The sequence below is a fragment of the Bacillus badius NBRC 15713 genome, from assembly GCF_001591605.1.
GTDB lineage: Bacteria > Bacillota > Bacilli > Bacillales > Domibacillaceae > Pseudobacillus > Pseudobacillus badius.
This window is the reverse complement of the sequence record NZ_BCVF01000004.1, coordinates 1-115,343: the sequence shown is the minus strand read 5'-3', so window position 1 is coordinate 115,343 and position 115,343 is coordinate 1. Positions and strand designations below refer to the sequence as shown.

The 115,343-nt window shown below is 44.9% G+C and carries 114 protein-coding genes and 1 other annotated feature; of the genes, 103 read left to right on the top strand and 11 right to left on the bottom strand.

Translation table 11 applies throughout. The features are described from left to right. The first annotated feature begins 91 nt into the window (after nt 1-91). The gene (locus BBA02S_RS03515; protein ID WP_041099740.1) at nt 92-1,420 is read left to right on the top strand and encodes a PhoH family protein; all 1,329 of its coding nucleotides are present in this window, start codon (nt 92-94) and stop codon (nt 1,418-1,420) included. A 56-nt stretch (nt 1,421-1,476) separates the two neighbouring features. Here the strand turns inward: BBA02S_RS03515 and BBA02S_RS03510 are convergent, their stop codons facing one another. After that, the gene (locus BBA02S_RS03510) at nt 1,477-1,977 is read right to left on the bottom strand and encodes a molybdopterin-binding protein (protein ID WP_041099742.1); all 501 of its coding nucleotides are present in this window, start codon (nt 1,975-1,977) and stop codon (nt 1,477-1,479) included. A 160-nt stretch (nt 1,978-2,137) separates the two neighbouring features. Between BBA02S_RS03510 and BBA02S_RS03505 the strand changes: the two genes are divergently transcribed. The 3 genes from BBA02S_RS03505 (at nt 2,138) to pyc (ending at nt 7,345) form a co-directional block, all read left to right on the top strand. Next, nucleotides 2,138-2,419, top strand: coding sequence for an Fpa/YlaN family protein (locus BBA02S_RS03505; RefSeq protein ID WP_041099744.1), 282 nt, complete (start codon nt 2,138-2,140; stop codon nt 2,417-2,419). Nucleotides 2,420-2,565: 146 nt separating this feature from the next. Next, nucleotides 2,566-3,717, top strand: a complete 1,152-nt coding sequence (locus BBA02S_RS03500) for an FtsW/RodA/SpoVE family cell cycle protein (protein ID WP_041099746.1) — start codon at nt 2,566-2,568, stop codon at nt 3,715-3,717. Nucleotides 3,718-3,904: 187 nt separating this feature from the next. Next, nucleotides 3,905-7,345 (top strand): pyruvate carboxylase, encoded by a 3,441-nt coding sequence (pyc, locus tag BBA02S_RS03495; RefSeq protein ID WP_041099748.1) that lies wholly within the window; start codon nt 3,905-3,907, stop codon nt 7,343-7,345. A 161-nt stretch (nt 7,346-7,506) separates the two neighbouring features. Here the strand turns inward: pyc and BBA02S_RS03490 are convergent, their stop codons facing one another. After that, nucleotides 7,507-8,433: a COX15/CtaA family protein gene (locus tag BBA02S_RS03490; protein ID WP_041099750.1), complete on the bottom strand. Its 927-nt coding sequence runs from the start codon at nt 8,431-8,433 to the stop codon at nt 7,507-7,509. 382 nt (nt 8,434-8,815) lie between these two features. Between BBA02S_RS03490 and cyoE the strand changes: the two genes are divergently transcribed. From cyoE to BBA02S_RS03455, 7 genes are all read left to right on the top strand, one after another. Then, entirely contained in the window at nt 8,816-9,742 is a 927-nt protein-coding gene (gene cyoE, locus BBA02S_RS03485) for a heme o synthase (RefSeq protein ID WP_052475283.1), read from the top strand. Between the two features lie 88 nt (nt 9,743-9,830). Further along, on the top strand, nt 9,831-10,916 hold the full coding sequence (gene coxB / locus BBA02S_RS03480; protein WP_041099754.1) for a cytochrome c oxidase subunit II: 1,086 nt from the start codon (nt 9,831-9,833) through the stop codon (nt 10,914-10,916). A 28-nt stretch (nt 10,917-10,944) separates the two neighbouring features. Next, a complete protein-coding gene (ctaD, locus tag BBA02S_RS03475; RefSeq protein WP_041099756.1) occupies nt 10,945-12,819 on the top strand; it encodes a cytochrome c oxidase subunit I in 1,875 nt (624 codons plus the stop codon). Then, nucleotides 12,819-13,448: a cytochrome (ubi)quinol oxidase subunit III gene (locus tag BBA02S_RS03470; RefSeq protein WP_041099758.1), complete on the top strand. Its 630-nt coding sequence runs from the start codon at nt 12,819-12,821 to the stop codon at nt 13,446-13,448. Before ctaD ends, BBA02S_RS03470 begins: the two co-directional genes overlap by 1 nt. A 3-nt stretch (nt 13,449-13,451) precedes the next feature. Further along, entirely contained in the window at nt 13,452-13,784 is a 333-nt protein-coding gene (gene ctaF, locus BBA02S_RS03465) for a cytochrome c oxidase subunit IVB (protein ID WP_041099760.1), read from the top strand. Between the two features lie 188 nt (nt 13,785-13,972). Further along, nucleotides 13,973-14,884, top strand: coding sequence for a cytochrome c oxidase assembly factor CtaG (gene ctaG / locus BBA02S_RS03460; protein WP_041099762.1), 912 nt, complete (start codon nt 13,973-13,975; stop codon nt 14,882-14,884). 132 nt (nt 14,885-15,016) lie between these two features. Beyond that, nucleotides 15,017-15,478, top strand: a complete 462-nt coding sequence (locus tag BBA02S_RS03455; protein ID WP_174521397.1) for a DUF420 domain-containing protein — start codon at nt 15,017-15,019, stop codon at nt 15,476-15,478. Between the two features lie 34 nt (nt 15,479-15,512). On the opposite strand, the gene BBA02S_RS03450 is transcribed toward BBA02S_RS03455, so the two are convergent. Beyond that, complete coding sequence (locus BBA02S_RS03450) at nt 15,513-15,884, bottom strand: hypothetical protein (protein ID WP_061786747.1); 372 nt, start codon at nt 15,882-15,884, stop codon at nt 15,513-15,515. Between the two features lie 19 nt (nt 15,885-15,903). Next, entirely contained in the window at nt 15,904-16,263 is a 360-nt protein-coding gene (locus tag BBA02S_RS03445) for a YugN family protein (protein WP_041099768.1), read from the bottom strand. A gap of 278 nt (nt 16,264-16,541) precedes the next feature. Between BBA02S_RS03445 and BBA02S_RS03440 the strand changes: the two genes are divergently transcribed. Next, on the top strand, nt 16,542-17,603 hold the full coding sequence (locus tag BBA02S_RS03440; RefSeq protein ID WP_156136638.1) for a CAP domain-containing protein: 1,062 nt from the start codon (nt 16,542-16,544) through the stop codon (nt 17,601-17,603). A gap of 40 nt (nt 17,604-17,643) precedes the next feature. Here the strand turns inward: BBA02S_RS03440 and BBA02S_RS03435 are convergent, their stop codons facing one another. Further along, nucleotides 17,644-18,126 carry a PaaI family thioesterase gene (locus BBA02S_RS03435; RefSeq protein ID WP_041099770.1) on the bottom strand — a complete coding sequence of 161 codons (483 nt, stop codon included), beginning with the start codon at nt 18,124-18,126 and terminating at the stop codon, nt 17,644-17,646. Between the two features lie 151 nt (nt 18,127-18,277). Here BBA02S_RS03435 and ylbD point away from each other — a divergent pair, with 151 nt between their 5' ends. The 5 genes from ylbD (at nt 18,278) to BBA02S_RS03410 (ending at nt 20,279) form a co-directional block, all read left to right on the top strand. Then, nucleotides 18,278-18,616 (top strand): spore coat protein YlbD, encoded by a 339-nt coding sequence (gene ylbD, locus BBA02S_RS03430; RefSeq protein WP_125474323.1) that lies wholly within the window; start codon nt 18,278-18,280, stop codon nt 18,614-18,616. A 32-nt stretch (nt 18,617-18,648) separates the two neighbouring features. Continuing rightward, on the top strand, nt 18,649-18,954 hold the full coding sequence (locus BBA02S_RS03425) for a YlbE-like family protein (RefSeq protein WP_052475263.1): 306 nt from the start codon (nt 18,649-18,651) through the stop codon (nt 18,952-18,954). A 44-nt stretch (nt 18,955-18,998) separates the two neighbouring features. Further along, entirely contained in the window at nt 18,999-19,394 is a 396-nt protein-coding gene (locus BBA02S_RS03420; protein ID WP_052477222.1) for a hypothetical protein, read from the top strand. A gap of 38 nt (nt 19,395-19,432) precedes the next feature. Then, nucleotides 19,433-19,897, top strand: a complete 465-nt coding sequence (locus tag BBA02S_RS03415) for a YlbF/YmcA family competence regulator (protein ID WP_041099775.1) — start codon at nt 19,433-19,435, stop codon at nt 19,895-19,897. 106 nt (nt 19,898-20,003) lie between these two features. Further along, nucleotides 20,004-20,279, top strand: a complete 276-nt coding sequence (locus BBA02S_RS03410) for a YlbG family protein (RefSeq protein ID WP_041099777.1) — start codon at nt 20,004-20,006, stop codon at nt 20,277-20,279. A 40-nt stretch (nt 20,280-20,319) separates the two neighbouring features. Here the strand turns inward: BBA02S_RS03410 and BBA02S_RS03405 are convergent, their stop codons facing one another. Beyond that, the gene (locus BBA02S_RS03405; protein WP_041099779.1) at nt 20,320-20,712 is read right to left on the bottom strand and encodes a DUF7147 family protein; all 393 of its coding nucleotides are present in this window, start codon (nt 20,710-20,712) and stop codon (nt 20,320-20,322) included. A gap of 187 nt (nt 20,713-20,899) precedes the next feature. Here BBA02S_RS03405 and BBA02S_RS03400 point away from each other — a divergent pair, with 187 nt between their 5' ends. The 3 genes from BBA02S_RS03400 to coaD all read left to right on the top strand — a co-directional run bounded on the left by BBA02S_RS03400 (nt 20,900) and on the right by coaD (nt 23,715). Further along, entirely contained in the window at nt 20,900-22,309 is a 1,410-nt protein-coding gene (locus BBA02S_RS03400) for a stalk domain-containing protein (protein ID WP_041113083.1), read from the top strand. 352 nt (nt 22,310-22,661) lie between these two features. After that, complete coding sequence (rsmD, locus tag BBA02S_RS03395) at nt 22,662-23,219, top strand: 16S rRNA (guanine(966)-N(2))-methyltransferase RsmD (RefSeq protein ID WP_041113084.1); 558 nt, start codon at nt 22,662-22,664, stop codon at nt 23,217-23,219. A 13-nt stretch (nt 23,220-23,232) separates the two neighbouring features. Then, a complete protein-coding gene (coaD, locus tag BBA02S_RS03390) occupies nt 23,233-23,715 on the top strand; it encodes a pantetheine-phosphate adenylyltransferase (RefSeq protein WP_041099785.1) in 483 nt (160 codons plus the stop codon). A 109-nt stretch (nt 23,716-23,824) separates the two neighbouring features. Here coaD and ylbJ read toward each other — a convergent pair whose 3' ends face one another. Beyond that, nucleotides 23,825-25,027 (bottom strand): sporulation integral membrane protein YlbJ, encoded by a 1,203-nt coding sequence (ylbJ, locus tag BBA02S_RS03385; RefSeq protein WP_041113085.1) that lies wholly within the window; start codon nt 25,025-25,027, stop codon nt 23,825-23,827. Nucleotides 25,028-25,226: 199 nt separating this feature from the next. Between ylbJ and BBA02S_RS03380 the strand changes: the two genes are divergently transcribed. Together BBA02S_RS03380 and BBA02S_RS03375 are read left to right on the top strand one after the other, a co-directional pair. Continuing rightward, entirely contained in the window at nt 25,227-26,021 is a 795-nt protein-coding gene (locus tag BBA02S_RS03380; protein WP_041099789.1) for a patatin-like phospholipase family protein, read from the top strand. Beyond that, the gene (locus BBA02S_RS03375; protein WP_041113086.1) at nt 26,011-27,048 is read left to right on the top strand and encodes a SepM family pheromone-processing serine protease; all 1,038 of its coding nucleotides are present in this window, start codon (nt 26,011-26,013) and stop codon (nt 27,046-27,048) included. The genes BBA02S_RS03380 and BBA02S_RS03375 overlap by 11 nt, the downstream gene beginning before the upstream one ends. Nucleotides 27,049-27,128: 80 nt before the next feature. Here BBA02S_RS03375 and BBA02S_RS03370 read toward each other — a convergent pair whose 3' ends face one another. Further along, nucleotides 27,129-28,334 (bottom strand): nucleotidyltransferase, encoded by a 1,206-nt coding sequence (locus tag BBA02S_RS03370; protein WP_041099792.1) that lies wholly within the window; start codon nt 28,332-28,334, stop codon nt 27,129-27,131. A 243-nt stretch (nt 28,335-28,577) separates the two neighbouring features. Between BBA02S_RS03370 and BBA02S_RS03365 the strand changes: the two genes are divergently transcribed. From BBA02S_RS03365 to BBA02S_RS03355, 3 genes are all read left to right on the top strand, one after another. Beyond that, entirely contained in the window at nt 28,578-29,108 is a 531-nt protein-coding gene (locus BBA02S_RS03365; protein ID WP_305954904.1) for a YceD family protein, read from the top strand. Between the two features lie 59 nt (nt 29,109-29,167). Beyond that, nucleotides 29,168-29,341: a 50S ribosomal protein L32 gene (gene rpmF, locus BBA02S_RS03360; RefSeq protein WP_041099796.1), complete on the top strand. Its 174-nt coding sequence runs from the start codon at nt 29,168-29,170 to the stop codon at nt 29,339-29,341. A gap of 122 nt (nt 29,342-29,463) precedes the next feature. Beyond that, the gene (locus BBA02S_RS03355) at nt 29,464-30,219 is read left to right on the top strand and encodes an enoyl-CoA hydratase/isomerase family protein (protein WP_174521396.1); all 756 of its coding nucleotides are present in this window, start codon (nt 29,464-29,466) and stop codon (nt 30,217-30,219) included. Nucleotides 30,220-30,282: 63 nt separating this feature from the next. On the opposite strand, the gene BBA02S_RS03350 is transcribed toward BBA02S_RS03355, so the two are convergent. Next, on the bottom strand, nt 30,283-30,741 hold the full coding sequence (locus BBA02S_RS03350; RefSeq protein WP_041099800.1) for a GNAT family N-acetyltransferase: 459 nt from the start codon (nt 30,739-30,741) through the stop codon (nt 30,283-30,285). Between the two features lie 172 nt (nt 30,742-30,913). Here BBA02S_RS03350 and BBA02S_RS03345 point away from each other — a divergent pair, with 172 nt between their 5' ends. The 38 genes from BBA02S_RS03345 (at nt 30,914) to pyrE (ending at nt 72,970) form a co-directional block, all read left to right on the top strand. After that, nucleotides 30,914-31,810 carry a 2-dehydropantoate 2-reductase gene (locus tag BBA02S_RS03345; RefSeq protein WP_041099802.1) on the top strand — a complete coding sequence of 299 codons (897 nt, stop codon included), beginning with the start codon at nt 30,914-30,916 and terminating at the stop codon, nt 31,808-31,810. A 76-nt stretch (nt 31,811-31,886) separates the two neighbouring features. Continuing rightward, nucleotides 31,887-33,515, top strand: coding sequence for a bacillithiol biosynthesis cysteine-adding enzyme BshC (gene bshC / locus BBA02S_RS03340; RefSeq protein WP_041099804.1), 1,629 nt, complete (start codon nt 31,887-31,889; stop codon nt 33,513-33,515). A 208-nt stretch (nt 33,516-33,723) separates the two neighbouring features. Next, a complete protein-coding gene (locus tag BBA02S_RS03335; protein ID WP_156136639.1) occupies nt 33,724-33,912 on the top strand; it encodes a hypothetical protein in 189 nt (62 codons plus the stop codon). Beyond that, nucleotides 33,899-34,330, top strand: coding sequence for a division/cell wall cluster transcriptional repressor MraZ (mraZ, locus tag BBA02S_RS03330; RefSeq protein ID WP_041099808.1), 432 nt, complete (start codon nt 33,899-33,901; stop codon nt 34,328-34,330). The genes BBA02S_RS03335 and mraZ overlap by 14 nt, the downstream gene beginning before the upstream one ends. A 22-nt stretch (nt 34,331-34,352) precedes the next feature. After that, nucleotides 34,353-35,291, top strand: coding sequence for a 16S rRNA (cytosine(1402)-N(4))-methyltransferase RsmH (gene rsmH, locus BBA02S_RS03325; RefSeq protein ID WP_041099810.1), 939 nt, complete (start codon nt 34,353-34,355; stop codon nt 35,289-35,291). A gap of 14 nt (nt 35,292-35,305) precedes the next feature. Next, a complete protein-coding gene (gene ftsL / locus BBA02S_RS03320) occupies nt 35,306-35,662 on the top strand; it encodes a cell division protein FtsL (protein WP_041099814.1) in 357 nt (118 codons plus the stop codon). After that, nucleotides 35,659-37,908, top strand: a complete 2,250-nt coding sequence (locus BBA02S_RS03315; RefSeq protein ID WP_041113088.1) for a penicillin-binding protein — start codon at nt 35,659-35,661, stop codon at nt 37,906-37,908. Before ftsL ends, BBA02S_RS03315 begins: the two co-directional genes overlap by 4 nt. Before the next feature lie 90 nt (nt 37,909-37,998). Beyond that, nucleotides 37,999-39,915, top strand: coding sequence for a stage V sporulation protein D (locus BBA02S_RS03310; protein WP_041113089.1), 1,917 nt, complete (start codon nt 37,999-38,001; stop codon nt 39,913-39,915). Nucleotides 39,916-40,167: 252 nt separating this feature from the next. Then, nucleotides 40,168-41,646: a UDP-N-acetylmuramoyl-L-alanyl-D-glutamate--2,6-diaminopimelate ligase gene (locus BBA02S_RS03305; RefSeq protein ID WP_052477223.1), complete on the top strand. Its 1,479-nt coding sequence runs from the start codon at nt 40,168-40,170 to the stop codon at nt 41,644-41,646. A gap of 1 nt (nt 41,647) precedes the next feature. Further along, nucleotides 41,648-42,622 (top strand): phospho-N-acetylmuramoyl-pentapeptide-transferase, encoded by a 975-nt coding sequence (mraY, locus tag BBA02S_RS03300; protein ID WP_041099821.1) that lies wholly within the window; start codon nt 41,648-41,650, stop codon nt 42,620-42,622. Continuing rightward, nucleotides 42,623-43,975 (top strand): UDP-N-acetylmuramoyl-L-alanine--D-glutamate ligase, encoded by a 1,353-nt coding sequence (gene murD / locus BBA02S_RS03295; RefSeq protein ID WP_041113090.1) that lies wholly within the window; start codon nt 42,623-42,625, stop codon nt 43,973-43,975. A 69-nt stretch (nt 43,976-44,044) separates the two neighbouring features. Beyond that, nucleotides 44,045-45,145 (top strand): stage V sporulation protein E, encoded by a 1,101-nt coding sequence (gene spoVE, locus BBA02S_RS03290; RefSeq protein WP_041099825.1) that lies wholly within the window; start codon nt 44,045-44,047, stop codon nt 45,143-45,145. 436 nt (nt 45,146-45,581) lie between these two features. Then, complete coding sequence (murG, locus tag BBA02S_RS03285) at nt 45,582-46,676, top strand: undecaprenyldiphospho-muramoylpentapeptide beta-N-acetylglucosaminyltransferase (protein ID WP_041099827.1); 1,095 nt, start codon at nt 45,582-45,584, stop codon at nt 46,674-46,676. 116 nt (nt 46,677-46,792) lie between these two features. Then, nucleotides 46,793-47,641, top strand: coding sequence for a cell division protein FtsQ/DivIB (locus BBA02S_RS03280; protein ID WP_231557132.1), 849 nt, complete (start codon nt 46,793-46,795; stop codon nt 47,639-47,641). Between the two features lie 347 nt (nt 47,642-47,988). Then, the gene (gene ftsA, locus BBA02S_RS03275) at nt 47,989-49,278 is read left to right on the top strand and encodes a cell division protein FtsA (RefSeq protein WP_041099829.1); all 1,290 of its coding nucleotides are present in this window, start codon (nt 47,989-47,991) and stop codon (nt 49,276-49,278) included. Nucleotides 49,279-49,318: 40 nt separating this feature from the next. Next, nucleotides 49,319-50,476 carry a cell division protein FtsZ gene (gene ftsZ / locus BBA02S_RS03270; RefSeq protein WP_041099831.1) on the top strand — a complete coding sequence of 386 codons (1,158 nt, stop codon included), beginning with the start codon at nt 49,319-49,321 and terminating at the stop codon, nt 50,474-50,476. A 261-nt stretch (nt 50,477-50,737) separates the two neighbouring features. Then, complete coding sequence (spoIIGA, locus tag BBA02S_RS03265) at nt 50,738-51,664, top strand: sigma-E processing peptidase SpoIIGA (RefSeq protein WP_041099833.1); 927 nt, start codon at nt 50,738-50,740, stop codon at nt 51,662-51,664. 38 nt (nt 51,665-51,702) lie between these two features. Further along, on the top strand, nt 51,703-52,422 hold the full coding sequence (sigE, locus tag BBA02S_RS03260) for an RNA polymerase sporulation sigma factor SigE (protein ID WP_041099835.1): 720 nt from the start codon (nt 51,703-51,705) through the stop codon (nt 52,420-52,422). 293 nt (nt 52,423-52,715) lie between these two features. Then, a complete protein-coding gene (gene sigG, locus BBA02S_RS03255; protein WP_041099837.1) occupies nt 52,716-53,492 on the top strand; it encodes an RNA polymerase sporulation sigma factor SigG in 777 nt (258 codons plus the stop codon). A gap of 108 nt (nt 53,493-53,600) precedes the next feature. Continuing rightward, entirely contained in the window at nt 53,601-53,873 is a 273-nt protein-coding gene (locus BBA02S_RS03250; protein WP_041099839.1) for a YlmC/YmxH family sporulation protein, read from the top strand. A gap of 68 nt (nt 53,874-53,941) precedes the next feature. Then, nucleotides 53,942-54,775: a peptidoglycan editing factor PgeF gene (gene pgeF / locus BBA02S_RS03245; protein WP_041099842.1), complete on the top strand. Its 834-nt coding sequence runs from the start codon at nt 53,942-53,944 to the stop codon at nt 54,773-54,775. Next, nucleotides 54,772-55,443, top strand: a complete 672-nt coding sequence (locus tag BBA02S_RS03240) for a YggS family pyridoxal phosphate-dependent enzyme (protein ID WP_041099844.1) — start codon at nt 54,772-54,774, stop codon at nt 55,441-55,443. The genes pgeF and BBA02S_RS03240 overlap by 4 nt, the downstream gene beginning before the upstream one ends. Before the next feature lie 17 nt (nt 55,444-55,460). Continuing rightward, the gene (locus tag BBA02S_RS03235) at nt 55,461-55,898 is read left to right on the top strand and encodes a cell division protein SepF (protein WP_041113091.1); all 438 of its coding nucleotides are present in this window, start codon (nt 55,461-55,463) and stop codon (nt 55,896-55,898) included. Between the two features lie 5 nt (nt 55,899-55,903). Continuing rightward, the gene (locus tag BBA02S_RS03230) at nt 55,904-56,167 is read left to right on the top strand and encodes a YggT family protein (protein WP_041099847.1); all 264 of its coding nucleotides are present in this window, start codon (nt 55,904-55,906) and stop codon (nt 56,165-56,167) included. Between the two features lie 154 nt (nt 56,168-56,321). Continuing rightward, nucleotides 56,322-57,098, top strand: a complete 777-nt coding sequence (locus tag BBA02S_RS03225) for a YlmH family RNA-binding protein (RefSeq protein WP_041099849.1) — start codon at nt 56,322-56,324, stop codon at nt 57,096-57,098. A 104-nt stretch (nt 57,099-57,202) separates the two neighbouring features. Continuing rightward, entirely contained in the window at nt 57,203-57,712 is a 510-nt protein-coding gene (locus BBA02S_RS03220) for a DivIVA domain-containing protein (protein WP_041099851.1), read from the top strand. A 57-nt stretch (nt 57,713-57,769) separates the two neighbouring features. Beyond that, nucleotides 57,770-57,993, top strand: a binding site (T-box leader). Between the two features lie 213 nt (nt 57,994-58,206). Further along, complete coding sequence (gene ileS / locus BBA02S_RS03215) at nt 58,207-60,978, top strand: isoleucine--tRNA ligase (protein WP_041099853.1); 2,772 nt, start codon at nt 58,207-58,209, stop codon at nt 60,976-60,978. Nucleotides 60,979-61,141: 163 nt separating this feature from the next. Then, nucleotides 61,142-61,609, top strand: coding sequence for a signal peptidase II (gene lspA / locus BBA02S_RS03210; RefSeq protein ID WP_041099855.1), 468 nt, complete (start codon nt 61,142-61,144; stop codon nt 61,607-61,609). Then, nucleotides 61,602-62,513 (top strand): RluA family pseudouridine synthase, encoded by a 912-nt coding sequence (locus BBA02S_RS03205; protein WP_041113092.1) that lies wholly within the window; start codon nt 61,602-61,604, stop codon nt 62,511-62,513. Before lspA ends, BBA02S_RS03205 begins: the two co-directional genes overlap by 8 nt. A gap of 189 nt (nt 62,514-62,702) precedes the next feature. Beyond that, nucleotides 62,703-63,239, top strand: a complete 537-nt coding sequence (pyrR, locus tag BBA02S_RS03200) for a bifunctional pyr operon transcriptional regulator/uracil phosphoribosyltransferase PyrR (RefSeq protein WP_041099859.1) — start codon at nt 62,703-62,705, stop codon at nt 63,237-63,239. Nucleotides 63,240-63,474: 235 nt separating this feature from the next. Next, nucleotides 63,475-64,407 carry an aspartate carbamoyltransferase catalytic subunit gene (locus tag BBA02S_RS03195; RefSeq protein WP_041113192.1) on the top strand — a complete coding sequence of 311 codons (933 nt, stop codon included), beginning with the start codon at nt 63,475-63,477 and terminating at the stop codon, nt 64,405-64,407. Continuing rightward, nucleotides 64,370-65,656: a dihydroorotase gene (locus BBA02S_RS03190; RefSeq protein ID WP_041099861.1), complete on the top strand. Its 1,287-nt coding sequence runs from the start codon at nt 64,370-64,372 to the stop codon at nt 65,654-65,656. The genes BBA02S_RS03195 and BBA02S_RS03190 overlap by 38 nt, the downstream gene beginning before the upstream one ends. Continuing rightward, nucleotides 65,653-66,744, top strand: coding sequence for a carbamoyl phosphate synthase small subunit (locus BBA02S_RS03185; RefSeq protein ID WP_156136646.1), 1,092 nt, complete (start codon nt 65,653-65,655; stop codon nt 66,742-66,744). Before BBA02S_RS03190 ends, BBA02S_RS03185 begins: the two co-directional genes overlap by 4 nt. After that, nucleotides 66,737-69,955 (top strand): carbamoyl-phosphate synthase large subunit, encoded by a 3,219-nt coding sequence (gene carB / locus BBA02S_RS03180; protein WP_041113093.1) that lies wholly within the window; start codon nt 66,737-66,739, stop codon nt 69,953-69,955. The genes BBA02S_RS03185 and carB overlap by 8 nt, the downstream gene beginning before the upstream one ends. Then, a complete protein-coding gene (locus BBA02S_RS03175; protein WP_041099865.1) occupies nt 69,952-70,731 on the top strand; it encodes a dihydroorotate dehydrogenase electron transfer subunit in 780 nt (259 codons plus the stop codon). Before carB ends, BBA02S_RS03175 begins: the two co-directional genes overlap by 4 nt. Continuing rightward, nucleotides 70,728-71,669: a dihydroorotate dehydrogenase gene (locus BBA02S_RS03170; protein WP_041099867.1), complete on the top strand. Its 942-nt coding sequence runs from the start codon at nt 70,728-70,730 to the stop codon at nt 71,667-71,669. Before BBA02S_RS03175 ends, BBA02S_RS03170 begins: the two co-directional genes overlap by 4 nt. After that, nucleotides 71,641-72,357 carry an orotidine-5'-phosphate decarboxylase gene (pyrF, locus tag BBA02S_RS03165; RefSeq protein WP_041099869.1) on the top strand — a complete coding sequence of 239 codons (717 nt, stop codon included), beginning with the start codon at nt 71,641-71,643 and terminating at the stop codon, nt 72,355-72,357. The genes BBA02S_RS03170 and pyrF overlap by 29 nt, the downstream gene beginning before the upstream one ends. Next, complete coding sequence (gene pyrE / locus BBA02S_RS03160) at nt 72,347-72,970, top strand: orotate phosphoribosyltransferase (RefSeq protein WP_041099871.1); 624 nt, start codon at nt 72,347-72,349, stop codon at nt 72,968-72,970. Before pyrF ends, pyrE begins: the two co-directional genes overlap by 11 nt. Before the next feature lie 127 nt (nt 72,971-73,097). Here pyrE and BBA02S_RS03155 read toward each other — a convergent pair whose 3' ends face one another. Further along, nucleotides 73,098-74,807, bottom strand: a complete 1,710-nt coding sequence (locus tag BBA02S_RS03155) for an Rqc2 family fibronectin-binding protein (RefSeq protein ID WP_041113094.1) — start codon at nt 74,805-74,807, stop codon at nt 73,098-73,100. A 120-nt stretch (nt 74,808-74,927) separates the two neighbouring features. On the opposite strand from BBA02S_RS03155, the gene BBA02S_RS03150 reads away from it, so the two are divergent. The 17 genes from BBA02S_RS03150 (at nt 74,928) to spoVM (ending at nt 92,512) form a co-directional block, all read left to right on the top strand. Then, entirely contained in the window at nt 74,928-77,606 is a 2,679-nt protein-coding gene (locus BBA02S_RS03150; protein WP_041113095.1) for a cation-translocating P-type ATPase, read from the top strand. A gap of 75 nt (nt 77,607-77,681) precedes the next feature. Next, the gene (locus BBA02S_RS03145) at nt 77,682-78,557 is read left to right on the top strand and encodes a YicC/YloC family endoribonuclease (protein ID WP_041099877.1); all 876 of its coding nucleotides are present in this window, start codon (nt 77,682-77,684) and stop codon (nt 78,555-78,557) included. A 45-nt stretch (nt 78,558-78,602) separates the two neighbouring features. Further along, nucleotides 78,603-78,878 (top strand): extracellular matrix/biofilm regulator RemA, encoded by a 276-nt coding sequence (remA, locus tag BBA02S_RS03140; protein ID WP_041099879.1) that lies wholly within the window; start codon nt 78,603-78,605, stop codon nt 78,876-78,878. Further along, nucleotides 78,875-79,489 (top strand): guanylate kinase, encoded by a 615-nt coding sequence (gmk, locus tag BBA02S_RS03135; protein WP_041099881.1) that lies wholly within the window; start codon nt 78,875-78,877, stop codon nt 79,487-79,489. The genes remA and gmk overlap by 4 nt, the downstream gene beginning before the upstream one ends. 1 nt (nt 79,490) lies before the next feature. Then, the gene (gene rpoZ / locus BBA02S_RS03130; RefSeq protein ID WP_041099883.1) at nt 79,491-79,718 is read left to right on the top strand and encodes a DNA-directed RNA polymerase subunit omega; all 228 of its coding nucleotides are present in this window, start codon (nt 79,491-79,493) and stop codon (nt 79,716-79,718) included. Between the two features lie 71 nt (nt 79,719-79,789). After that, nucleotides 79,790-81,010, top strand: a complete 1,221-nt coding sequence (gene coaBC / locus BBA02S_RS03125) for a bifunctional phosphopantothenoylcysteine decarboxylase/phosphopantothenate--cysteine ligase CoaBC (RefSeq protein ID WP_041099885.1) — start codon at nt 79,790-79,792, stop codon at nt 81,008-81,010. Further along, complete coding sequence (gene priA, locus BBA02S_RS03120) at nt 81,001-83,412, top strand: primosomal protein N' (protein WP_041099887.1); 2,412 nt, start codon at nt 81,001-81,003, stop codon at nt 83,410-83,412. Before coaBC ends, priA begins: the two co-directional genes overlap by 10 nt. Nucleotides 83,413-83,452: 40 nt before the next feature. Further along, complete coding sequence (gene def, locus BBA02S_RS03115; RefSeq protein ID WP_041113096.1) at nt 83,453-83,938, top strand: peptide deformylase; 486 nt, start codon at nt 83,453-83,455, stop codon at nt 83,936-83,938. Beyond that, nucleotides 83,935-84,879, top strand: a complete 945-nt coding sequence (fmt, locus tag BBA02S_RS03110; RefSeq protein ID WP_041099891.1) for a methionyl-tRNA formyltransferase — start codon at nt 83,935-83,937, stop codon at nt 84,877-84,879. Before def ends, fmt begins: the two co-directional genes overlap by 4 nt. A gap of 3 nt (nt 84,880-84,882) precedes the next feature. Then, nucleotides 84,883-86,223 carry a 16S rRNA (cytosine(967)-C(5))-methyltransferase RsmB gene (rsmB, locus tag BBA02S_RS03105; protein WP_041113097.1) on the top strand — a complete coding sequence of 447 codons (1,341 nt, stop codon included), beginning with the start codon at nt 84,883-84,885 and terminating at the stop codon, nt 86,221-86,223. Next, a complete protein-coding gene (gene rlmN, locus BBA02S_RS03100; RefSeq protein WP_041113098.1) occupies nt 86,223-87,314 on the top strand; it encodes a dual-specificity RNA methyltransferase RlmN in 1,092 nt (363 codons plus the stop codon). The genes rsmB and rlmN overlap by 1 nt, the downstream gene beginning before the upstream one ends. Before the next feature lie 6 nt (nt 87,315-87,320). Then, the gene (locus BBA02S_RS03095; RefSeq protein WP_041099897.1) at nt 87,321-88,070 is read left to right on the top strand and encodes a Stp1/IreP family PP2C-type Ser/Thr phosphatase; all 750 of its coding nucleotides are present in this window, start codon (nt 87,321-87,323) and stop codon (nt 88,068-88,070) included. 7 nt (nt 88,071-88,077) lie between these two features. Next, complete coding sequence (gene pknB, locus BBA02S_RS03090; RefSeq protein ID WP_052475266.1) at nt 88,078-90,081, top strand: Stk1 family PASTA domain-containing Ser/Thr kinase; 2,004 nt, start codon at nt 88,078-88,080, stop codon at nt 90,079-90,081. A gap of 54 nt (nt 90,082-90,135) precedes the next feature. Continuing rightward, nucleotides 90,136-91,017 carry a ribosome small subunit-dependent GTPase A gene (rsgA, locus tag BBA02S_RS03085; RefSeq protein WP_041099898.1) on the top strand — a complete coding sequence of 294 codons (882 nt, stop codon included), beginning with the start codon at nt 90,136-90,138 and terminating at the stop codon, nt 91,015-91,017. A gap of 1 nt (nt 91,018) precedes the next feature. Then, a complete protein-coding gene (gene rpe / locus BBA02S_RS03080) occupies nt 91,019-91,675 on the top strand; it encodes a ribulose-phosphate 3-epimerase (protein ID WP_041099900.1) in 657 nt (218 codons plus the stop codon). A 77-nt stretch (nt 91,676-91,752) separates the two neighbouring features. Then, nucleotides 91,753-92,406 carry a thiamine diphosphokinase gene (locus BBA02S_RS03075; RefSeq protein ID WP_041099902.1) on the top strand — a complete coding sequence of 218 codons (654 nt, stop codon included), beginning with the start codon at nt 91,753-91,755 and terminating at the stop codon, nt 92,404-92,406. Between the two features lie 28 nt (nt 92,407-92,434). Beyond that, nucleotides 92,435-92,512, top strand: coding sequence for a stage V sporulation protein SpoVM (spoVM, locus tag BBA02S_RS03070; RefSeq protein ID WP_099098601.1), 78 nt, complete (start codon nt 92,435-92,437; stop codon nt 92,510-92,512). A 277-nt stretch (nt 92,513-92,789) separates the two neighbouring features. Here spoVM and rpmB read toward each other — a convergent pair whose 3' ends face one another. Next, nucleotides 92,790-92,978: a 50S ribosomal protein L28 gene (gene rpmB / locus BBA02S_RS03065; RefSeq protein WP_041099906.1), complete on the bottom strand. Its 189-nt coding sequence runs from the start codon at nt 92,976-92,978 to the stop codon at nt 92,790-92,792. 250 nt (nt 92,979-93,228) lie between these two features. On the opposite strand from rpmB, the gene BBA02S_RS03060 reads away from it, so the two are divergent. From BBA02S_RS03060 to ylqF, 23 genes are all read left to right on the top strand, one after another. Beyond that, complete coding sequence (locus BBA02S_RS03060; protein ID WP_041099908.1) at nt 93,229-93,591, top strand: Asp23/Gls24 family envelope stress response protein; 363 nt, start codon at nt 93,229-93,231, stop codon at nt 93,589-93,591. A 20-nt stretch (nt 93,592-93,611) separates the two neighbouring features. Further along, a complete protein-coding gene (locus tag BBA02S_RS03055) occupies nt 93,612-95,285 on the top strand; it encodes a DAK2 domain-containing protein (RefSeq protein ID WP_041099910.1) in 1,674 nt (557 codons plus the stop codon). 465 nt (nt 95,286-95,750) lie between these two features. Further along, nucleotides 95,751-96,413, top strand: a complete 663-nt coding sequence (gene sdaAB / locus BBA02S_RS03045; protein ID WP_041099914.1) for an L-serine ammonia-lyase, iron-sulfur-dependent subunit beta — start codon at nt 95,751-95,753, stop codon at nt 96,411-96,413. Nucleotides 96,414-96,451: 38 nt separating this feature from the next. Beyond that, nucleotides 96,452-97,339: an L-serine ammonia-lyase, iron-sulfur-dependent, subunit alpha gene (gene sdaAA, locus BBA02S_RS03040; RefSeq protein WP_041099916.1), complete on the top strand. Its 888-nt coding sequence runs from the start codon at nt 96,452-96,454 to the stop codon at nt 97,337-97,339. Further along, nucleotides 97,311-99,386, top strand: coding sequence for an ATP-dependent DNA helicase RecG (gene recG, locus BBA02S_RS03035; RefSeq protein WP_082040159.1), 2,076 nt, complete (start codon nt 97,311-97,313; stop codon nt 99,384-99,386). Before sdaAA ends, recG begins: the two co-directional genes overlap by 29 nt. Before the next feature lie 151 nt (nt 99,387-99,537). Continuing rightward, complete coding sequence (fapR, locus tag BBA02S_RS03030) at nt 99,538-100,119, top strand: transcription factor FapR (RefSeq protein ID WP_041099918.1); 582 nt, start codon at nt 99,538-99,540, stop codon at nt 100,117-100,119. Beyond that, the gene (gene plsX / locus BBA02S_RS03025; RefSeq protein WP_041099920.1) at nt 100,119-101,120 is read left to right on the top strand and encodes a phosphate acyltransferase PlsX; all 1,002 of its coding nucleotides are present in this window, start codon (nt 100,119-100,121) and stop codon (nt 101,118-101,120) included. The genes fapR and plsX overlap by 1 nt, the downstream gene beginning before the upstream one ends. A gap of 13 nt (nt 101,121-101,133) precedes the next feature. Beyond that, nucleotides 101,134-102,081 carry an ACP S-malonyltransferase gene (gene fabD / locus BBA02S_RS03020; RefSeq protein WP_041113100.1) on the top strand — a complete coding sequence of 316 codons (948 nt, stop codon included), beginning with the start codon at nt 101,134-101,136 and terminating at the stop codon, nt 102,079-102,081. Next, nucleotides 102,078-102,821: a 3-oxoacyl-[acyl-carrier-protein] reductase gene (gene fabG / locus BBA02S_RS03015; protein ID WP_041099924.1), complete on the top strand. Its 744-nt coding sequence runs from the start codon at nt 102,078-102,080 to the stop codon at nt 102,819-102,821. Before fabD ends, fabG begins: the two co-directional genes overlap by 4 nt. A gap of 171 nt (nt 102,822-102,992) precedes the next feature. Next, the gene (acpP, locus tag BBA02S_RS03010) at nt 102,993-103,226 is read left to right on the top strand and encodes an acyl carrier protein (protein WP_041100323.1); all 234 of its coding nucleotides are present in this window, start codon (nt 102,993-102,995) and stop codon (nt 103,224-103,226) included. Between the two features lie 120 nt (nt 103,227-103,346). Beyond that, complete coding sequence (rnc, locus tag BBA02S_RS03005; protein ID WP_041113101.1) at nt 103,347-104,087, top strand: ribonuclease III; 741 nt, start codon at nt 103,347-103,349, stop codon at nt 104,085-104,087. An 18-nt stretch (nt 104,088-104,105) separates the two neighbouring features. Further along, nucleotides 104,106-107,672, top strand: a complete 3,567-nt coding sequence (gene smc / locus BBA02S_RS03000; protein WP_041113102.1) for a chromosome segregation protein SMC — start codon at nt 104,106-104,108, stop codon at nt 107,670-107,672. Between the two features lie 80 nt (nt 107,673-107,752). Next, nucleotides 107,753-108,760, top strand: a complete 1,008-nt coding sequence (gene ftsY / locus BBA02S_RS02995; protein ID WP_041113103.1) for a signal recognition particle-docking protein FtsY — start codon at nt 107,753-107,755, stop codon at nt 108,758-108,760. A gap of 221 nt (nt 108,761-108,981) precedes the next feature. Further along, entirely contained in the window at nt 108,982-109,296 is a 315-nt protein-coding gene (locus BBA02S_RS02990; protein WP_041099932.1) for a putative DNA-binding protein, read from the top strand. An 11-nt stretch (nt 109,297-109,307) separates the two neighbouring features. Then, on the top strand, nt 109,308-110,657 hold the full coding sequence (gene ffh / locus BBA02S_RS02985; RefSeq protein WP_041113104.1) for a signal recognition particle protein: 1,350 nt from the start codon (nt 109,308-109,310) through the stop codon (nt 110,655-110,657). A gap of 164 nt (nt 110,658-110,821) precedes the next feature. Beyond that, entirely contained in the window at nt 110,822-111,094 is a 273-nt protein-coding gene (rpsP, locus tag BBA02S_RS02980; protein WP_041099936.1) for a 30S ribosomal protein S16, read from the top strand. A 5-nt stretch (nt 111,095-111,099) separates the two neighbouring features. Continuing rightward, on the top strand, nt 111,100-111,333 hold the full coding sequence (locus BBA02S_RS02975) for a KH domain-containing protein (protein WP_041099938.1): 234 nt from the start codon (nt 111,100-111,102) through the stop codon (nt 111,331-111,333). Between the two features lie 147 nt (nt 111,334-111,480). After that, a complete protein-coding gene (locus tag BBA02S_RS02970) occupies nt 111,481-111,861 on the top strand; it encodes a YlqD family protein (protein WP_041100325.1) in 381 nt (126 codons plus the stop codon). A 13-nt stretch (nt 111,862-111,874) separates the two neighbouring features. After that, entirely contained in the window at nt 111,875-112,393 is a 519-nt protein-coding gene (gene rimM, locus BBA02S_RS02965) for a ribosome maturation factor RimM (protein WP_041099940.1), read from the top strand. Then, nucleotides 112,393-113,136 carry a tRNA (guanosine(37)-N1)-methyltransferase TrmD gene (trmD, locus tag BBA02S_RS02960; protein WP_041100327.1) on the top strand — a complete coding sequence of 248 codons (744 nt, stop codon included), beginning with the start codon at nt 112,393-112,395 and terminating at the stop codon, nt 113,134-113,136. Before rimM ends, trmD begins: the two co-directional genes overlap by 1 nt. 125 nt (nt 113,137-113,261) lie before the next feature. Beyond that, on the top strand, nt 113,262-113,606 hold the full coding sequence (rplS, locus tag BBA02S_RS02955) for a 50S ribosomal protein L19 (protein WP_041099942.1): 345 nt from the start codon (nt 113,262-113,264) through the stop codon (nt 113,604-113,606). Nucleotides 113,607-113,730: 124 nt separating this feature from the next. Next, nucleotides 113,731-114,267 carry a signal peptidase I gene (gene lepB, locus BBA02S_RS02950; protein ID WP_041099944.1) on the top strand — a complete coding sequence of 179 codons (537 nt, stop codon included), beginning with the start codon at nt 113,731-113,733 and terminating at the stop codon, nt 114,265-114,267. A gap of 35 nt (nt 114,268-114,302) precedes the next feature. Next, entirely contained in the window at nt 114,303-115,160 is an 858-nt protein-coding gene (gene ylqF, locus BBA02S_RS02945; protein WP_041099946.1) for a ribosome biogenesis GTPase YlqF, read from the top strand. Nucleotides 115,161-115,343: the final 183 nt, after the last annotated feature.

Genomic DNA, 115,343 nt, shown 5'->3' with positions numbered 1-115,343 from the left:
CATATATTTTTATCAGCCTTGCTATTCGTTGAACCTGGTACCGCTTATTCTCATATAATAAAAAAAGATGAACAAAGCAGGAGGCGTCTCGTTGAGTAAAATTTATGTGCTGGATACCAATGTCTTGTTGCAAGATCCATACGCTATTTTCTCTTTTGAAGAAAATGAAGTTGTTATCCCGGCAGTAGTGCTCGAAGAATTAGACTCAAAGAAAAGATATATGGATGAAATCGGAAGAAACGCCAGACTTGTATCAAAGCTCATTGATAAAATGCGGGAAACAGGGAAACTCCATGAGCGGATTCAATTGGAAAACGGAGGAAGCTTGAGAATTGAATTAAATCATCGTTCTTTTCAAAAGCTGCAAGATGTGTTTTTGGAAAAAACAAATGACAACCGCATCTTGGCAGTCGCCAAAAATTTATCTGTTGAAGAAGAAGAGAAAACGAATGGCCGGGCAGTGATTTTAGTAAGCAAAGACACGCTCGTGCGGGTAAAAGCCGATGCACTTGGCTTGCAGGCAGAAGACTTCTTGAGTGACCGCGTCATTGAGATGAGCGATATATATATGGGTTTTTTAGAGATGTATGTACCGAAAGAAGCGCTTGATGCGTTGTACCAAAAAGGGGAGCTGCCGCTTTCTGAAATCGCTCATCATCCTTTTTATCCTAACCAGTTTTTGATCTTAAAAGACGCTCTTGGCAGTTCAGCATCAGCGGTTGGCATAGTGGATGCCAAAGGGAAAATGTTAAAGAAGCTTTTTCATGATGAAGATATTATTTGGGGAATCAAGCCGCGCAATGTTCAGCAAATGATGGCGATTGAATTGTTGATGCGACCTGATATTCCGCTTGTTACCATGGCGGGCAAGGCAGGAACAGGAAAAACGCTCCTTGCTCTTGCGGCAGGACTTTTGCAAACAGAGGATTTTCATCTGTTTAAAAAATTGCTCGTTGCCCGGCCGATTGTTCCGGTCGGAAAAGATATCGGCTACTTGCCCGGTGAAAAGCAGGAGAAGCTTCGCCCATGGGTTCAGCCGATTTACGACAATCTTGAATTTTTATTTAATACAAAAAAGCCGGGAGAAATTGATCAAATTTTGGCGGGGCTTCACTCGGTGGAAGTGGAGGCACTCACTTATATACGGGGAAGAAGCATTCCTGAGCAGTATATCATTATTGATGAGGCACAAAACTTAACGAAGCATGAAGTGAAAACCATTTTGACGAGGGTTGGCGAACGAAGCAAAATTGTGCTGATGGGTGATACTGCCCAAATCGACCATCCGTATTTGGATGAATACAATAATGGCTTAACCTATGTCATTGAAAAGTTTAAAGACCAGGCCGTTTCAGGCCATATAAAATTGCTCAAAGGCGAACGGTCAGGGCTTGCCCAGCTGGCAGCGGACATTTTATAGAAAGCAAAAAAGCGAGATGCCTTCCATAAGTCGAAGCACCTCGCTTTTTTATTGGCTTAATCGATACGAAACGATGTGACTTTCCTGATCGGTTCAGCCCGGTTTGACCCGTCTTTGAAAAGAACATGGACAGGCCCGTCTTCGCGAAGCGGCTTTCCTTCCTTGGAGAAGGCGAGGATGATTTCGCCGGCTTGCTCTAAAGGCAGCGTAATTTCTTCATTGGCTGTTTCAATAACTAACGACTGGGCATCAGCATCCGGCTCTGCATTTTTCAAAAATGGTTCAAAGGGCATCCCGAAGGTGCCGGTCAATACTTTTTCTTTTTCATACTTTTTCTCGGATTTAATCGTCGGCGGGAAAACAGCGCCTTCTCTGATTTCTTTATCCCAAAACTTTGATACACTCTTCGTGTATTCTTCGTCTTGCAGCAGGCCATTGTCTGCTTCTGTGTCAAAGTATGTATTCAGATCGATGCGGCGGTCGTCAAAAATCCACACACCGGAATCGAGGGTGATAGGAAATTTCACTTTTCCTTTAATACTCATAATTGTATTCATAGGGACACTCCCTTATTTAAATTAACGTTCCCCATAGATTATAACGCTAGAGTCCTTTCTTGTCAGGGGATAAATGCGAAATTCCTTGCAAATTAGTCGAATTAACGATAGAATTTTATAAGATACAGTCAATTATTGTGCTGAACAGGGGGAGTTAGATGTGGCATCTGAATTAAAAGTCAATCACAGGGAAAAAGCCTACTCTCTATTAGAAGCAGATGCGGGAAAGATTTTGAGACTCATCAAAGTCCAAATGGACAACTTAACGATGCCCCAGTGCCCTCTCTATGAAGAGGTGCTGGACACCCAAATGTTTGGCTTATCCCGTGAAATAGATTTTGCGATTCGTTTAGGTTTGGTCGATGAACAAGATGGAAAAGAACTGATTGATTCGCTTGAACGGGAATTGTCAGCTCTCCATGAAGCATCTACTAGAAAATAAACGGCAAAAAACTCAAACACCTTTTATTGATGTTTGAGTTTTTTTTACATAAGCTCAGGCAGCCGTGCTGTTGATCTACTCGCTGTTGGCTGGATCATTTCAACGCATTCTTTGCAGAAAAGGATGTCAGAGATAGGAAGATTTATATGTGGAAAAAAATCATAAGATCATACGATTACTCGCTTATCGCAGCCTTTTTTCTTCTTTGCCTGTTCGGACTGATGATGATTTACAGTGCAAGTTCAGTCACAGCCGTCCAGCGCTATGAAGTAGCGAGCGATTACTTTTATAACAAGCAAAAAATTCATATTATCGCGGCCTCTGTTTTCTTTTTTGCGGCAGCTCTCTTTCCATATAAAGCCTATAAAAATAGTAAATTTTTATTTGCAATCGTAGCAGGCATCATTGGAATGCTCGTTGCTTTGATGATATTTGGAACGATTTCGAACAACGCGCGAAGCTGGATTCGTTTTGGCGGCATGAACTTGCAGCCCTCTGAATTCGCCAAGCTGGTAATCATTATTTATATGTCAGCCATTTATGCCAAAAAACAAAAATATATTAACTCCTTTAATAAAGGGGTCACGCCGCCGGTTATTTTACTCGTGTTTTTATGCACCTTGATCGCTGCTGAGCCTGATTTTGGGACAGCCTTTATTATTTTTCTTATTGGCTGTACGATCATTATTTCTTCGGGCATGCGCTTTAAAAGCATGTGGAAGCTGGTCGTGCTTGGCCTGATGGCTGCTCTGGTTCTTTCCCCGCTTATTCTTTTGAAGAAAGATAAGATCTTTACGGAGGAAAAGATCAGCCGGATTACCGGTTATCTTGATCCTTTTGAGCACCAAGAGGGGGACGGGTATCACCTTGTCAACTCTTATCTTGCTATCGGCTCTGGAGGAGTAACCGGCAATGGACTCGGCCAAAGCGTGCAAAAGCTAGGGTATTTACCTGAGCCGCACACCGACTTCATTATGGCTGTTATCTCAGAGGAGTTGGGTCTATTAGGCGTATTCATTGTTATTGGGGGATTAAGTTTTATTGTACTCAAAGGAATTTATATATCGATAAAGTGCCAAGACCCATTTGGAAAGATGATGGCTGTCGGCATTTCCAGTATGATCGCTATCCAAGCGGCTATTAATCTTGGCGGGGTAACGGGATTGATTCCAATTACGGGAGTTCCGCTGCCTTTAATCAGTTATGGAGGCTCTTCACTCATTTTGTTATCTGTGTCACTTGGGGTTCTTGTTAATATTTCAATGTTTACCAAGTACGAACAGCTTTATAAAAAATAACGCTCATTTGTTAGTGGCAAGCTTTGTTAATCTGAGAGGCTGATTCTTTTTTTGGCTCCTTCCTGCCAAACGACCGTTTGGCAGGAACGGACCGAAAATCAGCAAGAGATTTTAACGCAGCATAGTAGTAAAAAGGTTCATTTCAATGAGCCTTTTTATATATATTTACTCGCACAACAGGGGAGAGATGAAAATGAGAAAAATCAGTAAAGTACTGGTTGCTAACAGGGGGGAAATCGCGATCCGCGTATTTCGCGCTTGTACAGAACTGCGCATCCGTACAGTGGCCATTTACTCAAAAGAAGATTCAGGCTCTTATCATCGCTATAAAGCCGATGAAGCTTATCTTGTCGGCAAAGGCAAAAAGCCGATTGAAGCCTATCTTGATATTGAGAACATTATTGAGATTGCCAAGCAAGCGGAAGTTGATGCGATCCACCCGGGGTATGGTTTTTTATCAGAAAATATCGAATTCGCTAAACGCTGTGAGGAAGAAGGCATCATTTTTATCGGCCCTAAATCCCAGCATTTAGATATGTTTGGTGATAAAGTGAAGGCCAGGTTTCAAGCACAGCAGGCAAACATTCCTGTCATCCCGGGCACGGACGGCCCAGTCTCCTCTCTTGAAGAAGTAGTGGCGTTTGGCCGGGAGCACGGCTTTCCTATTATTATTAAAGCTGCGCTTGGGGGCGGCGGCCGCGGCATGCGGATTGTCAATAGCGTTGAAGAGGTGCGTGAAGCCTATGAGCGGGCAAAGTCCGAGGCAAAAGCGGCTTTTGGCAGCGGCGAGGTATACGTTGAGAAGTTTGTTCAAAACCCTAAGCATATCGAGGTGCAAATTCTCGGAGACCATGATGGGAACATTATTCACCTTTATGAGCGGGACTGTTCCGTGCAGCGCCGTCATCAAAAGGTAGTAGAAGTCGCTCCATGTGTATCATTGCCAGAAGATTTGCGCAATGGCATTTGTGAAGCAGCAGTTCAGCTGATGAAAAAAGTAGATTATTTAAATGCGGGAACCGTAGAGTTTCTCGTTGCAGATAACAAGTTCTATTTTATTGAAGTCAATCCGCGTGTTCAGGTGGAACATACGATCACAGAAATGGTCACGGGCATCGATATTGTCCAATCGCAGATTTTGATTGCTGAAGGCCATTCGCTTCACAGTGAGAAGGTCGGAATTCCTCAACAGGAGGCGATCACTGTTCATGGGTACGCAATTCAGTCACGTGTTACGACAGAAGATCCGTTAAATGATTTCATGCCAGATACAGGAAAAATTATGGCTTACCGTTCCGGCGGCGGCTTCGGTGTCCGGCTGGATGCAGGGAATGGGTTCCAAGGGGCCGTGATTACTCCTTACTATGATTCGCTGCTTGTGAAAGTATCTACGCAAGCGCTCACTTTTGAGCAGGCGGCTTCTAAGATGCTGCGAAACCTTCAGGAGTTCCGGATTCGCGGGATTAAGACCAACATTCCTTTCCTGGAGAATGTCATGCGGCATGAAGACTTTATTACAGGAAATTATGATACCTCCTTTATTGATACAACTCCGGAATTATTTGTGTTTCCGAAGCGGAAAGACCGGGGAACTAAAATGCTCAATTATATCGGCAATGTAACACTGAACGGTTTTCCGGGAATCGAAAAGAAGAAAAAGCCGCTCTTTGAACAGCTCGCTGTTCCGAAAGTCGGCTTGGAGCCAGCTTCGCCGGGCACAAAACAGATTTTGGATGAAAGGGGCGCTGCTGGGCTTGTTGATTGGGTCAAATCCCGCTCTGAAGTGCTGCTGACGGATACAACTTTCCGCGATGCCCATCAATCGCTGCTGGCTACACGTGTACGCACGAATGATTTGCTTCGAATCGCCGAACCGACTGCTAAATTGCTCCCGGACATGTTCTCGCTGGAAATGTGGGGAGGAGCTACGTTCGATGTGTCCTACCGCTTTTTGAAGGAGGATCCTTGGAAGCGTCTGACTGCTTTGAGGGAAAAAGTGCCGAATGTGTTATTTCAAATGTTGCTTCGCGCTTCCAATGCCGTTGGCTACACGAATTATCCGGATAATGTGATCCGCGAGTTTGTAGATCAATCTGCCGCTTCCGGCATTGATGTGTTCCGCATCTTTGACAGCTTAAACTGGATCAAGGGAATGGAAACAGCCATTGATGCAGTCCGCCAAACAGGCAAGATTGCTGAAGCCTCTATTTGCTACACAGGTGATATTGATGATCCATCCCGTCCAAAATACAGCATTCAGTATTATAAAGACATGGCAAAGGAACTGGAAAATCAAGGAGCGCATATTCTTGGCATTAAAGATATGGCAGGTTTGTTGAAGCCGCAGTCCGCTTACCGGTTAATTTCTGAATTGAAAGCAACTGTTGATCTTCCGATTCATCTTCATACGCATGATACGAGCGGAAATGGCATTTATATGTACGCCAAGGCGATCGAAGCGGGAGTGGATATTGTTGATGTAGCGGTCAGCACAATGGCTGGCCTCACTTCGCAGCCGAGCGCCAATACGCTTTGTTACGCCTTAAAAGGAACAGAGCGGGAGCCTTCTGCCAGCATTGATTCTTTAGAGCAGCTATCCCAATACTGGGAAGGTGTCAGACAGTATTATCAGGATTTTGAAAGCGGCATGGTCGCTCCGCACACGGAAATTTACAAGCATGAAATGCCTGGAGGACAATACAGCAACCTGCAGCAGCAGGCGAAAGCGGTAGGGCTCGGCGATCGCTGGGAAGAAGTGAAAGACATGTACAGCCGCGTTAATTTAATGTTCGGGGACATTGTCAAGGTCACTCCTTCTTCTAAAGTAGTCGGTGACATGGCCTTGTTTATGGTACAGAATAACTTGACAGAAGAAGAAGTGCTGGAAAGGGGAGACAAAATTGACTTTCCAGATTCCGTTATTGAATTGTTTGAAGGATACTTGGGCCAGCCGTACGGCGGATTCCCGAAACAGCTTCAAAAAGTAATTTTAAAAGGGAAAGAGCCTTTGACGGTTCGTCCAGGGGAGCTGCTTAAGGATGTCGACTTTGGCGCCATTCGAGAAGAGCTGTCCAACGAATTTGACCGCCAAATAACCGATCACGATGTCATCGCTTACGCCTTGTATCCAAAAGTATTTACGGATTATATTAAAACAGTCGACCAGTTTGGTGATGTGTCCGTACTGGATACGCCGACGTTCTTGTATGGAATGAGGTTAGGCGAGGAGATCGAGATTGAAATTGAAACGGGCAAAACATTAATTGTTAAGCTTGTTTCCATTGGGCAGGCACAAACAGACGGTACCCGCGTGGTGTATTTTGAATTAAATGGCCAGCCGCGTGAAATAGTGATTAAAGATGAAAGCATAAAATCTTCAGTTGCTTCTAAAATAAAAGCAGATCCGAAAAATGAAAGCCATTTGGCCGCCACAATGCCGGGAACGGTGATCAAAGTGCTTGTGGAAAAAGGAGAGAAGGTCGTTCAGGGAGATCATTTAATGATTACCGAAGCGATGAAAATGGAGACAACCGTTCAAGCCCCATTCTCAGGAACGGTGAAAAACATCCATGTCCAAAACGGTGAAGCTATTTCTACTGGTGATTTGCTGATCGAAGTAGAGCGATAAACAAACAAGCGGGCCCTGTGCCCGCTTGTTTTCGCTTTGCTTCTTTCAGGCTGAAATCCTCATCGCTAGCTATTTCCGGCGGAAAGCGAAGGGCGGGCACAGACATCAGCAACTCCGATTCATAAAAAAAACAGCAGGCAAACTGGTTTGCCTGCTGTTTTTTATGAAACTTTTGAAACCTTGTTTGTGCTGGTTTTACTTCTTGAGATAAGAAGGATTAAATAACAGAGCAAGCCGAACAAGCAAGAAATAAATAAGGCATGAGCTAATGCTACATATAAATTAACCTTCGTAAAAATAATAATTGCGCCCGATATAACTTGCAAGGAAACGAGAGAACAGGCAATGACCCATCCCCAATAAATGACCCGCTGCTGTTTATAATGTTTGATTGCCATCATAGTAATATAGACAATCCACAAAAAGATCAAACCTGCTGCCAGACGATGGCCCATTTGAATCCATTGATAGCTATTGAGTGACATAAAAGGGCTGCCGTTTAAGCAAAAAGGCCAGTCAGCGCAAGCAAGGCTCGCTTTCGTATGCCTGACAAGCGCCCCGGTGTAGACTACTAAATAGCTGTAAAGTGTAACGCCGATAGTATGCCATTTCATCCGCTTGTCAATAACTAAAGAAGAAGCATCGAACTTTTGGTCAACCTCAAAGATCAAGAGAGTTAAGAGCAGAACAGCTGAAAACGAAATAAGAGAAATGCCGAAATGAAGGGCCAGAACGAAATCGCTTTGTCCCCACTTTACGGCTGCTGCTCCAATTAACGCTTGGGCAATCAAAAAGAGCGTAGACGTAGCGGCGAGAAATTTAGTTTCCCGCTTATGGCCAATCAGCCGCCAAGAAAGAACCGATAAGGCCACTACCAGCAAGCCGGCTACACCAGATACTAACCGGTGCGATAGTTCAATAATTGTTTCCATTGTGATTTCTTCAGGAATTAATTGCCCATGGCATAGCGGCCAGTCATTTCCGCATCCAAGTTCGGAACCTGTTTTGGTTACAAGCGCGCCGCCAAGCAGAACAAGAAGCATGACGAACGTTGTCACAACCGCCAGCCATTTTAAAGAGCGTTGCATGTTTTTCACCTACTTATCTATAATGCAAAAGGGGATTATAAAAGCGTTCATCTTCTCGATAATACAGAAGATGCGCTGAAAAGACAACTTGTAAAATTATTTGGAAATGTTATGCTTATACATAAAGACAGCAGTGGATCAAGCTAGTTGAAAGGCTGGTTAAATAAGCTTAGCGATCCACGATATTCATTATCCTATAAAACCAAATTGATAGGAATAGTGCTTATTCAGCCGACACAAATTCGACATAATTAGTTCATTATGTGTTCACAAAAAAACAAGCTGATATGATTTAATATGGAATGAACAGTGGTTTTGGTGCAGTTTGGTAAAGGAGATAAAAGCTCCGTCAGTTATATCCAAAGACAGACCGCTTGTTTTTATGAGAGGGGGGAAAAAGGTGTCACGTGCCACAACTACGATGGGGAATAGCGAGCTTCCGGAAACAACAGCTGTGAAGGATTTCTTTGCACTGATTAAAATTGGAATCGTGAATTCTAATTTGATCACTATTTTCACAGGGCTATGGCTGGCAATCGTTTTTAACGGCCTGCACTTTCTATCTCAGCTGGACACGGTTTTTTACACACTGATCGGATCATCTCTAATTATCGCAGGGTCTGCCAGTTTAAACAACTTTATTGATCGGGACATTGACCCGCTGATGGAGAGAACGAAAGGACGTCCGACAGTTACAGGAAAAATAAGCTATCCAAAAGTGATGACAATTGGTCTCGCTTTCATTATTATCGGAACAGCCTTCTTATTTCTAACAACATTTACAGCCGGCATCATTGGTTTAATAGGTGTGTTCAGTTATGTTGTTGTTTACTCAATGTGGTCTAAACGCCGTCATGTCAGCAACACAATCGTTGGAAGTATTTCCGGTGCTGTACCGCCGCTGATCGGCTGGGCAGCTGTTGATCCAGGCTTGGATGTTGTTGCTTGGATGCTGTTTTTAATCATGTTTATTTGGCAGCCTCCGCATTTTTACGCACTTGCCATGAGACGGTGCGAAGAATACCGGGCCGCCGGCATTCCTATGCTGCCGGTCGTAAAAGGGTTTTCTGCCACAAAGCGCCATATTGTGATATGGGTGCTGGCTCTGTTGCCAATTCCATTTTTTATGACATCACTTGGCACAGCCTTTGTCGTATTGGCGACAGTTTTAAATATAGGGTGGCTTGTCCTTGGGGTAACCGGGTATAAAATGAAGGATGACCTCAAATGGGCAAAGTGGATGTTTATTTATTCATTACAGTATTTAACTGTCCTGTTTGTAGCGATGGTTATTTTTACTGTTATCTAACTCACAGGAATTCTTTCTTGTCAAAGAAATCCATATATAAGCTCATATTGCTGCAGAAATTCATAAGAAAGAGGGGTTTAATTAAGCTATGAAAGATAGGCTAACTAAATGGCGTCTTTTATCAGTCTTCGCGGTATTGGCACTTGCACTGTCAGGCTGTGGCGAGCCATTCCTTTCCACACTCAAGCCTGCCGGTGACGTGGCTAAACAGCAATACAACCTGATGATTCTAAGCACGGTCATTATGGTAACAGTTATTGCTGTCGTTACGGTCATTTTCGTTCTTGCCATTACTCGCTTCCGCCGTAAAAAGGGCGACGAAAACAAAATTCCTAAGCAAGTGGAAGGCAGTCATTTGCTCGAAATCATTTGGACAGTTATTCCGATTATCCTTTTGCTGATTCTTGCCGTGCCGACTGTTACGGCTACATTTGATCAGGCAAATGTAAAGGACATGGATAAAAAGCCAAAGAAAGATGGAACACGTGATGCACTTGTTGTTAACGTGCGTGCAAATCTTTACTGGTGGGAGTTTGAATATCCTGACTACAAAGTAATGACGTCCCAGGAACTTGTTGTTCCAACTGATCAAAAAGTATACTTTAACTTAAAGGCATCTGATGTAAAGCATTCATTCTGGATTCCTGCTGCAGGTGGAAAGATGGATACGAACACGGATAACGTAAACAAATTCTGGCTGAAATTCGACAGCGATAAATCAGAAGAAGCCGGTAACTTGTTCTATGGAAAGTGTGCGGAGCTTTGCGGTCCATCCCATGCTTTGATGGATTTTAAAGTAGAAACTAAATCACAAGATGACTTCAAACAGTGGATCAGCACTATGCAGTCCGCGAAACCGGCAGCTCCAACTGATACAGCTGCAGTAGAGGGACAAAAGCTCTTTGAACAAAACTGTTTAAGCTGTCACGCAACAAGCCCAGACGATTCTCGTCCGGAGCAAGCAAGACTTGCCCCGAACTTAGCGACGTTTGGTGAACGTTCACGCATTGCCGGAATATTGGATCATAACGAAGAAGAGTTGAAAAACTGGATTCGCGATCCTGAAAAATATAAGCCAGGCAATAAGATGACAGGCACTTATAAACAATTGAATGAACAAGAGCTTGATCAATTAGCAGCATACTTAATGAGCTTGAAAGTAGAAGAACAATAAGGAATAGAAAAAGAAGGAGGTAAAACCGTTGAGTACCATTGCACAAAAACGAGGGTTCGCAAGTACGGTATGGGACTATTTAACAACAGTCGATCATAAGAAAATTGCGATTCTTTATTTAATCGCGGGCGGAATCTTTTTCCTAATGGGCGGCGTGGAAGCAATGATGATACGGGCTCAGCTAGCTGTACCGAATAATGATTTCGTCAGCGCGGGCTTGTTTAATGAATTGCTTACTATGCACGGTACAACAATGATTTTCTTGGCAGCAATGCCTTTATTGCTTGCCTTTATGAATGCTATTATGCCGCTGCAAATCGGGGCGCGTGATGTAGCATTCCCATTTGTTAACGCTCTTGGCTTCTGGCTGTTTTTCTTCGGAGGATTATTCTTAAACTTATCATGGTTTTTAGGCGGCGCTCCTGATGCAGGCTGGACTTCTTACGCGTCATTGTCACTTGCTTCAGAAGGGCATGGAATTGACTTCTATGCTTTAGGTCTGCAAATTTCAGGTTTCGGTACGTTAATGGGGGGAATTAACTTCCTCGTTACGATCATTAACATGCGTGCTCCGGGCATGACGTACATGAGAATGCCGTTGTTTACATGGACAACATTCGTAGCTTCTGCATTAATCTTGTTCGCGTTCCCGCCGCTGACTGCTTCTATCTTTATGTTAACGTTTGACCGTATGTTCGGTGCGAACTTCTTTAATGTAGCAGCAGGCGGTAACACAATTATTTGGGAACACTTCTTCTGGATCTTCGGACACCCGGAAGTATACATTTTGATTTTACCGGCTTTCGGTATTTTCTCAGAAATCTTTTCAACTTTCTCAAGAAAACGTCTGTTCGGATATTCCTCTATGGTGTTCGCAACTGTATTGATCGGTTTTCTTGGATTCATGGTATGGGCTCACCATATGTTCACAGTCGGACTTGGTCCGGTAGCTAACGCGATTTTCGCGGTTGCAACAATGGCGATTGCTGTACCTACAGGTATTAAGATCTTTAACTGGCTTCTCACTATTTGGGGAGGAAGCATTAAATTTACTGTACCAATGCTTTATGCCGTTGCCTTTATTCCGTCTTTCGTAGCGGGTGGGGTAACAGGGGTTATGCAAGCTGTAGCTCCAGCAGACTATCAATATCATGATTCATACTTTATCGTTGCCCATTTCCACTACGTTATTGTTGGTGGGGTTGTGTTTGCCCTATTAGCGGGTACGCACTTCTATTGGCCAAAAATGTTCGGTACAATGTTAAGTGAAAAAATTGGGAAGTTTACTTTCGTTTTCTTCTTCATCGGTTTCCATTTAACATTCTTTGTTCAGCATTTCCTTGGTTTAATGGGTATGCCGCGTCGTGTTTGGACTTTCCTTCCAGGTCAAGGACTTGACACTGGTAACCTTGTGAGTTCAATCGGAGCCGCATTCATGGCAGTAGGGGTTATTTCCCTGTTGATTAACGTGGTTATTACATCTGTGAAAAATGAAAGAGTCGGCAACGACCCTTGGGAAGATGGCCGTACATTAGAGTGGGCGATTTCTTCACCAGCTCCATTCTACAACTTTAAGCAACTTCCGCTTGTTCGCGGACTTGACGCTTACTGGTTAGAGAAAATGGAAGGCAAGACAACATTGACTCCGGCTGAGCCGATCGGCGATATTCATATGCCGAACAGTTCATTCGTTCCATTTGTTATTTCACTTGGTCTATTCATTGCTGCTTTCGGAGCAATGTACCATGTAGATGACAAGGCATGGGCGCTTCCAGTCTTAATTGGCGGATTAGTGATTACATTTGGTGCCATGATTTATCGTTCATTGAAAGATGATCACGGCTTCCATATTCATAAAGAAGAGTTAATGGAAGAAAATGATGACAAGGGGGTTAAGGCATAATGCAAGCTGAAGAAAAATTCACACCCCAAACTTGGCCTGAATCACCTGAAAAAGCAACGCTTGAAGGAAAAAATAAATTTCTAGGTTTCTGGCTGTTTCTAGGTGGAGAGACGGTTTTGTTCGCCTCTCTCTTCGCTACCTATATTGCATTGAAAGATAAAGTACCAAGCCCGGATCATATGCTGGCAAAAGACCTATTTGAATTGCCGCTTGTGTTTGTAATGACTATGCTCTTGTTAACAAGTTCATTAACAAGCGTATATTCCATGTACCATATGAAAAACTACAACTTTAAGAAGATGCAGCTTTGGATGTTAATTACTGTTATCCTTGGCCTTGGCTTTTTAGCTTGTGAGTTTTATGAGTTCCATCATTACTACACTGAATATAACCACACGTTTACTAGCAGTGCATTTGGTTCCGCTTTTTACACGTTAACTGGTTTCCATGGCGCTCACGTTATCTTTGGATTAGTCTGGATGATTTTGTTAATGGTTCGGAATGCAGGCCGCGGATTAAGCCTTTACAATGCGCCTAAATTTTACTTGGCAAGCCTTTACTGGCACTTTATCGATGTTGTATGGGTATTTATCTTTACGGTAGTATACTTAATGGGAATGGTGGGATAATTGATGGTAAATAATCAATCGAATTCAAACAACCCAAGACTCAATTATGATTACCGCCGCAAGAAAAATGCAGAAGGCATGAGAATCCAAGTAGCGACATTTACGTTGATGATCTTCTTCACGGTCGTTTCTTTCGTAGCAGTAGCTGCAGATTTCTCTAAATGGTTCGTTGTTCCATTTATTTTATTGCTGGCAGTTGTTCAAGTAGGTTTTCAATTGTATTACTTCATGCATATGAGTGAGAAAGGGCACGAAGCACCTTCCTTGTTTATGTGGTCAGGCGTTACGATAGCTTTTGTTACCGTTTTGGCCTTCATGACAATCATTTGGTGGTAATATAAACTTGCCGTTCAAGTGTTTATAGTCTTGCAAAAAGCCGGTTCTTTATGGAACCGGCTTTTTGTTTCAAGCGAGCCTTATCTGATGATGTTGTCATGAACTTGTCAATTCAGGACATTGCTTGGGGAATTTGGGAACGTTATAATGTAAGCAGGGCATTGAAAATAATATCGAGGTGAAAGGAAATGCCGATAAGTATTTTTGGATTTCAAGCGCTGTGGAGTCCTTATTTTTTGGCGCTGTTACTATTGCTGACGGTTCTTTATTTCTTCGTAACGATTAAATGGAGAAATAAGTTCGAGGGCAGTGAGCCATTAAAGAAGCATCAGGCAGCTTTATTTGTAACGTCCATGGTCGTACTATATGCCGTAAAGGGCTCTCCGATTGATTTGCTCGGGCATATTATGTTTACGTATCATATGATTCAGATGGCTATTCTCTATTTAGTTGTGGCCCCTTTATTCTTAAGAGGTGTGCCGTGGTGGGTTTGGAAGAAGGTTATTGATCGTCCGGTAATCAAGCCGGTATTCAACTTTTTTACAAAGCCATTGATCGCTTTAGTGTTGTTTAACGGCCTATTTTCTATTTATCATTTGCCGATTGTTTTTGATTACATTAAGATGAGCATGGTTCTTCATACTCTGTATACAATTGGATTGTTCATTTTTGCCCTCTTTATGTGGTGGCCGCTAGTGAATGATATGCCGGAAGGAAGAAAATTAAACGGCCTCAAAAAAGTGGGATATATTTTTGCCGATGGTGTGCTATTAACGCCGGCCTGCGGCTTGATTATTTTTGCTTCTGCACCGGTATACGCCACATACAGCGATGCAGGCGCTTGGCTGCAAGCAATGGAGCTTTGTGTCCCAACTTCTACTTTACAAGGCCTGTCCTTAAGCGGACCTGAACTGTTTTCAAGCATGCCGGTAATGGAAGACCAGCAGCTTGGCGGCGTTATTATGAAAATTATCCAGGAAATTGTATATGGATGCATGCTTGCTTTTGTATTTTTTGAATGGGTTCGTAAAGATAAAGAGGAGACAGAAAAAATGACCGCCGCTATGATGAATAATCATCAACCGGATTATACGAAATAACCACAGGAAGGAAATGAAGGGCTCGGTCTATTTTCTGATGGACAGGCTGATTGAAAATATCCGCCAACAGCCTGTTCATTTCCTTTCCTTTGCCTGATACAACCGAATTATGAATGGGAGAGAGGAATCAAGATGTCATTACCTATCTTACCCACAATCAGCACCACCTTTATTGTGCTTAGCGCAATAACGGTGGCGATTGGATGGGGGCAAATTAAGCAAAGAAAAATTGAGCAGCACAAAAAAACCATGCTTCTTGCTGCCGTTTTTGCTGTCATTTTTTTTGTTATCTATGCCAGCCGGACAATTTTTATCGGCAATACAGCTTTTGGCGGGCCGGATGATATTAAAATTTACTATACTGTCTTTTTAATTTTTCATATTACCTTGGCGACGGTCGGAGCTGTTTTGGGCATCTGGACAATTGTTCTAGGGCTGAAAAACAACTTGGAGAAGCATAGAAAGTTTGGACCGGTTACAAGCATTATTTGGTTTTTTACCGCTATCACCGGTGTGGCTGTTTATTTGCTTCTTTACGTCTTCTATAAAGGCGGCGAAACAACTTCCGTCATTAAAGCCATTCTCGGGTTTTAAAAAACGAAAAAAGCGTATGAGCTCCTTTAGGCGCTCAGGCTGTAGACAAACTCCATGAAAATTGAAGTTTGTCCGCAGTCTTTTTTTTATTTTGCTTGTGGATGGAGGCGGTTGCTTTCGTCAGGAGTCTCTCGGCGTCTGCCTTTCCAATCAACAGAGTGGATAAATTCAAAATAGCCGTCCAATGGCTGCTGTCTCTTTTATCAATGACTTGGGTGGGAGCGTTGTAACCGGAAGTAGGCTGTCCAGACATTGATCCCGTTATTTTAATTAAACAGACATTCATTCGATCTGCGTTAGGCATGCATGGCTGCCGCGAAGAAGTTAAAGTGGTTGATACAGAGCGCGAGAAAGCGCTGGAGTGTGTAGTTAAGCCAATACAAAGGGGGGTTCGGAATGAAATCATTCCGAACCCCCCTTTGTATTTAAACTGTAAATTGTTCAATCTCGTTTTTAAGGTCAGCCAAAACCTTTTCGCATGTTTCGATTAAAGATGGCGGGAAGCTTTCGCCTTCTCCATACTCTACGCCATGCGGGTAGTAATATTTACCAAGCAAAGGACTCATCAATTGAATAGTAGCTTCTGAAGAACCAACATCCCCTTCAACTGCGTATCCAAGAACACGTAAATAGTATGTACCTTCTTTAAGATCAAATTTGCGGTCAAATGTTACTCGCTCGTAGTCCCATTGTCCTGCAAGAACTAGCTTATGTGACCGGCAAATATAATTCAGACGATCAAAATCAACCCGTAAATTTTCCAAACCCGTATTTTCAAATTTCATGAAAAATCCCTCCTGAGTATCTTAGCGTGCTTCTAGTATCTTTCCGCGTTTTTTCTCTATTGCTCCATACATAATAATAGTCGAAAAACACATTTCTTGCAACGGAATGAAGTGAAACAGAGAAATCTTTTCCACCAGGTAATTGAACGGCTTTAATAGGAACAAGAGAAAAATTTTTAAATTATTTGCGGTGAGTGATACGAGGTGTGCATAATGTTATAATGTGAGTAATATAAGGCAATAATGCTGCGTATAGAAACTGAAAAGGGGGGAGTCTTCTGCGATCAGTCATCAGAATTCTGGTGGTTATGTCCATCATTTTAATAGGCGGAATGTACTTTAATGAAGCAAGAAAAGATAATGAAGTGCTTCATAATTCTGCCACCACCAATCCTGCAAAGCATGATATGAATGTGCAAAGAGAACAAGAGGATTTGAAGAGACAAGTTCCTGCCGTAAAGAGGCCGGCATCCGGTGCAGGATTTTATATTGGCAAAGACTCGGCCTTGTTAATAAAAAAAATGGGAGACCCTATTCGAAAAGATCTTTCCGCTTACGGATATGAATGGTGGGTGTATAAGAAGGAGCACCAATACGTCCAGTTCGGCGTCGAAAATAATCAAGTAGTTACTGCCTATGCTGCTGGTGAAACGGATGTTTCTCCGTTTAAGATGGAGCAACCGGCAAAAGATCTCTTTCAGACATATGACCTTCGAATGGATGTGGTTGTAGAGAACGGCTCCGGCACGTACCGCTTTGAATTATCCGAGGAGGATTTTAATATAAGACCGGTCGTGAGAGTAGGGGATATTTATGCGCAATTATACATTGATAAATTTTCTGGCACCTTATCTAGTGTCCGTTACTTAACGACAGATTACTTGGTTAAACAGCGCCCATATGAAATGGTTTATCGGGGAGAGCTGCCGGATGAGCCTGAATTGCCGGATGACGTATGGCAGCAAATTGAAGAGGGCAGCGAAAAGCAAATAGTGGACCTAACAAATATTATCCGGGAAAAGCATAACTTAAATGAATTAGCCTGGGACCCGGAAACGGCTAAAGTAGCTAAGCAGCACAGCAAGGAGATGTATGAAAAACAATATTTTGCCCACGAATCTCCTTCTGCCGGAGATTTGGGAGACCGGCTGAAAAAAGCAAAGGTTGATTACCAGCTGGCCGGCGAAAATATAGCGGCCAATTATACAGATGGCCCGGCTGCTGTAGAAGGCTGGTTAAACTCCAAAGGGCATCGTGAAGCCTTGTTGGAAAAGGAATTCACATTATTAGGTGTAGGTGTGTACCAGAGGTATTATACGCAAAATTTTGTTGCCAGATAAATGAAAAAGCAGCGGTTCCAGTAAACAGCTGCTTTTTTAATTATCTTCTTTTAATTAGAAAAAAGGTGCCTGTTGCGTGAGCTACTTTTTTGCCATCTGTTCTGAATGCTTTTCCTTCGACTACAATCGTTTTTGAGCCTTTATGCAATACGCAGGCTTTTACAGTTAACTCTTCTCCTTTTCCGGGAGCGATATAATGAATCGTTAAGTTAGAAGTAACAACTGCGTATCCTTCAGGCGCAGCAGTGTAGGCGGCTGACCCCATAGCTGAGTCCAGCACAGTAGCAGTGACTCCCCCATGGACAATATCCAGGGAATTACTAGTCAATCCAGTAATGGGCATCCGAACCTCGCATTCATGATCGCCCGTCGTTCTTTCCAGCTGAAAGATCCTTCCTATATAGGTTCCTTTTCCTTGTACTTTTTCTAAATACCCTTCTAGCATTTGCTCTAGCACCTTCAGTTCTTTCTCATCTGCCTGCTGAAGGCTTTGTTCAATTAATGAGCGAATTCTTTCTTTCATGAAACCTTCTCCCTTCCTCCCCAATTGAGCGGCAACTCCAGCTCATTTGCCTTTATTATCATATCATTTTTTATGAGGTGAAACATTTTTTCACTTTTTGGCTATTGTTCCATAATGTATTAATAGCAAATCAGTTGGGCGGGAAAATGGGGTGAAAAACGGGATGTTACATCCGAAAGTAAGAGAGTTTAAGTTGTTTATGGAGGAGCGGCCAGATTTAAAGCGAAAGGTGCGGCAGAAGCAGACAACGTTGCAAGCGCTTTTTGAAGAATGGCATCTATCAGGAGATGTGCAGACCGAGGCACACAGTGAAAAAGGCAATAAGCAGAAGGAAGATTTTCAAGAAGAGGATTTGACAGCGAAATTGGCGAAAGTGATGTCTCTATTTGAAGGTATGAAATGGAGCAGTATTTTAGAGGACGTCCAGGGGATGCTGGAGATGGCCCAAATCTATCTAGCTGATTTCGCGGAACAGCAGCAAAAAAAATAAATGGCAAGCGCAAGGAAGAGAGGAGGGGCTCAATGAGACAGGAACTCATGGAAAAAATAAGGAGCAACAAGGAATGGCATGATTATTTAAGAAGAGAGCCGTCTTGGTACCGGTTATTAAGCCGTGACCCTTATCAAATAGAAGCCTTTGAAAGGGCAAGTTTGCAATTTTATAAAAAGACGTTTCCTGATCGGATCAGCCGTTTGAATGACAGCTTGCAAATGGCTTCTGCTTTAATGTACATGATGCAGTCCCAATTTTCCCAGCCGGCACCTCAGCCGGAAGAAACAGCAGAACCGGCAGAACAGCCGGCGGAAACCAATGAAAATGAGCAATAAAATAGAGGAAACCTGCACACACTAACCGAAAAGGAGTGTGTGCCATGAAGTGGTTAGCCATAATTTTGACAATGTTTTTCTTCGCTGGATGCAGTCCCAATATTCCAGAGCCTGAGACCATGTCCCCCTCTGCTTCAATGAGTGAGGCAGAGGCGCAGACCCTAGGGGAAAGTTGGACAGTCAAGCATTTATTAAGAGGAAAAAATATATTTGTGGAATTAGTCGTTCCGGGCGTGTCTTTTTCGAAGGACAGAGGAAATTCTCAGGCGAAGGGGCAGGTAGCTGTTTTTGTCAATGGCAAGCATTATCAGACCTACCATACCGCCGCTTTTATTATAAAGGGATTAGATGCAGGGCGTCACCAAATAGATATTAAATTAACAGATGAGTCCAGCCGTCCGCTCGGTTATGAAAAATCGTTTACTGTATCCATCCCGTAAATAGTTTTATTTGAGAGATAATATGTTAAAATAGGGGAATGGAGGTGGGCTATTTGCTTACAGCTACAATTGAAAAAATAAAAACAGTAGAACAGGCTGAACAGCTCGCGCAAATGATTGTTGAGTCGGAAGTGGCGCAAAATTATCAGTCATGCTACTTTCTTTTATATACAAACCCTATAACAAAAGGGAAGATTAACCGTTTTAGCCGACTGAAAGATCAATATGAAGAGGTACAGCGGTTTGGGCGTTATCACCCTGACTATAGCAGAGTCATGAAGGAAGTAAGGGAAGCAAAAAGAGAAATGGATCTGGACGAAAACGTAGCTGCCTTTCGAGTCGCTGAAAATGAATTGCAGGCGCTGCTTGATGAGATCAGTGTCATCATCGGCCGGTCAGTATCGGAAGGAATTAAAGTGCCTACAGGCAATCCGTTCTTTTCATCAGGCTCCAGCTGCGGCGGCGGCTGCGGCTCAGGTTCAAGCTGTGGTTGTTCAGCTTAAGGGAGCCGACTTTGGCTCAACGTACAGATACAGGCGTTTCTTGGCGGCTTAAAGCTGGCCAAGCCGCCTTTTCTATTTTTAAAACACTGATTCAGAGGGAGATACTATGTTTATTGATCGACAAGCCGTTATCGTCTGGCTCCACAATACGAAGCCAGCTAAATCGTTGCGAAAGTATGGGAATGTTCATTACGTATCCAAACGTATGAAGTATGCGGTAGTTTACTGCAATCAAGATGAGCTTGAAGAGGTCATAGGAAAGTTAAAATCATTGTCGTTTGTCAAAAAGGTGGAGCCGTCTTTTAAGCCGTTTTTAAAAACAGAGTATGAAAACTCAAAGCCCGATAAAGCAAAAGAATACGATTATAAGATTGGTGTGTAAAAGTTCGAATGAAAGCAGGGGGATTCCCTGCTTTTTTATTTTACTTTCCTAACGGAGCCAGCAGATGGTTAAGCCGTAAAATGCCGATTAAATGCTGGAAGTATAGCTCGGTTTCTGCAAAGGCAGAGGATGGTTTTACATCCATTTCAATCAAGGGCCGATTTAAAGATTCGGTTGTTTCCTTGAATAAATCAAAACGCTTGTTTGGTGTGCTGTGCGGATAAGGAATTCCCTCACGGCATATGTAAATCGGCTGAAAACCTCCCGGGTCTGTCGGTGCAAGAACGACTGCCAGAGAAGTTGCGGGACGGCCTTCCACAGAAGAATGGAAAGCAATCATGTGGGTAAGACGATGTTCATTGTTGCGGGCAATCTCAAGAAGCTCATATATATCTGAATATCCTTCTCCGAGTTCGATAAAACGCTGAATCAAGCTGAATCCTCCGTTTCCTATGTATAGTCCAATTAAGGCACTCTTATTGTACCCTTCCCGCTAAAGAAGCTCAAGCAAAGAACGATTCAGTACGCAACGTCCATAAAACTGTAGATTTTCGGTTGTTTACAGGCCTATTTTGCTAGCCTATAATTAGGATGAATTGACTAGGGAAGGCGCGAACTTTATGCTTAAAAAATCTGTACTTCTTATTTCTTTTTTAATAATCATTTCGGGCTTGGCCCTGTTTGTTCAATGGATAGGTTACGAGAAAACATCGATGGCTTCAAAAGAGGCCAACGTAAGGCAGGAAATTAATGTAGAGCATAATGAGGCCGGTTTGACAGTCAAGCATACTTTCACCCGCTTAGAGCCGGGAGAACCTTTGGAGGCTATCATGCCCGCTAATGCGCTGCAAGCATCCTGCCGAAAAGAAGAAGGCGCGTGTTCCTTTAGGGGGCAAAGCATCAAGATTATTCCTGAAGGCGACACCTTTTCCGTTACTTACTCGATCAAGCTGCCTTCCTTTCAAACGGCAGTTTTCTTGTCTGATTGGTCGATTAAATTAAAGGACGCTGAGGCAGAACGGACCGTTCTCCATTTCACAGAGAAACAAATAAGAAAAGGCCGATGGTTTTCAAGCTTGGGGCCTTCGCAACTCAAAAAATTGGACTTGATAGATTATTATCAATTCCAGGGAGAAGGGGAGCCAGGTGTGTTATATTGGCAGATGCCGCCGCTGCAGCCATTGTTTCCAGAAGGCAAGCATGCTGTATATGGACAGGCGGACAGCCAGCTGGACCGCCAGCAGCTAACTTTGATTGAGGAGGGAATAAAGGAGAAAACAGTGGTACTCTTAACGGATCAGCATCCTCCTTATGTGTCGGATCGCCTGATTCTGGCGAGAGACGATGACCAGCTTTTCGAGCTTGCGGAGTCCTTTATTCAAGAAAAAGTGGTGGAGGATTACCGCTTTGAAGAAGGGGAAGACTGGCTTGGGTATTTAATCACTTCCTATAAACTTGGCCGTCCCGCCGGCTCTGAAAAAGTCAAAATGATGTACGGCTCGTTAAATAAACAGCTGACTGATCAGGAGAAGGAAGAATGGCAGCAGGCTCTTCTTCGTTTAACAGACAAAACGGTTACCGCTGAGCGTCTAGATCAGGCTCTATCAGCTGTCAAAGGACTTGACACAGACTTTTTTGTGGAAAATAAATTGGAAAACCATCCATTTCAATCGTTAGTCTTCTATGATAACCGTCCTATCACCGTAAATGGCAGTGAAACCGAGCTGCGGGCGGTGGCGGAGGGCGAGCAGCTGTTTTTCCCGTTTACAGAAACATTGCAGGCGCTTGGATATGAAGTCAAAGAACTGACAGACGGAAAAACACTGCTTGTTAAGCGGGAGTATAATACGTATCGCTTTTATCTCGATCAGAACCGCTTTATCTTAAACGAAGAGCGCTACGGCCTTTATGAGCATGCCCTGCGCTCCTATAACGGCCGGCTTTACATCAGCCAGCAGTGGCTGCAAAAAATCTTTTTAGTCGCTGTTCAAAACGAAAAGAACATCAACGTCCAAGAGTTGAATTTATAAAAAAACGCCCTGCTGAATCATTCAGCAGGGCCCTTCTATGTCTATATCAGACAGAAGGCAAAGGGAGAGGAGAAACTGGAGAAAGAACTCATGGGGAATATAAGCCTTCTCCGTGATCGACAACATCCCGAGTGATGTTGTTATTAGTAGTATGTACCATGCATACAGGTTTTAAACATTATTTATTTCAAAAACGGATTCTATTTGTCTGTTCTTTTTTTTCTTTAGGCAAAGGACAAAGGTCAAAATGATCCTGATAGGCTTGAGCAGGGAATAAGCAAGAAAGCCGCTGGATTCACTGAATAAGTTATGGTAACATGAGAAAGAAAATCTTTGTAAATGGTGAATATATATGAGAGTGATATCAGGAACGCAAAAAGGCATTCCGTTAAAAGCTGTGCCAGGGAACAGTACTCGGCCGACGACTGATAAAGTGAAGGAATCGATCTTTAACATGATCGGTCCTTATTTTTCTGGCGGCACCGGGCTTGATCTTTATGCCGGAAGCGGCGGCCTGGGAATAGAAGCATTGAGCAGGGGCTTTTCAAAAATGATTTTCGTCGACAAAGATATGAAAGCGATTCAAACGGTGAAATCTAATTTAGCTGCCTGCCATTTTTCAGATCAAAGTGAAGTATACAGAAACGACGCAGAACGGGCGTTAAAGGCGGTGGCCAAGCGGGAATTAGCGTTTGACGGCATCTTTTTAGATCCGCCTTATGCCAAACAGCAGTTAGAGCGTTTATTAAAGCGGATTGATGAACAAAATTTGCTTGCGGAAGATGGCTTTATTGTATGTGAATATGGTTCCAGCGATACTTTGTCAGAGAAGATCGGCAGCCTGCTGCAAATAAGAACGGAAACATACGGCATGATCCGCGTGTCAATCTTTAAACGGGGGAAAGAATAAAGGGGGAGTACCGATGGCAAGTATTGCCGTTTGTCCTGGGAGCTTTGATCCGATTACAAATGGACATTTAGACATTATTCAAAGAGGCGCGAAAATTTTTGATAAAGTATACGTGGTGGTATTGAGCAATTCATCTAAAAAGCCGCTGTTCTCTGTCGAAGAGAGAAAAGAATTGATTAGCGAAGTGATCACGCACCTGCCAAATGTGGAAGTCGACAGCTATAACGGCTTGCTCGTCGATTATGCCAAAGAAAGAGATGCCAAGGCTATCCTCCGCGGTTTGCGGGCTGTTTCGGACTTTGAATATGAAATGCAGATTACCTCTATGAATAGAGTGCTGGATGAAAACCTTGAAACATTTTTTATGATGACGAATAGCCAATATTCATTTTTAAGCTCCAGCATCGTGAAAGAAGTAGCGAAATATGAAGCGGATATTTCAGATCTTGTGCCGCCGGCTGTAGAAGCAGCTTTAAAAGCTAAAAGAATGAAATAAACCTTTTATGAAACGATTGTATGTGATAAATAATGAAAGAGCACCCTCATGCTGAACTGCCCCATAAATGTTAGACACCAAACTAACACTTATGGGGTGTTTTTTGTTCTTACTTCCGGGCAGCTACATAAAAGAATAAATAAGCAATTAGCATAGCAATAGTGAAGACCGGTCCGATTTGCTGCAAATAGAGCAACAGCTTTTCCCATATTGTTTTTTCATAAAGAAAAACAGGAACGGCCGGCGGAGCATTTTGCGGAAGAAAAGATTGTTCATAAACCGGTTTCCATAGAAAAAAGGCAAATCCGGCTGCATATATGCCGTGAAGAAAGCGGGCAAACAAAAACTGCCGGAACCGGATATCCGTGTCCGCCAAAATACTGGCTACCTGCGCGTGAACGCTCATCCCGCTGAAAGCAAGAATAAAGCTGACAACGACTACCTGCTCCATCAAATGGACATCTTGAACCTGGCTGACCATCTGGCTGCCCAAGGTAATCTCGAACAGTCCGGCAATAAACGGCATGCTTAACCCGGCCGGCAAATCGAGGAATACAAGCAGTTTAGCTGCTCCTGCTGCCAGCAAAGAGGTAATATGAACATGAAAAAGAATTTTGTTTAATACAGAGAAAAGGATAATAAACCCGCCAATCATGAGCAAAGTATGAATAGAGGAGAGGACGGCGTCTCCCATCAGCTTGCCGATCGGCCGCCGATCTTGACTTCTTGCTTTGTGCATAGCGGAAAAAGCAGCTGCCAGTGAAAAGGAAGCAGGAGCTGTTGCCTTCTTTTCGCTTCTTGAGCCATAAAATCTCATCGTAAGTCCAACTAAGAAATTGCCCCCGTAATGGGCCGCCGCCAGCAGCAGGCCGAGATGGGAGTTGTAGAAAAAGCCGACAGAAACGGCTCCGAAAATGAAAAGCGGATTAGATGAATTAGTAAAGCAGATAAGCCGTTCGGCCTCAATGCGGGACAGCTCCCCATTTTGCCGGAGGCGCGCCGCCAATTTAGCGCCGGAGGGAAAGCCGGAAGCCATTGCCATTGCCCAGACAAAACCGCCAGCCCCGGGCACTCTGAAAAGCGGGCGCATGAGCGGTTCAAGCAAGACACCGATAAAATTGACAACCCCGAGGCCGATCATCATTTCGGAAACAATAAAGAAGGGGAGCAACGACGGAAAAACGATTTCCCACCACATATTTAACCCCCGAATGGACGCTTCAAAAGAAATTTCGGGAAAAATGATTAATGAACAGGCAAAAGCGGTTACGCCCATAGCTAAAAGAATGGTTTTTACCTGAGTAGAAGCCAAATGTTATACCTCCTGTTCTTCAAAAGCCAGGCTCTATTCTAGGATTCATTGTATGTTTCAGGTAAAATAGCAGTAGTTAGCGGATCGATAGGAGTCTGGAAATGAGAAAGAAACTTGTCCTGTTTCTAAACAATATACTCATACAAATGAGAAATAGACCATAGCTTAAAAGAGAAATCTGCAGACGGGAGGGACTGCATTGGCTCGTCCGAAAATAGGTGTCGCTTTAGGAGCGGGTGGGGCAAGAGGGTTTGCCCACATCGGTGCATTGAAGGCGCTGAAGAAAGCGGATATTCCTATCGATATGATTGCCGGCAGCAGCATGGGCTCGTTTGTTGCCAGCCTATACGGGACCGGTCACGATATGGAACAGCTTCATAAGCTGTCAACAGCGTTTCGCAGGAAGTACTTCTTGGATTTTATGATCCCTAAAATGGGCTTTATCGCCGGCAAAAAGATTAAAAATTTTATCCGCCTGTTTACACATGGAAAAAATATTGAGGATTTAAATATTCCGATTGCCATCGTGGCGACAGATATTAAAAATGCCGAGAAAGTCGTATTCAAAACCGGCCCGGTGGCTGATGCGGTCCGGGCAAGCATTGCTATTCCCGGCATTTTTGTGCCGGAAAAAATTGATGGCCGTCTGCTGGTAGACGGCGGCGTCATTGACAGAGTTCCCGTATCGGTTGTAAAGGAAATGGGAGCGGATATTATTATTGGCGTGGATGTATCCTCAGTGAAGACAAACGTGGAAATTCAAACAATTTTTGATGTCATCATGCAAAGCATTGATATTTTGCAAATGGAGATTATCGCAAACCGGCAGACGGCATCACACGTCATGATCCGTCCGCCGGTGGAGATGTACAGCTCAAAAGCATTTACGTGCATTGATGAGATCATTATAGCCGGAGAAGAAGAAACAGAACGGCGAATACCAGAAATTATAGCAGAGATGGACGATTGGAAGGAGCAGCCGCATGAGAAATAAATGGATGCCGCTTATTTATGTTTTTATACTTTTATTAATTGGAGCCGCTTTTATTGATTTGCCTTATTACGTAATGAAGCCAGGAGATGCTCATGCTCTAAAGCCGATCGTGGAAGTAGCGGGAGGGAAAAAGGACGAGGGCACGTTAATGCTGACTACCATTAAAATGGGCGAAGCCAACTATATTACCTACGCACTTGCTTCGCTGCGCGATTATGAAGAAATTCTGCCTGTGGAAGAAGTGCGCAGCCCGCATGAAACAAATGATGAATACAACATCCGCCAGCAGTATTTAATGTCCAATTCGCAGCAAAATGCCATTACGGTCGCCTTTGACGCAGCAGAGAAGCCTTACACTTTCGAGTATGAAGGCGTCTATGTATTGAACGTGTTCCCTGGCATGCCAGCAGAAGGGGTGTTAGAGGCAGGCGACCGCATTGTTGCTATAGATGGCAAAGAATTTAAATCATCGCGGCTATTCACTGACTATATTCAAACAAAGCAGCCTGGCGAGAAAGTAACCATTACCTTTATCAGAAATAAAGAGAAGATGGAGAAAAGCATCTCGCTTAAGAAATTCGAAGGCAATCAGCAAAAAACTGGGATGGGCATTGGACTAGCTGATCAGAAAAAATTAGTCAGCAAGCCGAAAGTAAAGCTAAAGGCCGACTCCATCGGCGGACCGTCTGCCGGCTTAATGTTCAGCTTGGAAATATACAATCAATTGGTCAAGGAAGATGTGGCAAAAGGCCGGAAAATTGCAGGTACTGGCACGATGGAGCCTGATGGTACGGTAGGAAGAATCGGTGGAATCGCGCAAAAAGTCGTAGCTGCGGACAAAGCGGGAGCAGAAATTTTTCTCGCCCCTGATGACCATATTTCTCCGGAATTGAAAAAGCGTGTGCCTGGCATCGTGTCTAATTATAAGGAAGCGGTACGCACTGCCAAGGACATTGACACGAAAATGAAAATTGTACCTGTGCACACCTTTGATGACGCTTTAACTTATTTGCTTAATGGAAAGTAAAAGAGACTATCTGTGCTTCCAAAGAAAAAAAGCCGCCCTTAAAGTCAGTTTCATGACCTTTAAGGGCGGCCCTTTTTTAATCAAGGCAAAATGACCGGATGCTCGTTAAATTCGCTCGAAAGAAGGGAATGGGAAGAATGAGAAGGCAAACCGAGCGCATAGATCTCCGCGGCTTTTAGGTCAAGGGCTAATGCTTCCTTGAATACAGCCGCCTTTGTAATGAACGGCAAGGACAAGTTCTTCTTCACTTTGTTTAAGTATTCGCGCCCGCGGCTGTTCATGCCGAGCAGGCGGATGTAGCGCACGGCTTCCAGCGCAGCACCCATTTCCTCTTTTGACACATGAAGCAAGATGTGGACGAGGGCACGCTGTATTCGCGTCCAAGTGTAGCGTTTTGTTTTCACGGATTCCATAAATTCGGTGAAAGAGGCTGATTGCCGGGCAGCTTCCTTCAGCCGGTATTCAATGCCTTCTGACACATCGTATATTTGTGCCAGTTCCTCCGTTGAACTGGATAATAACCGATACTGAAGAAGAGGCCAGTACAAATCCCAATGATGAAGATGCCCATAGGCAGATAGGTAATGATTTAGTTCAGCAAATGCCGCGGCAGGAACATAAGGTTCAATGGTTTCAAGGCCTGTTTCCATAATGGCTTTTCGAATGCCGGTGGCGCTTGCGATCGGCTGGCTGCTTAATGTGACATCATGATAATCAGCCTGCTGGCGCTTCACAGTGAGCGGCGTCATCGGATGCGGCAGGTTTTCGTTGGCTTGAATATAATGGAAGCCCAAAATATTATTGGGCTTTGAAAGATCCAGCGGCAGCCGCTGGCCAAACAAGGACTCTCTAGCCAGTGTCTGTGCTTTTGGAAAGCTGAAGCCTTCTCCCATATATTTTTGAACAAGCGGATCAAGTGATTTGGAATGTTTATCCATTTGTTGCTTAGTTTCTATAAAGGAGGACACCTGACCGTTTTCACTGCCGAAGCAAAACGCATCACAAAATAATTTTTCAAGGATCGTAATTGCTCCTTTAGCAAAATACTCGGCTTTTTGAACCGAAAAAGCATAAGGCAGCTCAACGACAATATCTACTCCGTTCTGAAGAGCCATCCGTGTCCTGGCCCACTTGTTAACAAGCGCCGGCTCGCCCCGCTGCAGGAAATGGCCGCTCATGACCGCCATCACAACATCTGCTCCGGCTGCTTCACGCGCTTTTTGCGCATGATATAAATGACCGTTATGAAAAGGGTTATATTCGACAACAATGCCAACTGTTTTCATATAAAATATTCCTTTGCTATTTTTTTATTAATACTCGTGTTATTGTTAATATTATTGTTAAGTAGCATAAAGCGAATGTCAATATCTATCATAAGTCAGCACGCCCTGTTAAAATGTTAGCGGCAGGAACATTTTTCGGCGGAGTAGAGCAGGCTTTTTCGCTTTTTTTTAATGTCAAGAAAATATATTGACAAACGTTTTTGTGAAAGCTATAATTACTTTTGTTGCCTTGAGGTGATAACGATGATGAAATGGTCAATTATTCAATTACAAAAATCTCGTGATAATGGCTTGCTGATTGATGAAATGGTTGATATGAGCCGTTTGGAAGCTCGCGACACGCAGATTAGACATTTGCCTCCAGTTCATGTGACGGGAAGGGCTGATGTAGGATCAGATAAAGTAACCTTTCATTTGGATGTGAAAGGAACAATGATCTTGCCGTGCTCACGTACACTCGTTGATGTGGAGTATCCATTCCAATTCTCTTTATTGGAGACGTTTATTGTCAAAGCTTCTTCATTTAGTGATTATGAAGAAAATGAAGATGTTCATTTAGTTGAAGGTGATGTTGTTGATTTAAACCCGGTTCTTGAAGAGGAGATTCTTCTTGAAGTGCCGATGCAGGTAATCAGCGAGGAAGCCGATGAACATACGATTGCCACTGGAAAAGGGTGGGAACTTCAGAGCGAAGAACAAGCTTCAGTAAAAGAAGATAAAGTGGACCCGCGGTTAGCAGGGCTGGCAGACTTTTTTAAATCGGATAAAAATTGAGAAGTACCAGCTAATTCTGGCTTCACATACTTATATTCTCTTTTAAGGAGGTGGAAATAATGGCAGTACCTTTTAGAAGAACTTCTACAACGAAAAAGAACAAACGCCGTACACACTTTAAATTGCAAGTACCTGGTATGACAGCATGCCCGAATTGCGGTGAAATGAAACTTGCTCACCGTGTATGCAAAAATTGCGGAACATATAAAGGAAAAGAAGTAGTAAGCAAATAATTGATTGGCCTGTCTGGCGATCTTATTTGTGAAAAAAAGCGAAGAGACCATGGCTCTTCGCTTTTTTGTATTGAAGACAAGAGAGAGGACAAGCTACAATGTAAGACAAGAGGAGGGGTATGATGGATTATCGGATAAAGTGTCTTCCGAGCGGCGTGCTGATCTTTACTATTACGCGTGTGGATACAAGGAACGCTGTAAATTTTCGTGTTATGGAGGGATTGCAGGAGGCGATTGAACAGGCGTCATCAGCTGATGTTCGAGCTCTCGTGATCACAGGAGAAGGGGGACAGGCTTTTTGTTCCGGCGGCGATCTGTCAGTGTTTCATGCGTTGCGCACAGAAGAGGAGGCTTATGGAATGCTGTCAAAAATGGGCGAGATTTTATACCGTTTGGCTGTCCTTCCGAAGCCGACGATTGCTTTAATTAATGGTACAGCTGTAGGAGGCGGATGTGAAATTGCATCAGCTTGTGATTTCCGGGTAGCAAAGATAGGGGCTAAATTAGGCTTTATCCAAGGGAGTTTGGCAATCACCACAGGTTGGGGAGGCGGCACCCTGCTTTTTGAGCGGATCGGGACGGCCCACTCGTTGAAATTATTGTCTGAAGCTTCCGTTTACCGGGCCGAGCAGCTTGATCACATCGGATTTATTAACCAGGTCGTTGATGAAGCGGATGAAGCGGCAGCTGAGAGTTTTTTAGAGAAGGAACTATCGGTGTCGAGCGGGGTATTATCGGCATATAAGCAAATCCAAATCCGCAAATGGGAGGCAACCGGCTTGCATGACCGGATGATGCAAGAGGTAAGGCAATGCGCGATTCTTTGGGCAAAAGAGGATCATCATCGGGCCGTGGATGGATTTTTAAATAAAAAGTGAAGCGATCAAAAAGAACCGCATTTTCATGGCTGTGAAAATGCGGCATGTCTAATTACAGGGAAATCAGCTGATTTTCTGGCCTGTGGAGGCAGCGGGGTTCCAAATGAGCCGTGAGCTGTTTTCGGAAAGAGGAGAGAAGTCCATTTTTTCCCAGAATGTGTGGGACTTAACTTTCGGTTTAGTCAAGATTGGCAGGTTGAACGATTTGGCGAATTCTACCAGCTTTAACCCCAGACCTTTGTGCTGATACTGCGGCAGAACTTCCAGCTTCCAAATTTCTAAATATTGATCTGGTCCATTCTCTAAGAGGGCAGCTCCATCTTTCTTTACATAAAGGCACATCCGGGCTGCAAGCTTATCGCCGTAATAAATGCCATAGAATGGAGAGGTGGCATTATCTTCAACCATGTAGATTTGGAACTCTTCAAGCATGGAAAGCTCTTCTAAGCCGTATTCTTTGAAGCTTTTAAATTCGTCCATTGTCTTAAAGTTCATTTTAAGATTCTCAACTGTTACTGCCATGTTTGTTACTCCTCCTCGATCTGTATATAAAATATGAAATTTTAGTAAGCTAATATTTATACCTATTATATAATAGAAAAGAATAGAAATGAATACCTACGATTGGGAACGCTTTCAATTTGGGGGATTTACTTAAAAAGTCATTCATTTTTTGTGAAAGGGGTAAAACAAGGTGAAAGTCGGCATCATCGGCGGCGGAGCGGTTGGGCTTTTTTTTGCAGCAAGCTTGTCGCAATGGTTTCCTGTTACAGTATTTACTAGAACACAAGAACAAGCCCATACAATTCAGACAAAAGGGATAAAGGTTGAGGAGGCGGGAGAACTATCGGTTCGTTTTCCGGAAGCTGCTCCAATGGATCAGTTTTCGCGGCATGCAATGGATTGCATATTTATTGCTGTGAAGCAATATCAGCTTCCAGCAATTCTAGAAAGGCTGAAAGAGAGCAGCTTGTCCCCGGCGCTTATCTTCCTGCAAAACGGAATGAGCCACTTAACTGTTTTGAAGACTCTTCCTCATCAGCATCTATATGTAGCGGCAGTGGAGCATGGGGTTCTTAAATCGGATACCGCTGATATCCATGTCCGCGGGCGCGGCCAAACGAAGATAGCGGTGTTTAGGGGAGATGAGCGGGCAATCTCTGCTATTGTTGAACAGGCGGCTCCCAGCTTTCCATTTGAATGGAAAGCTGATTATGAGTCGATGCTGCTCGGAAAAATGGCGGCTAATTCGGTTATTAATCCGTTGACGGCTGTTTTGCGGGTGACGAATGGCGAACTCATAAGCAACCCTTACTATTTAAAAATGGCTAAAACGATTTACCGGGAATTTTCGTCTGTCTTTGCCAATAAACTGAGTGCAGGTGCATGGGAGGAGATTGTGCATATTTGCCGGAAAACTGCCCCGAATCGTTCGTCTATGCTAAAAGACATCGAGTCTAAGCGCCCTACTGAGGTCGATGCGATTCTTGGGTATGTTCTCTCACAAGCAGCCGAAAAAGATCTGAAACTGCCGGCGTTACAGGCTTTATATTATATGATTAAAGGGTTGGAATACAAAGAGGCAGAGTGAAGCGCAAGATTGTTCCTTTTTCGAGATAAATGATATACTCAAACAAGTAAAATGTGCGAAGAAAGGAAGTACATATATGGAGTTGGAATCACTTTCCGTTCCTGCAATTAACCGGTTTGCTTCTCTCTATTTAAAGCAGGAAGCACCGGTGACTGACTTTTTTCATTATAATCTGTCTGCTGGCACGGTTTATGAAGAAAGGGCGGCTGACTTGCAGGCGCGTACTTACCAAAGAGGGCCTCTTGCCGCATGCATTGAGGCGTATATGAAACCTTTTGCTTTTTCTGAAGAGGTAGCCGCTTCTTTGGAAAAGCTGAGAGATGAACGCTCTGCTGTTGTGATTGGCGGCCAGCAAGCGGGTTTATTGACAGGTCCGCTTTATACGATTTATAAAATTGTTTCAATTATTAAGTTAGCGCAGCAGCAAGAAAGCGAGTTGGGCATCCCGGTTGTTCCGGTTTTCTGGATTGCCGGCGAAGATCATGATTTTCTTGAAGTCAATCATGTGTATGTGGAACGTGAATCATCTATCGAAAAGCTTACTTATCCTGAACGAATAACCGGAAAGAAAATGGTGTCCGATATTCTGTATGATAAGGAACACATGAAAGTCTGGATCAAGAAGGTCTTCGCGAATTTTGGAGAAACAGACTATACGAAACAACTGCTTAGGCATGTTTCTGAAGAAGCAGAGGCTGCTTCTTCAGTGACTGAGTTTTTCAGCCGGCTTGTTCATTCATTGTTCCATCGCTACGGGCTGTTAGTCATCGATTCCGCCTTCAAACCTCTGCGGGAGCTTGAAAAGCCATTTTTCAAGCAACTGATTGAGCAGGCGGAGGTTATTACTGAGGCAGTTCACCGTGAGCAAAAGGTCATGGCCGGTCTCGAATTTAATCAGATGATCGAGCTGTCCGCTTCTGCTGCTAATTTATTTCTTTATGAGAATCAAGAAAGAGTTCTGCTGGAGTATGATGGAGAGACAAAACGATTTTCCAGTAAAGATGGCGTCCTTCAATATGAAAAAGCCGAATTGCTTAATTTGCTGGAGAGGGAACCGGAAAAATTCAGCAACAATGTCGTTACCCGTCCGCTTATGCAAGAATGGCTGTTTCCGACGCTCGCTTTTATTGCGGGACCGGGAGAAATTGCCTACTGGGCAGAATTAAAAACAGCATTTGAACAGCTTGATATGAAAATGCCGCCGATTGAGGCCCGCTTGAATATGACTATTGTGGAAAGAGGAGTTGTCCGATCTTTAGAAGAGCTTCACGTGCCTCTCGATTTAGCTGTCCGGGAGGGAATCGAAGCGCCTAAAGAGCGATTTTGGCACTCGGTCAGGGATGACCACTTCCATGAAATGATTGAGGGGGTTGAACAATCATTAATGGCCCAGTACGATGAACTGGAAAAGCGTGCTCAGAACCTTCATCAAGAAACCGTGCCCGTCATCTTAAAAAACCGTGAGTTTCATTTGAAGCAGCTCGCGTTTTTAACACGTAAAACAGATGAAATGATTCAGCGCCGTCATGAAGTTGTATTGAATAAATATGAGAAGCTGCAAAATGCGCTCAGGCCGTTAGGCTCCCCGCAAGAACGGATTCGGAACGTATATGAATATTTAAATAAATACGGCCCGGATTTTGTTCATGAACTTATGGCATTTGATTTTCCTTTTACAGGAAAGCATTACTTAGTGAAAATATAACAGCTCTTTCATCATACTGATGATGGTTTTTAGCTTTTTCGACTCCTTTAAAGGAGTGCCCGCTTATCATGCGGAGAAAGCCGGACTAAGAGATCGTTTCTGCGGTCTTTTAGGTCCGGTTTTTTTTATATCCGTGAAAATCCTTCAATTTTCATAAAAACCATGTCGTTTTTGGAAGTAAATGTTTATGGAGGAGGAAATTTCACCTTTGGCTATAGGACCTTTCAACAGTCTTGTAGAAAAAAAGCCTTTTGGAGCAGAAAGCATCGAACGAAAAAAGCCGCTAGCAAGAAGGGAATTATTCCTTTTTGGAGAATTGAAAAATAGTGGAGATAAGTGGGAGGTTGTGGTACAGTTAGGATTGGAAGTGGAGGGAATCGGGTATGTTCATGGGTGAATACCATCATCATATTGATGCAAAGGGCCGATTGATCATACCTGTAAAGCTGCGTGAGCGCTTAGGAGAAACATTTGTGCTTACGCGCGGACTGGACCAGTGTTTGTTTGGCTATCCGCTTGAAGAGTGGCAAGTGCTTGAAGAAAAGCTGAAGACTCTGCCGCTGACTAAGAAGGACGCCCGTGCTTTTATGCGTTTTTTCTTCTCAGGGGCAAATGATTGCGAGCTTGACAAACAGGGCAGGGTTAATATTCCAACGACACTCTCTAATTATGCCGGCCTTGAGAAAGAATGCGTGATTCTTGGCGTATCGAACCGCATTGAGATTTGGAGCCGGCCGATATGGGAAGACTACTTTAAAGAATCACAGGAATCCTTCTCGGAAATTGCCGAAAAGATGATTGACTTTGATATCTAGAATTTGAATGGAATGGTGACAGATGAATTTCGAACATACAACTGTACTGTTAAAGGAAACAGTAGAAGGGCTGAATATTCAACCAGACGGCGTTTATGTCGATTGCACGCTTGGCGGAGCAGGACATAGTGAATATCTTCTGTCGCTGCTTGGTGATAAAGGCAAGCTGTATGCTTTTGACCAAGATGAAACAGCTATTCGCCATGCGGCAGAGAGGTTGAGCCGCTTTGGAGACAAGGTGACATTTATTAAGAGCAATTTTAAGTATATAAAAGAAGAGCTTGCGCGGCTGCAGGTCGATAAAGTAGACGGCATCTTATATGATCTTGGTGTTTCTTCCCCTCAGCTCGATACACCGGAAAGAGGGTTTAGTTATCATCATGATGCACCGCTCGATATGAGAATGGATTTAACAGGCGGGGTGAGTGCCTATGATGTGGTTAATCACTGGGAGTATGCGGATCTGGTAAGGATTTTCTTCCAATACGGGGAGGAGAAGTTTTCTAAGCAGATTGCCCGCAAAATTGAGGCAGCTCGCGAAGAAAAACCGATTGAAACAACGGGCGAGCTAGTCGAATTAATTAAGGAAGGCATTCCGGCTCCTGCCCGCAGAAAGGGAGGCCATCCGGCCAAGCGAATCTTTCAGGCGATTCGCATTGCTGTAAATGATGAATTGCGTGTGTTCGAAGAGTCTTTAAAAACATCGATCGAACTGCTGCATCCTAAAGGACGGATCAGTGTCATTACCTTCCACTCGCTTGAAGACCGCATTTGCAAAACGATTTTTAAAGAAGCAAGCCAAGGGCCGGACCTTCCTCCGGGGCTGCCGGTCATTCCAGAAGAGTATCAGCCGGAATTGAAGCTGATCACCCGCAAGCCGATTTTGCCATCTGAAGAGGAACTTGAACAAAACAACCGGGCGCGATCCGCCAAGCTGCGCATCGCGGAAAAAATAAAATAAACAGGGGTGAAAACATGAGCAATCTAGCCAGAAAACAACAAATAAGGCATGAAGAGAAAACGGCAGCGAAGCAAAAAAAGCAACAGATGAAAAAGCGCCTGTTTACACCGGGGGAAAAATTGCTGTTTCTGTTATTTGCTTTAATGATTTGCTTTGTGGGAGCAAAGATTGTCTCCACGCAAGCGGCCCTATATGAAATAAATAAAGATATTCAAGATGTGGAAAAAGAGATTAAGGATCAGAAAAAAATCAACCATGATCTGGAAGCTCAAGTCAGCGAAGAGAGTACATACGAAAGAATTTGGAAGCGTGCCAAAGAGCTAGGGTTGGATTTGAGTGAACAAAATATTAAGGTTGTGCAGCCGCAATGAATGAAAATCGTATGAATATGAAAAAAGGAGCAGCGATATTATTTGTAATATTCGCCCTGCTCTTTTTTGTCTTATTTGCCCGTTTTTTGATGATACAAATAACTGGAAAAGCAGACGGTCACTCTTTGAAAAATGAAGCCTTGCAAAAATATTTGCGCACCGATGTACTAGAATCCAACAGAGGAACGATTCATGACCAGCATGGTTCAGTCATTGCCGAGGATGCCACATCTTTCACACTGGCCGCGATTTTAGATTCTTCAATAACGACCAATCCGGAAAAACCGAAGCATGTGCAGGATCCAGAGAAGACGGCAGAAGTGCTGGCTAAATATATCGATATGGATAAAAGTGAAATTGAAAATCGTCTCAAGCGTTTCAAGAAAAAAGGGGCCTTTCAAGTGGAGTTCGGAAAGCAAGGCCGTGATTTATCCAATAGCACAAAAAAGAAAATCGAGGCAGAGGAGCTGCCGGGGATTATTTTTTTAAGGGATTCCAAGCGGTTCTATCCTAACGGCAAATTTGCTTCCCACCTAATCGGCTTTACGCAAAAGATAGAAGAAAAGCAAGGGAATCAAGTGATTCACCGCACAATCGGGCAAATGGGCATTGAAAAAGCCTATGAAAAATATTTAAGAGGAAAAGACGGAAAGATCCAATATAAGAGCGATTTATGGGGGTACTTGCTTCAGGATAAAAAGCAGATGATCCAAGAGCCGGATGATGGAGATCACGTCTATTTAACGATGGATACAAAGATCCAGACATTTTTGGAAGATGCCTTGAATGACGTGGAGAAAGAGTACAAGCCAGGGAAAGCTTTTGCCCTTGTTGCTGACGCAAAGACCGGAAAAATTCTGGCAATGGGCCAGCGTCCCTCTTTCCATCCCGATACGCGCGCCGGTCTTGGAGATAACTGGAGCAATGACTTGGTAGAGTACTCTTTTGAGCCGGGCTCTACAATGAAAATTTTCACACTGGCCTCGGCTATTGAAGAAGGTGTGTTCCATCCGAAGGAGACGTATAAATCTGGAAGATACCAAGTAGGCCGGTCGGCGATCCGCGACCATAATGGAGGTGCGGGCTGGGGAACGATCACTTATCTGGAGGGAGTACAGCGTTCTTCGAATGTAGCGATGGCTAACTTATTGGAAAAAATGGGACCAGAGGTATTTAAGCAATATTTGGATGATTTTCACTTCGGAAAGCAAACGGGTATCCGCTTGCCTAATGAGGCGAAAGGACAGATTTTGTACAATTATCCGCTCGAACAAGTTACCACTGCTTTCGGACAGGGAACGACAGTGACAGCGCTGCAATTAGTTCAGGCGGCTACCGCAATTACAAACGATGGAAATATGATGCGCCCTTATATCATTGATAGAATAGTAGATGATAAGACCAATAAAGCGATCGTAAAAAATAAACCGGAAAAAGTGGGAGAGCCCATTTCCAAAGCAACGGCTGAACAGACGAGAGAAGTTCTTAAGACCGTAACGACAGCTGAGCACGGAACAGGGCGCATCTATCAAATTCAAGGATATGAAGTGGCGGGGAAGACTGGAACCGCTCAAATGCCCAATCCTAATGGCGGCTATTTGCATGGAGCAAATAACTATATCTTTTCTTTCTTAGGAATGGCGCCTGCTAAAGACCCTCAGCTTATTGTTTATGCTGCAGTTGCCCAGCCAAAGCTTGAAGGGGAATCAGGTTCCGTCCCAGTTTCGAAAATTTTCAATCCGGTGATGCGCAACAGCCTGCAGTACTTAAATATTGAGCCGAAACAAACACCGGCAGCAAAAGCGATTAAATTGAAAAGCTTTGAAGGAAAAGCAGTCAGTGAGGTTGTTAAGGAATTAAAAGGTCAACAAGTGAATCCAATCGTTATGGGGGAAGGAAAGAAAATCATTGGACAATCCCCATCCGCTCGTTCAACTCTTTTGCAGGGAGAAAAAGTAATCTTGCAAACAGACGGACAAACAACGATGCCGAATATGGAAAATTGGTCGCTGCGTGATGTGATGAAGGCGTCGAATCTTGCTGGTCTAAAGGTGAGCTACACCGGAGAAGGCTATGTGGTCAGTCAAAATATTAAACCGGGAGTTCCGGTGAAAAAGGGCCAAAAACTGATAGTAAAACTGATGAAGCAAAACGAGAAAATCTTATTTGACCAGCAAGAAAAAGAACTTCAGAAAGAAGAAGGAAAGAACGACACAGAGAAGAAAGAGGAAAAGAAAGAGCCATAGAAAGCTAGCTGCCCGCGGGCAGCTAGCTTTTTTGTAATCATCGCTTTCATTTCCACATATATTGAAGGAGAGTGAGGGGAGGGGACATGCTTGAAGAGGGTTTCAGCTGTGACAATTAGAAAACGGCTTGTGTTTGCCTTGCTTGCGGGCATAACGATATTTGCGATTATCGGGCTGAGGCTTGGTTATGTACAATTTGCTTTAGGAGACGATTTAACGGACAAGGCCCAGGATTTATGGAGCCGAAATATTCCGTTTGAGCCGGAAAGAGGAAAGATCATCGATCGGAACGGAACCGCTCTCGCAGAAAATAAAAGCGCACCGACTGTTTACGTAGTTCCGCGCCAAGTAGAAAACCCGGAGGAAGCAGCTAAAAAGCTGGCATCCGTCTTAAATATTGAGGAGAAGAAAGCTTACCTTCATTTAACCAAAAAGTCCTCTATTGAGAGAATTCATCCTGAGGGCAGAAAGATTTCGTTTGAAAAGGCCGAAGAAGTGCGCCGGTTGGGAATCAAGGGCATTTATATCGCCGAAGATTCAAAAAGGCATTATCCATTTGGGAAAAGTCTGGCTCACGTTCTCGGCTTTGCCGGAATTGATAATCAGGGGCTTATGGGTCTTGAGGCTTATTATGATAAGGAGTTGAGCGGGCAAAAAGGCTCAATGCGTTTTTTCTCGGACGCAAAAGGCAAGCGGATGCCGCAAATGCCTGACGGCTATGCCGCTCCCGTGGATGGGTTAGATTTGAAATTAACAATTGACTCAAACATCCAGACAATTGTGGAACGGGAGCTTGATATTGCGGAGGCAAAATATGAGCCGGACGGAGCGATTGCTATCGCAATGAATCCAAATAATGGTGAGATATTGGCAATGGCCAGCCGTCCTTCCTTCAATCCTGAGAAATTCCAAAAAGTTTCCCCGGAAATTTATAACCGTAATTTACCGATTTGGAGCACGTATGAACCAGGCTCTACATTCAAGATTATTACGCTGGCCGCCGCTCTTGAAGAAAAGAAAGTCGATTTATATAAAGATCACTTCCATGATCCCGGCTCAGTAGAAGTGGGAGGGGCCAGGCTTCGCTGCTGGAAAAGAGGAGGTCATGGGCACCAGTCTTTCTTGGAAGTCGTTGAAAATTCCTGCAACCCGGGATTTGTAGAATTGGGCGACCGTCTAGGCAAAGAGAAGCTATTTCAATATGTCCGCAACTTCGGCTTTGGCCAGAAAACAGGAATCGATTTACAGGGAGAAGGCAAGGGAATCCTGTTCAATATGGATAAAGTCGGTCCGGTGGAGCAGGCGACTACCGCTTTCGGACAAGGCGTAGCTGTCACACCGATCCAGCAAGTCACCGCTGTTTCAGCCGCTGTTAACGGCGGGATTCTGTATCAGCCGTACGTAGCGAAAGAGCTCGTTAATTCGGCGACAGGGGAAGTAGTGAAGAAAAAGGCGCCCGTTGCCAAGCGGCGCGTAATTTCAGCAGAAACCTCAAGAAAAATCCGCTTTGCCCTTGAAAGTGTCGTGGCCAAAGGAACCGGCCGGAATGCGTTTGTGGAAGGCTATCGTGTAGGGGGAAAAACCGGAACAGCCCAAAAAGCGAAAAACGGACGATATCTTGAAAATAATCATATTGTTTCGTTTATCGGCGTTGCACCGGCTGATCAGCCGCAAATCGTTGTTTACACAGCCATTGACAACCCAAAGGGGACCATTCAATTTGGCGGAACAGTCGCTGCTCCAATCGTTGGAAAGATTATGGAGGATAGCCTTCAGGTACTCAATGTGTCTCCGCGCAAGAAACAAATCGAAAAGGAAACACAATGGACGGACCCGCAAATTATAGCTGTTCCTAATTTTAAAGGCATGGATAAAAAAGACCTTTCCCAGCAGCTTTATAACTTTAAGCTGGAGGTGGAGGGAAGCGGCCGGAAAGTAGTTCAGCAATCACCGGAGCCAGGCTCGAAGGTGGAAGCTGGATCGACGATCAGGTTATTTATGCATTAAGCCTTCGGCAGAAGGTTGCAGAAGAAAAAATATTTTTTCCCGCCGCTTTTATCGGCGGGTCTTTCGTTTATTTAACAGGAAATATAAAATCATGACTAAAAAATCATGCAAAAAACAGAATTTGTGGTAACATGGTCGTTGTGATTTTTTCTGAAAAGAAGTCGCATCCTTCTCTTTTTTTAGTTAAAATAGTAAATGTCTTTGCTTAAATAACAATACATACCAGAAGCTGTACGGAAAGGATTGAAAAAAGTGAATCTATCAGACTTATTAAAGTCGCTGCCTTTTTATAAATTATCCAACGCATCAAATCCGGAAATTTTATCTGTAGAGAACGACCATCGCCAAGTGCAGGAAGGGTCTTTATTTATTTGCATTAAAGGATATACATTTGATGGACATACGGTAGCGCAGGAAGCAGTGAACAGGGGGGCTAGAGCTGTACTGACAGAGCAGCCTGTCGAGGTGGAAGGAGCACCTGTGATTACTGTTGCCGATACGAAAAGAGCCATGGCTGTCCTCGCTGATGTTTATTATGGATCACCGACTGCGGGGATGCAGCTTGTCGGCATTACCGGCACAAATGGAAAGACGACGACGAGCCACCTTTTAGCCGAGATTTATAAAGAAGCAGGCGAAAAAACCGGTCTGATCGGGACAATGTATATGAAAATTGGGGAAGAGGTGCTCCATACTAAAAATACCACTCCTGAAAGCCTCACATTGCAAAAAACATTTAAGAAAATGAGAGACGAAGGTGTTACAGCTGCTGTTATGGAGGTTTCCTCCCATGCATTAGTTGAGGGCAGAGTATGGGGATGTGACTATGACGTTGCCGTTTTTACCAATCTGACGCAAGATCACCTGGACTATCATCATACAATGGAGGAGTACCGGCGCGCAAAAGGGCTGCTGTTTGCCCAGTTAGGCAATACGTATTCAACCGACAGACCCAAGTTTGCTGTGCTGAACGCAGATGAAGAAGCATCTGACTTTTACAAAAAAGAGACAGCTGCCCATATTGTGACTTATGGAATTGATAAAGAAGCGATGTTTCGGGCGACAAATGTGCAGCTAACATCCGAGGGAACCACCTTTTTGCTCACGTATCCAGAGGGTGAAAGAAAGGTTAAAACCAAGCTTGCCGGAAAATTTAATGTGTACAATGTGCTGGCTGCTTTGACAGCTGCCGGGGCAGCTGGAGTAGATGTGGATACAGCGATTCGGGCGCTTGAACGGATTGATGGGGTGGCGGGCCGCTTTGAGCTTGTCACAAACGATCAGGGCATCACTGTGATCGTCGACTATGCCCATACACCTGACAGTCTCGTTAATGTGCTGAAAACTGTGCAGCCGTTAACTTCAGGTCGTGTATTTGCACTTGTCGGCTGCGGAGGCGACCGGGACCGGACCAAACGTCCGCTAATGGCTCAAGCCGCGTGTGAGTATGCCACCAACCCGGTCTTTACATCAGATAATCCGCGAAGTGAGGACCCGGCGGCAATCTTGCGCGATATGGAAGCTGGAGTAGCCGGAAAAAGCTATAAAGTTATCCTAGACCGGAAAGAGGCCATTTTTCATGCGATCCGGGAGGCGAAGGTTGGAGATGCGGTGATCATAGCTGGAAAAGGGCATGAAACCTATCAGATTATCGGCGATAAGATTCTCGATTTTGATGACCGGGAAGTTGCCAAAGCGGCGCTCAGCAGCCGGAAGAAAGAGGCGAATTAATATGCTGGAAAGAGATGTATTTTTAACGATGTTTATGGCTTTTTTCATTACTGTAATGATTGCGCCAATGTTCATTCCTTTTTTGCGGAGATTGAAATTTGGCCAGAGCATACGTGAGGAAGGACCGGAATCACACCAGAAAAAATCGGGTACACCAACGATGGGCGGCATCGTCTTCCTGCTGGCTATTATTATTACCACGTTGTTTATGACCCAAATTTATGCAGACATTGGAACCGAGACGCTGCTATTGTTGCTTGTGACGGTTGGCTTCGGTTTGCTCGGTTTTCTTGATGACTTTATTAAAGTGGTGATGAAGCGGAACCTGGGGCTAACATCAAAGCAAAAGCTTGCTGGCCAAATTGTTATTTCCGTTCTATTTTATATTATTTATGCAAAAAACAACTTATCTACTGAATTAACGATCCCGTTAACCGATCTATCATTTGATATAGGCATTTTATATGCCGCATTCGTTCTTTTTTGGCTTGTCGGTTTTTCAAATGCAGTAAATTTAACAGACGGGCTGGATGGACTTGTGTCAGGTACATCAGCTATCGCTTTTGGCGCGTTTGCGGTCCTCGCCTGGAACCAAGGACTGGATGAAACAGCGATTTTCTCTTTTGCTGTAGTGGGTGCTGTACTTGGTTTTCTAGTGTTTAACGCCAATCCGGCAAAAGTATTTATGGGAGATACGGGATCACTTGCTCTTGGAGGAGCCATCGCCGCTATTTCTATCTTAACTAAATTTGAATTTCTGCTGCTGGTCATTGGCGCTGTTTTCGTTGCTGAAACGCTCTCGGTGATCATTCAGGTCATTTCTTTTAAAACAACAGGTAAACGTGTGTTCCGCATGAGTCCGCTTCATCATCATTTTGAGCTGGGCGGATGGTCAGAGTGGCGGGTAGTAGTGACATTTTGGACGGTCGGCGTGCTTTGTGCGATGATCGGAATTTATATCGGAGCGTGGATTTAAGTGAAAACAATAACAGATTTTCAGCATAAAAAAGTTCTTGTGCTAGGGCTGGCCAAAAGCGGTGTCAGCGCAGCGCTGCTCTTGCATAAATTAGGGGCTTTCGTTACGGTTAATGACCGGAAGCCTTTAAATGAAAATCCTGAAGCCCAGCACTTGCTGGAGCAGGGAATTAAAGTGATTTGCGGGAGCCATCCCATTGAATTGCTTGATGAAGGATTTGAAGTGATCGTTAAAAATCCCGGAATCCCTTATCATAACCCGCTCGTTGCCGGAGCGGCGGCGAAAGGCATTCCTGTGCTGACTGAAATTGAGCTCGCATACTTAATTTCAGAGGCGCCGTTTATTGGGATTACCGGTACGAATGGAAAGACAACGACTACCACATTGATTCATGAAATGTTTAAGGCAGACAAGAAGCATGCCGTGCTTGCCGGAAATATCGGGCAGGTAGCGTCAGAAGTAGTGCAAAACGCACAGCCGGAAGATTACGTCGTTATTGAGCTGTCTTCGTTTCAACTGCTCGGTATAAACAAATTCCAGCCGCATATTGCGATTATTACTAATCTGTACGACGCTCATTTGGACTATCACGGAACGAGAGAAGAGTATGCCAAAGCCAAATTAAATATTACGAAGAACCAAACAGAAAATGATTTTTTGATTGTGAATGCAGATCAGCCTCATTTGATGAAGCTTGCTGAAACAACGAAAGCAACAATCATCCCTTTTTCTACGAAATCTGTTCTGGAGGAGGGAGCTTGTGTACAGGATGGATACATTACTTTCCGAGGCGAGAAAATAATGGCCCTTGCGGAAGTAGCGCTCCCTGGTGCTCATAATTTAGAGAATATCCTTGCTTCTGTATCGGCAGCTAAATTGGCCAATCGGACAAATGAAGCTATACAAGCGGTATTGGCGACTTTTTCCGGAGTGAAACACCGCACGCAATTTGTCCGCGAGTGGAAGGGAAGAAGGTTTTACAACGACTCGAAAGCAACTAATACACTGGCTACGAAAAGTGCATTATCCGCTTTTAATCAGCCGATTATTCTTTTGGCCGGCGGATTGGACAGAGGCAATGGGTTCGATGATTTAATTCCCTATATGAAGAATGTTAAGGCAGCAGTAGTGTTTGGTGAAACAGCTGACAAGCTTGCTGAGACAGCCGGAAAAGCCGGAGTACAAGAAGTGGTCAAGACAGATACCATGCAGGAGGCGGTGCGGGCAGCTTATGAAGCTTCTGCAGAAGGAGACGTTATTTTGTTATCGCCTGCTTGCGCAAGCTGGGATCAGTATAAAACTTTTGAACAGCGCGGAGATATATTTATCGAAGCTGTGCATACATTGAAATAAAGAGCTTGTCTTCTTGAAACGATCGATCGGGGGCACGCTCTGGATTCTTTGAATTAGAGGTGTATGCCATTGCCGGTAAAGAAATTCGCTCCTGATTATTTTCTGTTGATGTTGATTTCCACGCTGCTCATGATTGGGATTACGATGGTGTACAGTGCCAGTGAAATATGGGCTGAATACAAATTTAATGACGCTTTTTTCTTTGCGAAAAGACAGCTGTTATTTGCGATAGTTGGTTACATTGCCATGATCCTGATTATGAATGTGGAGTATTGGACATGGCGACGGTTTTCAAAAGCTGCTTTGCTTGTTTGCTTTGTTCTCCTGATTCTCGTTTTAATTCCCGGCGTCGGAATGGTGAGAAACGGTTCACAAAGCTGGATTGGAGCAGGGGCGTTCTCGATTCAGCCATCGGAATTCATGAAGCTGGCTATCATTATTTTTTTGGCAGGCTATTTATCGGAAAATCAAAAGCAGATGATTTATTTTAAAAAAGGGCTATTGCCGGCGCTCGGACTTGCCTTCACTGCTTTTGGTTTGATTATGCTGCAGCCAGATCTTGGAACGGGCACGGTAATGATAGGCACTTCTCTTGTTATGATCTTTTTGTCGGGTGCCAGAATTTTTCATTTTGTGCTTATGGGAGTTGCAGGCATGGCTGGCTTTGCGGCACTGGTGATGTCAGCGCCTTACCGGATTAAACGGATTACTTCGTTTCTTGATCCCTGGTCAGATCCGTTAGGGAGCGGCTTCCAAATCATCCAGTCGCTTTATGCTATTGGACCCGGCGGCTTGTTCGGTCTCGGAATTGGCGGAAGCCGGCAAAAGTATTACTATCTGCCGGAGCCGCAAACTGATTTTATCTTTGCGATCTTAGCGGAGGAGCTGGGCTTTATCGGAGGAATATTTATTCTCTTGCTTTTCTCCTTGCTGTTTTGGCGCGGCATTCGGGTCGCTATCAATGCCCCTGATTTATTTGGCAGCTTCCTTGCGGCTGGAATTATTTCAATGCTGGCCATTCAAGTGATCATTAATATCGGGGTTGTTACAGGGTTAATGCCTGTAACGGGGATTACCCTTCCCTTTTTAAGTTATGGAGGGTCTTCCCTCACCCTCATGCTCGCGGCATTTGGCATTTTGCTGAACATTAGCCGCTATGCCAAACGATAAAGCGCACCAAGAAAGAGAGTGACTTGGAGTAGAGAAACCTGAATCATCAGGTTTCTTTTTTTTATTCATGATTATTGCATGAGACAGCAAGAGTCGATCTCTCTGTTCTAATCGCGTCTTCCTGCAAAAAAAATGTGCGCTTTTTTCCCCTATCATTTGATTCTCGCTATCTATTGCTTTAATATGAGATTGCACTAGGTGACTCTAACTAAAATAAGACGGTTGCTGAAGTCAGGAATGTAACAATTAGATGAGAATTGCTACATTTTTTTTGTTTCCTTTTCAAATCAGCGAAGTTATATTTATATAATGGGTAGATATAGTATGATAAGGAACAGCGGCCTATCTCCCTTTTAAGAGAGGGAGTCAAACCTTTTGATCCAACTATACATACACTAAAGAAGATATGCAGTGATTAATTTGAGGTGAAAAACAAATGAAAATAGTCGTTAGCGGAGGGGGAACCGGCGGTCATATTTATCCGGCCTTGGCTCTTATAAGAACAATAAAAGAAAAGCATCCTGAAACGTCCTTTTTGTATATAGGAACTGAAAAGGGATTGGAATCTAAATTAGTAACAAGAGAAAACATTCCATTTCAAGCTATTGAGATCACGGGCTTTAAACGCAGCCTTTCTATGGAAAATGTGAAAACGGTCATGCGCTTTTTAAAAGGCGTTAAAGAATGTAAAAGAATGTTAAAGAAATTTAAGCCGGATGCTGTTATCGGCACCGGCGGTTATGTATGCGGGCCGGTTGTTTATGCCGCTGCTAAGCTTGGCATTCCAACTGTTATTCATGAACAAAACAGCGTGCCCGGTTTAACAAATAAATTTCTAAGCAAGTACGTTGATAAAGTAGCGATTTGCTTTGAAGAAGCCGGCAGCTTTTTTCCGGAGAATAAAGTCGTGTTGACAGGAAATCCGCGGGCGTCAGAAGTAGTAAATGCCAAGCGGTCCAATATTTTAACAAGCTTCGGCTTATCCCAAAACAAGAAAACGGTATTGATTTTTGGGGGAAGCAGGGGAGCGCGCCCAATTAATGAGGCAGTGGTGCAATCATTTTCTCAATTTGCCGATCGCCCTTATCAAGTGCTTTATGTAACAGGCGATGTTCATTTTGAAAAAGTTCAGCAAGAAGCAGCGGCAGCGGGAAAGCCAGAGAATGTGGCTGTCGTTCCTTTCATTCACAACATGCCTGATGTTCTTGTTGAGTGTGACCTTGTTGTTTCAAGAGCCGGTGCTACAACTTTAGCTGAGTTAACGGCTCTTGGTGTGCCTAGCATTCTCATACCAAGTCCTTATGTAACTAATAATCATCAGGAAAAAAATGCTCGGTCGCTGACGGATCATGGAGCTGCTATTATGCTGGCGGAAAAAGACTTAAGCGCCGCATCGCTGCTGAAAAGCCTTGATGATGTTCTGCTAAACGACAACGAATGGCGCCGAATGAAGGAAGCAGCAGCACATCTGGGCATTAAAGATGCATCGGAACGGCTGTTCTCTGTCATGCTGGAATTAGCGGATAAATAAGGGCAGACAAGCAATTAATGAACGCAGAAACAACAGGAAGTAAATAAAAGAGTGGTTTTTTCTTTTATCCTCTTTCTCTCTGCATTACAATAGGTGTAATAGAACAGGCGGCATAGATGTTGAGCCGCTTTTCCATTTATTTAATTGGACAGATCGGTGAACCTGGAGGAAAGGATATGGAGAAGGGAAAAATTATCTCTATTGAAGAGAGAATTCCGAAGCTCAAAAAGTTGAGAAAGCGAAAAACAAATCGGAGGCTCATTTTTATTATTTCCTTGTTTTTCCTGATTCTACTAGCTGTTGGCTATTTCCAATCGCCGCTAAGTAAAGTAGCTTCTATTGAGGTGAAAGGAAACCAGCTGACGCCGGCTGCTGAGATTATTGCTCACAGCGGGATTGAAAAAGGGGAGAACATCTGGAAAGCCGGTGCAAGACAAGCCGAAAAAAATCTTGAGCGCGATCCGAAGATTCAGCAGGCTGACGTATCCGTCACTTTTCCGAACAGAGTAAAAATTTCTGTGAAAGAACAGCAAAAATTGGCCTACCTGTCAAAGGGAAAAAAGCTTTTTCCAGTGTTAAACAATGGTACGATACTGAAAGAAGCAGTGGGCAGTACACCTGAACAATTGCCCATTCTTTATAACTTTAAAGCAGGTGCTGAGCTGGACCAGCTGATGGACTCACTGGAACAGCTGCCAAGTGAAATAGTCAATTCTATTTCAGAAATTTATTACGCGCCCAAAAAAACAGATTCACGCCATATTCAATTGTTCATGAATGATGGATTTGAAGTTTCAGCCACATTGAAGACGTTTCCTGAAAAGATGGTTTATTATCCGGCAATTATTAGCCAGCTGGATCCAAATGTCAAAGGAGTTATTGATTTAGAGGTGGGCTCGTATTTTAAAGCTTATAATTCGGGAAAAGAGAAGGAACCGGTTGATGAACCGATTCCTCAACCATAAATACTGTAATTATTTTCTATACAGTTATTTGATGGTAAGTAAAAAATTTACTTAATTTCCTAAATTTGAAACGAAACAATAGCTTCCTTTCAGTAAAATTGACTTTTCTAGGGTGACAACTTGGTGTAGACTTGTAGATAGCTTCTCTCTAGCACTTTACGCGTCTTGCACCTTTCTGTTTTCGCAAGCCGTCTATTAAAAAGGTAAAATAACAAAAAATATTAAAATTTAAAAGGGAATTATGTTGAAAATGACGAATGTTTTCTACTATATAAATAATTCGATCAAAAAGAACGAAATTGTTGTTCGGACAATGAGTTTTTCAGAGCCAAGGGAGGTGCCACAGAATGAACAGCAATGAAGTGTTAGTAAGTCTTGACATCGGTACGTCCGCTATAAAGGTAATTATTGGTGAGATGGTAAATGATTCGTTAAATATTATCGGTGTCGGCAACGTAAAATCGAAAGGGATTCGCAAAGGTTCTGTCGTAGACATTGATGAAACCGTTCATTCGATAAAGAAAGCAATCGAACAAGCAGAAAGAATGGTAGGCATAGAGATTAAACAAGTGGTCGTCGGCATCACCGGCAATCATGCTCTGCTGCAGCCGTGCAGCGGAGTGGTGGCAGTTTCCAGTGAAAATAGAGAAATTACTGATGTGGATGTAGCCAGAGTCATTGATGCTTCCCAGGTAATGTCTATTCCTCCTGACCGGGAAATCATCAACGTGATTCCGAAGCAATTTATCGTTGATGGCTTAGACGAAATTACAGATCCGCGCGGCATGATCGGTGTCCGTTTGGAGATGGAAGGTATTATCGTTACAGGCTCTAAAACATTTTTACATAATACATTACGTTGTGTAGAGCGAGCCGGTCTTGAAATCATGGACATTGTTTTTCAACCGCTGGCAGCAGGGGAGATTGCTTTATCAAAGGATGAGCAAAATTTAGGAACAGTTCTTATTGACATTGGAGGAGGCTCTACTACAGTAGCGGCATTCAGTCAAGGGAACATAAGAGCTACTGCCGTCTTTCCGATTGGCGGTGATCACATTACAAAAGACCTATCTATTGGATTGCGGACTACGACTGAAGACGCAGAGCAAATTAAGCTGAGACACGGACATGCTTTTTATGACATGGCCTCTGAAGAAGAAGTGTTTAGTGTTCCGATTATTGGCAGTGATCAGCACCAGCAATTCAGCCAATTGGAAATTTCTGATATCATTGAAGCGAGATTGGAAGAAATATTTGAAATGATTCTTGATGAATTGAGGCATCAAGGAGTTCATGATGTACCGGGGGGATTTGTTTTAACAGGCGGCACATCTGCCATCCCTGGTATTTTAGATTTAGCCCAGGATGTTTTCCAAAACCGTGTTCGTGTGGCTATCCCGGATTACATTGGCGTAAGGGAGCCTCAATACACAGCAGCAGTCGGTTTAATCAAATATGCTTATAAAAACGCGAAATTACAGGGCAGAAAAGTAAGTGCTGTCCAAGAGCCGGTGACGGTACCTGAATCGCGGCATGAGGAGCCTTTGCCACCTAAAAAAGCAAGGCCTGAAAAGCAGCCGGAGCAGAAGCTGACTTCAAAAGTCAAAAAGTTTTTCGGATACTTTTTCGAAGAATAAGTCATCGTAGAGAAATAACGACGAATTAGGAGGATTTGTCATGTTGGAGTTTGATACTAATTTAGATTCATTAGCGACGATAAAAGTTATTGGCGTAGGCGGCGGCGGAAACAATGCTGTCAATCGCATGATTGAACATGGGGTGCAGGGGGTTGAATTTATTGCCGTAAATACGGATGCCCAAGCACTTAACTTGTCAAAAGCTGAAGTGAAAATGCAAATTGGCTCGAAGCTTACCCGCGGACTCGGAGCAGGAGCGAATCCGGAAGTAGGCAAGAAAGCCGCTGAAGAAAGCAAAGAGCAAATTGAAGAGGCTTTGCGCGGAGCAGATATGGTATTTGTTACAGCTGGAATGGGGGGCGGAACAGGTACTGGTGCAGCTCCCGTTATTGCGCAAATTTCGAAAGACCTTGGAGCCTTAACTGTCGGAGTGGTTACTCGCCCATTTACATTTGAAGGACGGAAACGGGCTACTCAGGCAGCCAGCGGCATCGAGTCGATGAAAGCAGCGGTGGATACACTGATCGTTATCCCGAATGACCGGCTGCTTGAGATCGTTGACAAAAGCACGCCGATGCTTGAGGCATTCCGTGAAGCGGATAACGTGCTTCGCCAAGGGGTTCAAGGGATCTCAGACCTTATCGCTACTCCGGGCTTAATCAACTTGGATTTTGCTGACGTAAAAACAATCATGTCTAATAAAGGATCAGCATTGATGGGAATTGGCATCGCTTCCGGTGAAAACCGTGCCGCTGAAGCAGCGAAAAAGGCGATTTCCAGTCCATTGCTTGAAACGTCGATCGACGGAGCACAAGGCGTGATCATGAATATTACAGGCGGAACGAACTTAAGCCTTTATGAAGTACAGGAAGCTGCTGATATTGTTGCTTCTGCTTCAGACCAGGAAGTTAATATGATCTTTGGTTCCGTCATTAATGAAAACTTAAAGGATGAAATCGTAGTAACTGTTATTGCAACCGGCTTTAAAGAGTCCGACTTGCAGCAGCCGAAGCAGTCGCGCCCTAGCTTCAACCAAATGAAGCAACAGCCGGCTCAAACACCGGTTTCACCGCCAAAGCGTGAAGTAAGACACGAAGAGGCTCCTCAACAAGAAATGCCGTCAAGACAGCCATCTCAGCCTGCAGAGGATACGCTTGACATTCCAACCTTCCTTAGAAACAGAAACAGACGCCGATAAAAGGCAGATCAACTGATAAAGCTAAAGGCTGTTCCATGTGGACAGCCTTTAGCTTTTATTTCATTATAGAACATCAGTTCTGCTGTTGCAAATTTTTCTCCTCTTCCTCTTCCCTCTAATATGACAAAAAACGGAATTTTCCTTTAAAAATTGTTTAGTTTCCTTTCTATATTGTGACACACTTCTTTTTCATTGCCCGATATACTTTAAACAAATGTTTTAATTGTATGAAATAACGCTGACAAGGAGGGAGAAATACGTGTGGTTTTATACTTAGACGCATTATGGCTGCTCAATCTGCTTGCAGACAGCCTGTTGTTGTGGATGACAGCTATCTTTCTGAAACGGCCGGTCAAATGGCACCGCCTTCTTTTAGGAGGAGGAATCGGATCTGCTAGCATTTTGATGATGGTCACTCCTTTTGCAGAAGCGGCAGGCCATCCGCTTGCAAAAATTGCTTTATCAGCAGCCATGGTGTTTGCTGTTTTTGGTTATCGGCGCTGGAAATACTTTTTTGTTAATTTAATGGCTTTTTACTTCTCCACATTCTTAACCGGCGGCATGCTGCTTGGTGCTCATTATTTTATCCAATTCGACATGCAGCTAGAATCCAATCTGTTTCTTGCCGGATTAAAGGGATTTGGCGATCCTGTCAGCTGGATATTTGTCATGTTTGGTTTGCCGGTTGCTTTTTACTTTGCCAGGAGCCGGGCAGGCGACTTTGAGACAGCCAAGCTTCAACATGATCAGCTGCTTGATGTGAAGGTAGTCATCAATAATGTCGAGTTTCTGTTAAAGGGTCTTGTAGATACAGGCAATCAACTTCATGATCCTATATCGAAAGCGCCTGTCATGTTTGTTTCCATTGCCGGTTTGGAAGAAAAGCTTCCGGAAGAGGTAATTAAAGCGGCAGAACAGCCCGAAGTTTTGCTTTTTCAAGATGAATATTTACCAAAGGAATGGCTGAACAAAATGAGGCTCATCCCTGCGAAGTCTGTAGGAAAGGCTCACCAGCTGTTGCCGGCTTTCAAGCCTGACGACGTAAAGATTAGCAACCACAAGAAAAGTGTAGCTGTTCCGAAAGTGCTTGTTGCCTTTACTTCTATGAATTTATCATCCGATGGTCAGTTTTCATGCATCCTTCACCCGAAAATGGTCTTATCTTTATCATATGAAGAAGTTTCGTAAACAGAGATATTTATTCTTATTAACGAGGAGGAGGCTTTATGAGGAGTTTACGGTTAAAAATCACTTATTATTGGTACAAGCTGCTTATTAAATTAAAGCTGAAAACGGATGAAATTTATTATATTGGCGGAAGCGAAGCGCTTCCTCCGCCTTTATCAAGAGATGAAGAAGAAAAATTGCTGATTAAGCTGCCAAAAGGCGATCAAGCAGCCAGAGCCCTGCTGATCGAAAGAAATTTGCGTCTTGTGGTCTATATTGCCAGGAAGTTTGAAAATACAGGCATCAATATTGAGGATTTAATCAGCATTGGCACGATTGGATTAATCAAAGCTGTAAATACATTTAATCCCGAAAAGAAAATTAAATTAGCTACGTATGCATCAAGGTGTATTGAAAATGAGATTTTAATGTATTTGCGCCGCAACAACAAAATTCGTTCTGAAGTGTCGTTCGATGAGCCTTTAAACGTTGACTGGGATGGAAATGAGCTGCTGCTTTCCGATGTGCTCGGGACAGACGATGATATTATTACACGAGACATTGAGGCGGGAGTAGATCGAAGTCTGTTGTTTAAGGCGATGGAGCATTTATCTGACCGGGAAAAGCAAATCATGGAGCTTCGTTTCGGATTGAAAGGAGAAGAGGAAAAAACACAAAAAGACGTGGCCGATTTATTGGGGATTTCACAATCTTACATTTCCAGGCTGGAAAAGAGAATCATCCAGCGTCTGCAAAAAGAGTTTAATAAAATGGTTTGACTGGCGAGTAAGCCCGATTCTGCCTGCAGTCTGTCACCTCGGCAGCTGCAGGCAGAATCGGGCTGTGGCCATTCACGGGATTTTTTCTGTTTATCTCACATTCAAGTGCGTTTGAAGATTTGGTTAAATAGTCCTTGTTACCAAAAAATGGAAAAAAACGAATTTTTCTCATAGGGACTATTTTACTAATAGCGCAGAGCCGTCCCTTCCGTTTTTCTTTGATGCATAGTTTTCTTTTTGCAGGGAGATACTGTTGGTTGTACAGCAGTTCCTGCGAGGAGGGGATTTTCATAATGGCACGTAATAAAGTGGAAATATGCGGTGTAGATACCTCGAAGCTCCCGGTATTAAAAAATGAAGAGATGCGTGATTTATTTCGCCGCCTTCAAGGAGGGGAGCTGAGTGCACGGGAAAAGCTTGTGAATGGAAATTTGCGGCTTGTGCTAAGTGTCATTCAACGATTTAACAACCGCGGTGAATACGTGGATGACTTGTTTCAAGTCGGTTGTATTGGACTGATGAAATCCATTGATAACTTTGATTTAAGTCATAATGTCCGTTTCTCTACATACGCTGTGCCTATGATTATCGGTGAGATTCGTCGGTATTTGCGTGATAATAACCCGATCCGCGTATCCCGTTCACTGCGGGATATTGCTTATAAAGCGCTGCAGGTGAGGGAGCGGTTGATTGCTGAGACATCGAAGGAACCGACGGCTGAAGAAATCAGCAGGGAACTGGATGTGCCAAAAGAAGAAATTGTATTTGCCCTTGATGCGATTCAAGATCCAGTTTCTTTATTTGAACCGATTTATAATGATGGCGGCGATCCGATCTTTGTTATGGACCAGCTAAGCGACGACAGCCATAAAGATACGCAATGGATTGAGGAAATTGCTTTAAAAGAAGGGCTGAAAAGGCTGAACGACCGCGAAAAAATGATCATTCGCAAACGCTTTTTTCAAGGGAAAACACAAATGGAAGTGGCTGAAGAAATCGGCATCTCCCAGGCACAAGTCTCCAGGCTGGAAAAGGCAGCTATTAAACAAATGAATAAAAACATTAATTAAAAAGATGAAAAAATAAGACTCTTTCGGGCAGGTGTCCAAGGAGTCTTATTTTTTTATTTTTGCATATAGTAATATATCGGCAACTAAGGATCAAAGGAGGCAACGTGTTTGGGAAGAATATCTGATTTTCAGTTAAAAGATATTGTCAATGTCGCCAACGGCAAGAAGCTCGGGAATATTTCTGATATTCATTTGAATTTAACAGCGGGAACAATCGACTCGATCGTCATTAGCACATCAGGAAAAATTTTTGGCCTCTTTGGAAAAGAAGAAGAAATTGTTATTCCTTGGTCACAAATTGTTAAAATTGGCGAAGACGTAATTCTCGTTCGGCATTCAGGGCATTCTCCCGCTGGAGAAGGGGAAACGAAAGGCGAATAATTTGTTTTTCAGTGACGTTTCTTGTTTGATTATGTTACACTAAAAGAAAATGCTCGGGAGTAGAAAATATGACGGAACCCTTTGTTTCTGCGCACGACAGCTTTTATATAATCAAAGATTGGCACGAAGCGGTGCCTGGTCTTGTGGCGGGCTTTTCCACTAAAATCGGCGGTGAGAGCACTGGAGAGTTTGCCAGTTTAAATACCGGTTTCCATGTGAACGATCGCCCGGAAGATGTAAGGGCTAATCGCGAAAGGATTGGCAGTCTTGTAGGCATTCCCGCCGGATCTTGGGTTGGCGCCTGCCAGACACATGGAAAACGCATGGCCCAGGTGACTAAAACAGATAGCGGCAAAGGCGGTCTCTACTATGAGTCAAGCTTTCCGGATACAGATGGTTTGTACACAAACGAAAAGGGCATCCTATTAACGCTTTGCTATGCTGATTGTGTCCCTCTTTATTTTTTATCCAAAAAGGACAAACGGATAGGCACGGCTCATGCAGGCTGGAAGGGCACGGTGCTCGGCATCGGTGCCCGGCTTGTGGAAGAGTGGGAAAAAGACGGAATCAAGCCGGAAGATATGGAAGCGGTAATCGGGCCGTCTATTTGCCAGAAGTGCTATAAAGTAGACAGCCGAGTCATTGACCGGGTGCGCCAATGGACAGATGACCGCTCTCCGCTTCCTTTTGCTCCGGCAGAGGGAGAACCTGGACAGTTTCATCTTTCTTTGCAAGAGCTAAATGAGCTGATTTTGATACAAGCAGGGATTCCCCGTGAAAATATTCGTTCTTCCAAGCGGTGCACAAGCTGTAATAGTGAATTTTTTTCTCATCGCCGCGATAATGGAAAAACAGGAAGAATGCTTGGGTTCATTGGATGGAAGGAAGGAGTTTCAACATGAAAGTGGCAGACAAACTGCAAGAGGTGCAGAGGCAGATTCAAGAAGCCTGTGACAGATCGGGCCGACAGCCTGATGAAGTGAAAGTTATTGCTGTAACAAAATATGTATCAGTGGAGCGAGCACAGGAAGCGCTCGAAGCTGGACTCCTTCACCTCGGAGAAAACCGGGATGAAGGGCTTTTGGAAAAGTGGGACAAGCTCCAGGGAGAGCCCGTCTGGCATTTTATTGGCAGCTTGCAATCACGAAAGGTGAAACAGATTATTGATAAAGTGTCATACATACATTCGCTTGACCGGCTTTCATTGGCGAAGGAAATTAACAAGCGGGCGGCACAGCCGGTTCAGTGCTTCGTTCAAGTGAATGTATCGGGAGAAGAATCTAAGCATGGGCTGTCTCCTGAAGAAGTCATGTCATTTGTCGAGCAGCTCGCCCAATATGAGAAGATTACCGTATGCGGCCTCATGACGATGGCGCCGTTAACAGACGATGAACAGACGCTGCGTCAGTGCTTTAAGAAGTTAAAGAAACTCCAAGAAGATATTCAAAGCAGAGAATGGCCTTATGCGCCATGTGCAGAATTATCAATGGGCATGAGCAATGACTATCAAATTGCTATTGAGGAAGGCGCGACAATGGTAAGAATTGGCACAGCCCTTGTTGGTGAATAAGCCCAGGAGGTGGAGTGATGGGAATCAAGTCTAAATTTAAAGCGTTTTTTATGTTAGATGAAGATGACTATCAGCTGGTGGAAGAGCCTGAAGCGGATGAGGAAGAAAGAACAGCAAAAAGCTCAAAATCTTTGAAGAAAAATATAGTCAGCCTGCAAAGTGTGCAAAAATCCTCCAAGGTGATTCTCAGTGAGCCGCGGGTATTTGCAGAAGCACAGGAAATTGCTGACCATTTAAAGAACCGGCGGGCTGTTATCGTGAATTTGCAGCGCATTCAGCATGACCAAGCTAAGCGGATCATTGATTTTTTAAGCGGAACTGTCTATGCGATCGGCGGAGACATTCAGCAGCTGGGCCCGAAGATCTTCCTGTGCACTCCGGATAACGTGGAGGTCGACGGCAGCATTACACAGTTTTTGACGGAAGACGATACTAATAATACGGGGTGGTCATAAGCGACATGTTAATAGTAGTTGGTTTATTAATGAGATTGATCGAGCTTTATTCATGGGCTCTTATCATTTATATTTTAATGTCTTGGTTCCCGAATGCCCGGGAAACTTCGATTGGCCGCTTCTTTGCCAGAATTTGCGAGCCTTATTTGGAGCCTTTCCGCAAGATTGTTCCCCCAATCGGCATGATTGATATTTCGCCGCTTGTTGCCTTTTTAGTGTTGAATTTGGCAGTAAGAGGACTGAATCAGCTCGCCATTTGGGTAATTTGATAGTTTGATTTGACCGTAATGGGAAGCAGCCGCTTCCTTTTTTGCTTTTAATCCGTCCGAGAGGCTTGATGAAGGAAATTGATTTGGTTCTTCATTCAGGGCAAAGGCGCCATGCGGTTTGAAACAAAGTGATAAGGGAAAGGAGAAAAATGCCATGTCATCTATTTATCAGCACTTTCGCCCGGAGGAAAAGGAGTTTATTGACCAGGTGCTTGAGTGGAAAAGAGAGTCGGATGAAATGTATGCACCAAAGCTGACCGATTTTCTGGACCCGAGAGAACAGGAAATCGTTCAATCGATAGTTGGTGAGCATGGTGACACCGCAGCTTTCTTTTTTGGAGGAACAGACCGGTCAGAGAGAAAAAGAGCTTATATTTGTCCTGGTTATTTCACCCCCTCGGAAAAAGACTTTGATACTGTGCTATATGAGGTGAATTACCCTGATAAATTTGTGTCGGTTACTCATCCGCAGGTGCTTGGCAGTTTAATGGGGCTGGGCTTGAAGAGAGGAAAGTTTGGCGATATTCTGACAGACGGCAAAAGAGTTCAATTTTTGGCGGCAGCAGAAGTAAGCCATTACATTGAATTGAATTTTAATCAAATAGGAAAAACCAAGATAACGCTTAGTGAAAAGGATGGGCAAGAGGCGATTGTTCCAGAAGAAGACTGGAAAGAACTAGCGGCCACTGTCAGTTCCTTGCGCCTTGATGCGATCTTGTCCGCTTTTGCAAAGCAATCGAGGCATAAAGTACAAGCGGCCATCAAGGGAGGGCTGGTGAAGGTCAACTGGAAGCAGCAGGAGAATCCGGCATTCGAATGCAAAGAGGGAGATATGCTTTCGATGAGGGGAGCAGGAAGGGCGAAGCTAATAGCTGTTGAAGGGAAAACCAAGAAAGAAAAATGGCGAATTATATTAGGAATGGTAAAATAAATTCTCAAAATTAGAGGAATTTTACCACAAACTGTGGAAAAACCATTATAATGTTAAACAGCAGATAAAAATGTGAATGAAAGATTTGCACTGGAGGTGGGCTTATGCCTTTAACGCCGTTAGATATACATAATAAAGAGTTCAGCCGGGGATTTCGCGGATACGATGAAGACGAGGTAAACAGTTTTTTAAATCAAATTATCAAAGACTATGAATTAATTATCCGCGAAAAAAAAGAGCTGGAAGAGCAGTTGAACAGCCAGAGTGAAAGACTTGGTTATTTTTCAAACATCGAGGAAACCTTAAATAAATCGATTGTTATTGCCCAGGAAACTGCAGAGGAAGTAAAAAGAAACGCTCATAAAGAAGCCAAGCTTCTTATCCGGGAAGCAGAAAAGAATGCTGACCGGATCGTCAATGAGTCATTGGCAAAAGCCAGAAAAATCGCTATTGAGATTGAAGAGCTGAAAAAACAATCGAAAGTGTTCCGCACCCGCTTTAAGATGCTGATGGAAGCCCAGCTTGATTTGCTTAATAATGATGACTGGGATGCTCTGATGGAATTTGAAGTGGACAACGAGGAGCTGGAGAAGCTTAGCGAAGACGATTTGTAAGCTTGACGAACAGCCGGACAGTTTTTATAATTGAAACATTAGAAAAAAGCGAATAAGACAGATGCGATGATAGGGACAGTACATTTTTCAATTCTTTTTAAGCGAGCCAGGGAATGGTGCGAGCCTGGTAAAACTGGAAAATGGAACATCACCCTGGAGCGCTCTTTTTGAACGGAATATTCAAGTAGAGAAGAGCGGGTCATTCACGATACGAATGCTTGAGTGAACACATTTTTTGTGTTAAACAGGGTGGCACCGCGGGAAACCTTCTCGTCCCTTTTCTAGGGATGAGAAGGTTTTTTTGTTTAGACTTTGTGAAACGGGGTGCCGATTGTTTTTGACTCATTCGAGCAAAGGATGTCTCTTGCACGCTTTAGCTGAATGGAATGAAAGTGAACTGTTTATTTTGTCCTGTTCAAATGAACCGAACAATAGCATGGTGCGTTAACCTTGCTGTTATATAGGTGGCAGCTGTAAAAAAAGGAGGATATACAATGGAATACAAAGACACATTATTAATGCCAAAGACAGAGTTCCCGATGCGCGGCAACTTGCCGAAGCGTGAACCGGCCATGCAGAAGCAATGGGAGGAAATGAGAATTTATGAAAAAGTTCAGGAGCGGACGAAAGGGCGGCCAATGTTCGTTCTGCACGACGGTCCTCCTTATGCAAATGGCGATATCCACATGGGCCATGCGCTGAACAAAATTTTAAAAGACTTTATTGTCCGCTATAAATCCATGAGCGGTTTCCATGCTCCTTATGTACCCGGCTGGGATACACATGGATTGCCGATTGAGCAAGCGCTGACTAATAAAGGCGTCAATCGAAAAGAAATGACCATTGCAGAATTCCGCAAGCTATGCGAGAAATATGCATATGAACAAATTGAAAATCAAAAAGAGCAATTTAAACATTTAGGCGTACGCGGGGATTGGGATAATCCTTATATTACATTAAAGCCGGAATATGAAGCCCAGCAAATTAAAGTTTTCGGGGAAATGGCGAAGAAGGGCTATATTTATAAAGGCCTGCGGCCAGTTTACTGGTCTCCATCCAGCGAGTCTGCTCTGGCTGAAGCTGAAATCGAGTATAAAGACAAGCGTTCGCCATCTATTTATGTGGCCTTTGATGTCAAAGACGGGAAAGGCGCACTAGAGGAAGGCACTAAAATTGTCATTTGGACGACAACTCCTTGGACGATTCCTGCCAACCTCGGCATTTCCGTTCATCCAGAATTAAAGTATGCTGTTGTAAAAGCAGGCGGCGAGCAATATGTTGTGGTTGAGGACTTGGTTGAAGAAGTGGCTGCCAAAGTAGGATGGGCATCTCCTGAAATCGTGAAGACAGTCAAAGGGGAAGAGCTTGAGTACATTGTAGCGAAGCATCCGCTGTATGAGAGAGATTCTCTTGTTATGCTGGGCGAGCATGTCACGATCGATGCTGGAACCGGCTGCGTGCATACAGCCCCTGGTCATGGGGAGGATGACTTCCAAATCGGGAAAAAATACGGACTGGACGTTCTTTGCCCGGTTAACGACCGCGGAGTGATGACAGAGGAAGCGCCAGGCTTTGCCGGGTTGTTCTACGATGAAGCAAACAAGCCAGTGACGGAAAAATTAGAAGAAGCAGGCGCACTGCTCAAATTAGAGTTCTTCACGCATTCTTATCCGCATGACTGGCGGACGAAAAAACCGGTGATCTTCCGGGCAACTGCTCAATGGTTTGCTTCTATTGATAAGTTTCGGAATGAACTTCTTGAAGCCATTAAGGAAACAAAATGGGTACCTGCATGGGGGGAAACGCGTCTCTTTAATATGGTTCGTGACCGTGGAGATTGGTGTATTTCCCGTCAGCGGGCATGGGGTGTGCCGATCCCGGTTTTCTATGCTGAAAACAATGAACCGATTATTACAGATGAAACAATTAGCCACGTGTCTGAATTGTTCCGTAAACACGGCTCTAATGTTTGGTTTGAAAGAGAAGCAAAGGATCTTCTTCCAGAAGGCTTTACTCATCCTGGAAGCCCGAACGGCCAATTTACGAAGGAAACGGATATTATGGATGTATGGTTTGATTCCGGCTCTTCGCATCAGGCTGTGCTGGAAGAGCGGGAGGATTTGCAGCGTCCGGCTGATCTTTACCTTGAAGGATCTGACCAATATCGCGGCTGGTTTAACTCTTCATTAACAACTGGTGTAGCCGTGACTGGCAAAGCTCCTTACAAAGGGGTGCTGAGCCATGGTTTTGCTCTTGATGGGGAAGGCCGCAAAATGAGTAAATCACTTGGAAATGTCGTTGTTCCTTCAAAGGTCATGAAACAGCTCGGAGCTGATATTTTACGTCTATGGGTAGCATCCGTTGACTTTCAAGCTGATGTCCGTGTATCAGATGCCATCTTAAAGCAAGTGGCGGAAGTCTACCGGAAAATCCGTAATACATTCCGCTTCCTGCTCGGCAATTTAGCTGATTTTCAACCGGCTGACCATGCTGTTGCTTATGAAAACCTGCGCGAAGTGGATCAATTTATGCTTGTGAAGCTGAATGAATTGATCAAGGAAGTTCACTATCATTATGAAAACTATGAATTCGCTGCTATCTATCATGCGGTAAATAATTTCTGTACAGTTGATTTAAGCGCCTTCTATCTGGATTTTGCAAAAGACATTCTGTACATTGAACCGGAAAATCATCAGGACCGCCGTGCGATTCAAACAGTCCTTTATGAAACACTTCTTGCGTTAACAAAGCTGTTGTCGCCAATCTTGTCGCATACAGCCGATGAGGTTTGGGCATACGTTCCGGGTGTCACAGAAGAAAGTGTCCAGCTGACAGATATGCCAGAGTGGAAAGAACTGGATGGAGCAGCTGAGCTGACGGATAAATGGACGAAGTTTATGGATGTACGCGATGATGTGCTGAAAGCGCTCGAAGAAGCCCGCAACGAGAAGGTCATCGGCAAGTCGTTAACAGCAAAGGTGACTGTCTATACTGATCAGGAAACAGGCGCGTTGCTTGATTCTATTCAGGAAGACATGAAACAATTATTAATCGTTTCCGGGTTTGAGCGGGGAGGAGCGAAAGAGGAAGCTCCTGCTCATGCGATGGTATTCGATCATATCGCTGTGACAGTCGAAAAAGCAGAAGGAGAAACGTGCGAACGCTGCTGGACGGTCTCCGCTGAGGTAGGAGAAGATCCGAAGCATCCGACACTGTGCCCGCGCTGCGCTGATGTTGTCTCTAAACATTTCACGGAAGCACAGTAAGACAGATAATAGCAAGCCGATTATACTCGCTTAAATAGGAGGTTGTCCTGCAAGTGTCCGTTCTGATAATTTATGCTCTTGGGTAATTATCGGAAACGTGTGTTGCTTGCAGGACAGCTTTTTTAATGGCTGAAAAGAGGCGCATAGAAATGGAGGAGTTTCTTTGTATTATTTGTTAGCGCTGCTTGTAGTATTGCTGGACCAATGGACAAAATGGTTAGTTGTAAAAAGTATGGAAATTGGCGAAAGTGTAGAAATTATAAAGGATTTCTTTTATATTACTTCCCATCGCAATCGGGGAGCCGCATGGGGGATGCTGGAAGGGCAATTCTGGCTCTTTTATCTCATCACACTGGTAGTTGTGGCAGGAATCGTATATTATATGCAAACAGAGGCAAAAAACAAGCCGCTTATGAAAAGCGCTCTTGCATTTTTGCTTGGAGGGGCGATTGGCAATTTCATTGATCGCGTGTTCCGCAAGGAGGTCGTAGACTTCTTTAACACGTATATCTTTAATTACGATTTCCCAATATTTAATATTGCCGATGCTGCTTTAACATTCGGCGTTATTTTGCTGTTTATTGCCATGTTTATGGAAGACAGGAAGGAAAAGAGGAAAGTGAATGGATAGGATAGAATATAAAGTTCGCGAAGAAGAAGAAAATGTCAGGATTGATAAAGTAGCAGCGGGGATTAACGAGGAATGGTCACGCACACAAGTGCAAGATTGGATAAAAGCCGGCTTGATAAAAGTCAATGGCAAGCCGGTCAAATCGAATTATAAGTGTGTGCAGGGAGATGAACTGCTGATTGATATTCCAGATCCGGAGCCTCTTGATGTAGAGCCGGAGGAGTTGGATCTTGACATTTATTATGAGGACGGGGATGTGCTTGTCGTCAATAAGCCGCGGGGAATGGTCGTTCATCCTGCTCCAGGACATTTATCCGGAACGCTTGTCAATGGATTAATGGCGCATTGCAAGGATTTATCGGGAATTAACGGCGTGATGCGCCCGGGCATTGTTCATCGGATCGATAAAGATACGTCAGGTCTGCTGATGGTAGCCAAAAACGATATGGCGCATGAGAAGCTTGTTCAGCAGCTCGTTGACAAAACGGTCACCCGGAAGTATCGTGCCATTGTCCATGGCGTGATTCCGCATGATCATGGCACGGTTGACGCACCGATTGCCCGTGATCAAAAAGACAGACAAAGCATGACGGTGGCTAACGGCGGGAAACACGCTGTTACGCATTTTCACGTGCTGGAGCGGTTTGAAAACTTTACATTCGTTGAATGTGTGCTTGAAACCGGCCGTACTCATCAAATCAGGGTGCATATGAAGTATATTGGCTACCCGCTTGCCGGAGATCCGAAGTACGGGCCTAAAAAGACGCTCGATATTGACGGTCAGGCGCTGCATGCAGGCGTGCTTGGCTTTATTCATCCGCGTACGGGTGAATATATGGAATTTGAAGCGCCTCTTCCAAAGGAATTTGAGCGCCTGCTAGAAATCTTGTCGAAAAACAATTGACAAGCGAAAAAAGAAAAGGTAAGCTTAGAACAGTTGAATAAGACCTTTAACACACAGTCCCGTGAGGCTGAGAAGGTAACGGATCGCATGCAGGAGGAGCCTTGTTTCTTCTTCGCATGCTTGCATGAACGCACCCTCTCGTCTTTCGGCGAGAGGATTTTTTTATGATCAAGGTCATGAGGTGATGAAATGGAAAAAGCAACGGTGATGGATGAGCAGGCGATACGCCGGGCATTGACGCGAATTGCCCATGAAATATTGGAAAAAAACAAAGGAATTGAAAATTGCGTTCTGATCGGAATCAAAACAAGAGGGATTTATTTAGCGCAAAGGCTGGCAGAACGGATTAAGCAAATAGAAGGACAAGATATACCAGTAGGAGATCTTGATATCTCATTATACAGAGACGATTTATCGGTAAAAACAGTCAACAATGATCCGGAGGTCAAGGGGTCTGATATTCCTGTAAGTGTCACGAATAAGATCGTCATTCTTGTTGACGATGTGCTTTATACGGGCAGAACGGTCCGTGCTGCCATGGATGCAGTGATGGATATTGGCCGGCCCTCCCATATTCAAATGGCTGTGCTGGTTGACCGCGGCCACCGCGAGCTGCCGATCCGAGCGGATTATGTCGGGAAAAACATTCCTTCAGCAAGCAGCGAGCGAATCGTTGTTGCCTTAGAAGAAGCGGATGGAATAGATCAAGTAACCATTCATGAATAAAGCAGGTGCTCTTTAATCGTTGTCCAGAGAGACAAACAAAGAGTGAATGCATAATCTATACAAAAAAACGAAAGAAACATGCATAACTTCATAGAGACCTTTTAAAAATGTCCAGAGAGGCATTTAAGGGTGTTAGACAATTGTGCGCACGGATTTGCCGTCAAAACATTGTCTTAACTGCTAAACACCCTTAGAAAAGGGTGTTTTTTTTATGAAAAATGGAGGCGGAGAAATGATGAGGCAAAATTTAGTTTCAATTAAGGATATGAATAAAGATGAAATTCTGTTAATATTAATGCAAGCGCAGAAATTCTCTCAAGGTGAAAGCTGGCGAGCAGGCGAGCAGACATTTGTTGCTAATTTGTTTTTTGAAGCCAGCACGCGCACAAAGACGAGCTTTGAAGTGGCCGAGCGCAAATTAGGCCTTGAGGTCATCCCGTTTGAAGCAGGAAGTTCCAGCGTGTTAAAAGGAGAAACGTTGTACGATACAGTCCGCACGCTTGAATCAATCGGTGTCAATGCCGTCGTCATCCGCCACAAAGAAGATCAATATTATAAGCAACTTGTAAATAAAGTAAATATCCCGGTTATTAACGCAGGAGACGGCTGCGGACAGCATCCTACCCAGTGCCTGCTCGACTTGTTTACAATCCAGCAGGAGTTTAACCGGTTTGAAGGATTAAAGGTCGGAATTGTTGGGGATATCCGCCACAGCCGGGTCGCACGTTCCAATGCGGAATCTCTTCGCAAGCTGGGAGCGGACGTTCGCTTTTCAGGACCGCCAGAATGGTTTGCTGATGACTATTTAACAGCTGGTGACTATATGGAGCTGGACCGCCTGGTAGAAGAGGTAGATGTCTTGATGCTTCTGAGAATTCAGCATGAACGCCATGATGGCGGAGCAGAGATGACAAAAGAAGACTACCATCAAATGTATGGCTTAACAGTAGAGAGGGAGCAAAGGATGAAGCCGGGAAGCATCATTATGCATCCTGCTCCGGTAAACAGGGATGTAGAGATTGCGGATGGTCTTGTCGAATGCAGCCGGTCCCGTATTTTTAAACAAATGGAAAATGGTGTGTTCGTGAGAATGGCTGTTCTAAAAAAAGTGCTGGAAGGGAGCAATTCAAATGAATTGGTTAATCAAAAATGGCAATATTCTTGCTGAAAACGGTGAGTTCATCAAACGTGATGTGCGAGTAGAAGGAACAAAGATTGCAGAAATCGGGGAAGACCTCAAAGCGAACGGCGAAAAAGTCCTGGATGCGGAAGGACAGCTGGTTGTTCCTGGCCTGATTGATTTGCACGTTCATTTGCGCGAGCCGGGAGGCGAACACAAGGAAACGATTCAAACAGGCACGCTGGCAGCGGCGGCAGGCGGTTTTACTACAATTGCTGCTATGCCAAACACGCGCCCTGTTCCAGACACAGTGGAAAATTTAACAAGCTTAAACCGCCGCATCGAAGAAACTTCCCATATCCGCGTGCTTCCGTATGCATCGATTACAATTCGGGAAGCCGGGAAAGAATTAACAGATTTTTCGAGCTTAAAAGAGACTGGAGCGTTTGCTTTCACGGATGATGGAGTGGGCATCCAGCAGGCAGGAATGATGTATGAAGCAATGAAACAGGCGGCAGCCATCGGAGCAGCAGTAGTCGCTCACTGTGAGGACAACTCGCTGATTTACGGAGGAGCCGTCCACGATGGAAAGTTTGCCGCAGAACATAATATCCCTGGCATTCCTTCCATTTGTGAATCTGTACATATCGCCAGAGATGTGCTGATTGCTGAGGCGGCAGGGTGCCACTACCATGTTTGCCATATCAGTACGGAAGGATCCGTAAGAACGGTGAGAGATGCGAAAAAAGCAGGCATCCGCGTAACTGCGGAAGTAACGCCGCATCACTTGCTGCTTTGCGATGAAGATATGCCGGGAGCAGACACAAACTTCAAAATGAATCCGCCGCTGCGGTCCAGAAAAGACCAACAGGCCTTAATTGACGGCTTGCTGGACGGAACGATTGATTTTATCGCGACGGATCATGCTCCGCATACAGCAGAGGAAAAAGCGGCCGGCATGCAGACAGCTCCATTCGGCATTGTTGGTTTAGAAACAGCGTTTCCGCTTTTGTACACGCATCTTGTGAAAAAAGGGCTTATTACATTACAGCAGCTTGTAGATTGGATGACAGTGAAGCCGGCACAAGCGTTTGGGCTGCCTTATGGAACCCTCGAAGCAGGAGCCACTGCTGATATCACAGTGATTGATTTGCAAGCTGAAAAGGAAATTGATCCCGAAACGTTTTATTCCAAAGGGAAGAATACACCGTTTGCGGGCTGGAAGTGCAGCGGCTGGCCAACAGCCACAATCTCAGAAGGTAAACTCGTATGGCAGGAAGGAAAGGTGCAAGTATGAAAAAACAGCTTATTTTAGAAGATGGAACGGTCTTTATCGGCGAAGGTTTTGGAAGCGATAAAGAGATTATTGGAGAAGTGGTATTTACAACTGGAATGACCGGTTATCAGGAAGTGTTATCCGATCCGTCTTATTGTGGACAAATTGTTACTTTTACGTATCCGCTAGTCGGAAACTACGGCATTAACCGTGACGATTTTGAAACGATCCGTCCTGCTGTAAAGGCGTTAGTCGTGAAGGAAGCAGCTGATTTTCCTTCAAACTTCCGAAGCGAAATGTCCCTTGACGAGTATTTAAAAATGAAGCAGATTCCCGCCATTTGCGGCATCGATACAAGAAAATTAACGAGAATTATCCGCCGGTACGGCACATTAAAAGGAGCGATCGTATCTGTTGAGGAAAAAGCGGAGGAAGTGATTCACCGCCTGCAGGCAGCGGTTCTCCCGACTGACCAGGTAGACCAAGTATCAACTAAATCCGCTTACCCGAACCCAGGACGAGGCTATCGCGTGGTGTTGATGGACTTTGGTATGAAGCACGGCATCCTGCGCGAATTAAACAACCGTGACTGCGATATCATCGTTGTCCCGCACGACACAACAGCTGAAGAAATTCTGCAGCTGAATCCGGACGGCATTATGCTGTCGAACGGACCGGGGGATCCAAAAGATGTCCCGCATGCGATTGAGACTGTAAGCAAGCTGATTGGAAAAGTGCCAATCTTTGGCATCTGTCTTGGGCACCAGCTTTTTGCCCTGGCATCCGGGGCCGATACATTTAAATTGAAATTCGGACACCGCGGCTCCAATCACCCGGTGAAAGACTTGGCTACAGGAAAAACCGCCCTTACATCCCAAAACCACAGCTATGCAGTGGATGAAGAAACAATTGCGAATACAGAACTCAAGATTACTCACGTTGCGCTCAATGACGGAACGATTGAAGGATTGGCCCATAAAAAATATCCGGCTTTCACTGTTCAATATCATCCGGAAGCATCGCCTGGGCCGGAAGATGACAACCATTTATTCGACCGCTTTATCAACATGATGAAAGAACACGCTGGGAAGGAGCTTCAACATGCCTAAACGTACAGATATTAAAAGCATATTAGTAATTGGATCCGGACCGATTGTTATCGGCCAGGCAGCAGAATTTGATTACGCAGGAACACAAGCTTGCTTAGCCTTAAAAGAAGAAGGGTACCGTGTTATTCTTGTGAATTCTAATCCTGCGACGATTATGACAGATACAGAAATTGCTGATGCTGTGTATATCGAGCCCATCACGCTTGAATTTGTCAGCCGCATTATTCAAAAGGAGCGCCCGGATGCTATTCTGCCGACGCTTGGCGGACAAACAGGTTTGAATATGGCAGTTGAACTGGCAAAAGCAGGTGTTCTTGATGAGTATGGAGTGAAAGTGCTCGGCACTAAACTGTCTGCGATTGAGCAGGCCGAAGACCGTGATTTGTTCCGTCAGCTAATGAACGAATTGAATGAGCCGGTGCCAGAAAGTGAAATCATCCATACGCTGGAAGAAGCCTATACGTTTGTTGAGAGAATTGGCTACCCAGTGATTGTCCGTCCGGCCTATACGCTTGGCGGTACAGGCGGCGGAATTTGTACGAACGAGGAAGAACTGATCGAGACAGTAACGAGCGGCTTAAAGTACAGCCCGGTTACGCAATGTCTGTTGGAGAAAAGCATTGCTGGCTATAAAGAGATTGAATATGAAGTGATGCGCGATTCAAATGACAATGCTATTGTCGTTTGTAATATGGAAAACATTGATCCGGTAGGGGTCCATACAGGGGACTCGATCGTTGTGGCTCCAAGCCAAACGCTAAGTGACCGTGAATATCAGATGATGCGCAATACATCATTGAAAATTATCCGTGCGCTCGGCATCGAAGGCGGCTGTAACGTGCAATTGGCACTTGATCCGCACAGCTTCCAATATTACATCATTGAAGTAAACCCGCGTGTCAGCCGTTCATCTGCCCTTGCTTCTAAAGCGACAGGTTATCCAATCGCTAAGCTGGCAGCCAAAATCGCTGTCGGATTAACGCTTGATGAAATGAAAAACCCGGTAACAGGAAAAACATACGCCTGCTTTGAGCCGGCCCTTGACTATATTGTCTCCAAAATACCAAGATGGCCATTTGACAAGTTCGAATCAGCAAACCGTACGCTTGGCACGCAAATGAAAGCGACAGGAGAAGTAATGGCGATCGGCCGTACGCTTGAAGAATCGATTCTGAAGGCTGTTCGTTCCTTGGAAAGCGGAGTTTATCACCTTCAGCTTGATGATGCTGAAGAAATAAGTGATGCGCTGATTGAAAAGCGGATTCGAAAAGCGGGAGATGAAAGACTGTTCTATATTGGCGAGGCGCTGCGCCGCGGCGTTGCGATTGAGACGATTCATGAATGGTGTGAAATAGACCTTTTCTTCTTAAAGAAGTTTTCTAATATCGTAGAGTTTGAAAAGGAAGTGGCTGCACACCCATTTGATGCCGAGGTGGCGAGGAAAGCTAAAGAGATGGGCTTTGCCGACCCTGTTATTGCCGCACTTTGGGGCGTGAAGGAAAAAGAAGTATACGACTGGCGCAAAGAGAACCAGTTGATCCCAGTTTATAAAATGGTGGATACGTGTGCGGCTGAATTTGAATCAGCGACTCCATATTACTATGGAACGTATGAGGAAGAGAATGAGTCGATTGTTACTGACCGGAAAAAAGTGGTCGTGCTCGGATCGGGACCAATCCGCATCGGACAAGGGGTAGAATTTGATTATGCAACGGTGCACTCTGTCTGGGCAATTAAGGAAGCGGGCTACGAGGCGATCATTATTAACAACAACCCGGAAACAGTGTCTACAGACTTTAGCATCTCCGATAAGCTGTACTTCGAGCCGCTGACTATTGAAGATGTGATGCACATTATCGATTTAGAGCAGCCGGAAGGGGTAGTTGTCCAATTCGGCGGCCAAACGGCTATCAATCTGGCTGAGAAATTAGTGCAGCATGGAGTAAAGATACTCGGTACAACAGTCGAAGATCTTGACCGGGCAGAAAACCGGGATAAGTTTGAGCAGACGCTTCAATCTCTCGGTATCCCGCAGCCGCTAGGGAAAACCGCTTTCTCTGTTGAAGCTGCAGTAGAAATTGCTAAAGAGATCGGCTATCCAGTTCTTGTCCGCCCATCTTATGTGCTTGGCGGCCGGGCAATGGAAATCGTCTATAAAGAAGCCGAGCTGCTTCATTATATGAAAAACGCCGTCAAAGTGAATCCGGAACATCCGGTACTGATTGACCGCTACTTAACTGGCAAAGAAATTGAAGTGGATGCCATTTCCGACGGTACAGATGTAGTGATCCCGGGCATCATGGAGCATATTGAGCGGGCAGGTGTACACTCCGGTGACTCAATTGCTGTCTATCCGCCGCAGCAGCTGACAAAAGAGCAAAAAGAAACGATTGTCGATTACACTATCAAGCTGGCAAAGGGCTTAAACATCGTTGGATTGCTTAATATCCAGTATGTTATATCCAAAGGAGAGGTGTTTGTACTGGAAGTGAACCCGCGTTCCAGCCGTACAGTGCCATTCCTTAGCAAAATCACTAACATTCCAATGGCCAATCTGGCTACAAAAGCGATTCTTGGGCATTCTCTGCACAGCCAGGGCTACGAAACCGGCCTTGTAGAGGAAGAGAGCGGCGTATTCGTCAAGGTGCCGGTTTTCTCCTTTGCTAAGCTGCGCCGGGTGGACACAACACTTGGACCGGAAATGAAGTCAACGGGTGAAGTTATGGGGAAAGATACAACGGTGGAAAAAGCACTGTATAAAGGGCTTGTCGCTGCTGGCATTAAAATCCCTACTAAAGGAACTGTCTTGTTGACGGTAGCGGATAAAGATAAGGAAGAAGCGCGTGCATTGGCCAAACGGTTCTATAATATCGGCTATAAGCTGCTTGCTACCCACGGTACGGCGCAGTATTTAACAGAAGCGGGTATTCCTGCAGAAACAGTGGCTAAGATTGGGGCGAAAGGGCCGGATATCCTTGATACAATTCGCTCAGGCGAAGCCCAATTCGTTATCAACACATTAACTAGAGGCAAGCAGCCGGCGCGGGACGGCTTCCGGATTCGCCGGGAAACAGTAGAAAACGGCATTCCGTGCTTAACTTCACTTGATACGGCAGAGGCGATTTTGCGTGTGCTGGAATCCATGATTTTCTCAGCAGAATCGATGCCAAAGGCAGGGACTTCTAAAACGTCCGAGGCGGTGCTGTTATGATCAAAAAAGAATGGATGACGGTATTTTCTCAAAAAAAACTTGCTAAAAATATTTATGAGCTCACCCTTCAAGGTGAGCTTGTACAGGAGATGAACGAACCAGGCCGGTTCGTTCATCTTAAAGTAAGCGGACAAACAGTACCGCTGCTTCGCCGGCCCATCAGTATTGCAAACATTGATCAAGCCAATTCCCGCTTCACGATGATTTATCGTGCGGAAGGAGAAGGGACGAAGCTGCTTTCAGAAAAAAAAGCAGGAGAGACCGTTGATGTGCTTGGTCCGCTTGGCCATGGCTTCCCGGTAGAGGAAGCACAGGCGGGAGAAACGGCTATTTTAGTCGGGGGCGGCATCGGCGTGCCGCCGCTGTATGAGTTATCTAAGCGGCTGAATGAAAAAGGCGTACAAACGATTCATGTGCTCGGTTTTCAATCAGCGGACGTTGCTTTTTATGCAGAGGAGTTTTCTCAGCTTGGGGCCACTTATGTGGCAACTGTTGACGGCTCGCTCGGCACTAAAGGATTTGTCACCAATGCGATTGATGAGTTTGGCTTGAAAGCAGACATCTTATATTCCTGCGGCCCGGTGTCGATGCTTAGAGCACTGGAAGAACGGCAATTAACGAAAAAAGGGTTTATTTCACTGGAGGAGCGGATGGGCTGCGGCATTGGCGCCTGCTTCGCCTGCGTCTGTCATATCCAAAACGATCAGACAGGTACGGAATACCGCAAAGTTTGCAGCGACGGGCCTGTATTCCCGATGGGAGAGGTGGCTTTATGAGTAGATTAGAAACGAAACTGCCTGGTTTAACATTAAAAAATCCTGTAATGCCGGCATCCGGCTGCTTCGGCTTCGGTCGGGAGTTTAGTCAGCTGTACGATTTGAGTATTCTTGGGGCGATTATGATCAAAGCAACAACAGAAGAGCCGCGCTTTGGCAACCCAACTCCGCGTGTAGCGGAAACACCGGCAGGCATGTTAAATGCCATCGGGCTGCAAAATCCAGGGCTCGAAAAAGTAATGGAGCAGGAAATTCCGTGGCTTTCCCAATATAGAGTGCCTATTATTGCAAACGTAGCAGGTTCACAGGTAGAAGATTATGTAGAGGTAGCCAAGACAATTTCCGGCTCTCCCCACGTTCAAGCACTAGAGTTAAATATCTCTTGCCCAAATGTAAAGACAGGGGGCATCGCTTTCGGTACAGTACCAGAAACAGCAAAGCATTTAACGAAAAAAGTAAAAGAAGTTTCTGAGGTTCCTGTCTATGTCAAATTGTCCCCGAATGTCTCTAACATTGTAGAAATGGCAAAAGCGGTCGAGGACGGCGGAGCAGACGGGCTAACGATGATTAATACGCTGCTTGGCATGCGCATTGATTTAAACACAGGAAAGCCGATTTTGGCAAATCGGACCGGCGGCCTATCCGGCCCGGCGATCAAACCGGTAGCTATTCGAATGATTTATGAAGTCAGCCAGCAGACGGATCTTCCGATTATCGGCATGGGAGGCATTTCCACAGTGGAGGACATCATCGAATTTTACATGGCGGGTGCCAGCGCAGTAGCTGTAGGCACAGCAAATTTTTCCAACCCGTTCATTTGCCCGGAATTGATTGAGGAGCTGGATCATTACTTGGAAGCGAATCATATTGATCATATCAGCGAGTTAACTGGAAGGAGCTGGGGAGCGGATGGAAAAAGAGCCTATCATTGCTCTTGATTTTCCTGCATGGCAGGATACTGAACAATTTTTGCAACTCTTTTCTAAGGAATCACTATATGTAAAAGTAGGAATGGAACTGTATTTGCAAAATGGACCGGTCATCATTGAAAAATTAAAAGAAATGAATCACCGGATTTTCTTAGATTTAAAGCTGCATGATATCCCCAACACTGTACAGCACGCGATGAAGGGTCTTGCGAATCTGGGAGTTGATATGATCAACGTGCACGCTGCCGGCGGCGAGAGAATGATGGCAGCGGCGAGAGAAGGATTAGAGCAAGGGGCACCGGGAAACAGACCGCTGCTTCTCGCGGTTACGCAGCTCACCTCCACTTCTGAAACACAAATGCATCGTGAGCAACTTATACCCGTTTCTTTAGAGGAATCGGTGCTTCACTATGCCAAGTTAACAAAAGCGGCGGGCTGCGATGGTGTTGTGTGCTCAGTCCATGAAGCAGCCCGCATCGGCGAAGTGTGCGGAGCGGAATTTGTAAGAGTCACACCAGGAATCCGAATGAAGGAAGATGAAGCAAACGATCAAAAGAGGATAGCTGATCCTGCTGGGGCCAGAGCGCTTGGCTCCTCTATGATTGTTGTCGGGCGCTCGATCACGAAAGCGGCCGATCCGGTTAAAGCTTATCAAAAAGTAAAGCAGCAATGGGGAGAGATGACAGATGTTAAATAAAGAGATTGCCGAACAGTTACTTGATATTCAAGCCGTTTTTTTACAGCCAAATGAGCCGTTTACCTGGTCTTCAGGAATCAAGTCGCCTATTTACTGCGATAATCGTTTGACCTTGTCTTACCCAAGCACGCGAAAAACGATTGCCAAGGGCCTTGTTTCATTGATTAAGGAACATTACCCGGAGGCTGAACTGGTAGCCGGCACAGCGACAGCCGGTATTCCGCATGCTGCCTGGGTGAGTGATCTGATGGACTTGCCGATGTGCTATGTCCGTTCAAAAGCAAAAGGACACGGGAAAGGCAACCAAATTGAAGGCAAGGCAGAGCCAGGAACGAAAGTAGTTGTTGTGGAAGATTTGATTTCTACGGGCGGAAGTGCCATTACAGCAGTAGAAGCTCTCCGGGAAGCCGGATGTGAGGTGCTCGGTGTCGTAGCGATCTTTACATACGAGCTGAAAGCTGGAAAAGATAAGCTTGAAGCTGCCCATGTCACTGCTCACAGCTTAAGCGATTATTCTGCCTTGATTGAGGTAGCGGTCGAGAAAGAATATGTAAAAGAAAGTGAGCTGGAAACGCTGCGTGAGTGGCAAAAACATCCTGCGGATTGGAAGTAAAGAGATCAAAGGAGCGGCTGCTCCAAAAGGTCATGAAAAATGACGTTTTGGAGCAGCCGCTCTTTCTTTTCAAAAACAAGCGGATCAGAATGAAGGCGGCCGTTTTCCGGCACTCCTTTCTCTGCGTTTACTGCTTTTTCATTTTCAGAACAAGATCTTCATCCGGAGTGACATAAACGGTTTGCTGATTATCGTAAATGACGAATCCCGGCTTGGCGCCGCCCGGTTTTTTGACGTGCCGCACTTTTGTAAAGTCAACCGGCACCGAGCTTGAAGATTTCGCTTTGCTGAAATAGGCTGCAAGATTAGCAGCCTCCAATATCGTTTCTTCTGTCGGTGCTTCACTTCGGATAACGACATGGGACCCTGGAATATCCTTTGTATGCAGCCAAATTTCATCGCGGCGGGCGAACTTATTCGTTAAATAATCGTTTTGTTTGTTGTTTTTGCCAACGAAAATAAGCGTGCCATCACTGGCTTCATATGTTTCAAGTGCAGGCTTATGATTCGCCGGCTTCTTTTTTCCAGAAGCTTTCGCTTTCATATAACCTTCATCTATTAACTCTTCGCGGATTTCCTCAATATCCTTAGGAGAGGCAGACTCAATCTGCTGCAGCAAATGGTCAATATAAGCAATTTCCTCTTTCGTGCTGTTGATTTGCTCAGAGACAGCCAAAAGGGCATTTTTCGCTTTTTGGTATTTTGAGAACAGCTTTTGAGCATTCTCTGACGGGGTCTTCTGCGGGTCTAAAGGAATCGTGACGGTGCCGCCGGCTTCGTCATAGTAGTTTACTACCTCTATTTCCTTCATTCCCTTTTTTGCCGCGTATAAATGGGCGGTCAAAAGCTCTCCGTATAGCTGAAAGCGATCAGCATGTTCAGCTTCCTCAAGTGTGCGTGCCAGCTTAATCAATTTAGTTTCATTTTTTTCTTTTTCGTTTTTTAACAAACGCTCAATATCATTTGCCTGCTGCTTCACTCTGTCACGGTCGGCTTTTCCGACATAAAAACGGTCCAGCAGTTCGCTTAACGAGTGAAAGGTTTTCCGTTCACCGGCCACATGCTGCAAATCCTTAAAGTAAAACGCTGATTTATGCTCGTTTTCAATTAAAGTCGGCGTGTAGTGATGTGCCCGTATCGGCTTCATCTCTTCTACAAAAGCATCAGGCACTGTTTCACGGTTGGCCAGCCCGCTTTTGCAGATGATTTCTTTAGCAATGAGCGGAGAAAAGCCGGAGAATGCAGCGACGAGCTGGCGGTCAAGGCGCCCGCTGTTAAAGTCTAATTGGCGGAGCACATCCTCTTTGTCAGCCTCAAGCGGGTCCGTTTTATCTTGCGCCGGGGGGTATACATAGTCGTAGCCTGGAAGAATGGTCCGGTAGCTGTTCACAGCTGCTGAAATATGCTTAATGCTATCAATGATCGTTCCTTTTTGCTGATCGGCAAGGATAACATTGCTGTGCCGCCCCATAATTTCCACATACAGCTGCTTATAGGCTGTATCGCCAATTTCATTTTTTCCTCTGAAATGAAAGATAATCAGCCGGTCCAGTCCGGCTTGGTCGATGGATTCCAATATAGCCCCTTCTAAATGCTTGCGCATCATCTTACAAAAAAGAGGAGGTTCTTTCGGGTTTTCATAGCTTTCTTCTGTCAGCTGTACTCTCGCATAAGATGGATGGGCTGAGAGCAGCAGCTTATGATTTTTTCCTTTCGCACGAATGATCAAAATCACTTCATTTTTATAAGGCTGGTGAATTTTATTCACCCGCCCTCCTTGAAGAGCGGCAGATAATTCTCTTGTCATCGCTCTCGTAAATAAACCGTCAAATGACATAGGCTGTCTTCCTTTTCTTGAACTTTAGTTAAAACTTAACTAAATGATAACATGTTTTGCTCCATGACTGAATAATCATGCTATGAGAAGAACAAGTTTGTCCATTAAAGGAGTGAGGAGATGAATTTTCACGAGCTGAAACAAGAAGAAGTAGAGACAAAACTTCAGACAAGCATTCAGCGCGGATTAACAACAGAGGAAGCACGAAGGCGGAAGGAGCAGTATGGGAGCAATGAGCTGACAGAGGGAAAGTTGCCTTCCGCCTGGGTGGTGTTTATCCGTCAGTTCAAGGATTTCATGGTTCTTGTGCTCATTGCAGCAACGGCCATCTCCGCTTTAATGGGGGAGTACATTGATTCTGTCGCCATTTTTGCCATTATCATTATTAATGGCGTTCTTGGGTTTTTCCAGGAAAGAAAGGCAGAAAAATCACTGCAGGCGCTGAAGGAGTTATCTGCTCCGCAGTCGCTTGCTTTACGTGACGGAGAATGGAAAAAAATAAACTCCGCTGACCTGGTAGCAGGGGATATATTAAAATTTTCTGCAGGAGATCGGATCGGAGCAGATGTCCGGCTGCTTGAAGCAGCCAATCTAGAAATTGAAGAGTCGGCAATGACCGGTGAATCTGTTCCTGTAGAAAAGCATGCTTCTCCGCTGAAAGGAGAAAATCCGGCTCTTGCCGATATGAAAAACATGGGGTTCATGGGCACTCTCGCTACCCGTGGAAGCGGAATCGGCGTCGTCACAGCTACCGGAATGAAAACAGCGATGGGCAATATTGCTTCTATGCTGCAAGCGGCACAACGATCGGAAACCCCGCTTCAGCGCCGGCTTGAACAGCTCGGAAAAATATTAATTGCGGCTGCCTTATTGTTAACGGTCCTTGTAGTGGCCATCGGTATTATTCAAGGCCACGAATTGTATACGATGCTGTTAACAGGGGTGTCACTCGCTGTTGCTGCTATACCGGAGGGGCTGCCGGCCATTGTAACGGTTGCCTTGTCGCTTGGTGTTCAGCGGATGATCAAACAAAAAGCGATCGTCCGTCAGCTCGCAGCTGTCGAAACATTAGGGTGCACCACTGTCATTTGTTCAGATAAGACGGGAACGATGACGCAAAATCAAATGACGGTCACTGACGCTTGGAGCGAAGGGAGACATTGGAGTATAAGCGGGAAAGGCTACGAGCCGAAGGGGAAATTCTTTGAAGAAACAAAGGAGGTGTCCCCTGCTGCCGAAAAAAGCTTGTATCAGCTGCTGACGTTCGGACTGCTTTGCAACCATGCGGAATTAAAAGAAAAAGAGAAGGAATTTGTCATTCAGGGAGACCCGACAGAGGGAGCCTTGCTGACAGCCGCCTTCAAGGCTGGATTAAGCCGGGATCAATTAGCAAAGACATTTACAGTAGAGCAGGAATTTCCTTTTGATTCGAAAAGGAAGATGATGACCGTTATCGTGAGAGATGCACAGGGCCAGCGTTTTTCTGTGACAAAAGGGGCTCCGGACGTTTTAATGGGAAGAAGCGATTATGTTTTATGGGAGGAGAAAAGGCAGCTTTTCTCCAAGCTATACAGGCAAAAAACAGAAGAGATGCTGCAAAAGCTTGCAGGAAGAGCGCTGCGGGTCATCGCTGTTGCTTACAAACCGTTAAAGGCAGCAGATACATTTCGCGATGCAGAGCAGGTTGAATCCGGCATGACATTTATCGGCATGCAAGGCATGATTGATCCGCCCCGGCCTGAAGTAAAGCAGGCCATCGCGGAATGCCGGCAGGCGGGCATTCGCACGATTATGATTACCGGCGATCACAAAGAAACGGCGGCTGCCATTGCCGGCGATTTAGGGCTTGCGAGCAAGCATTCAGATATTTTGGATGGAAAAGCACTCAGTGGAATGACGGATAAGGAGATGGAGGACGCCGCCGAGAAAACATCCGTGTATGCCCGGGTTTCGCCGGAGGATAAACTGAAAATTGTCAAAGCGCTTCAAAAGAAAGGGCACATCGTAGCGATGACGGGAGACGGGGTAAATGATGCCCCGGCGATCAAAACAGCAGACATTGGAATCGCTATGGGCATCACCGGGACGGATGTTGCCAAGGAGGCCTCTTCTTTAGTATTGGCTAACGATCATTTTGCCACAATTAAAGCAGCAGTAGAAGAAGGGCGGAACATTTACGAAAACATCCGTAAATTTATCCGCTATTTATTAGCGTCAAACGTTGGGGAAATTTTAGTTATGCTCTTTGCGATGATTTTAGGGCTGCCTCTGCCGCTTGTCCCTATCCAAATCCTATGGGTGAATTTGGTGACAGATGGCCTGCCGGCGCTGGCTCTCGGGCTCGATAAAGCGGAAGAGGATGTAATGAAACGGCCGCCTAGGCATCCGAAAGAGGGCGTATTTGCCAGAGGCCTGGCATGGAAAATTATTTCCCGCGGCTTTTTAATCGGAGCAGCTACACTCATCGCTTTCATCATTGCTTACCAGCAGCACGCGGACAATCTGATGTATGCTCAGACAGTAGCCTTTGCGACACTCGTAACGGCACAGCTGATCCATGTGTTTGATTGCCGGAGCGAAAAATCGGTGCTAGCCCGCAATCCGTTTGGGAATATGTATTTAATTGCAGCCGTTATTTCCTCCTTCCTGCTGATGGTGGCTGTTATTTATATTCCGCAGCTGCAAACAATCTTCCATACAACACCGCTCGCTCCAAGAGAATGGCTGCTTATTTTTGGAATTGGCGCTATCTCGACATTTTTGCTGGCTGGATCATTTTTTGCAAGAAAAAGAAAATAGAATATGATACAATATGAAAGGTAGTAGAGTGAACTCTATTGCCTTTTTATTATGTCGACAGGATGTGAGTGGCTGATGGTAACGAGCATGACAGGGTTTGGCAGAAGCAGGATAAAATCAGCCGATTGTGCGGTGGTTGTGGAAATGAAGTCCGTCAATCATCGGTTTAGTGAATTTCAAATAAGAATGCCAAGGCAATTAATAAAAATTGAAGATAAGATAAAGAAGGAACTGGCAACATACATACAAAGAGGACGGGTAGAGCTGTTTGTCACAATTGAAGGAGAAGGACTGACGCACCGCACCCTGCAAGCAGATTGGCAGCTGATAGATGAGTTCGTCCGCCTAATGGGGCAAATAGCAGAAAAATACGGTTTTCCAGGAAAGCCTGACTTGAAGGATTTGCTGCAGCGGCCGGATTTTATTACAATCGAAGAAAGCGAAGAGGAAAACTCCGCATTGGAGAAGCTTGTTCTGGAAACGGTTGTGTCCGCAGCAGAGCGTCTGCATGAGATGCGCCAGGCAGAGGGGCAGGAGCTAAAGAAGGACCTTCTTGTTTTATTATCCGGTTTAGCGCAGCGGCTTTTCGATATTAAAGAGCGAGCGCCGATCGTGATTGAAGCCTACAGCCAGCGGCTTGAACGGCGGATGAAAGAAATAGCGGCCGGGGCTTTTGATCAAGACCGGCTGGCAACAGAAGTAGCTGTATTTGCGGATAAATCGGACATACACGAAGAATGCATCCGGCTTGAGAGCCACATTCAGCAATTTCGCCAGGCGCTTGACCATGAAGGCCCAATTGGCCGCAAGCTTGACTTTATGATTCAGGAGATGAATCGAGAAGTGAATACGATCGGCTCTAAAGCGAATGATTCAATGATCAGTTCAGCTGTGGTTGATCTGAAAACAGGTCTTGAAAAAATGAGAGAGCAAGTGCAAAATATCGAATAATACGAGAGTGTAGACAATGTCTATTTTCTTAATTGGAGGAACTTTATGTCCATTCCATTTATTAATATCGGATTTGGCAATATCGTATCTGCAAATAGGATTGTATCTATCGTCAGTCCGGAATCAGCACCGATTAAGCGTTTTGTTCAGGAAGCGAGAGACGCAGGCACGCTGATCGATGCGACATATGGAAGAAGAACGAGAGCGGTGCTAGTAATGGACAGCGATCATGTGATTTTATCGGCTGTCCAGCCGGAAACGGTTGCCCAGCGAATTCTCTCCACAGAAGAAGTAACTGAAGAAGGGCAGGGAAAGGCATGAAAGAAAAAGGTTTGCTGATTGTTTTATCAGGGCCTTCCGGAGTGGGAAAGGGAACAGTAAGAAAAGAAATTTTCTCACAGCCGGATGTTAAGTTTGAATACTCGATTTCAATGACAACGCGTGCTCCGCGTACAGGAGAAGTGGATGGCATAGATTACTTTTTTAAATCAAGGGAAGAGTTTGAACAGCTGATTGCTGAGGGCAAACTGCTTGAGTATGCAGAGTTTGTCGGCAACTACTACGGCACTCCGGTTGATTATGTACGGGAAACGCTTGATGCCGGCCGTGATATTTTCCTTGAAATTGAAGTGCAGGGAGCCCAGCAAGTACGAGAGAAGTTTCCAGAAGGGCTATTTATTTTCCTGGCCCCTCCAAGCCTGTCTGAGCTTCACAGCCGCATCCTCACGCGAGGAACGGAGAGCGATGAGGTGATCAAAGGCCGAATGGAAAAAGCACGCAAGGAAATTGAAATGATGAATTTATATGATTACGTTGTGGAGAACGATGAAGTAGAAAAGGCGTGCAGCCGCATTCAATCGATTATTGTGGCCGAGCATTGCCGCCGGGAACGTGTACAGCACCGTTATAAAAAAATGTTGGAGAGTGATTAATATGCTATACCCTTCTATTGATAATTTGTTAACAAAAATTGATTCAAAATATTCCTTAGTCAGCATCGCTGCCAAACGTGCGCGCAGCCTTCAAGAGAACGATTCGACGCAGCTGCTCGATTCTTATGTTTCTCATAAATATGTTGGCCGTGCTCTTGAGGAAATTTATGCTGACCAGCTTATGATGAAAGAAAAAGACCAAGATCAGATTTATGATGACGAAGTATAAACAGCTTCAGAAATAACAACCTTTGGAAGGTTGTTATTTTTTTACTTAAGCAAAGAATTGGAGGGTTCATCGTGTTAAGTGGAAAGAAAATTTTGCTTTGTGTAACCGGAGGCATTGCTGTTTATAAGGCAGCGGCATTAACGAGCAAAATGGTGCAGGCAGGAGCTGAAGTGAAGGTGGCAATGACTGCTTCTGCTTGCGAGTTTGTCACACCGCTCACTTTTCAGGCGCTGTCCCGTAACGATGTCTACACAAACACATTTGATGAAAAGCACCCGGAAGTCATTGCTCACATCGATTTGGCTGACTGGGCTGACCTGATTATCGTAGCTCCAGCTACTGCTAATATGATCGGAAAGCTTGCTAATGGAATAGCAGATGACATGATTTCAACCACCCTGCTGGCTTCCACGGCGCCTGTTTGGATAGCACCTGCTATGAATGTGCATATGTACGAGCATCCGGCCGTACAGAAAAATCTCGCCGTACTTGCCAGCTTTGGCTGGCAGTTTATTGAGCCGGGAGAAGGCTTCCTTGCCTGCGGCTATGTGGGAAAAGGCCGTTTAGAAGAGCCGGAAAAAATCGTCGGTCTGATGGAACAATTCTTTAAACAAAAAGAAGAGCAGCCGCTGAAAAATAAAAAGATCATGATTACTGCGGGGCCAACGCGTGAAATTATTGACCCTGTACGCTTTTTGACGAACCGATCCACTGGAAAAATGGGATATGCATTAGCCGAGGCTGCCAGAGATATGGGAGCTGACGTGTATTTAATTTCAGGTCCTGTTGCTATTGATCCGCCGCGGGGAGTGGAAGTGAAAAAGGTGGAGAGCGCTGAGGAAATGTATCAGGCAGTGATGGAAAAGTTCTCTGCAAGCGATATCGTCATCAAAACAGCAGCTGTCGCTGATTACCGTCCCAAGGTTGTCTATGAGGAAAAAATGAAAAAGCAAGACGGCGACTTAACCATTGAAATGGAACGCACAAAAGATATTTTAAAAACGCTTGGCCAGGAAAAAACACATCAACTGCTTATTGGCTTTGCGGCAGAGACGGCTAATGTGGAAGAATATGCGCGCAAAAAACTGCAGACGAAGCAGGCGGATATGATTGTAGCGAATAATGTTAAGCTGGCCGGGGCTGGATTCGGTGCCGAGACGAATATCATTTCTATTTTTAAAAAAGACGGCACCCAGAAAGACTTTGACTTAATGACCAAACAAGCAGCAGCAAGGGAAATTTTATTGGAGGCAGCGGCCGATTTGCAAAAGGGTGAACATGTATGCAAGTAGCGAGCGTCATCGTGGATGTAGCAGCGAGGCAGACCGATAAAGAGTTTGATTATAAGATCCCGGAAAAATGGGAGGGGCTCATTCAGCCCGGCATGAGGGTCATCGTTCCGTTTGGCCCGCGAAAAATCCAAGGATTCGTTACAGCATTGAAAAATGCCTCAAGCGCCAAAAAACTCAAGTCGATTATTGAACCTATGGACTTGCTGCCCGTATTAAATCCGGAGCTTTTGAAGCTTGCTGACTGGCTCACAGAAACGACACTTTGCTTTAAAATTTCAGCTTATCAGGCGATGCTTCCTGCTGCGATGAAGGCAAAATATGAAAAGGTCTTCCGCCTTAGAGAAGCAGCAGCGTCTATGAATGAAGAACTCCTCAGCTTGTTTCACCGGCATGATGAAATCACTTGGGAAATGGCGGAAAAAGAGGGACTGCTTGCGGCTTTGCGTCAAGAAGTGAAGGCGAACCGGGCGGAGCTGATTTACAAAGTAACAAGCAAGGGAAAGAAAAAGAGCATTCGCATGATTGGACTGGCCTTATCAGACGATAAGCTGGCTGACAGCATGAACGCTCTTTCGGCAAACGCGCGCAAACAAAAAGATGTGCTGAGTTATTTACAGGCCGCGGAGCTTCCTTTGCTCCCCGCAAAAGAAGTGATGGAGCAAACCGGCACCTCGAACGGCACACTAAAAGCCTTGATCGAGAAAGGACTGCTCGTGGAGCGTTACCAAGAAGTCTATCGCGATCCTTATGAGAACAGGCAATTTGAGCAAACAGAACCGCTTCCGCTTACGGACCAGCAGCAAACGGCGATTGCTCCTATTCTAGGATCAATAGAAGATGTGCGGCATGAAACATTCCTGCTTTATGGAGTCACTGGCAGCGGAAAAACAGAAATTTATTTGCAATCGATTCAACGTGTATTGGAAAAAGGGAAAGAAGCGATCGTTCTTGTGCCTGAAATCTCGCTCACGCCGCAAATGGTCCATCGTTTCAAAGGGCGTTTTGGCGATGATGTCGCCGTCCTGCACAGCGGACTATCGGCCGGGGAAAAATATGATGAGTGGCGCAAAATTCAGCGTAAAGAAGTAAAGGTCGTTGTAGGTGCGCGGTCAGCTGTGTTCGCCCCCTTTGAAAATCTGGGAATTATTATTATCGATGAAGAGCATGAAACCAGCTATAAGCAGGAAGAAAATCCTCGTTATCACGCGCGGGAGACAGCAATTGAAAGGGCGAAGTTTTATCAGTGCCCCGTCATTCTCGGCAGCGCCACCCCGTCTTTAGAAAGTTTTGCCAGAGCCCAAAAAGGAGTGTATCAGCTTTTGTCGCTGCCTAACAGGATGAACAACCAGCGTCTCCCGGATGTCGAGATTGTTGATATGCGTGAAGAACTGCGCCATGGCAACCGTTCCATGTTTTCGCGCGCGCTGTTTGAGAAGCTGACAGACCGGTTGGAGAAAGGCGAGCAAACCGTTCTTTTTCTTAACCGGCGCGGCCATTCGTCTTTCATTATGTGTCGGGACTGCGGCTATGTCGCTGGATGTCCCCATTGTGATATTTCTTTAACGTATCACCGGTATAGCCATCAGATGAAGTGCCATTATTGCGGCTTTGAAGAGCCGGTTCCTTCCACTTGCCCTGAATGCCAAAGTGAGCACATCCGTTATTTTGGCACCGGCACACAAAAAGTGGAGGATGAATTAGGCAAACTGCTCCCGCAAGCGCGGGTGGTGCGCATGGATGTTGATACGACAAGCCGCAAAGGTTCTCATGAAAAGCTGCTCCAGCAGTTTGCGGAAGGAAAAGCGGACATTTTGCTGGGAACACAAATGATTGCCAAGGGGCTGGATTTTCCAAACATTACGCTTGTCGGGGTGCTGAGTGCGGATACGATGCTCCATATCCCTGACTTTCGCTCTGCAGAAAAGACCTTTCAGCTGCTGACGCAGGTCAGCGGCAGGGCTGGGAGGCACCAGCTTCAAGGAGAAGTAGTCATTCAGACGTACACACCTGACCATTACAGTATTCAGCTGGCCGGCAAGCAAGACTATGACCAATTTTACAAGGAAGAAATGGTCATGAGGAAACTGGGCAGCTATCCACCATTTTACTATTTGGCTCTAGTTACTGTCAGCCATGAGGATCTGCTGGCAGCATCAAGCGCAACGGAGAAAATTACTCACTATATTCAAGCCCGCTTGTCCAATGAGGCGATTATTCTTGGCCCGGTTGCTTCGCCGATTGCACGGATCAATAATAGATATCGTTACCAATGTTTGATAAAATACAAACGGGAACCAAAGTTGAACCATGTTTTAAAGTCAGTGATGGAGCATTATACAAAGCAGCATAATGATAAAGGTCTGCAAGTGGCAGTAGATGTAAATCCCTTTATTATGATGTAGAAGACAAAGCTGCTTGGTTGATCATTAGGGAGGATTATTTTTGGCACACTTACCTATCGTATATTACCCGGACGCCATTCTTGAGAAGAAATGCGAGCCGGTTACCGAATTTGATAAGAAATTAAAGAAGCTAGTACAAGATATGCACGAGACAATGATTGCAGCAGATGGCGTAGGTCTCGCAGCTCCCCAGATTGGAAGGGACCTGCAGCTTGCGATTGTTGATATTGAAGACGACCATGGGTTGATCACGCTGATCAATCCTGTCATTGAGGAAGCAAAAGGAAGCGACACAGATGTTGAAGGCTGTTTGAGTTTTCCAGGTTTATACGGCTACGTTACCCGTCCCTCTTATGTAAAAGTGAAAGCCCAAGATATAAAGGGCCGTTTTTTCACACTGACGGCACAAGGTTTTTTAGCGCGCGCCATCCAGCATGAAATCGATCATCTGCACGGCGTGTTATTCACGTCCAAAGTAGAGAAGTATGTGTCAGAAGAAGAATTAGAAGCGGAGGAGATGTCATGACAAAGATCGTATTTATGGGGACGCCTGACTTCTCTGTTCCGGTGTTAAGAACGCTGATTTCAGAGGGCTACTCTATTCAGGCGGTAGTCACCCAGCCGGACCGTCCAGTTGGCAGAAAACGGGTGTTGACACCCCCGCCGGTAAAGGTGGAGGCAATGAAGCACGATATTCCAATATTGCAGCCCGAAAAATTAAGAAATTCAGAAGAACTGCAGCAAATTATTCACCTGAAGCCTGACGTGATTGTCACAGCAGCTTACGGGCAGCTTTTGCCAAATGAGTTGCTTGATGCACCAAAATTTGGCTGTATTAATGTGCATGCTTCCCTGCTTCCGGAATTGCGCGGCGGTGCCCCGATTCATTATGCGATTCTGCAAGGAAAGAAAAAAACGGGCATTACCATTATGTATATGGCGGAAAAACTGGATGCCGGGGATATCATCAGTCAAACCGAGGTTATAATAGAAGAAACAGATCATGTCGGCAGTCTTCACGATAAATTAAGCGAAGCCGGTTCAAAGCTGTTAGCGGAGACATTGCCTAAGCTTCTGGCAGGCGAAGTTTCGCCAAAGAAGCAGGACGAATCACAAGCCACTTTTGCCTCCAATATTAAAAGGGAGCAGGAGAAAATTGACTGGAACAAAGCCGGCGAAGAAATTTATAATCACATTCGCGGTTTGCACCCATGGCCGGTTGCTTATACGACGCTGGACGGCCAAGTGATCAAAGTCTGGTGGGGAGAAAAAGTGCAGGCGGCTAAAGGCGCTGAACCGGGAACGATTATGGAATTGACAGCAGACGGCTTCGTTGTTGCTGCCGGAGATGAGACGGCTATTCTAGTGACAGATATACAGCCGGCCGGGAAGAAGCGGATGTCCGCGGAACAATATTTAAGAGGGGCAGGTTCACACTTGACCCCAGGCAAAAAGTTAGGGGAATAAGTAATGAAGCAAAAGAAGAAATCGGTGCGGGAATTAGCCCTTGATTTGCTGGAATCTGTAGAAAAAAATCAGTCATACAGCAACTTGCTGCTTCATTCAGCCATCGAAAAAAACAGTCTCTCCGGCAGGGATGCCGGGCTTTTAACCGAAATTACGTATGGAACGATTCAGCGCAAGTACACTCTCGATTTTTTTCTGGCGCCGTTCATTAAGAAAAAACCGGAGCCATGGGTGCAGCAATTGCTGCGGCTCTCTTTATATCAAATGGTTTATCTTGATAAAGTGCCGGAACGCGCAGTGATTCATGAAGCAGTCGAGATTGCAAAAAAACGGGGCCATAAGGGGATTGCCGGTCTCGTTAATGGTATTCTTCGTTCAGCGCAGAGAAATGGTTTGCGCAGCTTTTCAGAGATTAAAGACGAGGCGGAACGAATTTCGATTGAAACGAGCCATCCCTTGTGGCTTGTTCAGCGCTGGATGTCACAGTTTGGAGCTGAGAAAACGAGAGAAATGTGCGAGATGAACTTGACAGCGCCGATGCAGACCATGCGGGTCAATGAAACAAAGGCGGATAGGGAAGAGGTGCTTCAACGCTTAGAAGCGGAAGGCTTTGAAGCGGAGCCAAGTACTGTTCTTCCGGAAGCTGTGCGCATTTTAAAAGGCAATGCGGCCCGCTCCTCTGTGTTTGAGAGCGGAATGGCAACGATTCAAGATGAGAGCTCTATGCTCGTCGCTTATGCGCTGGATATTGAGCCGGAGGAAAGAATTTTGGATGCTTGTGCGGCTCCTGGAGGCAAGACGACTCATATTGCCGAAAAGTTAGGCAACAGCGGCTCCGTATCAGCTCTTGACTTACATGAACATAAAATGAAACTCATTCAGCAAAATGCGGAGCGGCTGGGGTTGACGAATATTGAGACGAAGGCGTTAGACAGCCGCAAAGCCGGAGACGTATTTCCGCAAGAGAGCTTTGACCGGATTTTAGTGGATGCCCCGTGTTCAGGGCTTGGCGTTTTGCGCAGAAAGCCGGATATTAAGTATGCCAAGGCAGAAGGGGACCTTTCAGCGCTGCAGAAGATTCAACTAGATATTTTACATGCGGCAGCGCCCCTTTTGAAAAAGGGCGGTGTGCTCGTTTACAGCACATGTACGGTAGATAAGGAAGAGAATGAAGGCACAGTGAACCAGTTTTTGGCAACCCATACTGATTTTGAACCGGCAGCATTGACAAATTTGCCGCCTGCTATTCAGCCGTTGGCCGATCAGCACCTGCTTCAGGTTTTTCCGCAGGACTTTGGCGGGGACGGATTCTTTATCAGTAAATTACGAAAGAAGGTGCAGTAATGGAGCAAGCAAGAACAGCAAAAGAAATAACAGAGAACGATCAGCAGCTGCCATCCATTTATTCACTGCAATTGCAGGATTTAAAAGATTGGCTGAAAGAACAAGGAGAAAAACCGTTCCGGGCGGAACAAATTTTTGATTGGCTGTACAAAAAACGGATCACCTCTTATGAAGAAATGTCCAACCTTTCCAAGGAGCTTCGGGAAAAGCTGACCGCTCATTTTGCCATTACGACGTTAAAAACCTTGATCCAGCAAGAATCTTCTGACGGAACCATTAAGTTTCTGTTCGAGCTTCATGACGGTTATTCTATTGAAACCGTTCTAATGCGCCATGATTATGGGAATTCTGTTTGTGTAACGACTCAAGTCGGCTGCCGCATTGGCTGCACATTTTGTGCTTCAACCCTTGGCGGCTTAAAGCGTCATTTAGAAGCAGGAGAAATTGTTGCTCAAGTCGTAAAAGTACAACAGGCACTTGATGAAAAAGACGAGCGTGTCAGTTCGGTCGTTATTATGGGGATTGGTGAACCGTTTGATAATTATGACCAGATGCTTGCCTTTCTTAAAATTATTAATCATGAAAAGAGCTTAAATATCGGAGCCCGTCATATTACTGTTTCGACGAGCGGCATCATTCCGAAGATTTACAAATTTGCTGATGAAGAAATGCAAATTAACTTTGCCATCTCTCTCCATGCTCCGAATAATGAGCTGCGCACGAAGCTGATGCCAATTAATAAAGCTTACAAATTACCGGATTTAATGGAAGCTGTCCGTTATTACATCAACAAGACGGGGCGGCGCATCAGCTTTGAATATGGTTTGTTTGGCGGAGAAAATGATTCAGTTGACCATGCGATTGAACTGGCCGAATTGATTAAAGGATTGAAGTGCCATGTGAATTTAATTCCGGTTAACTATGTGCCGGAGCGCGATTATGTGCGTACGCCGAAAAATAAAATTTTTGAATTTGAAAAGACATTAAAAGACCGCGGCATCAATGTAACCATTCGCCGCGAGCAAGGACATGATATCGATGCGGCCTGTGGACAGCTGCGAGCGAAAGAACGGTCAGAAGAAACGAGGTGAGCCCCTATGGACTCTGTTTTTCGGACAGATAAAGGCCGGATTCGTCCTCATAATGAAGACAACGGCGGAGTGTTTTTGAATGCGGCGGGCGACCGCCTGGCTATAGTTGCTGATGGCATGGGCGGCCATAATGCCGGGGATATTGCTAGCCATATGGCTATTGAAACGATGAGATCATTATGGACAGCAGTTGAAGCAATCGAAACGGCCAGCCAGGCGGAAAGCTGGCTGAAAACAGCTATTCTGCAAAGCAATGAAAAAGTATTGGCCCATGCAAAAGATGTTCCTGAGTGCAGCGGGATGGGGACTACACTTGTTGCTGCTATATGCACAGCCAGCTTTTGCACGATTGCCAATATCGGAGACAGCCGCGGTTATTTATTCAACGAGAGCGGCTTTACCCAAGTGACGGAAGATCATTCGCTTGTCAATGAACTTGTCAAATCTGGCGAAATTACAAAGGAAGATGCGGAGCATCATCCCCGAAAAAATGTATTGACCCGTGCACTCGGCACAGAGCGTGATATCATGGCTGATTACTACACCGTGATGTTTGAACAGGGAGATGCGCTTCTTCTATGTTCAGATGGCTTATCCAATAAACTGGCACAGCAAGAAATGCAGCGGATTTTAGAAGCCGAGCTTTCCATTGAGGAAAAAGCTGAATCCCTCATCCGAATGGCAAATGAAAACGGAGGAGAAGACAATATTACTCTTGTGATCCTCGAACATTCTGCTGGCCTTGAAAGCAGGTGAGACCAGTATGTTAATCGGAAAGCGGCTGGGCGGCCGTTATAAGATCATTAAGATGATTGGCGGCGGCGGCATGGCCAATGTGTATTTGGCGCAGGATATCATTTTGGAAAGAGAAGTCGCCCTGAAAGTGCTGCGGCTTGACTTCGTAAATGAAGAAGAATTTATCCGGCGTTTTCAGAGAGAAGCGCAATCAGCTACGAGCCTCGTTCATCCGCATATCGTCAATATTTACGATGTGGGAGAAGAGGAGGGCATTAATTATATCGTTATGGAATACGTGGACGGAATGACGCTGAAGCAGTATATCCAGCAGCATTCGCCGATCCCGGTTGAAAAAACAATCGATATCATGAAGCAGCTGGCCTCAGCTATTGCTTTTGCCCATCATAATTCCATTATCCATCGGGATATCAAGCCGCACAATATATTGATGGACCGGGAAGGCAATGTGAAAATTACGGATTTTGGCATTGCTATGGCGTTAAGTTCTACGTCTATTACGCAGACAAACGCGGTTCTTGGCTCCGTTCACTATATTTCCCCCGAACAAGCACGGGGAGGCATGGCTACGAAAAAATCAGATATTTACGCTTTAGGAATTGTAATGTTTGAATTGCTCACGGGGCAGCTGCCGTTTTCGGGAGAATCGGCTGTATCGGTGGCACTTAAACATTTACAAGCTGAGACACCATCGGTTAAAAGATGGAATCCGGCGATTCCGCAAAGCGTAGAGAATATTGTATTAAAAGCGACTGCGAAGGATCCTTTTCACCGGTATGCGAGTCTCGAAGAAATGGAGCAGGATCTAGCGACAGCTCTTGACCCAGACAGAGCAAACGAAGAAAAGTTTTCCATCAACGAAGACGATGAAAAAACGAAAGCTATTCCGGTCATTACAGACAGTGAGCTTTCTGAAGGGCTTGACACGACGATTGTTCATCCTGTTGAGCCAAAAGACGAGCAGCCGCCGAAAAAATCAAAAGAGAAGAAAAAGCGGAAACGATGGCCTGTCGTTTTGTCCGTTTTCCTTCTGCTTGCCGCTTTGGCTGCTGCAGCGATCATTTTCGGCCCTTCATTATTTGGCCCCAAGGAGGTCAAGGTTCCGGATGTCAGCGGCAAGGAGCTTGATGAAGCGGTGTCCAGGCTTGTAACTGATGGTTTTAAAGTTGGAAAAACAAAAAAGCAATTCAGCGACGAAGTACCTGAAGGAGTAGTTATTAAAACCAATCCGGCAGCCGGGCGAACGATACAAGAGGGCGATACAGTCAATATTTATATCAGCTCAGGAAAAGAAACGGTCTCCTTTGCTGACTATCGCGGCAAATCCTTCGATGAGGTGAAAGCCGAGCTTGAAAAGTCCGGCTTTAAGAAAGTGGAACAACAAGTGGTCCATGACGAGGAAAGCGAAGCCGGCACGATTATTGACCAGGACCCGGAGCCGGACAATAAGGTGATCCCTGAAGAGACCACGGTTACTTTCACAGTCAGCAACGGCCCGGAAAAGATTAAGCTTATCGACTTAACGGATTATAATGAAAAAAGTTTAAAAGATTACGCTGAGTCAACGGGCTTAAATGTCGTTATTATGAAGGAAGATTATTCAGATTCCGTAGCCAAGGGACTGGTTATTTCTCAATATCCAAGCAGCGGGACCTCTCTTAACAAAGGCGATAAGGTGCAGGTGACGATCTCTAAAGGCAAAAAAGAAATACCGCCGAAAACAGTGACCAAAGAGATTACGATTCCTTATGAGCCGGAAGAGGAAGGGGCGCCGCAGGAAGTGCAAATATATATAGAAGATATGAACCACAGCATGACAGAGCCATTTGAAGTGCTGACCATTCATGAAGATTTAAAGAAAACATTGGAATTTGTTTTAACGAAGGAAAGCAAAGCTGGTTATAAAGTGATCCGCGATCAAAAAGTGATCATTGATGAAACCATTCCTTATCCAGAAGATACAGAAGAGATGACGGCGGAAGCGCCGAATTCGTCTAAGAACGCAGAATAAGGAGCGCCGGCGGACAGCTGTTTGCCGGCAAGTAGTGAAAAGAGGAGGAACGGGATGCCTGAAGGGAAAATAGTGAAAGCGCTGAGCGGATTTTATTATGTGTCAACGAATGGCCGGATTATCCAATGCCGAGGCAGGGGAGTGTTTCGGAAGCGAAAAGTCTCGCCCCTTGTTGGAGATTTTGTAGAATTCCAAGCGGAAAACGATTTAGAGGGATATATTTTAGCAATTGAGGAAAGAAAAAACGAACTCGTTAGACCGCCGATTGCGAATGTTGATCAGGCCATTCTTGTTTTTTCTGCTGCCAGACCAGAGTTCAGCACAGCACTGCTTGACCGTTTTCTCGTTTTGATTGAATCAAAACAAATAGAGCCGCTTATTTGCATTACGAAAATGGATCTTCTAAATGAAGAAGAGGAAGCGGCTATTGACTGTTATGCAGCAGACTATCGTTCATTCGGATATGAAGTCATTCTTACTTCTTCAGAAAACTTAGCTACTCTTGCTGAATTAAGAGTTCATTTAGAAGGGAAAACGTCAGTATTTGCAGGGCAATCCGGTGTTGGCAAATCTTCATTATTAAATGCTCTCAAGCCGGAACTGTCATTGAAAACAGACGATATTTCCGATTCTCTTGGCCGAGGAAAGCATACGACGCGGCACGTGGAATTGATCAACGTTGAAAATGGTCTGGTTGCTGATACACCAGGGTTTAGTTCTCTGGAATTGACTGAAATTGAGGCAGAGGACCTTCCTCAGTATTTTCCTGAAATGGTTGAACGCAGTCACAATTGTAAATTTAGAGGCTGTTTGCACATTAACGAGCCAAAATGTGCCGTGAAAGCGGCCGTTGAGAACGGAGAAATTCCTTCTTACCGATATGAGCATTATTTGCAATTTATGGATGAAATTAAAGAAAGAAAGCCGAGGTATTAATATGGTAAAGATTGCCCCATCGATTTTGTCAGCTAATTTCGCCAAGCTGGGAGAAGAAATTAAAGAAGTAGAGACAGGCGGAGCGGATTGGATTCATGTTGACGTAATGGACGGACATTTTGTTCCAAATATTACGATCGGGCCGCTGATTGTAGAAGCGGTCCGGCCTGTTACAACGCTCCCATTGGATGTACATTTAATGATTGAGAATCCTGATCTCTATATTGAAGCTTTTGCAAAGGCGGGAGCTGATTATATTACTGTACATGCCGAGGCTTGTCCGCATTTGCACCGCACAATTCAACTTATTCGCTCGTTTGGGGTAAAACCAGGGGTAGTCTTGAATCCGGCCACTCCGGCTTCTGCATTGGAATACATTATAGAAGATATTGATCTTGTTTTATTAATGACAGTGAATCCCGGCTTCGGAGGCCAGTCCTTTATTCATTCGGTCGTGCCGAAGATTCAGGAAGTAAAACAGATGATTACGGAGAAAGGGCTGGATGTGCTGATTGAAATCGACGGCGGTGTAAATACAGAAACGGCAAAGCTGTGCACAGATGCAGGCGCAGATGTATTAGTAGCCGGATCAGCTGTCTATAATAAAGCCGACCGGAAGCAGGCGATTACCGACATTCGGTTGTCGGCTACGATGTAAGTATGATGAAAATAGAGCCGTTTGATGCGGCTCTTATTTGTTTCTGGAAGCATCTTTAGATTGGAGGTGGCCAGGTATTGAGAGTAATAATAGCAGCCGGCGGACCGGAAAAGGAATTGCCTGATATGAACGCCTTTGATGAAGGCGATGTTTACTGGATTGGGGTAGATCGGGGAACAGTATATTTACTGAACCGGGGAATTACCCCTCAAGCTGCATTTGGGGACTTTGATTCTGTTTCTAAAGAAGAGTGGAATTATATCCAGCAAGAAGTCAAGAGTATACATACTTTTCCTGCTGAAAAAGATGAAACGGATTTGGAGCTTGCTTTACAATGGTCGCTTTCGCTTCATCCCAAGCAGTTGACTGTTTTAGGAGCAACCGGAGGCCGGCTTGATCATTTTTTTGGAACGGTGAGCTTGCTTGCAAATAAGAAGGTGGTTTCCGGTGATCTGGAGGTGGAGGTCGTTGACCGTCTGAACCGCCTGTCGGTTTGTCACGGGCCGGTTAGAAGAAAGGTGTGGCAGGACCCAGCCTACAAATATTTTTCTTTCTTCCCGGTAACGAAGGAAGTAAAAGGGTTGACGCTCGAAGGCTTTAAATATCCGCTGTCGGACCATACTGTGCAATTAGGGTCGACGTTATATGTAAGCAATGAATTAGAGGGAGAAAGTGGTACTTTTTCTTTTACAGACGGCATATTAATGGTGATAAGAAGTTCTGATGATTGAGCAGCTTTAAATTGGAGGGGTGGCAATCATGAAATTTTATACCATTAAACTGCCTAAATTTCTTGGCGGGCTCGTCCGGGCAATGCTTGGAACACTGAAAAAGTAGAGGCAGGCCATAACAACAGATAGATGAAACGAACGATGAAAGAGCCGGACTGGCTCCGATCAGCACATTCGCTTTTCTGTGCTGCCATGTTTCATTTTTATTAGAAAAGGGGAGTGCGTGCCCGGAGCCGGGCGCTAAGCTGGATGAAAAGCAGCAGCGCCTGCGCCGGCGCACGCACAAATTTCCTCGATGAGCGAGCCCATCATGCGGCGGCTAATCGTTTTTCAATAGAAAAAACCGGCTGATACCAGCCGGTTTTCTTCTGTTGGAAAGCTTATTATACGCGCTCTACTTTTCCGGATTTTAACGCTCTTGCAGAAACCCAAACACGTTTAGGTTTGCCATCTACTAAAATGCGAACTTTTTGCAGGTTGGCCCCCCAAGTACGCTTATTTGCGTTCATAGCGTGGGAACGAGTGTTGCCGGAACGAGCTTTACGGCCTGTTACAACACATTTTTTTGGCATATTATTCACTCCTCACCGTTGAAGCTGAAAAGATGGTTTCAATACTTCATGATATTCTGAAAGATACTTTAATAATTTACCATACAACTTTTTTAAATGCAACTGTTCTTGAAAAGTCTTTCAAGAAAAAAACCTTGACATCCTCCTGCTTCTTTTGAAATGATATAGTGCGGGTAAGTGTTCCTTTTAAAACAAAGGCAAGTATAGTAAAATGTCTGTAGCTTACAACCAATTTTAAGGGGGGGTCCCAGTGGCCATTGAGCTTAGAACAAAATACGGACAGATTGATATTTCAAATGATGTGATCGCCATGATTGCCGGTGGAGCAGCGATGGATTGCTACGGTATTGTGGGAATGGCATCAAAAAAACAAATAAAAGACGGACTTACTGAAATTTTGCGCCGGGAAAACTTTGCCCGCGGTGTGATCGTACGCCAAGAAGAAGACCAAGTATTTATTGATATGTACATCATTGTCAGCTATGGAACTAAAATATCAGAAGTAGCCAATAACGTGCAATCGAAAGTAAAGTATACGCTTGATCAGACGGTCGGTTTGTCTGTTGATGCAGTAAATATTTTTGTGCAAGGGGTTCGCGTGACGAATCCGTAGAGTGTGAGGAGGAAAGATTCGTGTCAATTACTTCATTGGATGGAAAGCGGTTTGCCGCCATGGTTCAGGCGGGGGCCGCTCATTTATCAGCCCATGCCGACATGGTCGATGCGCTGAACGTATTTCCTGTTCCTGACGGAGATACAGGAACAAATATGAATTTGTCCATGACTTCGGGAGCGAAGGAAGTTCAGCAAAATGCAACCATTCATTTCGGCAAGACCGCAGCCGCTTTATCTAAAGGACTGCTGATGGGAGCACGCGGAAACTCAGGTGTTATTCTGTCCCAGCTGTTTCGCGGCTTTGCCAAATCAGTTGAACAAAAGCAGGAAATAACAAGCAAAGAGCTGGCCCAGGCTTTCGAAGCTGGTGTTGAAACTGCCTATAAGGCTGTGATGAAGCCTGTAGAGGGAACGATTTTAACGGTAGCCAAAGATGCCTCCAAAAAAGCGGTCGCTGTGGCGAAAAAACAGCCGGATATCATCGCTGTAATGGAAGGGCTCGTGGAAGAAGCAAAAGCCTCCTTAGCGCGGACACCGGAATATTTGCCTGTGCTAAAGGAAGTAGGCGTTGTAGATAGCGGCGGACAAGGGCTGCTGCTTGTGTATGAAGGCTTCCTGGCAGAACTGAAGGGAGAAAAGCTTTCCGAAACAGCCGGTATTACTCCGAATATGGAAGAGCTTGTGAGTGCAGCTCATCATAAAAATGTCCAAGGCTTTATGGATACATCAGCCATTGAATTTGGCTATTGTACAGAATTTATGGTTCGTTTCGAAGAGGACAAGCTGAAGCAAAGCCCGTTTTCCGAAGATAAATTCCGGACTGACTTAAGTGAATATGGAGATTCCTTGCTTGTTATTGCTGACGAGGAGATTGCTAAAGTGCACATTCATTCTGAGCAGCCGGGCGAGGTATTAACGTACGGTCAGCGTTACGGAAGCTTAATCAACATGAAAATTGAGAATATGCGCCAGCAGCATAGCGCGATTGTCGGCGCCCCGGCAAAAGAAGCGGTCGCGGCGGTCCCGAAAGCCAAGCGGGAAATCGGCATTGTGACAGTTTGCATGGGCGAGGGAGTTGCCAAGCTATTTGAAAGCTTGGGAGCATGTGCCGTTATCGAAGGCGGACAAACGATGAATCCGAGTACGGAGGATATCGTAAAGGCGATTGAAGAAGTAAATGCCGACAAGGTGATCATTCTGCCAAACAATAAGAATATTATTATGGCAGCTGAGCAGGCAGCTGAGGTAGTGGATATGGAGGCAATCGTTGTTCCTTCAAAAACGGTGCCGCAAGGGATGTCCTCTTTGTTGGCTTTTAATTCTGAAGCCAGCCTTGAAGAAAACAAATCAGCTATGACAGCAGCGCTTGCTCATGTGAAAACTGGACAAATCACTTTTGCCGTTCGCGATACGAATATTGACGGCGTTGAAATTGCCAAAGATGATTTTATGGGAATCGCTGATGGGAAAATTCTGTTAACGGATAAAAATAAAGTGGCTGCGGCAAAACAGCTTCTTCAAGAGATGATTGATGAAGAAGCGGAAATCGTAACTATCATTTACGGAGAAGATGCCTCTGACAAAGAAGTGGAAGAAGTAGCCCGCTTTATTGAAGAAAGCTTTGAAGAAGTGGAAGTGGAGATTCATAACGGCAAACAGCCGCTTTATTCATTTATCTTTGCAGTGGAATAAAAAGTGGTTCGGAGGGATCTCCTTCCGAACCACTTTTCGTTTTTTAAAGGGTTATCAAGTTAGTTGAGAGAAAGATAGACCTCTTTGAGTCGATAATTCTCTGATACAAGCGGGTCTGAAGCGACCCTAATTTTGTCCACCCTGTTGATTAGAATGAAAGGCGAGAAGACTTCTGCGGGCTCACCGCCCCCGCGGAAAATGAAGCGCCTAGAATGGAAATCAACTGCCTTCATCCACAAGCAAACTAAAAAAGCCGGCGTGCAAACTTCAGTTTTCATTGAGTTTGTCTACGGTCTGAAGGAAGAGAAGCGCTCTCTCTTCCTCTTTGTGTGCATTTTCAGCCTGATCATAGTAAAATAAAGAGGATTGTTGCTATCATAACCAAGCCTTTCAGCGGCTGGGTTTAAAGGGTATATAGATAGGCCAGCTAGTTTGAAAACAATCAGCACTAAAGGAGGCGGCAAGGTGAAATATAAAAGCGTGTTTGACATTATCGGGCCAATTATGATCGGTCCTTCAAGTTCGCATACGGCCGGAGCGGCAAGAATTGGCCGGGTAGCCAGAAGCTTATTTGGCAGAGAACCGCAATGGGCGGTTATTTCTTTTTATGGTTCATTTGCCGAAACGTTTAAAGGACACGCAACGGATGTGGCCATTGTCGGCGGCCTTCTTGATTTTGATACGTTTGATGAACGAATTAAGAATGCATTGGAAATTGCTAAAGAGCAAAACATAGATATACAGTTTGTAAAAGAACAGAGCATTCCGGATCATCCGAATACGGCCAAGGTCCGAATTGGAGACGACCGTTCAGAAATGGAGCTCGTCGGTATCTCCATTGGAGGCGGAAAAATAGAAATTACTGAATTAAACGGCTTTGAACTTAAGCTAACAGGGCATCATCCAGCAATTCTTGTTGTTCACCATGACCGATCAGGTGTTATTGCAACCGTTTCCAATGAGTTGGCTAAGCACGACATTAATATCGGCCATATGCAAGTATCCCGAAAAGGGATTGGAGAAATGGCCTTGATGACGATTGAAGTCGATCAGACGATCAGTGAGGAAGTATTAGAAGAGATTCGACGCTTGCCTCATATTACACAAGTAGCAAGAGTGGCTGATTAACAAGCCCCTTAATCCAGCTAAGAGGAGGAATGGTCACTTTGTTTAAAAACGCAGCTGAATTAGTTAAATTGGCTGAAGACCGCCAAAAGAAGATTTCCGACCTTATGATTGAGCAGGAAATGGAAGTGTCGGGAAAATCCCGCGAGGAAATTATGGAATTAATGGGGAAAAACCTGGATGTGATGGAACAGGCTATCGAGCGGGGATTAAAAGGGGTTCATTCTCTTTCTGGCTTAACCGGGGGAGATGCTGTGCTGCTGCAGCAATATATTCAAAAAGGAAATACGCTGGCAGGTCCTCTCTTGCTTGATGCCGTGAGTAAAGCAGTTGCTACCAATGAGGTAAATGCAGCTATGGGAACGATTTGTGCCACACCAACTGCAGGAAGCGCCGGAGTTGTTCCTGGCACCCTGTTTGCGGTACAAGAGAAGCTTCAGCCTTCCCGTGAAGAGAAGATCTGTTTTTTATTCACAGCTGGGGCATTTGGATATATTGTAGCCAATAATGCGTCTATTTCCGGGGCAGCGGGCGGCTGCCAGGCTGAGGTTGGTTCTGCTTCCGGCATGGCAGCTGCGGCGATTACAGAAATGGCAGGCGGCACACCATCACAGTGTGCAGAAGCCATGGCCATTACGTTAAAAAATATGCTCGGACTTGTGTGTGATCCTGTAGCCGGGCTTGTAGAGGTCCCTTGTGTGAAAAGGAATGCCATGGGCGCAGCCAATGCCATTGTAGCGGCAGATATGGCGCTGGCCGGCATCACGAGCCGGATTCCTTGTGATGAAGTGATTGATGCCATGTATAAGATAGGCCAGACGATGCCTTCCGCTTTGCGGGAGACGGCCGGCGGCGGTTTGGCAGCCACACCTACCGGGCGTAAATTGGAGGCGAAAATTTATGGAGTACCGCTCCAGTCCCGAGATTAACTTATCACCGCTCTTGCAGCCGGTAGATGTGTTAAAAGGGATCGGCAAGGAAACAGCTCTCACATTAAATGAGCTGGGAATTAAAAGCATTAAAGACTTAATTGAGTTTTTTCCGTCCCGTTATGAAGATTACCGGCTGAGAGACTTAGCTGAGGTCGGCCATGAGGAACGGGTAACGGTAGAGGGGAAGGTTCATAGCCAGCCGTCCTCTATGTTTTATTCAAAGAAAAAATCACGCTTAACTTTTAAATTGCTGGTTGGTCGCTATTTAGTCACTGTGACCTTTTTTAACCAGCCTTATTTGAAAAGCAAGATCAATATAAATGATACTGTAACGATTACAGGGAAATGGGATAAGCACCGGCAAACGATTACTGCCCAGCACTTTGCGGCAGGCCCCCATAACCAACAAGGCGATTTTGAAGCGGTCTATTCATTAAAGGGGTCGCTGTCGCAAAAGAATTTCCGCAAATACGTCGGACTCGCCTTGTCTCAGTATAGTGAGCATATAGAGGAAACTCTTCCGAAAAAAACTCTCCAACAGTATAAATTGCTGAAACGCCGGGAGGCATTAAGGTCGCTTCATTTCCCGGCATCCGAAAGGGAAATGAAGCAGGCGAGGCGGCGCTTTGTTTTTGAAGAGTTTCTTTATTTCCAGTTAAAGATGCAGGCATTGCGCAAATTCGAAAGGGAACATTCAGCAGGAATTGCCCAAGCCTACGATATTCATAAGCTGAAACGTTTTATTCAATCGCTCCCTTTCTCGATGACTAATGCCCAAAAGAGGGTAGTGAACGATATTTGTGCTGATATGAAATCGCCGTACCGCATGAATAGGCTCCTTCAGGGAGACGTTGGAAGCGGAAAAACGGCGGTGGCCGCTGTTTGCCTGTATGCGAGCGTCACGGCCGGTTTTCAAGGCGCGTTGATGGTGCCGACAGAGATTCTGGCAGAGCAGCATGCTGAATCACTCAGTCAGCTATTTGAAAAAATGGATGTAAATATCGCTTTGCTTACAAGTTCAGTGAAGGGAAAACGGCGAAAAGAACTGCTGGCACGCCTAGAATCCGGGGAGATCGATATTTTGGTCGGCACGCATGCGCTCATTCAGGAAGAGGTGAGCTTCCATCACCTCGGTCTGGTAATCACGGATGAACAGCATCGCTTTGGTGTAAATCAGCGCCGCATTCTCCGCGAAAAAGGAGAAAGTCCTGATGTTCTTTTTATGACGGCTACCCCTATTCCGCGGACGCTGGCGATTACGGTGTTCGGTGAGATGGATGTGTCTATCATTGATGAAATGCCGGCTGGAAGAAAGGAAATTGAAACCTATTGGGCCAAGGAGGAAATGCTCGATCGCGTACTTGGTTTTATGGAAAAAGAGCTGGTCAAAGGCCGGCAAGCCTATGTGATTTGTCCGTTAATCGAAGAATCGGAAAAGCTTGATTTGCAAAACGCGCTCGATGTTCATGCGCAGCTCGTTCAATACTTTCATGGCCGCTACCAGATCGGCTTAATGCACGGCCGGCTTCCTGCAGAGGAGAAAGAGACGGTAATGAAGGCTTTTACAGAGCAGCAGGTGGACGTTCTAGTCTCTACTACGGTAGTAGAAGTCGGGGTAAATGTGCCAAATGCGACGATGATGGTCATTTATGATGCAGAGCGGTTCGGCCTTTCCCAGCTTCACCAGCTGCGCGGGCGTGTTGGCCGGGGAAGTGAACAATCTTATTGTATTTTGCTGGCTAATCCAAAGACAGAGATTGGCCAGGAGCGCATGAAGATTATGACGGAAACAAACGACGGGTTTGTGTTGAGTGAGAAAGATTTAGAATTAAGGGGACCGGGTGACTTTTTCGGGAAAAAACAAAGCGGTCTTCCTGAATTTAAAGTAGCTGATATGGTGCATGATTACCGGGCGCTTGAAGTGGCCAGAGAAGACGCAAAGCGGATGATTGAATCACAGGCGTTTTGGAAAGAGAAAGAGTATGAGCCGCTGCGCCGGCACTTGGAAGAATCCGGCGCCCTTTCTGGTGAGAAGCTAGATTAGTAAGGTGTCAACGGCTGGCTGGCTGCTAAGAGGAGCAAGGAAGACTCGCGTTCGCTGATAGCGCGTGAGAATGCAAGTTTTTCCTTGCATTCTCTTTTTTTTGCTTTTATACTACTGTTAGTACCTAGTCCTAATATCGGATGGTGTAAACATGAGACGTACAAAAAAAGAAAGACAGATTCAGTTGCAGGAAACAATTGCTGATAATCCATTTATAACAGATGAAGAATTGGCTGAGCAGTTTCAAGTGAGTGTGCAAACGATCCGTTTGGACCGAATGGAACTGTCGATCCCGGAGCTGCGGGAAAGAATTAAACACGTAGCAGAAGAGAGACTGACTAATGAAGTCCGGTCATTGCCGATTGAAGAAGTCATTGGTGATGTTGTTGATATTGAATTGGATAAGAGTGCCATTTCTATTTTTGATGTAAAAAGAGAACATGTCTTTACTAGAAATGGAATCGCCCGCGGACATCATGTATTTGCTCAAGCGAATTCTCTTGCTGTAGCGGTGATCAACGATGAATTGGCTCTGACTGCCAAAGCCAATATTCGTTTTAAACGGTCAGTTTACGAAGGAGAACGAGTCGTGGCTAAGGCAAAGGTCATTGATATACAAGCAGCGAATGACCGGACAATTGTTGAAGTGAACAGCTATGTCGGTCAAGAGCTTGTTTTTCAAGGTGAATTTACTATGTACCGTTCCAATATGACAACAGGGGATGAAGGATAATGAAAATAGCGATAGATGCAATGGGCGGCGATCATGCACCGAAGGAGATCATTCTTGGCACAAACAAAGCATTGGCAGAAATGCCGGACCTGGAAGTGCTGATTTACGGGGATGAAAAGCAGATCGCTCCCTTGCTGACGGCAAATAGCCGGGCAAAAGTAATACATACAGATGAAGTCATTCTTGGAACCGATGAGCCAGTGCGGGCTGTACGCCGCAAGAAAAATGCTTCCATGGTCATGATGGCACAGGCAGTCGCCGATGGCGAAGCGGCTGCTTGTGTGTCTGCCGGCAATACAGGAGCCTTAATGGCTGCCGGGCTGTTTGTTGTGGGCCGCATTGATGGAATTCAGCGTCCGGCTCTCGCTCCGACTTTGCCGACCGTTGACGGCAAGGGGTTTGTGATGCTTGACCTCGGAGCGAATGTCGATGCCAAGCCGGAGCATTTGCTCCAATATGCCATTATGGGTTCGATTTACGCGGAAAAAGTACGAGGCATCGCGAGACCGCGTGTGGGCCTGTTAAATATCGGCACGGAAGAGAAAAAAGGAAACGACTTAACTAAAGAAGCGTTTGTGTTGCTGAAACAGCAGGAGGAGCTCCATTTTGTCGGCAACGTGGAGTCCCGGGATTTATTAAACGGTGTAGCTGATGTGGTGGTGACAGATGGCTTTACGGGCAACATGGTGCTCAAAACAATTGAAGGCACAGCTTTATCGGTCTTTTCCATGTTGAAGACGGCCCTGACCTCTTCTTTGAAAGCAAAATTGGGAGCCGGTTTGCTGAAAAACGAGCTTTACAGTTTAAAAGATCAAATGGATTACACCGAGTATGGGGGCGCTGGGTTATTCGGCTTAAAAGCCCCTGTGATTAAAGCGCACGGTTCATCCAATGCCAATGCTTTTTATAATGCCTTAAAGCAGGCGTATTCGATGGCAGAGGCCGATGTCCCTTCTAAAATTGCAGAAGCGGCGGGAGTAGTGTCATCAACAGATAAGTGAGGAGGAAGTAAAAGTGGGAAAAATCGCCTTTGTTTTTCCGGGACAAGGATCACAAGCAGTTGGAATGGGGAAAGCTCTTGCAGATGAGTATCAAGAGGTTCGGGAGTTGTTTGAAGCAGCGGACCAAAAGCTGGGCTTTTCATTAAGTGATCTTATGTTCAATGGTCCAGAAGAAAAGCTGACTTTAACTATGCATGCGCAGCCGGCTATTTTGGCGGCGAGCATAGCTGCATTAAGAATTTTTGAAAAGGAAGGCATCACACCGGACTTTGTTGCCGGCCACAGCTTAGGGGAGTATACAGCTTTGGCAGCGGCTAAAGCGCTGACGTTTGAAGATGCGGTTTATGCCGTTCACAAGCGCGGCCAATTTATGGAGCAGGCCGTGCCTGCCGGTGAAGGAACGATGGCGGCTGTGCTTGGAATGGAGCGGAGCCTTTTGCAAGAGGTCACAGCTGAAGTCACAGCATCCGGGGAAACAGTCGGCCTTGCCAACTTAAATTGCCCGGGGCAAATTGTCATTTCAGGGACAAAAAATGGAGTGGCATTAGCTGGTGAGCGAGCGAAGGAAAAAGGAGCGAAACGGGTGCTGCCGTTAAATGTGAGCGGTCCTTTTCATTCTTCCTTGATGAAGCCGGCGACCGAGCAGCTGGAAACGGTGCTGAACGGAGTCGAAGTGAAAGATTGTGAAACACCGCTGATTGCCAATGTCGATGCGAAACCGGTAGTGAAAGCGGAAGATATCCGTGCGAAGCTGCTTCAGCAGCTGTATTCTCCTGTTCTTTGGGAAGACAGCGTCGAGGCGCTTATTGAAGCAGGCGTTGATACCTTTATTGAAATTGGTCCCGGGAAAGTGCTGTCAGGACTTATCAAAAAAGTAAATCGGAAAGTAACAACTTACGCTGTGCAAGATGGAGCGTCCATCCAAGAAGCAGCGAAAGCATTAAAGGAGGCAGCCCAATGAAATTAGAAGGAAAAGCCGCTCTAGTAACAGGCGCATCCCGCGGAATCGGGCGCGAAATTGCTCTGGAGCTCGCTCGTGCAGGAGCAGATGTAGCCGTTAACTATTCTGGAAGCGAAGCAAAAGCAAATGAAGTAGTCGAGGAGATCAAAGCGCTTGGCCGCAAAGCAGTAGCCATCCAGTGCAACGTTGCCGACAGTGATTCGGTGGCAGAAATGGTCAAGCAAACAACAGAAGCATTCGGCAAGGTCGATATTCTTATCAACAACGCCGGCATTACCCGCGATAACCTATTAATGCGCATGAAAGAGCAAGAGTGGGACGATGTTATCAATACCAACTTGAAAGGCGTCTTTCTGTGCACAAAAGCGGTTACCCGGCCGATGATGAAGCAGCGGAGCGGCCGGATTATTAATGTCGCTTCTATCGTCGGTGTCAGCGGAAATCCGGGGCAGGCCAACTATACCGCTGCTAAAGCCGGTGTCATTGGTTTAACAAAAACGACAGCGAAAGAGCTCGCTTCCCGCGGCATTACTGTAAATGCTATAGCGCCGGGCTTTATCGCGACAGATATGACAGATGCGTTGCCGGAAGAAGCAAAATCAGCTATGCTTGGCCAAATTCCGCTTGGCTATTTCGGCGATCCGGCAGACATTGCCAAAGCGGCAGTGTTTTTGGCATCGGAAGACTCTAAATACATTACTGGCCAAACGCTTCACATCGACGGCGGCATGGTCATGTAAGGTGAAAAGCGAAAGTCGCTCTTTGACTTTCTCGCTTGCGGATGATTTGCCCGCGAGCTGCTAGTGCCAGGAGCTGGACAATAAAGAAAGCGAATGGCGCTTGATAAGCAGAAAATTTATTTTATCTTTACCGAAAATCGTCTATAATGACTTGAGGGGAGGTGAATGAGTGTGGCAGATGTATTAGAGCGTGTAACGAAAATTATCGTAGATCGTCTTGGAGTAGAGGAATCCCAAGTAACTCTTGAAGCTTCTTTTAAGGAAGATCTTGGAGCGGATTCTTTGGACGTAGTTGAGCTTGTAATGGAATTAGAAGATGAGTTCGACATGGAAATCTCTGACGATGATGCAGAAAAAATCGCAACAGTGGGCGACGCTGTGAATTACATAAACAGCAAAAATTAATCGTTCGAAGAATACAAGCTCCGTTCCTGGAACGGAGCTTTCTTCTTTTGCGATTTTTTTCAATTTCGACTACACTGTGTGTGGTGGATGCAAATTAGTTTAATTACCGGAGGAAATCCAATGAAAAAACCACATAGAGACTCTAAAAGGCCTTTATCGAGAAGAGAGCAGCAGTTTCAGCAGCTGCAGGAAAACTTAGGTATTCATTTTCATGATGAGAATTTATTAAAGCATGCCTTTACCCATTCATCCTATGTGAATGAGCATCGGAAAAAACCATACGAGGACAATGAAAGACTTGAATTTTTAGGGGATGCGGTGCTTGAGTTAACCGTTTCTCACTACTTGTTCAAAAAATACCCATTAATGTCGGAGGGGGATTTAACAAAGCTGCGAGCTGCGGTGGTTTGCGAGCCGTCTCTTGTCACCTTCGCTAATGAGTTGAACTTTGGCAAATATGTGCTTCTCGGAAAAGGAGAAGAAATGACTGGCGGACGCATGAGACCAGCCCTTTTGGCAGATGTATTTGAAGCGTTCATGGGCGCCTTATTTTTGGACCAAGGAATGGATACAGTCCTCAGTTTCTTGAAAGAGATTATTTTTCCTCGAATTGATTCCGGTGCTTTTTCTCATATGATGGATTATAAGAGCCAGCTGCAGGAACTGGTGCAGCGCCAAACGAAAGGGCTGCTTGAATATAAAATTTTACAAGAGAAAGGCCCGGCGCACAGTAAAGAATTTGTTTCTCAAGTTTCGTTGAATGGAGAGGTACTGGGAAACGGGCAAGGCAAGTCCAAAAAAGAAGCCGAGCAGCTGGCCGCTCAAAAGGCTTTGGCAGCTTTGAAACAACTTACAGAGTAGAAGGCAGGGGAAAGGAACATGTTCCTGAAAAAACTGGAAATTGCCGGGTTTAAATCGTTTGCGGAGCGCGTGTCTGTTGAATTTGTCGATGGCGTGACAGCTGTAGTCGGTCCGAATGGCTCGGGGAAAAGCAACATTACTGACGGCATACGCTGGGTGCTGGGAGAGCAATCGGCAAAGAGTTTGCGCGGCGGTAAAATGGAAGATGTCATTTTTGCCGGCAGTGACAGCCGCAAGCAGCTGAATGTTGCTGAGGTGACGCTCACCTTAAATAACGAAGCCCAGACCCTTCCTATTGAATATAATGAAGTCAATGTCACAAGAAGGGTCTATCGTTCCGGAGACAGTGAATATTTTATCAATAAGAGACCTTGCCGTTTGAAGGACATCGTCGATTTATTTATGGATTCAGGACTTGGCAAGGAAGCGTTTTCGATTATCGGCCAGGGCAAAGTAGAAGAAATATTAAACAGCAAGCCGGAAGAGCGCCGGGCAATTTTTGAAGAGGCAGCAGGTGTCTTAAAATATAAAACCCGCAAAAAGAAGGCAGAAAAAAAGCTTGATGAAACCCAGGAAAACTTGTTGCGCGTCCAGGATATACTGCATGAGCTGGAAGGGCAGATCGAACCATTGCAGATGCAAGCCTCTATTGCAAGGGACTATCTCGATAAAAAAGAAGAAATGACAAGCTATGACATTGCAGCCATCGTATATGAAATTGACGAGCTGCATGGCCAGTGGGAAAAGTTAAAGTCGAGTCATGGCGAGCATGCAGAACAGGAATCTGTACTTTTTGCCAATTTGCAGAAGAAAGAAGCAACAGCGGAGGAATTGCGGACAGAGATCACGGCTCTTGATGAGTCAGTGAACGATTTGCAAGGGGTGCTGCTCGCTGCCAGCGAGGAGCTGGAAAAGCTGGAAGGCCGCAAGCAGGTGCTTCAGGAACGAAGAAAGAACGCGATTCAAAATGAAGGCCAGCTTGCTGACAACCTAGCGGAGACTAAAGAGAAAATCAAGCAGCTTTCCATCCAAGCTGAGCAACTAAAAGAGAAAGTGGAAGCGGATCGGCGGGAAGAAGCTGAATGTAGGAAGCGATTGTCTAAACAACAACAGGAAATGCAGCAGCTTTCTAAAAATCTGGAAGCAGAAATTGAGTCGTTAAAATCTGACTATATTGATAAGCTGAATATACAGGCATCTGCCAAGAACGAGCGACAGCACGTTATACAGCAGCTTGAACAATTGACACGCAGAAAAGAGCGGCTCGATGCGGAAAACAAGAAGTATTTGGCGGAACGGCAGGAAATAGAAGCTAAAAAGTCCGCCATTGAAGCCGCCCTCGCCTCTGAGCAAGAGCGCGTAACGGCTCATTTAGATGGTTTGCACCGGGAGCAGCAGCTTCTCGAAGCAATGAAAGCGAAATACGAGAAGCAGGAATCCAGTCTTTATCAAGCCTATCAAATTCTTCAAGATGCCAAATCGCGCAAGGAGATGCTTGAATCTTTGGAAGAGGACTATTCCGGCTTTTTCCAAGGGGTCAAAGAAATTTTGAAGGCGAGAGGTCGGCAGCTTTCAGGCATTGAAGGGGCCGTCGCGGAAATGATTGATGTGCCAAAAGAATATGAAACGGCGATTGAGGTAGCTCTTGGCAGCAGCATGCAGCACATTATCACTGCTGATGAGCGCGCTGCCCGCGAAGCGATTGGCTTTTTAAAGAAGCACCGATTTGGCCGGGCAACATTTTTGCCGCTAACGTCCATAAAAGAAAAAGTATTTCCGGCCGCTCTTATTGCACAGCTTGAAAATGACGGCCGCTTTATCGGAATTGCTGCTGACTTGATCCGTTTTCCTAGCACCTACCGACCGGCGATCACGAACCTTCTCGGCCATACGGTAATCGCCGCCCATCTTGAAGGTGCCAACGAATTGGCCAAGCTGCTCAATTACCGTTACCGGATCGTCACGCTCGATGGTGATGTGGTGAACCCTGGGGGCTCTATGACAGGAGGAGCCTTAAAGCAAAAAGGCGCTTCGTTGATCAGCCGTAAAAATGAGCTGGAAACGCTAAAAGCCAAGCTTGCTCCTATGGAGGAAAAGACGGCGGCGGCTGAGCGTGAAGTGAAAAAACTAAAGGGAAATATCCTTTCTAAAGAAGCGCTTCTGAAAGAGATGAGGAACGAAACGGAAGCAATCCGGGCAAAAGAGCAGGAATGTAAAAACGAACAGCTGGAGTGGCAATTTGCTTATCAAACGATCAACAGCCGCCTGTCGATTTATGATACAGAAAAGCAAGAGTTTGAAGCCGAACAGCAGCGGCTGCAGCAGCTTTTGGAAAAAGCGGAAACCCAGCTAGCCGAGAGCGGGCAGGAAATTGAAGCTCTCGATGCGCAAATTAAGAAATTAACCGAGCAAAGGGCGCATGAAAGCACCTTGAAAGAAACAATCGCTCAAGCAATCAGTGAGTTGAATTCCAAGCTTGCAGTTAAAAATGAACAGCTGATGTCAGGGAACGAGCGTCTCGAGCAAGTTCTTGCCGAACTGGCTGCCTCCGAACAAAAGTATAAACAGTGGAATGAGGATTTAAATTGGCTGAAAACAGAAATGTCAGCAAGCGGACAAGGCGAGGAAGAAATTGACGAAGCTGCCCGCAAAAAACGGCAGGATAAAGAAGAAATCACCAAGCTGATCGCGATGCGCAGAAATGAACGAATGGACAAGCTAAGCCGTCTGGAGGCCGAGGACAAAGAGCTGAAAGAATTGAGAAGACTTCATAAAGCAATGAGTGAAGCTGTTCAGGATGAAGAAGTCAAAATCAACCGTCTTGATGTAGAGCTTGATAATCGGCTGGAGCAGTTAAATAAAGAATATGCGCTCACATACGAAGCAGCCAAAGAAAAATATCCGCTGCCATTTCCGATTGAGGAAGTCCGGAAAAAGCTCCATCTGATTAAACTGTCTATTAAAGAATTAGGCAGCGTCAATCTAGGAGCTATTGAAGAGTACGAACGAGTATCGGAGCGATATACCTTTTTGGAGGAGCAGCGGGCTGATTTGCAGGAAGCGAAAGATACATTATCTCAGGTCATCGAGGAAATGGATGAGGAGATGACGAAAAGGTTTAAGGAAACCTTTCAATCAGTCAGCACACAATTTCTCCCGGTTTTCCAATCATTATTCGGAGGAGGAAGGGCAGAATTGCGCTTAACCGACCCGGAGCATTTGCTAAGCACAGGAGTTGAGATCGTTGCCCAGCCTCCCGGCAAGAAGCTGCAAAGTCTAAGTCTTTTGTCCGGAGGAGAGCGGGCATTAACAGCTATCGCCCTTTTGTTTGCAATTTTGAAAGTGCGCCCTGTGCCGTTTTGTGTGCTCGATGAAGTAGAGGCGGCTTTAGATGAAGCCAACGTATTCCGCTTTAGCCGCTATTTAAAGCAATTTAGCAAGGATACACAATTTATTGTTATTACTCATAGAAAAGGAACGATGGAGGAAGCTGACGCGCTCTATGGCATTACGATGCAGGAATCAGGCGTGTCAAGACTTGTATCCGTCACAATGGATCAAAAAACAGAAGCACCTGTTTCATAGGCTTAAAAGTCAGCGGGCGGCCGTTTGCCAAAGCCGCCGCTATTTGGCTTGTCAAATTCGTAAATAGAGGAGGAAAGCAGATGAGCTTTTTTAAGAAATTAAAAGAAAAATTAACGACTTCTACCGATCAAGCGGCAGAAAAATTCAAAACAGGATTAACTAAAACACGTGATAACTTTTCAAGCAAAGTAAATGATCTCGTCGCGCGCTATCGCAAAATTGACGAGGATTTTTTTGAAGAGCTGGAAGAAATTCTGATTGGCGCCGATGTTGGCTTTGACACGGTGATGGATCTGATTGAACAATTAAAACATGAAGTGAAGCGCCGCAATACGAAGGACCCGGCAGAAGTCCGCGACATCATTACAGAAAAGCTCGTGGCTATTTACCAAAATGGCGAGGAAACGCCGAATGAGCTGAACATACAAGAAGAGGGACTGACAGTTATTCTTTTTGTAGGTGTCAACGGCGTAGGAAAAACTACAACAATCGGCAAGCTTGCTCATAAATTCAAATCAGAAGGCAAAACTGTGCTGCTGGCTGCCGGTGATACTTTCCGGGCCGGAGCGATTGAGCAGCTCGAGGTTTGGGGAGAGCGCACAGGAGTAGATGTCATTAAGCAAGGGGAAGGGTCAGACCCAGCCGCAGTCATGTATGATGCTGTGCGGGCAGCAAAGTCACGGAATGCCGATATTTTGTTATGTGATACAGCCGGTCGTCTTCAAAACAAAGTGAATTTAATGAAGGAACTCGAAAAAGTAAAGCGAGTCATTGAAAGAGAAGTGCCGGGGGCGCCGCATGAAGTGTTAATCGTTCTTGATGCAACGACAGGACAAAATGCGATGGTCCAGGCAAAAACTTTTAAGGAAGCAACAGACGTAAGCGGCATTGTGCTGACAAAGCTTGACGGAACGGCAAAGGGCGGCATTGTGCTGGCTATTCGCAAAGAACTTGAAATTCCTGTCAAGTTTGTCGGTTTAGGAGAAAAAATGGATGATCTTCAGCAATTTGATGCCGAGAAATATGTGTATGGTTTATTTTCAACAGCATTTGAAGAAACAGAGCAGGATTCGGAAGAAGAAGAATAAGCTGGTTTTCAGCAAGAAGCAGAGGCCTGCCATGTCCATCAGTTAGTGGATGCTTTATGGCTAGCCCAACTTATTATTGGGTGGTGCAAGAACGTTTACCTGCAGTCATGAAGGCCGCCCTTTGCTTTTCTTAGCCGTAAAGATATTTTCTTGACATCAGTGGGGAAAGTCGGTAGACTGTTTTTATGTAAAGGGTTTTAACTTAACAAGGGGGGCTGTTCATGCTTGAAAAAACAACAAGAATGAATTTTCTGTACGATTTTTATCATTCTTTGTTAACGGATAAGCAGCGCAGTTATATGTCCCTTTATTACCTTGATGATTTCTCTCTCGGTGAAATTGCGGAAGAGTATGAAGTAAGCCGCCAAGCGGTATATGACAATATTAAGCGTACCGAAGCAATGCTCGAGGAGTACGAAAGCAAATTATTGTTATTTAAAAAATTTCAAGAGCGCAGCCGTTTGCTGAAGCAGTTAAAGACATTTGTTTCAGATGACGGTCTGTCAATTATTGAATCGCTTGAGAAATTAGATTAGGAGGCGGCAAGATGGCATTTGAAGGATTAGCCGACCGACTGCAAAATACGATGCAAAAAATCCGCGGCAAAGGAAAAGTCACAGAGGCGGATGTCAAAGAAATGATGAGAGAAGTGCGCCTTGCCCTGCTTGAGGCAGACGTTAACTTTAAAGTCGTCAAAAACTTTGTCAAGAAAGTCAGCGAACGCTCTGTCGGCCAGGAAGTAATGAAAAGCTTAACGCCCGGACAGCAAGTCATTAAAGTGGTTAAAGAAGAATTGACTGAGCTGATGGGCGGCGAGCAAAGCCAGATTGCGGTAGCCAAGCGGTCGCCAACAGTGATTATGATGGTCGGTCTGCAAGGGGCCGGTAAAACGACAACAACCGGCAAGCTGGCTAATTTGCTGCGCAAGCGCTACAACCGCAAGCCATTGCTTGTAGCAGCGGACATTTACCGACCGGCCGCTATTAAGCAGTTGGAAACACTCGGTAAACAATTGAATATGCCTGTTTTTTCATTAGGCGATCAAGTCAGCCCTGTGGAAATTGCCAAGCAGGCAATCGAACAGGCAAAAGCTGATCATCACGACTATGTTTTGATTGATACAGCCGGTCGTCTGCATGTTGACGAGGACTTGATGGGCGAATTAAAGGACATCAAAGAACTGACTAACCCTGATGAGATCTTCCTTGTAGTAGATGCAATGACTGGTCAGGATGCAGTCAATGTGGCCCAGAGCTTTAATGATCAGCTCGGCGTAACAGGTGTCATTTTAACGAAGCTTGATGGTGATACGCGCGGAGGGGCTGCTTTATCGATCCGTGCAGTTACCGAGAAGCCGATTAAGTTTGCGGGGATGGGGGAGAAGCTGGATGCTCTCGAACCTTTCCATCCAGAACGAATGGCTTCCCGAATTCTGGGCATGGGTGACGTGTTGACGCTGATTGAAAAGGCGCAAACGAACGTGGATTCGGAAAAAGCAAAAGAGCTTGAGCAAAAAATGCGGACGATGTCTTTTACATTCGACGATTTTCTTGAGCAGCTTGGGCAAGTCCGTTCAATGGGACCGCTGGATGAGATTATAAAAATGCTTCCTGGCGCCAATAAAATTAAGGGCTTAAATAACGTTCAAGTAGATGAAAAGCAAATTTCCCATATCGAAGCGATCATCCAATCGATGACCAGCGAGGAAAAGCAGCATCCGGAAATCATCAGTTCCGGCCGCAAAAAGCGGATTGCGAAAGGAAGCGGAACATCCATTCAAGAAGTGAACCGTCTTCTGAAGCAATTTGAAGAAATGAAGAAAATGATGAAGCAGATGTCCGGCATGCAGCAAAAAGGCAAGAAAAAAGGAATGCCATTCAAATTTCCGTTTATGTAAGGAAAGCGAAAACAGCTGTTCAAGCGTGCCAGGCCAATGCTGAATCATAAAAAACCGGCTCTTTATCGGGGCTGAATAAAATGTAAAGAAAAAAACCTTTACAAACAACCTTGTTATTTGTTATTATTCTATCTTGTGTAAAACTATTCGGAGGTGCTTTAAAAATGGCAGTAAAAATTCGTTTAAAACGCATGGGTTCTAAAAGAGCTCCATTCTATCGTATTGTAGTAGCAGATTCTCGTTCTCCACGTGATGGACGTCAAATTGAAACAGTCGGAACATACAATCCGATCTCTCAACCAGCAGAGGTAAAAATCGATGAAGAGCTAGCACTAAAATGGCTCCAAAATGGTGCGAAACCATCTGATACAGTACGCAACCTTTTCTCTAAACAAGGCATTATGGAAAAATTCCACAACGCTAAAGTTAGCAAATAAGAGAAATGGAAGAGCTAATCTTAGCAATTGTTAAACCACTTGTCGACCATCCGGAGCAAGTCATCATAGAAGAGAAAACAGAAGGAAGCAAAGCAATTTACCGGTTATCTCTTCACCCAGATGATATCGGAAAAGTTATCGGTAAGCACGGCCGCATTGCTAAGGCGGTTAGAACCATTGCAACAGCAGCAGCAAACGCTGCTCACCAAAAAAAAGTGTATGTAGAAATAGCCGAATAGGGAGGGATAACCTCCCTTTTTTCATATAAATTTTTAACAACGAAAGCGAAGCTGGCTGGAGGGGGCTGTAACCTTCTAGCCAAGATGATTGATGTCTCTAGTTCCCAAGGAGGCAGGGAGATCTGGCATAGAAAGGAAGGCGGAGGCATGCAAGTTTTGCGGACGGTAGTGGTTAAGCAAGTATTAACAGAAACGTTGAAACAATCACTGCTTTCATCTTATCAGGATAAAAAAAGCCAGCTGGAAAAAGAATATGAACAATTGCGCTTTGAATTAAAGAAGACGGAAAGGCAGCAAAAAGGCAGCCGCCAGCAGAAAGCCGGCTTTTTTCAAAAAGAGATGGAACAGCGCAGGCAAAAGATAGAAAATATTGATTTTCAAAAAAGCCAGCTTGAGATGCTTCCCCTTGGCAGTGAATTAAAAGAAAAAGAAGTACAGGCGCTCATTGATGTTCAAGTCGGTGATCGCTGGGAAGAAACCGAAAAGACAATCGTCATTAAAGATGGCATTGTTGTTGAGATTCGTTAGAGGTGAACCAAGAATGGAAAAATGGTTTAATGTCGGAAAGATTGTAAATACACATGGAATCCGCGGTGAGGTAAGAGTGATTTCAAGAACGGATTTTCCTGATGAACGGTATAAAACAGGAAATGTCCTCTATCTGTTTATGCCTGGTGAAACAGAAGAGAAACCTTTGGTCATCACATCACACCGTAAACATAAGTCATTTGATTTGCTTACATTTGAAGGATTCGAAGGGTTAAACATGGTCGAGCCGTTTAAAGGCGGACTGTTGAAAATAAAAGAATCCCAGCTAGGCGAATTGAATGAAGGAGAATACTACTTTCATGAAATCATTGGCTGTGTTGTGAAGACGGTGGATGAAGAAGAAATCGGCAAAGTAACGGAAATTCTCACGCCTGGCGCGAATGACGTATGGGTCGTGAAAGGGAAAGATGGGAAAGACTGCTATATCCCATACATTGAGCAAATCGTGAAAAAAGTGGATGTCAAAGAAAAGCAAATTTTTATTGAACCGATGGAAGGATTATTATCATGATGAAGATTGATATTCTTTCTCTTTTTCCAGAAATGTTTGATGGGGTTCTTCATTCCTCGATATTAAAAAAAGCCGCTGAAAAAGGAAAAGTCGAATACAATGTCATCAATTTTCGGGAGTTTTCTGACAGCAAGCATAAAACAGTGGATGATTATCCTTATGGAGGCGGGGCCGGCATGGTATTAAAGCCGCAGCCGGTTTTTGATGCGGTCGAACAGGCGAAAGCGTCATCCGCTTCTTCCCATCCCCGTGTAATTTTAATGTGCCCGCAAGGAGAGCGCTATTCGCAGAAAAAAGCCGAAGAGCTGGCAGCGGAGGAGCACCTTATTTTCATTTGCGGACATTATGAAGGCTACGATGAAAGGATTCGTGAGCAGCTTGTAACCGATGAAATTTCAATCGGTGATTTCGTGCTGACCGGCGGAGAACTGGCGGCTATGGTCGTGACTGATAGTGTCGTCCGCCTTTTGCCGGATGTGCTTGGCAATGAAGAATCCCCTGTCCTGGATTCTTTTTCTTCCGGTCTTCTTGAGCATCCCCACTACACTAGACCTGCTGAATTCCGCGGTTTGAAGGTGCCGGATGTACTTCTTTCCGGGAACCATCGATTCATTGAAGAATGGAGAAACAAAGAGTCATTAAAACGGACGTGGGAGCGTCGTCCGGATCTGTTAGAAGACTATCCGTTATCTAACCAGCAGAAAGCCTGGTTAGAAGAGTGGAAAAAAGAAAGAGATTCTTGATTTGCTGGTTCAAATATGATAGAATTTTTTAGTGGTTTGTGACAACAGTCCAAGCCCATTAAAACGGTGTTCCGCTGTGACTCAAAAAAGTTGTATTGAGCATCTGTTAGAAGGAGAGGAATAATATGCACAAATTAATTGAAGAACTTACTAAGGAACAACTTCGCACAGATCTTCCGGCATTCCGTCCTGGAGATACAGTACGTGTACACGTAAAAGTTGTTGAGGGTACACGCGAGCGTATCCAGGTTTTTGAAGGGGTTGTTATCAAGCGTCGCGGCGGCGGAATCAGCGAAACATTCACAGTTCGCAAAATTTCTTACGGCGTAGGCGTTGAACGTACGTTCCCGCTTCACACACCTAAGATTGAAAAAATCGAAGTTACTCGCCGTGGTAAAGTTCGTCGTGCTAAATTGTACTACTTGCGTAACCTTCGCGGTAAAGCAGCTCGTATTAAAGAAATTCGATAATAATAGGCATTTTCGTGAGAGGAGCTTGGAAACAAGCTCCTTTTTCAAATGAAAGAGCCCTTTCTTTCCTCAATAGCGCCCAAGATGATATGATAATTACATAATAAATTAGGTGGTGACGAATTTGGCAAAGGAAAAAAACGAATTCTGGGAGTGGACAAAAGCTTTTTTAATCGCAATCGGGCTGGCTGCAATTATTCGTTATTTTATTATTGCGCCGATTGTCGTAGACGGAGAGTCAATGATGCCGACATTAAATGACGGTGACTGGATGATTGTCAATAAGTTAGGACAACCTGAACGGTTTGATATTATTGTTTTTCATGCACCGGAACATAAAGACTATATTAAGCGTGTTATCGGCCTTCCTGGCGATAAAATAGAATATAAAGATGATAAGCTGTACGTTAATGGAAAGTACTATAAAGAGCCTTACTTAGACGAGTATAAAGAGCAAGAGCCTGGACCGCTTACTCCTGACTTTACCTTAAAAGATATTACAGGGGAAGAAACAGTGCCTGAAGGCGAAGTTTTTGTGTTAGGGGATAACCGCCTGTACAGTAAAGACAGCCGCCACATTGGCACGGTTAAAATGGATGAAGTAGTTGGCGACACCAGCCTTGTTTTTTGGCCGCTAAACAAACTGCGCCTCGTCGATTAACATAGTAGTATTTTGACAGAACAGAGGTGAAGACTGTGACAATTCAATGGTTTCCCGGCCATATGGCCAAAGCAAGGAGACAAGTAACAGAAAAGCTGAAGCTTGTTGATATTATCTTTGAATTAGTGGATGCCCGCCTGCCGGTTTCTTCGCGCAATCCGATGATTGATGAAATTATTCAACAGAAGCCGCGGCTGGTGCTTTTAAATAAAGCCGATATGGCAGACCCCTCAGTAACCAGTCGCTGGCTGGCTTACTTTAAAGACAAGGGGATTCCGGCTTTAGCGATTAATTCGCATGCAGGGAATGGTCTTGCCGCTATTAATAAAGCGGCCAAGGAGATCCTGAAGGACAAATTCGACCGCATGAAAACCAGAGGGATCAAGCCAAGAGCCATCCGGGCAATGATTGTCGGCATCCCAAATGTAGGGAAGTCTACGCTAATCAACCGGCTCGCTAAAAAAAATATTGCTAAGACCGGCAATATGCCTGGCGTGACGAAAGCCCAGCAATGGATTAAAGCGGGAAAAGAAATGGAACTTCTGGACACGCCGGGTATCCTATGGCCAAAATTTGAAGATGAAGAGACGGGCTTTAAGCTGGCTCTTACCGGAGCGATCAAAGATGCGATTCTTAATTTACAGGATGTAGCCGTTTTTGCTCTGCGCTTTTTGGAAGTCCACTATCCAGACCGCCTAAAGGAGCGCTACCAGCTTGATGACATCCCGGAGGATGTGGTCGATCTTTTTAATCATATTGGAAAGCTGCGCGGCTGCTATGCCGGGCGCAGCGAAATTGACTACGACAAAACCACAGATATGATTATCCGCGATATTCGCGGAGAAAAGCTTGGAAAGCTGACTTTCGACTTTCCGGAAGACCAGCTTTTATAACGCTTGTATGTTAGGAGACAGGCGAACATTCGCCGCCAGTCTGACCACAAGAAAGCAGATAGTATGTACACGTGAAAGACCCTTTTGTCAGGGCCTTTCAGACTGCGGACAAACTCAATGAAAATTGAAGTTTGTCCGCAGTTTTTTTTTATTTTGGTCATGGATGGGGCCTGTTGCTTTCCA

What these genes read in the sequence shown, in the direction of transcription:
- BBA02S_RS03510 (WP_041099742.1), bottom strand. Translation starts at nt 1,977, where the DNA reads ATGAATACAATTATGAGTATTAAAGGAAAAGTGAAATTTCCTATCACC.
- BBA02S_RS03500 (WP_041099746.1), top strand. Translation starts at nt 2,566, where the DNA reads ATGTGGAAAAAAATCATAAGATCATACGATTACTCGCTTATCGCAGCC.
- pyc (WP_041099748.1), top strand. Translation starts at nt 3,905, where the DNA reads ATGAAAATGAGAAAAATCAGTAAAGTACTGGTTGCTAACAGGGGGGAA.
- BBA02S_RS03490 (WP_041099750.1), bottom strand. Translation starts at nt 8,433, where the DNA reads ATGCAACGCTCTTTAAAATGGCTGGCGGTTGTGACAACGTTCGTCATG.
- cyoE (WP_052475283.1), top strand. Translation starts at nt 8,816, where the DNA reads ATGAGAGGGGGGAAAAAGGTGTCACGTGCCACAACTACGATGGGGAAT.
- coxB (WP_041099754.1), top strand. Translation starts at nt 9,831, where the DNA reads ATGAAAGATAGGCTAACTAAATGGCGTCTTTTATCAGTCTTCGCGGTA.
- BBA02S_RS03470 (WP_041099758.1), top strand. Translation starts at nt 12,819, where the DNA reads ATGCAAGCTGAAGAAAAATTCACACCCCAAACTTGGCCTGAATCACCT.
- ctaF (WP_041099760.1), top strand. Translation starts at nt 13,452, where the DNA reads ATGGTAAATAATCAATCGAATTCAAACAACCCAAGACTCAATTATGAT.
- ctaG (WP_041099762.1), top strand. Translation starts at nt 13,973, where the DNA reads ATGCCGATAAGTATTTTTGGATTTCAAGCGCTGTGGAGTCCTTATTTT.
- BBA02S_RS03455 (WP_174521397.1), top strand. Translation starts at nt 15,017, where the DNA reads ATGTCATTACCTATCTTACCCACAATCAGCACCACCTTTATTGTGCTT.
- BBA02S_RS03450 (WP_061786747.1), bottom strand. Translation starts at nt 15,884, where the DNA reads ATGATTTCATTCCGAACCCCCCTTTGTATTGGCTTAACTACACACTCC.
- BBA02S_RS03445 (WP_041099768.1), bottom strand. Translation starts at nt 16,263, where the DNA reads ATGAAATTTGAAAATACGGGTTTGGAAAATTTACGGGTTGATTTTGAT.
- BBA02S_RS03435 (WP_041099770.1), bottom strand. Translation starts at nt 18,126, where the DNA reads ATGAAAGAAAGAATTCGCTCATTAATTGAACAAAGCCTTCAGCAGGCA.
- BBA02S_RS03425 (WP_052475263.1), top strand. Translation starts at nt 18,649, where the DNA reads ATGAGACAGGAACTCATGGAAAAAATAAGGAGCAACAAGGAATGGCAT.
- BBA02S_RS03420 (WP_052477222.1), top strand. Translation starts at nt 18,999, where the DNA reads ATGAAGTGGTTAGCCATAATTTTGACAATGTTTTTCTTCGCTGGATGC.
- BBA02S_RS03415 (WP_041099775.1), top strand. Translation starts at nt 19,433, where the DNA reads ATGGAGGTGGGCTATTTGCTTACAGCTACAATTGAAAAAATAAAAACA.
- BBA02S_RS03410 (WP_041099777.1), top strand. Translation starts at nt 20,004, where the DNA reads ATGTTTATTGATCGACAAGCCGTTATCGTCTGGCTCCACAATACGAAG.
- BBA02S_RS03400 (WP_041113083.1), top strand. Translation starts at nt 20,900, where the DNA reads ATGCTTAAAAAATCTGTACTTCTTATTTCTTTTTTAATAATCATTTCG.
- rsmD (WP_041113084.1), top strand. Translation starts at nt 22,662, where the DNA reads ATGAGAGTGATATCAGGAACGCAAAAAGGCATTCCGTTAAAAGCTGTG.
- coaD (WP_041099785.1), top strand. Translation starts at nt 23,233, where the DNA reads ATGGCAAGTATTGCCGTTTGTCCTGGGAGCTTTGATCCGATTACAAAT.
- BBA02S_RS03375 (WP_041113086.1), top strand. Translation starts at nt 26,011, where the DNA reads ATGAGAAATAAATGGATGCCGCTTATTTATGTTTTTATACTTTTATTA.
- BBA02S_RS03370 (WP_041099792.1), bottom strand. Translation starts at nt 28,334, where the DNA reads ATGAAAACAGTTGGCATTGTTGTCGAATATAACCCTTTTCATAACGGT.
- BBA02S_RS03365 (WP_305954904.1), top strand. Translation starts at nt 28,578, where the DNA reads ATGATGAAATGGTCAATTATTCAATTACAAAAATCTCGTGATAATGGC.
- rpmF (WP_041099796.1), top strand. Translation starts at nt 29,168, where the DNA reads ATGGCAGTACCTTTTAGAAGAACTTCTACAACGAAAAAGAACAAACGC.
- BBA02S_RS03355 (WP_174521396.1), top strand. Translation starts at nt 29,464, where the DNA reads ATGGATTATCGGATAAAGTGTCTTCCGAGCGGCGTGCTGATCTTTACT.
- BBA02S_RS03350 (WP_041099800.1), bottom strand. Translation starts at nt 30,741, where the DNA reads ATGGCAGTAACAGTTGAGAATCTTAAAATGAACTTTAAGACAATGGAC.
- bshC (WP_041099804.1), top strand. Translation starts at nt 31,887, where the DNA reads ATGGAGTTGGAATCACTTTCCGTTCCTGCAATTAACCGGTTTGCTTCT.
- mraZ (WP_041099808.1), top strand. Translation starts at nt 33,899, where the DNA reads ATGTTCATGGGTGAATACCATCATCATATTGATGCAAAGGGCCGATTG.
- rsmH (WP_041099810.1), top strand. Translation starts at nt 34,353, where the DNA reads ATGAATTTCGAACATACAACTGTACTGTTAAAGGAAACAGTAGAAGGG.
- ftsL (WP_041099814.1), top strand. Translation starts at nt 35,306, where the DNA reads ATGAGCAATCTAGCCAGAAAACAACAAATAAGGCATGAAGAGAAAACG.
- BBA02S_RS03315 (WP_041113088.1), top strand. Translation starts at nt 35,659, where the DNA reads ATGAATGAAAATCGTATGAATATGAAAAAAGGAGCAGCGATATTATTT.
- mraY (WP_041099821.1), top strand. Translation starts at nt 41,648, where the DNA reads ATGCTGGAAAGAGATGTATTTTTAACGATGTTTATGGCTTTTTTCATT.
- murG (WP_041099827.1), top strand. Translation starts at nt 45,582, where the DNA reads ATGAAAATAGTCGTTAGCGGAGGGGGAACCGGCGGTCATATTTATCCG.
- BBA02S_RS03280 (WP_231557132.1), top strand. Translation starts at nt 46,793, where the DNA reads ATGTTGAGCCGCTTTTCCATTTATTTAATTGGACAGATCGGTGAACCT.
- ftsA (WP_041099829.1), top strand. Translation starts at nt 47,989, where the DNA reads ATGAACAGCAATGAAGTGTTAGTAAGTCTTGACATCGGTACGTCCGCT.
- ftsZ (WP_041099831.1), top strand. Translation starts at nt 49,319, where the DNA reads ATGTTGGAGTTTGATACTAATTTAGATTCATTAGCGACGATAAAAGTT.
- sigE (WP_041099835.1), top strand. Translation starts at nt 51,703, where the DNA reads ATGAGGAGTTTACGGTTAAAAATCACTTATTATTGGTACAAGCTGCTT.
- sigG (WP_041099837.1), top strand. Translation starts at nt 52,716, where the DNA reads ATGGCACGTAATAAAGTGGAAATATGCGGTGTAGATACCTCGAAGCTC.
- pgeF (WP_041099842.1), top strand. Translation starts at nt 53,942, where the DNA reads ATGACGGAACCCTTTGTTTCTGCGCACGACAGCTTTTATATAATCAAA.
- BBA02S_RS03240 (WP_041099844.1), top strand. Translation starts at nt 54,772, where the DNA reads ATGAAAGTGGCAGACAAACTGCAAGAGGTGCAGAGGCAGATTCAAGAA.
- BBA02S_RS03235 (WP_041113091.1), top strand. Translation starts at nt 55,461, where the DNA reads ATGGGAATCAAGTCTAAATTTAAAGCGTTTTTTATGTTAGATGAAGAT.
- BBA02S_RS03230 (WP_041099847.1), top strand. Translation starts at nt 55,904, where the DNA reads ATGTTAATAGTAGTTGGTTTATTAATGAGATTGATCGAGCTTTATTCA.
- BBA02S_RS03225 (WP_041099849.1), top strand. Translation starts at nt 56,322, where the DNA reads ATGTCATCTATTTATCAGCACTTTCGCCCGGAGGAAAAGGAGTTTATT.
- BBA02S_RS03220 (WP_041099851.1), top strand. Translation starts at nt 57,203, where the DNA reads ATGCCTTTAACGCCGTTAGATATACATAATAAAGAGTTCAGCCGGGGA.
- ileS (WP_041099853.1), top strand. Translation starts at nt 58,207, where the DNA reads ATGGAATACAAAGACACATTATTAATGCCAAAGACAGAGTTCCCGATG.
- BBA02S_RS03205 (WP_041113092.1), top strand. Translation starts at nt 61,602, where the DNA reads ATGGATAGGATAGAATATAAAGTTCGCGAAGAAGAAGAAAATGTCAGG.
- pyrR (WP_041099859.1), top strand. Translation starts at nt 62,703, where the DNA reads ATGGAAAAAGCAACGGTGATGGATGAGCAGGCGATACGCCGGGCATTG.
- BBA02S_RS03195 (WP_041113192.1), top strand. Translation starts at nt 63,475, where the DNA reads ATGAGGCAAAATTTAGTTTCAATTAAGGATATGAATAAAGATGAAATT.
- BBA02S_RS03190 (WP_041099861.1), top strand. Translation starts at nt 64,370, where the DNA reads ATGAATTGGTTAATCAAAAATGGCAATATTCTTGCTGAAAACGGTGAG.
- BBA02S_RS03185 (WP_156136646.1), top strand. Translation starts at nt 65,653, where the DNA reads ATGAAAAAACAGCTTATTTTAGAAGATGGAACGGTCTTTATCGGCGAA.
- carB (WP_041113093.1), top strand. Translation starts at nt 66,737, where the DNA reads ATGCCTAAACGTACAGATATTAAAAGCATATTAGTAATTGGATCCGGA.
- BBA02S_RS03175 (WP_041099865.1), top strand. Translation starts at nt 69,952, where the DNA reads ATGATCAAAAAAGAATGGATGACGGTATTTTCTCAAAAAAAACTTGCT.
- BBA02S_RS03170 (WP_041099867.1), top strand. Translation starts at nt 70,728, where the DNA reads ATGAGTAGATTAGAAACGAAACTGCCTGGTTTAACATTAAAAAATCCT.
- pyrF (WP_041099869.1), top strand. Translation starts at nt 71,641, where the DNA reads ATGGAAAAAGAGCCTATCATTGCTCTTGATTTTCCTGCATGGCAGGAT.
- pyrE (WP_041099871.1), top strand. Translation starts at nt 72,347, where the DNA reads ATGTTAAATAAAGAGATTGCCGAACAGTTACTTGATATTCAAGCCGTT.
- BBA02S_RS03155 (WP_041113094.1), bottom strand. Translation starts at nt 74,807, where the DNA reads ATGTCATTTGACGGTTTATTTACGAGAGCGATGACAAGAGAATTATCT.
- BBA02S_RS03150 (WP_041113095.1), top strand. Translation starts at nt 74,928, where the DNA reads ATGAATTTTCACGAGCTGAAACAAGAAGAAGTAGAGACAAAACTTCAG.
- BBA02S_RS03145 (WP_041099877.1), top strand. Translation starts at nt 77,682, where the DNA reads ATGGTAACGAGCATGACAGGGTTTGGCAGAAGCAGGATAAAATCAGCC.
- remA (WP_041099879.1), top strand. Translation starts at nt 78,603, where the DNA reads ATGTCCATTCCATTTATTAATATCGGATTTGGCAATATCGTATCTGCA.
- gmk (WP_041099881.1), top strand. Translation starts at nt 78,875, where the DNA reads ATGAAAGAAAAAGGTTTGCTGATTGTTTTATCAGGGCCTTCCGGAGTG.
- rpoZ (WP_041099883.1), top strand. Translation starts at nt 79,491, where the DNA reads ATGCTATACCCTTCTATTGATAATTTGTTAACAAAAATTGATTCAAAA.
- priA (WP_041099887.1), top strand. Translation starts at nt 81,001, where the DNA reads ATGCAAGTAGCGAGCGTCATCGTGGATGTAGCAGCGAGGCAGACCGAT.
- fmt (WP_041099891.1), top strand. Translation starts at nt 83,935, where the DNA reads ATGACAAAGATCGTATTTATGGGGACGCCTGACTTCTCTGTTCCGGTG.
- rsmB (WP_041113097.1), top strand. Translation starts at nt 84,883, where the DNA reads ATGAAGCAAAAGAAGAAATCGGTGCGGGAATTAGCCCTTGATTTGCTG.
- rlmN (WP_041113098.1), top strand. Translation starts at nt 86,223, where the DNA reads ATGGAGCAAGCAAGAACAGCAAAAGAAATAACAGAGAACGATCAGCAG.
- BBA02S_RS03095 (WP_041099897.1), top strand. Translation starts at nt 87,321, where the DNA reads ATGGACTCTGTTTTTCGGACAGATAAAGGCCGGATTCGTCCTCATAAT.
- pknB (WP_052475266.1), top strand. Translation starts at nt 88,078, where the DNA reads ATGTTAATCGGAAAGCGGCTGGGCGGCCGTTATAAGATCATTAAGATG.
- rsgA (WP_041099898.1), top strand. Translation starts at nt 90,136, where the DNA reads ATGCCTGAAGGGAAAATAGTGAAAGCGCTGAGCGGATTTTATTATGTG.
- rpe (WP_041099900.1), top strand. Translation starts at nt 91,019, where the DNA reads ATGGTAAAGATTGCCCCATCGATTTTGTCAGCTAATTTCGCCAAGCTG.
- spoVM (WP_099098601.1), top strand. Translation starts at nt 92,435, where the DNA reads ATGAAATTTTATACCATTAAACTGCCTAAATTTCTTGGCGGGCTCGTC.
- rpmB (WP_041099906.1), bottom strand. Translation starts at nt 92,978, where the DNA reads ATGCCAAAAAAATGTGTTGTAACAGGCCGTAAAGCTCGTTCCGGCAAC.
- recG (WP_082040159.1), top strand. Translation starts at nt 97,311, where the DNA reads ATGGAGTACCGCTCCAGTCCCGAGATTAACTTATCACCGCTCTTGCAG.
- fapR (WP_041099918.1), top strand. Translation starts at nt 99,538, where the DNA reads ATGAGACGTACAAAAAAAGAAAGACAGATTCAGTTGCAGGAAACAATT.
- plsX (WP_041099920.1), top strand. Translation starts at nt 100,119, where the DNA reads ATGAAAATAGCGATAGATGCAATGGGCGGCGATCATGCACCGAAGGAG.
- fabG (WP_041099924.1), top strand. Translation starts at nt 102,078, where the DNA reads ATGAAATTAGAAGGAAAAGCCGCTCTAGTAACAGGCGCATCCCGCGGA.
- rnc (WP_041113101.1), top strand. Translation starts at nt 103,347, where the DNA reads ATGAAAAAACCACATAGAGACTCTAAAAGGCCTTTATCGAGAAGAGAG.
- smc (WP_041113102.1), top strand. Translation starts at nt 104,106, where the DNA reads ATGTTCCTGAAAAAACTGGAAATTGCCGGGTTTAAATCGTTTGCGGAG.
- ftsY (WP_041113103.1), top strand. Translation starts at nt 107,753, where the DNA reads ATGAGCTTTTTTAAGAAATTAAAAGAAAAATTAACGACTTCTACCGAT.
- BBA02S_RS02990 (WP_041099932.1), top strand. Translation starts at nt 108,982, where the DNA reads ATGCTTGAAAAAACAACAAGAATGAATTTTCTGTACGATTTTTATCAT.
- ffh (WP_041113104.1), top strand. Translation starts at nt 109,308, where the DNA reads ATGGCATTTGAAGGATTAGCCGACCGACTGCAAAATACGATGCAAAAA.
- rpsP (WP_041099936.1), top strand. Translation starts at nt 110,822, where the DNA reads ATGGCAGTAAAAATTCGTTTAAAACGCATGGGTTCTAAAAGAGCTCCA.
- BBA02S_RS02975 (WP_041099938.1), top strand. Translation starts at nt 111,100, where the DNA reads ATGGAAGAGCTAATCTTAGCAATTGTTAAACCACTTGTCGACCATCCG.
- BBA02S_RS02970 (WP_041100325.1), top strand. Translation starts at nt 111,481, where the DNA reads ATGCAAGTTTTGCGGACGGTAGTGGTTAAGCAAGTATTAACAGAAACG.
- rimM (WP_041099940.1), top strand. Translation starts at nt 111,875, where the DNA reads ATGGAAAAATGGTTTAATGTCGGAAAGATTGTAAATACACATGGAATC.
- trmD (WP_041100327.1), top strand. Translation starts at nt 112,393, where the DNA reads ATGAAGATTGATATTCTTTCTCTTTTTCCAGAAATGTTTGATGGGGTT.
- rplS (WP_041099942.1), top strand. Translation starts at nt 113,262, where the DNA reads ATGCACAAATTAATTGAAGAACTTACTAAGGAACAACTTCGCACAGAT.